107 protein-coding genes and 1 riboswitch (1 of these 108 cut by a window edge) are annotated in these 110,452 nt (G+C 72.1%); of the genes, 71 read left to right on the top strand and 36 right to left on the bottom strand.

Going from position 1 to position 110,452, the window contains the following annotated elements:
• The first annotated feature begins 66 nt into the window (after positions 1-66).
• Both ACKUB9_RS02215 and ACKUB9_RS02210 read left to right on the top strand, forming a co-directional pair.
• A complete protein-coding gene (locus tag ACKUB9_RS02215) occupies positions 67-756 on the top strand; it encodes a hypothetical protein (RefSeq protein WP_407519024.1) in 690 nt (229 codons plus the stop codon).
• A gap of 23 nt (positions 757-779) precedes the next feature.
• Complete coding sequence (locus ACKUB9_RS02210; protein ID WP_407519022.1) at positions 780-1,037, top strand: DUF6894 family protein; 258 nt, start codon at positions 780-782, stop codon at positions 1,035-1,037.
• 30 nt (positions 1,038-1,067) lie between these two features.
• Here ACKUB9_RS02210 and ACKUB9_RS02205 read toward each other — a convergent pair whose 3' ends face one another.
• Positions 1,068-2,768: a methyl-accepting chemotaxis protein gene (locus ACKUB9_RS02205; protein ID WP_407519020.1), complete on the bottom strand. Its 1,701-nt coding sequence runs from the start codon at positions 2,766-2,768 to the stop codon at positions 1,068-1,070.
• 841 nt (positions 2,769-3,609) lie between these two features.
• On the opposite strand from ACKUB9_RS02205, the gene ACKUB9_RS02200 reads away from it, so the two are divergent.
• Positions 3,610-4,998 (top strand): TadE/TadG family type IV pilus assembly protein, encoded by a 1,389-nt coding sequence (locus tag ACKUB9_RS02200; RefSeq protein WP_407519018.1) that lies wholly within the window; start codon positions 3,610-3,612, stop codon positions 4,996-4,998.
• Positions 4,999-5,119: 121 nt separating this feature from the next.
• Here ACKUB9_RS02200 and ACKUB9_RS02195 read toward each other — a convergent pair whose 3' ends face one another.
• Complete coding sequence (locus tag ACKUB9_RS02195) at positions 5,120-5,956, bottom strand: chorismate mutase (RefSeq protein WP_407519016.1); 837 nt, start codon at positions 5,954-5,956, stop codon at positions 5,120-5,122.
• A gap of 228 nt (positions 5,957-6,184) precedes the next feature.
• On the opposite strand from ACKUB9_RS02195, the gene metX reads away from it, so the two are divergent.
• From metX to ACKUB9_RS02165, 6 genes are all read left to right on the top strand, one after another.
• Positions 6,185-7,357: a homoserine O-acetyltransferase MetX gene (gene metX, locus ACKUB9_RS02190; protein WP_407519015.1), complete on the top strand. Its 1,173-nt coding sequence runs from the start codon at positions 6,185-6,187 to the stop codon at positions 7,355-7,357.
• Positions 7,354-8,025, top strand: coding sequence for a methionine biosynthesis protein MetW (gene metW / locus ACKUB9_RS02185; protein WP_407519014.1), 672 nt, complete (start codon positions 7,354-7,356; stop codon positions 8,023-8,025). Before metX ends, metW begins: the two co-directional genes overlap by 4 nt.
• 484 nt (positions 8,026-8,509) lie before the next feature.
• The gene (locus tag ACKUB9_RS02180) at positions 8,510-10,855 is read left to right on the top strand and encodes a beta strand repeat-containing protein (RefSeq protein WP_407519013.1); all 2,346 of its coding nucleotides are present in this window, start codon (positions 8,510-8,512) and stop codon (positions 10,853-10,855) included.
• 334 nt (positions 10,856-11,189) lie between these two features.
• The gene (locus tag ACKUB9_RS02175) at positions 11,190-13,541 is read left to right on the top strand and encodes a beta strand repeat-containing protein (RefSeq protein ID WP_407519011.1); all 2,352 of its coding nucleotides are present in this window, start codon (positions 11,190-11,192) and stop codon (positions 13,539-13,541) included.
• Between the two features lie 217 nt (positions 13,542-13,758).
• Positions 13,759-14,274, top strand: a complete 516-nt coding sequence (locus tag ACKUB9_RS02170; protein WP_407519009.1) for a toxin-activating lysine-acyltransferase — start codon at positions 13,759-13,761, stop codon at positions 14,272-14,274.
• A gap of 177 nt (positions 14,275-14,451) precedes the next feature.
• Positions 14,452-15,867, top strand: a complete 1,416-nt coding sequence (locus ACKUB9_RS02165) for a DHA2 family efflux MFS transporter permease subunit (RefSeq protein ID WP_407519008.1) — start codon at positions 14,452-14,454, stop codon at positions 15,865-15,867.
• A 10-nt stretch (positions 15,868-15,877) separates the two neighbouring features.
• Here ACKUB9_RS02165 and ACKUB9_RS02160 read toward each other — a convergent pair whose 3' ends face one another.
• From ACKUB9_RS02160 to ACKUB9_RS02140, 5 genes are all read right to left on the bottom strand, one after another.
• Positions 15,878-16,507: a DUF2272 domain-containing protein gene (locus ACKUB9_RS02160; RefSeq protein WP_407519007.1), complete on the bottom strand. Its 630-nt coding sequence runs from the start codon at positions 16,505-16,507 to the stop codon at positions 15,878-15,880.
• Positions 16,508-16,520: 13 nt separating this feature from the next.
• Positions 16,521-17,411 (bottom strand): hypothetical protein, encoded by an 891-nt coding sequence (locus ACKUB9_RS02155; protein WP_407519005.1) that lies wholly within the window; start codon positions 17,409-17,411, stop codon positions 16,521-16,523.
• A gap of 216 nt (positions 17,412-17,627) precedes the next feature.
• Complete coding sequence (gene gshB / locus ACKUB9_RS02150; protein WP_407519003.1) at positions 17,628-18,584, bottom strand: glutathione synthase; 957 nt, start codon at positions 18,582-18,584, stop codon at positions 17,628-17,630.
• Positions 18,585-18,764: 180 nt separating this feature from the next.
• The gene (locus ACKUB9_RS02145; RefSeq protein WP_407519001.1) at positions 18,765-19,268 is read right to left on the bottom strand and encodes a YciE/YciF ferroxidase family protein; all 504 of its coding nucleotides are present in this window, start codon (positions 19,266-19,268) and stop codon (positions 18,765-18,767) included.
• Between the two features lie 108 nt (positions 19,269-19,376).
• Positions 19,377-19,808 (bottom strand): YcgN family cysteine cluster protein, encoded by a 432-nt coding sequence (locus ACKUB9_RS02140; protein ID WP_407519106.1) that lies wholly within the window; start codon positions 19,806-19,808, stop codon positions 19,377-19,379.
• A 406-nt stretch (positions 19,809-20,214) separates the two neighbouring features.
• On the opposite strand from ACKUB9_RS02140, the gene ACKUB9_RS02135 reads away from it, so the two are divergent.
• On the top strand, positions 20,215-22,452 hold the full coding sequence (locus ACKUB9_RS02135; protein ID WP_407518999.1) for a transglycosylase domain-containing protein: 2,238 nt from the start codon (positions 20,215-20,217) through the stop codon (positions 22,450-22,452).
• Positions 22,453-22,514: 62 nt separating this feature from the next.
• Here ACKUB9_RS02135 and ruvA read toward each other — a convergent pair whose 3' ends face one another.
• Positions 22,515-23,132: a Holliday junction branch migration protein RuvA gene (gene ruvA, locus ACKUB9_RS02130; protein WP_407518998.1), complete on the bottom strand. Its 618-nt coding sequence runs from the start codon at positions 23,130-23,132 to the stop codon at positions 22,515-22,517.
• Positions 23,133-23,233: 101 nt separating this feature from the next.
• Between ruvA and ACKUB9_RS02125 the strand changes: the two genes are divergently transcribed.
• The gene (locus ACKUB9_RS02125) at positions 23,234-23,845 is read left to right on the top strand and encodes a YceI family protein (protein ID WP_407518996.1); all 612 of its coding nucleotides are present in this window, start codon (positions 23,234-23,236) and stop codon (positions 23,843-23,845) included.
• 77 nt (positions 23,846-23,922) lie between these two features.
• On the opposite strand, the gene rpmB is transcribed toward ACKUB9_RS02125, so the two are convergent.
• Complete coding sequence (gene rpmB / locus ACKUB9_RS02120; RefSeq protein WP_407518994.1) at positions 23,923-24,213, bottom strand: 50S ribosomal protein L28; 291 nt, start codon at positions 24,211-24,213, stop codon at positions 23,923-23,925.
• Positions 24,214-24,496: 283 nt separating this feature from the next.
• On the opposite strand from rpmB, the gene ACKUB9_RS02115 reads away from it, so the two are divergent.
• A complete protein-coding gene (locus tag ACKUB9_RS02115; RefSeq protein ID WP_407518992.1) occupies positions 24,497-25,360 on the top strand; it encodes a DUF3108 domain-containing protein in 864 nt (287 codons plus the stop codon).
• Positions 25,361-25,365: 5 nt separating this feature from the next.
• Here the strand turns inward: ACKUB9_RS02115 and panB are convergent, their stop codons facing one another.
• Together panB and ACKUB9_RS02105 are read right to left on the bottom strand one after the other, a co-directional pair.
• Positions 25,366-26,229: a 3-methyl-2-oxobutanoate hydroxymethyltransferase gene (gene panB / locus ACKUB9_RS02110; protein ID WP_407518990.1), complete on the bottom strand. Its 864-nt coding sequence runs from the start codon at positions 26,227-26,229 to the stop codon at positions 25,366-25,368.
• Complete coding sequence (locus ACKUB9_RS02105; RefSeq protein ID WP_407518988.1) at positions 26,226-26,873, bottom strand: TetR/AcrR family transcriptional regulator; 648 nt, start codon at positions 26,871-26,873, stop codon at positions 26,226-26,228. The genes panB and ACKUB9_RS02105 overlap by 4 nt, the downstream gene beginning before the upstream one ends.
• 102 nt (positions 26,874-26,975) lie before the next feature.
• Here ACKUB9_RS02105 and ACKUB9_RS02100 point away from each other — a divergent pair, with 102 nt between their 5' ends.
• The 5 genes from ACKUB9_RS02100 (at position 26,976) to ACKUB9_RS02080 (ending at position 35,028) form a co-directional block, all read left to right on the top strand.
• Positions 26,976-27,704, top strand: a complete 729-nt coding sequence (locus ACKUB9_RS02100) for a PspA/IM30 family protein (RefSeq protein WP_407518986.1) — start codon at positions 26,976-26,978, stop codon at positions 27,702-27,704.
• Between the two features lie 42 nt (positions 27,705-27,746).
• A complete protein-coding gene (locus ACKUB9_RS02095) occupies positions 27,747-28,022 on the top strand; it encodes a YiaA/YiaB family inner membrane protein (protein WP_407518985.1) in 276 nt (91 codons plus the stop codon).
• Positions 28,023-28,245: 223 nt separating this feature from the next.
• Entirely contained in the window at positions 28,246-31,668 is a 3,423-nt protein-coding gene (locus ACKUB9_RS02090; RefSeq protein ID WP_410825743.1) for an acyl-[ACP]--phospholipid O-acyltransferase, read from the top strand.
• A 397-nt stretch (positions 31,669-32,065) separates the two neighbouring features.
• Positions 32,066-34,444 carry a bifunctional diguanylate cyclase/phosphodiesterase gene (locus ACKUB9_RS02085; protein WP_407518982.1) on the top strand — a complete coding sequence of 793 codons (2,379 nt, stop codon included), beginning with the start codon at positions 32,066-32,068 and terminating at the stop codon, positions 34,442-34,444.
• A 113-nt stretch (positions 34,445-34,557) separates the two neighbouring features.
• A complete protein-coding gene (locus tag ACKUB9_RS02080) occupies positions 34,558-35,028 on the top strand; it encodes a BLUF domain-containing protein (protein ID WP_407518980.1) in 471 nt (156 codons plus the stop codon).
• A gap of 328 nt (positions 35,029-35,356) precedes the next feature.
• Here the strand turns inward: ACKUB9_RS02080 and ACKUB9_RS02075 are convergent, their stop codons facing one another.
• Positions 35,357-35,542 (bottom strand): YdcH family protein, encoded by a 186-nt coding sequence (locus ACKUB9_RS02075; RefSeq protein ID WP_407518979.1) that lies wholly within the window; start codon positions 35,540-35,542, stop codon positions 35,357-35,359.
• A 195-nt stretch (positions 35,543-35,737) separates the two neighbouring features.
• Here ACKUB9_RS02075 and ACKUB9_RS02070 point away from each other — a divergent pair, with 195 nt between their 5' ends.
• The 4 genes from ACKUB9_RS02070 to ACKUB9_RS02055 all read left to right on the top strand — a co-directional run bounded on the left by ACKUB9_RS02070 (position 35,738) and on the right by ACKUB9_RS02055 (position 38,790).
• Positions 35,738-35,956: a YdcH family protein gene (locus ACKUB9_RS02070; RefSeq protein ID WP_407519104.1), complete on the top strand. Its 219-nt coding sequence runs from the start codon at positions 35,738-35,740 to the stop codon at positions 35,954-35,956.
• A gap of 117 nt (positions 35,957-36,073) precedes the next feature.
• Complete coding sequence (gene purE / locus ACKUB9_RS02065) at positions 36,074-36,568, top strand: 5-(carboxyamino)imidazole ribonucleotide mutase (protein ID WP_407518978.1); 495 nt, start codon at positions 36,074-36,076, stop codon at positions 36,566-36,568.
• Complete coding sequence (locus tag ACKUB9_RS02060; RefSeq protein ID WP_407518977.1) at positions 36,568-37,671, top strand: 5-(carboxyamino)imidazole ribonucleotide synthase; 1,104 nt, start codon at positions 36,568-36,570, stop codon at positions 37,669-37,671. Before purE ends, ACKUB9_RS02060 begins: the two co-directional genes overlap by 1 nt.
• Before the next feature lie 237 nt (positions 37,672-37,908).
• Positions 37,909-38,790 (top strand): tetratricopeptide repeat protein, encoded by an 882-nt coding sequence (locus tag ACKUB9_RS02055; RefSeq protein ID WP_407518976.1) that lies wholly within the window; start codon positions 37,909-37,911, stop codon positions 38,788-38,790.
• Between the two features lie 75 nt (positions 38,791-38,865).
• Here ACKUB9_RS02055 and ACKUB9_RS02050 read toward each other — a convergent pair whose 3' ends face one another.
• Both ACKUB9_RS02050 and thiC read right to left on the bottom strand, forming a co-directional pair.
• Positions 38,866-39,243 carry a hypothetical protein gene (locus ACKUB9_RS02050; RefSeq protein ID WP_407518975.1) on the bottom strand — a complete coding sequence of 126 codons (378 nt, stop codon included), beginning with the start codon at positions 39,241-39,243 and terminating at the stop codon, positions 38,866-38,868.
• Positions 39,244-39,759: 516 nt separating this feature from the next.
• Positions 39,760-41,658, bottom strand: coding sequence for a phosphomethylpyrimidine synthase ThiC (gene thiC, locus ACKUB9_RS02045; protein WP_407518974.1), 1,899 nt, complete (start codon positions 41,656-41,658; stop codon positions 39,760-39,762).
• 56 nt (positions 41,659-41,714) lie between these two features.
• A riboswitch (TPP riboswitch) is annotated at positions 41,715-41,821 on the bottom strand.
• 88 nt (positions 41,822-41,909) lie between these two features.
• On the opposite strand from thiC, the gene ACKUB9_RS02040 reads away from it, so the two are divergent.
• Both ACKUB9_RS02040 and ACKUB9_RS02035 read left to right on the top strand, forming a co-directional pair.
• Positions 41,910-42,329, top strand: coding sequence for an HNH endonuclease family protein (locus ACKUB9_RS02040; protein WP_407518973.1), 420 nt, complete (start codon positions 41,910-41,912; stop codon positions 42,327-42,329).
• 104 nt (positions 42,330-42,433) lie between these two features.
• Positions 42,434-43,513, top strand: coding sequence for an acyltransferase family protein (locus ACKUB9_RS02035; protein WP_407518972.1), 1,080 nt, complete (start codon positions 42,434-42,436; stop codon positions 43,511-43,513).
• 4 nt (positions 43,514-43,517) lie between these two features.
• Here ACKUB9_RS02035 and ACKUB9_RS02030 read toward each other — a convergent pair whose 3' ends face one another.
• Positions 43,518-43,976 (bottom strand): GatB/YqeY domain-containing protein, encoded by a 459-nt coding sequence (locus ACKUB9_RS02030; RefSeq protein WP_407518971.1) that lies wholly within the window; start codon positions 43,974-43,976, stop codon positions 43,518-43,520.
• Positions 43,977-44,138: 162 nt separating this feature from the next.
• Between ACKUB9_RS02030 and carA the strand changes: the two genes are divergently transcribed.
• The 5 genes from carA (at position 44,139) to ACKUB9_RS02005 (ending at position 48,633) form a co-directional block, all read left to right on the top strand.
• Positions 44,139-45,356 carry a glutamine-hydrolyzing carbamoyl-phosphate synthase small subunit gene (gene carA / locus ACKUB9_RS02025; protein ID WP_407518970.1) on the top strand — a complete coding sequence of 406 codons (1,218 nt, stop codon included), beginning with the start codon at positions 44,139-44,141 and terminating at the stop codon, positions 45,354-45,356.
• Positions 45,357-45,772: 416 nt separating this feature from the next.
• Positions 45,773-46,150: a hypothetical protein gene (locus ACKUB9_RS02020; protein ID WP_407519103.1), complete on the top strand. Its 378-nt coding sequence runs from the start codon at positions 45,773-45,775 to the stop codon at positions 46,148-46,150.
• Between the two features lie 10 nt (positions 46,151-46,160).
• Positions 46,161-46,880 carry a class I SAM-dependent methyltransferase gene (locus ACKUB9_RS02015; RefSeq protein ID WP_407518969.1) on the top strand — a complete coding sequence of 240 codons (720 nt, stop codon included), beginning with the start codon at positions 46,161-46,163 and terminating at the stop codon, positions 46,878-46,880.
• A gap of 80 nt (positions 46,881-46,960) precedes the next feature.
• Positions 46,961-48,274 carry a flavin monoamine oxidase family protein gene (locus ACKUB9_RS02010; RefSeq protein ID WP_407518968.1) on the top strand — a complete coding sequence of 438 codons (1,314 nt, stop codon included), beginning with the start codon at positions 46,961-46,963 and terminating at the stop codon, positions 48,272-48,274.
• A gap of 134 nt (positions 48,275-48,408) precedes the next feature.
• Positions 48,409-48,633: a hypothetical protein gene (locus ACKUB9_RS02005; protein WP_407518967.1), complete on the top strand. Its 225-nt coding sequence runs from the start codon at positions 48,409-48,411 to the stop codon at positions 48,631-48,633.
• A gap of 109 nt (positions 48,634-48,742) precedes the next feature.
• Here ACKUB9_RS02005 and ACKUB9_RS02000 read toward each other — a convergent pair whose 3' ends face one another.
• From ACKUB9_RS02000 to ACKUB9_RS01985, 4 genes are all read right to left on the bottom strand, one after another.
• Entirely contained in the window at positions 48,743-49,093 is a 351-nt protein-coding gene (locus ACKUB9_RS02000) for a hypothetical protein (protein WP_407518965.1), read from the bottom strand.
• A gap of 91 nt (positions 49,094-49,184) precedes the next feature.
• Positions 49,185-49,442: a hypothetical protein gene (locus ACKUB9_RS01995; protein WP_407518963.1), complete on the bottom strand. Its 258-nt coding sequence runs from the start codon at positions 49,440-49,442 to the stop codon at positions 49,185-49,187.
• 63 nt (positions 49,443-49,505) lie between these two features.
• On the bottom strand, positions 49,506-50,630 hold the full coding sequence (locus ACKUB9_RS01990; protein ID WP_407518961.1) for a S1C family serine protease: 1,125 nt from the start codon (positions 50,628-50,630) through the stop codon (positions 49,506-49,508).
• A gap of 102 nt (positions 50,631-50,732) precedes the next feature.
• Complete coding sequence (locus tag ACKUB9_RS01985) at positions 50,733-51,866, bottom strand: acyltransferase family protein (RefSeq protein WP_407518959.1); 1,134 nt, start codon at positions 51,864-51,866, stop codon at positions 50,733-50,735.
• Positions 51,867-52,066: 200 nt separating this feature from the next.
• Here ACKUB9_RS01985 and scpA point away from each other — a divergent pair, with 200 nt between their 5' ends.
• The 13 genes from scpA (at position 52,067) to ACKUB9_RS01920 (ending at position 63,070) form a co-directional block, all read left to right on the top strand.
• Positions 52,067-54,256: a methylmalonyl-CoA mutase gene (gene scpA, locus ACKUB9_RS01980; protein WP_407518958.1), complete on the top strand. Its 2,190-nt coding sequence runs from the start codon at positions 52,067-52,069 to the stop codon at positions 54,254-54,256.
• A 181-nt stretch (positions 54,257-54,437) separates the two neighbouring features.
• Positions 54,438-54,677 carry a hypothetical protein gene (locus tag ACKUB9_RS01975; RefSeq protein WP_407518957.1) on the top strand — a complete coding sequence of 80 codons (240 nt, stop codon included), beginning with the start codon at positions 54,438-54,440 and terminating at the stop codon, positions 54,675-54,677.
• Positions 54,678-54,904: 227 nt separating this feature from the next.
• Entirely contained in the window at positions 54,905-55,372 is a 468-nt protein-coding gene (locus ACKUB9_RS01970; RefSeq protein ID WP_407518955.1) for a (2Fe-2S)-binding protein, read from the top strand.
• Positions 55,373-55,383: 11 nt separating this feature from the next.
• Positions 55,384-57,561: a xanthine dehydrogenase family protein molybdopterin-binding subunit gene (locus ACKUB9_RS01965; protein ID WP_407518954.1), complete on the top strand. Its 2,178-nt coding sequence runs from the start codon at positions 55,384-55,386 to the stop codon at positions 57,559-57,561.
• Entirely contained in the window at positions 57,558-57,848 is a 291-nt protein-coding gene (locus ACKUB9_RS01960; protein WP_407518953.1) for a c-type cytochrome, read from the top strand. Before ACKUB9_RS01965 ends, ACKUB9_RS01960 begins: the two co-directional genes overlap by 4 nt.
• The gene (locus ACKUB9_RS01955; protein WP_407518951.1) at positions 57,845-59,098 is read left to right on the top strand and encodes an FCSD flavin-binding domain-containing protein; all 1,254 of its coding nucleotides are present in this window, start codon (positions 57,845-57,847) and stop codon (positions 59,096-59,098) included. The genes ACKUB9_RS01960 and ACKUB9_RS01955 overlap by 4 nt, the downstream gene beginning before the upstream one ends.
• Before the next feature lie 293 nt (positions 59,099-59,391).
• Positions 59,392-59,847 (top strand): sulfur oxidation c-type cytochrome SoxX, encoded by a 456-nt coding sequence (gene soxX, locus ACKUB9_RS01950; RefSeq protein ID WP_407518949.1) that lies wholly within the window; start codon positions 59,392-59,394, stop codon positions 59,845-59,847.
• Positions 59,847-60,305 (top strand): SoxY-related AACIE arm protein, encoded by a 459-nt coding sequence (locus ACKUB9_RS01945; RefSeq protein WP_407519101.1) that lies wholly within the window; start codon positions 59,847-59,849, stop codon positions 60,303-60,305. The genes soxX and ACKUB9_RS01945 overlap by 1 nt, the downstream gene beginning before the upstream one ends.
• Positions 60,306-60,310: 5 nt before the next feature.
• Complete coding sequence (gene soxZ / locus ACKUB9_RS01940; protein WP_407518948.1) at positions 60,311-60,631, top strand: thiosulfate oxidation carrier complex protein SoxZ; 321 nt, start codon at positions 60,311-60,313, stop codon at positions 60,629-60,631.
• 4 nt (positions 60,632-60,635) lie between these two features.
• Complete coding sequence (gene soxA, locus ACKUB9_RS01935) at positions 60,636-61,397, top strand: sulfur oxidation c-type cytochrome SoxA (RefSeq protein WP_407518946.1); 762 nt, start codon at positions 60,636-60,638, stop codon at positions 61,395-61,397.
• Between the two features lie 52 nt (positions 61,398-61,449).
• Positions 61,450-62,094: a nitrile hydratase subunit alpha gene (gene nthA / locus ACKUB9_RS01930; protein WP_407518944.1), complete on the top strand. Its 645-nt coding sequence runs from the start codon at positions 61,450-61,452 to the stop codon at positions 62,092-62,094.
• Positions 62,091-62,765 (top strand): nitrile hydratase subunit beta, encoded by a 675-nt coding sequence (gene nthB / locus ACKUB9_RS01925; protein ID WP_407518942.1) that lies wholly within the window; start codon positions 62,091-62,093, stop codon positions 62,763-62,765. The genes nthA and nthB overlap by 4 nt, the downstream gene beginning before the upstream one ends.
• The gene (locus ACKUB9_RS01920; protein WP_407518941.1) at positions 62,762-63,070 is read left to right on the top strand and encodes a nitrile hydratase accessory protein; all 309 of its coding nucleotides are present in this window, start codon (positions 62,762-62,764) and stop codon (positions 63,068-63,070) included. The genes nthB and ACKUB9_RS01920 overlap by 4 nt, the downstream gene beginning before the upstream one ends.
• A gap of 368 nt (positions 63,071-63,438) precedes the next feature.
• On the opposite strand, the gene rpsT is transcribed toward ACKUB9_RS01920, so the two are convergent.
• A complete protein-coding gene (gene rpsT, locus ACKUB9_RS01915; protein WP_407518939.1) occupies positions 63,439-63,705 on the bottom strand; it encodes a 30S ribosomal protein S20 in 267 nt (88 codons plus the stop codon).
• Between the two features lie 242 nt (positions 63,706-63,947).
• Here rpsT and speB point away from each other — a divergent pair, with 242 nt between their 5' ends.
• The 4 genes from speB to recF all read left to right on the top strand — a co-directional run bounded on the left by speB (position 63,948) and on the right by recF (position 70,071).
• Positions 63,948-64,949, top strand: coding sequence for an agmatinase (gene speB, locus ACKUB9_RS01910; protein WP_407518937.1), 1,002 nt, complete (start codon positions 63,948-63,950; stop codon positions 64,947-64,949).
• A gap of 603 nt (positions 64,950-65,552) precedes the next feature.
• Positions 65,553-67,028 carry a chromosomal replication initiator protein DnaA gene (gene dnaA / locus ACKUB9_RS01905; RefSeq protein ID WP_407518936.1) on the top strand — a complete coding sequence of 492 codons (1,476 nt, stop codon included), beginning with the start codon at positions 65,553-65,555 and terminating at the stop codon, positions 67,026-67,028.
• A gap of 163 nt (positions 67,029-67,191) precedes the next feature.
• Complete coding sequence (dnaN, locus tag ACKUB9_RS01900; protein ID WP_407518934.1) at positions 67,192-68,313, top strand: DNA polymerase III subunit beta; 1,122 nt, start codon at positions 67,192-67,194, stop codon at positions 68,311-68,313.
• A gap of 606 nt (positions 68,314-68,919) precedes the next feature.
• A complete protein-coding gene (gene recF / locus ACKUB9_RS01895; RefSeq protein ID WP_407518932.1) occupies positions 68,920-70,071 on the top strand; it encodes a DNA replication/repair protein RecF in 1,152 nt (383 codons plus the stop codon).
• Positions 70,072-70,077: 6 nt separating this feature from the next.
• Here the strand turns inward: recF and ACKUB9_RS01890 are convergent, their stop codons facing one another.
• Positions 70,078-70,482 (bottom strand): type II toxin-antitoxin system VapC family toxin, encoded by a 405-nt coding sequence (locus ACKUB9_RS01890; protein ID WP_407518930.1) that lies wholly within the window; start codon positions 70,480-70,482, stop codon positions 70,078-70,080.
• The gene (locus ACKUB9_RS01885) at positions 70,482-70,724 is read right to left on the bottom strand and encodes a type II toxin-antitoxin system VapB family antitoxin (RefSeq protein WP_407518928.1); all 243 of its coding nucleotides are present in this window, start codon (positions 70,722-70,724) and stop codon (positions 70,482-70,484) included. Before ACKUB9_RS01885 ends, ACKUB9_RS01890 begins: the two co-directional genes overlap by 1 nt.
• Positions 70,725-70,826: 102 nt before the next feature.
• Here ACKUB9_RS01885 and recQ point away from each other — a divergent pair, with 102 nt between their 5' ends.
• Complete coding sequence (gene recQ / locus ACKUB9_RS01880) at positions 70,827-72,674, top strand: DNA helicase RecQ (protein WP_407518927.1); 1,848 nt, start codon at positions 70,827-70,829, stop codon at positions 72,672-72,674.
• A 21-nt stretch (positions 72,675-72,695) separates the two neighbouring features.
• Here the strand turns inward: recQ and ACKUB9_RS01875 are convergent, their stop codons facing one another.
• Together ACKUB9_RS01875 and ACKUB9_RS01870 are read right to left on the bottom strand one after the other, a co-directional pair.
• Positions 72,696-73,208 carry a GNAT family N-acetyltransferase gene (locus ACKUB9_RS01875; protein WP_407518926.1) on the bottom strand — a complete coding sequence of 171 codons (513 nt, stop codon included), beginning with the start codon at positions 73,206-73,208 and terminating at the stop codon, positions 72,696-72,698.
• Positions 73,205-73,561, bottom strand: coding sequence for a type II toxin-antitoxin system TacA family antitoxin (locus ACKUB9_RS01870; RefSeq protein ID WP_407518924.1), 357 nt, complete (start codon positions 73,559-73,561; stop codon positions 73,205-73,207). Before ACKUB9_RS01870 ends, ACKUB9_RS01875 begins: the two co-directional genes overlap by 4 nt.
• Positions 73,562-73,633: 72 nt before the next feature.
• Between ACKUB9_RS01870 and purL the strand changes: the two genes are divergently transcribed.
• The 14 genes from purL to ACKUB9_RS01800 all read left to right on the top strand — a co-directional run bounded on the left by purL (position 73,634) and on the right by ACKUB9_RS01800 (position 87,044).
• Positions 73,634-75,871, top strand: coding sequence for a phosphoribosylformylglycinamidine synthase subunit PurL (purL, locus tag ACKUB9_RS01865; protein WP_407518923.1), 2,238 nt, complete (start codon positions 73,634-73,636; stop codon positions 75,869-75,871).
• Between the two features lie 23 nt (positions 75,872-75,894).
• Positions 75,895-76,131, top strand: a complete 237-nt coding sequence (locus ACKUB9_RS01860; protein ID WP_238235516.1) for a BolA family protein — start codon at positions 75,895-75,897, stop codon at positions 76,129-76,131.
• A 16-nt stretch (positions 76,132-76,147) separates the two neighbouring features.
• Complete coding sequence (locus ACKUB9_RS01855; protein ID WP_407518921.1) at positions 76,148-76,654, top strand: DUF29 domain-containing protein; 507 nt, start codon at positions 76,148-76,150, stop codon at positions 76,652-76,654.
• Positions 76,655-76,768: 114 nt separating this feature from the next.
• A complete protein-coding gene (gene grxD / locus ACKUB9_RS01850) occupies positions 76,769-77,107 on the top strand; it encodes a Grx4 family monothiol glutaredoxin (protein ID WP_407518920.1) in 339 nt (112 codons plus the stop codon).
• A gap of 213 nt (positions 77,108-77,320) precedes the next feature.
• Positions 77,321-77,815: a DUF29 domain-containing protein gene (locus tag ACKUB9_RS01845; RefSeq protein ID WP_407518918.1), complete on the top strand. Its 495-nt coding sequence runs from the start codon at positions 77,321-77,323 to the stop codon at positions 77,813-77,815.
• A 114-nt stretch (positions 77,816-77,929) separates the two neighbouring features.
• Positions 77,930-78,121, top strand: a complete 192-nt coding sequence (locus tag ACKUB9_RS01840; RefSeq protein WP_407518917.1) for a hypothetical protein — start codon at positions 77,930-77,932, stop codon at positions 78,119-78,121.
• Positions 78,122-78,206: 85 nt separating this feature from the next.
• Entirely contained in the window at positions 78,207-78,818 is a 612-nt protein-coding gene (locus ACKUB9_RS01835) for a DUF1989 domain-containing protein (protein ID WP_407518916.1), read from the top strand.
• Between the two features lie 259 nt (positions 78,819-79,077).
• The gene (gntA, locus tag ACKUB9_RS01830; RefSeq protein ID WP_407518914.1) at positions 79,078-79,839 is read left to right on the top strand and encodes a guanitoxin biosynthesis heme-dependent pre-guanitoxin N-hydroxylase GntA; all 762 of its coding nucleotides are present in this window, start codon (positions 79,078-79,080) and stop codon (positions 79,837-79,839) included.
• The gene (locus ACKUB9_RS01825; protein ID WP_407518913.1) at positions 79,836-80,780 is read left to right on the top strand and encodes a methyltransferase; all 945 of its coding nucleotides are present in this window, start codon (positions 79,836-79,838) and stop codon (positions 80,778-80,780) included. The genes gntA and ACKUB9_RS01825 overlap by 4 nt, the downstream gene beginning before the upstream one ends.
• Positions 80,781-80,888: 108 nt before the next feature.
• Complete coding sequence (gene egtD, locus ACKUB9_RS01820) at positions 80,889-81,818, top strand: L-histidine N(alpha)-methyltransferase (protein ID WP_407518911.1); 930 nt, start codon at positions 80,889-80,891, stop codon at positions 81,816-81,818.
• Between the two features lie 190 nt (positions 81,819-82,008).
• Entirely contained in the window at positions 82,009-83,586 is a 1,578-nt protein-coding gene (locus ACKUB9_RS01815) for an ABC transporter substrate-binding protein (RefSeq protein ID WP_407518909.1), read from the top strand.
• Between the two features lie 10 nt (positions 83,587-83,596).
• Positions 83,597-84,538 carry an ABC transporter permease gene (locus ACKUB9_RS01810; protein ID WP_407518908.1) on the top strand — a complete coding sequence of 314 codons (942 nt, stop codon included), beginning with the start codon at positions 83,597-83,599 and terminating at the stop codon, positions 84,536-84,538.
• The gene (locus ACKUB9_RS01805) at positions 84,535-85,401 is read left to right on the top strand and encodes an ABC transporter permease (RefSeq protein ID WP_407518907.1); all 867 of its coding nucleotides are present in this window, start codon (positions 84,535-84,537) and stop codon (positions 85,399-85,401) included. Before ACKUB9_RS01810 ends, ACKUB9_RS01805 begins: the two co-directional genes overlap by 4 nt.
• Positions 85,398-87,044 (top strand): ABC transporter ATP-binding protein, encoded by a 1,647-nt coding sequence (locus ACKUB9_RS01800; protein WP_407518905.1) that lies wholly within the window; start codon positions 85,398-85,400, stop codon positions 87,042-87,044. The genes ACKUB9_RS01805 and ACKUB9_RS01800 overlap by 4 nt, the downstream gene beginning before the upstream one ends.
• Before the next feature lie 734 nt (positions 87,045-87,778).
• On the opposite strand, the gene ACKUB9_RS01795 is transcribed toward ACKUB9_RS01800, so the two are convergent.
• Positions 87,779-88,024, bottom strand: coding sequence for a hypothetical protein (locus ACKUB9_RS01795; protein ID WP_407518903.1), 246 nt, complete (start codon positions 88,022-88,024; stop codon positions 87,779-87,781).
• 186 nt (positions 88,025-88,210) lie between these two features.
• Between ACKUB9_RS01795 and ACKUB9_RS01790 the strand changes: the two genes are divergently transcribed.
• Positions 88,211-88,423 carry a hypothetical protein gene (locus ACKUB9_RS01790; RefSeq protein WP_407518902.1) on the top strand — a complete coding sequence of 71 codons (213 nt, stop codon included), beginning with the start codon at positions 88,211-88,213 and terminating at the stop codon, positions 88,421-88,423.
• A gap of 53 nt (positions 88,424-88,476) precedes the next feature.
• Here the strand turns inward: ACKUB9_RS01790 and ACKUB9_RS01785 are convergent, their stop codons facing one another.
• Both ACKUB9_RS01785 and ACKUB9_RS01780 read right to left on the bottom strand, forming a co-directional pair.
• On the bottom strand, positions 88,477-89,505 hold the full coding sequence (locus ACKUB9_RS01785) for a hypothetical protein (RefSeq protein ID WP_407518900.1): 1,029 nt from the start codon (positions 89,503-89,505) through the stop codon (positions 88,477-88,479).
• 32 nt (positions 89,506-89,537) lie between these two features.
• The gene (locus tag ACKUB9_RS01780) at positions 89,538-92,561 is read right to left on the bottom strand and encodes a penicillin-binding protein 1A (protein WP_407518898.1); all 3,024 of its coding nucleotides are present in this window, start codon (positions 92,559-92,561) and stop codon (positions 89,538-89,540) included.
• A gap of 198 nt (positions 92,562-92,759) precedes the next feature.
• Between ACKUB9_RS01780 and ACKUB9_RS01775 the strand changes: the two genes are divergently transcribed.
• From ACKUB9_RS01775 to ACKUB9_RS01765, 3 genes are all read left to right on the top strand, one after another.
• Positions 92,760-93,602: a protein-L-isoaspartate O-methyltransferase family protein gene (locus tag ACKUB9_RS01775; protein WP_407518897.1), complete on the top strand. Its 843-nt coding sequence runs from the start codon at positions 92,760-92,762 to the stop codon at positions 93,600-93,602.
• Between the two features lie 187 nt (positions 93,603-93,789).
• Entirely contained in the window at positions 93,790-94,044 is a 255-nt protein-coding gene (locus tag ACKUB9_RS01770) for a BrnT family toxin (RefSeq protein ID WP_407518895.1), read from the top strand.
• Positions 94,031-94,336: a BrnA antitoxin family protein gene (locus tag ACKUB9_RS01765; protein ID WP_407518893.1), complete on the top strand. Its 306-nt coding sequence runs from the start codon at positions 94,031-94,033 to the stop codon at positions 94,334-94,336. Before ACKUB9_RS01770 ends, ACKUB9_RS01765 begins: the two co-directional genes overlap by 14 nt.
• A gap of 95 nt (positions 94,337-94,431) precedes the next feature.
• Here the strand turns inward: ACKUB9_RS01765 and ACKUB9_RS01760 are convergent, their stop codons facing one another.
• Entirely contained in the window at positions 94,432-95,850 is a 1,419-nt protein-coding gene (locus ACKUB9_RS01760; protein ID WP_407518891.1) for an amidohydrolase, read from the bottom strand.
• A 143-nt stretch (positions 95,851-95,993) separates the two neighbouring features.
• Here ACKUB9_RS01760 and ACKUB9_RS01755 point away from each other — a divergent pair, with 143 nt between their 5' ends.
• Complete coding sequence (locus tag ACKUB9_RS01755) at positions 95,994-97,292, top strand: DUF3422 family protein (protein WP_407518889.1); 1,299 nt, start codon at positions 95,994-95,996, stop codon at positions 97,290-97,292.
• 21 nt (positions 97,293-97,313) lie between these two features.
• On the opposite strand, the gene ACKUB9_RS01750 is transcribed toward ACKUB9_RS01755, so the two are convergent.
• Together ACKUB9_RS01750 and aptA are read right to left on the bottom strand one after the other, a co-directional pair.
• Positions 97,314-98,990, bottom strand: coding sequence for a formate--tetrahydrofolate ligase (locus ACKUB9_RS01750; RefSeq protein ID WP_407518888.1), 1,677 nt, complete (start codon positions 98,988-98,990; stop codon positions 97,314-97,316).
• A 177-nt stretch (positions 98,991-99,167) separates the two neighbouring features.
• Positions 99,168-100,556, bottom strand: coding sequence for an omega-aminotransferase AptA (aptA, locus tag ACKUB9_RS01745; RefSeq protein WP_407518886.1), 1,389 nt, complete (start codon positions 100,554-100,556; stop codon positions 99,168-99,170).
• Between the two features lie 169 nt (positions 100,557-100,725).
• On the opposite strand from aptA, the gene ACKUB9_RS01740 reads away from it, so the two are divergent.
• The 3 genes from ACKUB9_RS01740 to ACKUB9_RS01730 all read left to right on the top strand — a co-directional run bounded on the left by ACKUB9_RS01740 (position 100,726) and on the right by ACKUB9_RS01730 (position 102,366).
• A complete protein-coding gene (locus tag ACKUB9_RS01740) occupies positions 100,726-101,037 on the top strand; it encodes a hypothetical protein (RefSeq protein WP_407518884.1) in 312 nt (103 codons plus the stop codon).
• 284 nt (positions 101,038-101,321) lie between these two features.
• Positions 101,322-101,552: a DUF6894 family protein gene (locus tag ACKUB9_RS01735; RefSeq protein ID WP_407518882.1), complete on the top strand. Its 231-nt coding sequence runs from the start codon at positions 101,322-101,324 to the stop codon at positions 101,550-101,552.
• A gap of 205 nt (positions 101,553-101,757) precedes the next feature.
• Entirely contained in the window at positions 101,758-102,366 is a 609-nt protein-coding gene (locus ACKUB9_RS01730; protein ID WP_407518881.1) for a hypothetical protein, read from the top strand.
• Positions 102,367-102,412: 46 nt separating this feature from the next.
• Here ACKUB9_RS01730 and ACKUB9_RS01725 read toward each other — a convergent pair whose 3' ends face one another.
• The 6 genes from ACKUB9_RS01725 to ACKUB9_RS01700 all read right to left on the bottom strand — a co-directional run bounded on the left by ACKUB9_RS01725 (position 102,413) and on the right by ACKUB9_RS01700 (position 105,616).
• Positions 102,413-102,697, bottom strand: a complete 285-nt coding sequence (locus tag ACKUB9_RS01725) for a hypothetical protein (RefSeq protein WP_407518879.1) — start codon at positions 102,695-102,697, stop codon at positions 102,413-102,415.
• A 10-nt stretch (positions 102,698-102,707) separates the two neighbouring features.
• The gene (locus ACKUB9_RS01720) at positions 102,708-103,025 is read right to left on the bottom strand and encodes an EthD family reductase (RefSeq protein ID WP_407518877.1); all 318 of its coding nucleotides are present in this window, start codon (positions 103,023-103,025) and stop codon (positions 102,708-102,710) included.
• A 98-nt stretch (positions 103,026-103,123) separates the two neighbouring features.
• Positions 103,124-104,437 carry an NAD(P)/FAD-dependent oxidoreductase gene (locus ACKUB9_RS01715; RefSeq protein WP_410822759.1) on the bottom strand — a complete coding sequence of 438 codons (1,314 nt, stop codon included), beginning with the start codon at positions 104,435-104,437 and terminating at the stop codon, positions 103,124-103,126.
• Positions 104,438-104,536: 99 nt separating this feature from the next.
• Positions 104,537-104,875, bottom strand: coding sequence for a cupin domain-containing protein (locus ACKUB9_RS01710; RefSeq protein ID WP_407518873.1), 339 nt, complete (start codon positions 104,873-104,875; stop codon positions 104,537-104,539).
• Between the two features lie 54 nt (positions 104,876-104,929).
• Positions 104,930-105,304: a PH domain-containing protein gene (locus ACKUB9_RS01705; protein WP_407519099.1), complete on the bottom strand. Its 375-nt coding sequence runs from the start codon at positions 105,302-105,304 to the stop codon at positions 104,930-104,932.
• Between the two features lie 96 nt (positions 105,305-105,400).
• Entirely contained in the window at positions 105,401-105,616 is a 216-nt protein-coding gene (locus tag ACKUB9_RS01700; protein WP_407519098.1) for a DUF1674 domain-containing protein, read from the bottom strand.
• A 114-nt stretch (positions 105,617-105,730) separates the two neighbouring features.
• On the opposite strand from ACKUB9_RS01700, the gene ACKUB9_RS01695 reads away from it, so the two are divergent.
• The 3 genes from ACKUB9_RS01695 to purH form a co-directional block, all read left to right on the top strand.
• Positions 105,731-107,098: an RsmB/NOP family class I SAM-dependent RNA methyltransferase gene (locus tag ACKUB9_RS01695; RefSeq protein ID WP_407518872.1), complete on the top strand. Its 1,368-nt coding sequence runs from the start codon at positions 105,731-105,733 to the stop codon at positions 107,096-107,098.
• 119 nt (positions 107,099-107,217) lie between these two features.
• Positions 107,218-108,963, top strand: a complete 1,746-nt coding sequence (locus ACKUB9_RS01690; RefSeq protein WP_407518870.1) for a heparinase II/III family protein — start codon at positions 107,218-107,220, stop codon at positions 108,961-108,963.
• A 124-nt stretch (positions 108,964-109,087) separates the two neighbouring features.
• Positions 109,088-110,452: the 5' portion of a bifunctional phosphoribosylaminoimidazolecarboxamide formyltransferase/IMP cyclohydrolase gene (purH, locus tag ACKUB9_RS01685; RefSeq protein ID WP_407518868.1), read on the top strand. Its footprint extends 237 nt past the window's final position; the window shows 1,365 of its 1,602 coding nt (coding positions 1-1,365); the start codon lies at positions 109,088-109,090; its stop codon lies off the right edge, out of view.

The raw sequence follows: 110,452 nt of genomic DNA, 5'->3' as shown, positions 1-110,452 counted from the left end.
CAGGCCGGATCGCGATCCGCCAGTGACATGTCGGCGACGAATCCGCCCCTGCGTCAGGAGACCCCCATGCCCCGCCTTGTTCTCGTCCCGGCCCTGCTCCTGGCGGCGCTGCCGGCCCGGGCGGAAGCCCCGTCCCGCTGGCCCGACAGCCAGCTCGGGCGCGTCGAGGCGATCGCCGTGCTCCAGACCCTGAACGCCCGGCTGCTCGCCGCGCGCAGCGCCACCGCGACCCTGGAGGCGTGGTGCGCGGGCCACCGCATGGCCGCCGCGCCGCGCCTCTCCGCCCGTCTCGTGCGCGGGGCCGAGGCGCCGGCGAGCCCGGAGACGCGCCGCCGCCTCCAGGTCGGGCCGGACGAGCCCGTGCGCTACCGGCGGGTGCGGCTCGCCTGCGGCGACCACGTGCTGTCGGAGGCCGACAATTGGTACGTGCCGGGGCGCCTCACCCCCGAGATGAACCGGCTGCTCGACGAGACCGACACGCCGTTCGGCCGCGCCGTCCAGTCCCTCGCGCCGACGCGCCAGACCGTGGAGGCCGAGACCCTGTGGCAGCCGCTGCCGGAGGGCTGGGATCAGGCGCCGCCCGTCCCGGCGGCCTGCGCGGATCTCGCGGTGCCGGAGGCGCTCCTGCGCCACCGCGCCGTGCTGTTCACGGCCGAGCGCCAGCCCTTCTCGGAGGTGGTCGAGACCTACACGCGGGCGGTGCTCGACTTTTCGCGGCCCGCGCAGGCCGAGGATCCGGCCTGCGCCAAGCGCTGACCCGCGCCCACCGGAGGACCGGCATGCCCCGCTACTTCTTCGCCACGCGCGTGGGGGAGGATCTCCTGCCCGATCCGGACGGGCGCGTCCTGCGCGACCCCGACGAGGCCTGGGAGGTCGCCCGCGCGACGATCCGGCAGCTGCTGCGCGAGAGCGCCGACACCTCGCGCCTGCTCGCCGCCACCCTGGAGGTGACGGACGAGGGCGGCGAGATCGTCTTCGAATTCCCCTTCGCGGAGGCGGTGGAGGCGCCCCCCGGCGGGGCCGGGACGCTCCACTGAACGGCATCCGCCGGCGGATGCAGCGGGCGGCTATGCCACCACGCGGCGCAGGAAGTGGTCGACCTCGGCTTCGAGGCGGGAGGCCACGCCGCTCACCGCGGTCACCGTCTCGGTGACGTCGGCGGCGGAGCGGGCGGTGCGGTCGGCCGCGTCGGTCACCGTCGAGAAGTCCAGCGCCAGGTCCCGGGTGCCGTCGGCGGCCTCGCTCACCGCGCGGGCGATCTCGCGGGTCGCCGCGCCCTGCTCCACCACCGCGGTGGCGATGCCCACCGTGGTCTCGGAGATCTGCCGCACGCGCTCGCGCATCGCGCCGATCGCTTCGACGGCGCCGCTCATGGAGGCCTGGACGGTGGCGATCTGGGCCGAGATCTCCTCGGTGGCGCGCCCGGTCTGGACCGCCAGCGCCTTGACCTCGGTGGCCACCACCGTGAAGCCCTTGCCGGCCGCCCCTGCGCGGGCCGCCTCGATGGTGGCGTTGAGCGCGAGCAGGTTCGTCTGGCCGGCGATGGAGTTGATCAGGTCGACGACGTGGCCGATGCGCTGGGTCGCCTCCACCAGGGTTCCCATCCGGCTGTCGGCGGTCTCGGCGTCCCGGAGCGCCACCTCGGCGGTCTCCTTGGCGCGGCCGAGCTGCTGGTCGATCTCGGCGACCGAGCCGCTGAGTTCGCGCGTGGCGTCCGCCACCGTGGCGACGTTGCTGGAGGTCGCCTGCGACCGGCCGGAGGCGGTGGCGATCACCTCGCGGGTGCCGGAGGAGATCTGCGCCATCTCGCCGGCGCGCTCGCGCAGGCCCGCGCTGCTGGCGGCGAGCGAGGCGAGGAGCGACGAGACCTGCTGCCGGAACGCGCCAATGGCCTCGTCCAGGGTGACGCGGCGGCGCCCGTCGGCCTCGGCGTCGACGCTGCGCTCCTCCTCCAGGGCCTTGGCGCGCCGGCTCACCCCGCGCAGATCTTCCAGCGCCTTCGCCACCGCGCCGATCTCGTCGCCGCGCCCGGTGTGCCGGATCGGGCTGTCGAGGTCGCCCGCCGCGAGGCCCGCGACGCGCGCCGAGATGTCGGCGAGCGGGCGGAACATCCGCATCGCCACGAGGCCGGCCGCCACGCAGACGAGGAGCGCGATCAGCCCCGCCGCGAGCGTGGTGGTGCGCATCGTGGCGGCGTAGGCGGCGTGGAGCGCCTCCACCGGCACCCCGACATACAGGATGCCGTTGACCTTGCCGGCGGCGTCGAAGGTGGGCTGATAGACGGTGTAGAAGGGCTTGCCGAACAGGACCACCGGCCCCTCGAAGGTCTCGCCCCGGCGCATGGCGGCCTGGGCCGGGCTGTCGGGCGCGAGCTGCGTGCCGACCGCCCGCTCGCCGTTCTCCTTGCGCACCGTCGTGACGCGGCGCACGAAGGCGTCCTTGGCCGGATCGAAGGTGAAGACCGTCGCGTTGCCGCCGACATAGGCCACCGCATCGTCCACCACCGAGACGTCGCCGAAGCTCGCCAGCGAGGGCGACTGGATCTTCCCGACGCGGCCGTTCTCCACGTTCACCGCCGCGCCGGTCACCCGCCCGCCGAACACGAGCGCGAGGGTGCGGATGTATTGCTGCGCCTTCTCCTGCTGCTGCGCTTCGAGGGCCGCCCAGGTCTGCCGCGACACCGCGAGCCACATGGCCCCGGCGGCGAGCACCACCGCGAGCGCCACCACTGCCACCGTCCTGGTGGCGAGACTCACCCTGCGCAACATCAATACCTCCTGCTGGTCTGCGAACCGTAACAGGCGAAAGATTGATGGAGCGTGTATGCTGCTTTGTTACAAGCAGGAGACAATCAACAGCCCCGGCTCGGTCTCCGAGAACTCAGCCGAATGATGACGCTGCGGAATTTCAATCGAGCTTCGACCACCGGGCGATGGCCGACGACTTGACCCTCGTCGGTCCGAGCACGGCCCAGAGGAGCGGACCACCTGAACCGGGTGAGTGGACGCGGGCGCGCCATCGAGATCGACCGCTCGCCGTGGCCCTGGTCAGACACTGGGCTGCTCGGCTGGGCGCTCGCCCCCACCACCCGTGGATACCCCCATTCGAATCCCAGGACGCAACCCGCATCGCGCAACCGCGAATTATTAACCCGTCCGTGTGTCACTAATTTCAAATAAGATCTAAATTGATCGATCGGATATGGTGCTAGAATGAAGATCAACGACGACGCAACATCGTGATGAGAATACCCCGTGTGAGTAGCAATTTAGCTGTTGTCGATTTGACATGACGCTCGGATTAAGGGATGAATACGCCGGATATTGACCCACTGCTTGCCGCAGAGTTTCACATACAGGCATTGCCGACGCGAACGCCGCGATGCAAGGCGAGAGATGCATGCTGGGCCCGGCCGTTCTGCGCAGCGCCGCGCGCGGCAGCCCCGCCCGGCATGGGCGCTTCGCGTGCCGGGATCGGCGGGACGAGCCGCCGGGGCGCCCCTTGCGGAGAGCACCGGACCGCTCCGGCCGTTGACGGCGGTCCTTCGCCCGCCAGGAGTTCGCGCCGGGCCGGCGCTGAGGCGCAACGGCCTGCCGCGCGGAGCCGCGGATGAGCCCGGCACGTCGTCCGCGGCGACTCGGGGCGGTGCTGTCCGCGCGGGGATCCGCCTTCCTCCGGGACCGGCGCGGCGCCGTGATGATCGTCTTCGTCATCGCCCTCCCGGTGCTGTTCGGGGTCGTCTCCGCGGCCGTCGAGTACGGCCGCCTGCTCCAGCGCCGCGCCCAGCTCCAGTCCGCCGCGGACGCGGCGGCCCTGGCGGGCGGCAGCATGCTCAAGCTCGTCAATGCCGATGACGACGCCGTGCGCAGCGCGGCGCTCCAGGTGTTCGCCGCCCAGGCGCGGACGCCGCCCGACCGCGTGTCCACGTCGAACGCCAGCGTGACGGACCGGCGCGGCGGCGTCGAGATCGCCGTGGAGGAGACGGTGCCGACCCTCATGGGCAAGCTCCTCAGCCTGCCCAGCATGACGGTGAGCGTGCAATCGAAGGCGCAGGTGGTGGGCCTGCTGCGGCTCTGCGCGCTCGCGCTCGACACCGCGGCGAAGGGCGCCCTCTCCCTGCAGAAGGCGGCGCAGGTCACCGCGCTCGACTGCTCGATCTACTCGAACTCGCGGCACGCGCAGGGCATCCTGGCCGGGGACAGCGCCGTGGCCAGGGCGCAGTCGTTCTGCTCGGCGGGCGGCTACCAGGGGGCGGGCGCGAACCTCGTGCCGGTCCCCATCACCCAGTGCGCGCCGATCCCCGACCCGCTCAAGGACCAGGTGCTGCCGGTGCCGGGCTCCTGCATCATGCTGCCCTCCTACATCAGCCCGAAATCCGCGACCGAGGGCAAGAACGAGATCAAGGACGTCACCGCGACCCTCTCTCCGGGCACCTACTGCAACGGCCTGAAGATCTCCGGCATGTCGCGGATCACGCTCAATCCCGGGGTCTACGTCATCAAGGACGGCCCGCTCGTGGTCGAGCAGAAGGCCAGCCTGTCGGGCACCGAGGTCGGGCTGTTCTTCACCGGCGACAAGGGCGGGCTGCGGTTCGACAAGGACACCACGGTCTCGCTCGCGGCACGCTCCGCCGCCCCGATGGCGGGCCTGCTCATCGCCGAGGAGCGCACGGTCGCCAGCCCGGTGGTGGCCCCGCTGGACGAGCCGGTCCCGCCCGCGCCGCCTCCGCCGAGCGGCACGAAGCCCCTGCGCGAGTACCGGATCGTCAGCGACAACACCCGGACGATGCTCGGCACCATCTACCTGCCGGCCGGGCGGCTGGTGATCGATGCCAAGAAGCCGGTGGCGGACCAGTCGGCCTATACGGTCATCGTGGCGCAGATGATCAACCTCTACGAGGGACCGAACCTCTTCCTGAACACCAACTACGGCGCGACCACCGTGCCGGTGCCGGACGGGGTCGGGCCGAAGGTCGGCGCCGTGTCGCTGGCGCGGTAGAGCACGGTCCGATCACGCGGCCATCGGATCTTGCTCTAGGCCTCTGATTTCGCCGCATTTTCTGCGACGAACCGGCATCCACTTCGCCGGAGAGTGCTCCAGCCCGCCGGGGCCGTCGCGGTCAGACCCGGAACCGCGCCGCGTGGCTGCCGACCTCCTCGAAGAGGGCCGGGGGCGCGCCCGCCGCGGCCAGCGCCTCCCGCAGGTCGCCCGGCCCGACGTCGCCCGGCAGCGCGAGGAGCTGGCTCAGGCCCAGGCGCTGGCCCGCGCTCGCCACGACCTCGGCGCCGCATTCCGCCAGCACCTCGTCCGCGCCCTCGCGCCAGCGCTCGAAGCGGGCGGCGTAGAGCACCCAGTCGCGCTGCGCGGCGCTCGGATCGTCGAGGGGCTTGGCGATGACGAAGACCGGGGTGCCGGCCGGATGGCCCGGCCGCTCGATGAAGGGCAGGCGGGCGATCACCTTGGGCCGCCCGGCCCCCGCGAGTTCTTCCCACCACACCCCCGCGGTGACGCCCTGGTCGAGCCGGAAGATGCCGAGGTCGCCGCGCGAATCCGCCACCGCGGCGATCACCGCCTTGGCGCTCGGATGCGGCCGGTAGGGCACCGTGAAGCCGAAGTGGAACCGCGCGGAATCGCGCATCGGCGCGTCGCCTCCCGAGACGTCCGCGTGCACGCCGAACGGGGCCTGCACGTACGTGAAGGTGGCGATGATGACCCGCCAGATGCCCTCCACCGTGTCGAGCGGGAGCAGGCCCGCGTGCCGCTCGGCGATCGCGCGCATCATCGAGGCCTCGCGCCCGGGCCGGAAGGCCGAGCCGGAGGCGGAGGTGCGCTTGACCGCGATCAGCCGGTCGATGATGCGCCCGCGCTCCATCAGGAGGTCGTGCATCGCCGCGTCGATGCGGTCGATCTCCGACCGGAGGGCGGCGAGGTCGGCAGGCGGGGACGGTGGGGTCATCGAATCGCGTGTCCGGGTTCAGCTCGCGCCGTCTTACGATCCGGCGCGGACGCGGGCCAGACGGCGCGCGCGTCCTCTCGATTGACGCCGGGGCGAGAAGGTCCTAACCCGGACCGTCCGGAGTAGCGGAATTTTCGACCGCTTTAACGAAATGCGCCGTCCGGACGATCCCGCCTCGCGGTCGGCCGCGCCGAGGAAGCCCCGAGTCCAGGAAGCCCCGAGCCCAGCATGGCCATCACCGTTCTCAAAGCCGGCCCGGAGAACGCCTCGCAGGCCGTGGAGCCGGCAAGTCCCGTCGCCCGCTTCGGTCCGGACGAGCCGCTGGCGATGGATGCCGGCGTGGCCCTGGCCCCCTGGCAGATCGCCTACCAGACCGAAGGGCGGCTCAACGCCGGGCGCACCAACGCGGTGCTGGTCTGCCACGCGCTCACGGGCGATCAGCACGTGACGCAGCGCCACCCGGTCACCGGCAAGCCGGGCTGGTGGGAGACCCTGGTCGGCCCCGGCAAGCCGGTGGACACGGACCGCTTCTTCGTGATCTGCGCCAACGTCGTCGGCTCCTGCATGGGCACGACCGGCCCGGCCTCGATCAACCCGGCGACCGGGCGCCCCTACGGGCTCGACTTCCCGCTCGTGACCATCCGCGACATGGTCCGGGGTCAGGCGATGCTGCTCGACCGGCTCGGCATCCCGGACCTCTTCCTGTGCATCGGCGGCTCGATGGGGGGCATGCAGGTGCTGCAATGGGCGGCGAGCTACCCCGAGCGGGTCTTCGCCGCGATGCCGATCGCCACGGGCGCGCGGCACTCGGCCCAGAATATCGCCTTCCACGAGGTGGGGCGTCAGGCGGTGATGGCCGATCCCGAGTGGCACGCCGGGCGCTACCTCGACGTGGGCTCGCGCCCCGCCAAGGGCCTCGCCGTCGCCCGCATGGGCGCGCACATCACCTACCTGTCGGAGCCCGCCCTCCACCGCAAGTTCGGCCGCCGCTTCCAGGACCGCGACGCGCCGACCTTCTCGTTCGACGCCGATTTCCAGATCGAGAGCTACCTGCGCCACCAGGGCATCAGCTTCGTGGAGCGCTTCGACGCCAACGCCTACCTCTACCTCACCCGGGCGATGGATTACTTCGACCTCGCGGCCGACCACGGCGGGGTGCTGGCGAACGCCTTCCGGGATACCCGCACCCGGTTCTGCGTCATGTCCTTCACCTCGGACTGGCTGTTTCCGACCTCGGATTCGCGGGCGATCGTGCACGCGCTCAACGCTGCGGCGGCCCCCGTGGCCTTCGTGGAGGTGGAGAGCGACAAGGGCCACGACGCCTTCCTGCTCGACGAGCCGGCGATGTTCGCGGCCGCCCGCGGCTTCATCCAGGCGGCGGCCCGGGAGCGCGGCCTGTGAGCGCGGGTCCCGAGATCCTGGCGCCCGCCCGCCTGCCCGACGCGGTGGGCCGGAGCGGCGCCCGCAAGGACCACCTCGTGGTGCTCGGCCTCGTGGAGGCCGGGGCCCGCGTGCTCGACATCGGCTGCGGCGACGGCTCGCTGCTCGCGCTGCTGCGGGACGAGCGCGGGGTCGACGGGCGCGGCATCGAACTGTCGCGCGAGGGCGTCAACGCCTGCCTCGCCCGCGGCCTGCCGGTGATTCAGGGCGACGCGGACACCGACCTCGCCAACTACCCGGACGACGCCTTCGACTACGTCATCCTGTCCCAGACCATCCAGGCGACGCGCAACCCGAAGGCGGTGCTGGAGCACCTGCTGCGGATCGGCCGGCACGCGATCGTGTCCTTCCCGAATTTCGGCCACTGGCGCATCCGGGCCGAACTCCTGCTGCTCGGCCGGATGCCGGTGACCGAGTACCTGCCCGACGCGTGGTACGAGACCCCCAACATCCACCACTGCACCATCCGCGACTTCGTCGGCCTGTGCCGGCTGGTGGGCGCGCGCATCGAGCGCGCCTCGGCCCTCGATGCCGGAGGCAACCCGATGCGTTTTTCCCTGCCCTGGTGGGTCTGGAACCTCGCCGGCGCGCAAGGGGTCTTTCTGCTGCGGCGCGGAACCGACCACTGAGCGGAGCTGCTTGAGGCGAATCCGGCTTCCGCCCTACGTAAACCCCCCTCTTTCCCGGACGACTGGAGCGTCAGCGGAAGGAGATCCGGGAACCAGGAGAGATGTGCCGCGCAGCGGCTCTGCATCGGCACCGTTGCAGACGAACAGGCGCTTCGCGACATCTTGCGCTGGTTCCCGGATCTCCTTCCACTTCGTTTCAGTCGTCCGGGAAATGGAAGGGGCGAGGGCCTGCTCAACTGATTTTATAGATTGCCCTCACCATTATCGCCCCCACATCGGCGCCTGAGGCTCCGGACCCTTCGTCATCCACCCGTGCGTCGGCGCACGCCGTTCCGTGGCCCCATCTGGGCCGGCCGGGCGGGGGTGTGCGCCCGCACCGCCGCATCCTCCCTCAACGTCAGATCAAGGAGCCGCACGCCGGCGGCCTCGCAGCCTCGGCCCGACCGCCAGCACCCCACGCTGGCACGGTTTTCAGGAGCGGATCATGGCCACGGGCATCTTCAAGACCGGCACCGACGCCGCCGAGACCCTCAGCGGCACCGCCAACGACGATGTCCTCAAGGGCGCGGGCGGCAACGACTTCCTCTTCGGCAACGCCGGCAACGACACGCTCAACGGCGGCACCGGTGACGACACACTGCAGGGCGGTGCCGGTGCCGACGCGCTGGAGGGCGGCGCGGGCATCGACACCGCGAGCTATTCCGGCGCGTTCAGCGGCGTCACCGTCAACCTCGAAACCGGCAAGGGCACCAACGGCGACGCCCAGGGCGACACGCTCTCCGGCATCGAGAACCTGCGGGGCAGCGGCTATTCCGACATCCTGACCGGGGATGCGGGCGCCAACCGGATCGAGGGCCTCACCGGCAACGACGTCCTGAAGGGCGGCGGCGGCGCCGATACCCTCGACGGCGGCTCCGGCACCGACACGGTGGGCTACAGCACCTCCGCCACGGGCGTCACGGTGAACCTCTACACCGGCCAGGGCTCGGGCGGCGATGCCCAGGGCGACCGCTACAGCAGCATCGAGAACGTGATCGGCAGCGAGCACGACGACGACATCGCCGGTGACGCCGGCGCCAACTCCCTGTCGGGCGGCGCGGGCAACGACACGCTGAAGGGCGGCGGCGGCGCCGACTCCTTGGCGGGCGGCGCGGGCAACGACACGGCGAGCTACCGCTTCTCCACGGCGGGCGTGAACGCCAACCTCGAAACCGGCCGGGGCACGGCCGCCGACGCCGAGGGCGACACCTATTCGGGGATCGAGAACCTCCGGGGCAGCGACTACGGCGACTGGCTGCAGGGCGACGCCCAGGGCAACAGGCTCGAAGGCTTCGGCGGCAACGACACGCTCAAGGGCGGCGGCGGCGCCGACACCCTCGACGGCGGCGCCGGCATCGACGTCGCGAGCTACCTCGGCTCGACCCAAGCCGTGAGCGTCGACCTCGGCACCGGCCGCGGCGCCGGCGGCGACGCCGAGGGCGACGTGCTGCTGGCCGTCGAGAACCTGACCGGCAGCCTCTACGGCGACCGGCTCACCGGCGACGCCGCCGCCAACGGCCTGTCGGGCCACGACGGCAGCGACACGCTCCAGGGCGGCGGCGGCGCCGACACCCTGGACGGCGGCGACGGCAGCGACACGGCGAGCTACGCGGCCTCCGCGACGGGCGTCAGCGCAAGCCTCCTGGGCGGGACCGGCTCCGGCGGCGACGCCGAGGGCGACGTGCTGCTGCGCATCGAGAACCTGACCGGCAGCGCCCACAACGACACGCTCCTCGGCAACGCCGGCGCCAACCTCCTGTCGGGCGGGGCCGGCAACGATACCCTGCGGGGCGGAGGCGGCGGCGACACCCTGGACGGCGGCGCGGGCAGCGACACGGTGAGCTACGCCGGGTCGTCCTACGCCACCGTCGACCTGATCAACGGCCGCGGCGGCGCCGGCGGCGGGAGCTGGGACACCCTGATCTCGATCGAGAACGTGATCGGCTCGGAGACCGGCGACCTCTTCATCGCCAACGCCGAGGCCAACCGCTTCGACGGCCGCGGCGGCAGCGACAGCGTCAGCTACGTCGGCTCCACCGCCGCCGTGCAGGTCGATCTCGGCATCGGCACCGGCGGCGGCGGGTTCGCGGCGGGCGACAGCTACAGCGCCATCGAGGCCGTGACCGGATCGAACTTCGCCGACACCCTGCGCGGGACCGGCGGCGACGACGATCTCGACGGCGGCGCCGGCACCGACCTGATGGAGGGCCGCGGCGGCAACGACACCTATCAGGTCGGTGAAGCCGGCGACCGCGTGATCGAGGCCAGTGGCGGCGGCGACGACACGGTGGTGGCCCGCGGCAGCTACACGCTGGAGGCCGGCCAGGAGATCGAGCACTTGGTGGCGTACTTCGATCGCCGCCGCCCGATCTCGTCCACGCTCACCGGCAACGAGTTCGCCAACGAGATCAGGGGCGCGGAAGGCTACGACCGGCTCAACGGGCGCGGCGGCGCCGACACGCTGACCGGTGGCCGCGGCGGCGACACCTTCGTGTTCGACTCGGCCCTCGTCAGCGGCCAGTTCGACCACGTCACCGACTTCACCCCGGGCGCCGACAAGATCGAGCTGTCGTCCGGCGTCTTCTCGGCCCTGCCCAAGGGCGCCCTCGACGCCGCCGCGTTCAAGGACCTCTCGGCCGGCCCGGTCGATGCCAGCGACCGCATCCTCTACGACCGCGCCAGCGGCGGCCTGTTCTACGACGCCGACGGCGCGGGCGCCGGCGACCGGGTGCAGTTCGCCACCCTCGACACCAAGCCCGTCCTCTCGGCCGGCGACTTCCTGGTCGCCTGAGGCGACGATTTGGTCGCCTGAGGCGACTAGCCGGTCGCCTGATCAATCAGCTTGGCGCGACACCCCGCGCCGCAGCATCCCGACCGTTCAGCACCGCCGCGGAACCCGATTCCGCGGCGGTGCTTCGTTGCGGCCACCGACCTTGCCCCCACGTCGGCGGCTGAGGCTCCGGGTCCGAAGTGGCCCGCCCGTGCGCCGGCGCACCCCGGTCCTGGGCCGCAGCTCGGCCGGCCGGATCCAGGTGCGCCCCCGCACCGCCGCGTCTTCCCCAACGTCAGATCAATGAGCCGCACGCCGGTGGCCTCAGCGCCGGCACGGATTTCAGGAGCGGATCATGGCCACGGGCATCGTCAAGACCGGCACCGACGCCGCCGAGACTCTCAACGGCACCGCCAACGACGACGTCCTCAAGGGCGGCGGCGGCAACGACACCCTCTACGGCGACGTGGGCAACGACACGCTCTACGGCGGCACGGGCAACGACACCCTCAAGGGCGGCGGCGGCGCCGACGCGCTGAACGGCGGCGAGGGCATCGACACCGCGAGCTACCTCGGCTCGTCGAGCGGCGTCACCGTCAGCCTCGAAACCGGCAAGGGCACCGGCGGCGACGCCCAGGGCGACACGCTCACCGGCATCGAGAACCTTCAGGGCAACGGCTACGGCGACTTCCTGATCGGGGATGCGGGCGCCAACAAGATCGAGGGCTTCGGCGGCAACGACTTGCTGAAGGGCGGCGGCGGGGCCGATACCCTCGACGGCGGCGTCGGCACGGACGCCGTGAGCTACGCCACCTCCGCGGCGGGCGTCTCGGTGAACCTCGGCACCGGGCAGGGCTCGGGCGGCGACGCCGAGGGCGACCGCTACATCGGCATCGAGAACGCCATGGGCAGCAACTACGACGACACGCTCGTCGGCGACAACAACGCCAACTCGCTGGCGGGCGGCACGGGCAACGACACGCTGAAGGGCGGCGGCGGCGCCGACAGCCTGGAGGGCGGCGCCGGCACCGACACCGCGAGCTACCGTCTCGCGACCGAGGCGGTGAGCGCGAACCTCGAGACCGGCAAGGGCGCGCGGGGCGAGGCCGAGGGCGACACCTATTCGGGCATCGAGAACCTGCAGGGCAGCGGCTACGGCGACTGGCTGCAGGGCGATGCCCAGGCCAACAAGCTCGAAGGCTTCAACGGCAACGACACGCTCAAGGGCGGCGGCGGGGCCGACACCCTCGACGGCGGCGCCGGCATCGACACCGCGAGCTATCTCGGCTCGACCAGCGGCGTGAGCGTCGACCTCGGCACCGGCCGCGGCTTCGGCGGCAACGCCGAGGGCGACGTGCTCCTGAACGTCGAAAACCTGCTCGGCGGCAACTACAACGACGCGCTCACCGGCAACGCGCTCGCCAACCTCCTGTCGGGCAACGACGGCAGCGACACGCTCCAGGGCGGCGGCGGCGCCGACACGCTGGAGGGCGGGGCCGGCCTCGACACCGCCACCTACGCGAATTCCGCGGCGGGCGTCCGCGTCAGCCTCCTGGCCGGCACCGGCAACGGCCAGGGCGGCGACGCCGAGGGCGACGTGCTCAAGGACATCGAGAACCTCACCGGCAGCGGCTTCGACGACGCGCTCACCGGCACCACCGCCGCCAACCGCCTGGCGGGCGGAGCCGGCAACGACACCCTCACGGGCTGGGGCGGCGGCGACAGCCTGGACGGGGGCGCGGGCAGCGACACGGTGAGCTATGCCGGCTGGAGCAACGCCACCGTCGACCTCGTGAACGGCCGCGGCAAAGCCGGCGGATGGGACTGGGATACCCTCACCTCGATCGAGAACGCGATCGGCACGGACACCTCCGACCGCTTCATCGCCAACGCCGAGACCAACAGCTTCAACGGCCTCGGCGGCAAGGACCACGTCAGCTACGAGGCCTCCACCGCCGCCGTGCAGGTCGATCTCGCCACCGGCATCGGCACCGGCGGGTTCGCGGCGGGCGACACCTACCTCAGCATCGAGTGGGTGAGCGGATCGAACTTCGCCGACACCCTGCTCGGGGGCGGGAGCTCCGACAGCCTTCAGGGCGGCGCGGGCGCCGACCTGATGGAGGGGCGCGGGGGCGACGACATCTATCAGGTCAGCGAGGCCGGCGACCGCGTGATCGAGCGGGCGGGCGGCGGCAACGACGTGGTGGTGGCCCTCGCCAGCTACACGCTGGAGGCCGGACAGGAGATCGAGCTGCTGGCCGGCTCCACCGGAAGCTTCGACGTGCGCGCCTTCACGCTCACCGGCAACGAGTTCGCCAACGAGATCAGGGGCGTGGGCGGCGACGACCGGCTCAACGGGCGCGGCGGCGCCGACACGCTCAAAGGTCAGGGCGGCAACGACACCTTCGTGTTCGACTCCGCCCTCGTCAGCGGTCAGTTCGACCACGTCGTCGACTTCACCCCGGGCGCCGACAAGATCGAGCTGTCGTCCGGCGTCTTCTCGGCCCTGCCCAAGGGCGCGCTCAATGCCGCCGCCTTCAAGGACCTCTCGGCCGGCCCGGTCGATGCCAGCGACCGCATCCTCTACGACCGCGCCAGCGGCGGCCTGTTCTACGACGCGGATGGCGCGGGCGCCGGCGACCGGGTGCAGTTCGCCACCCTCGACACCAAGCCCGTCCTCTCGGCCGGCGACTTCCTGGTCGCCTGAAGCGACGATCTGGTCGCCTGAGGCGACGATCCGGTCGCCTGAGGCGGCCGCCCGGTCGCCTGACAAGGCAGCTCGGCGCGGGACCCCGCGCCGCAGCTTCCCGATCCTCCGTGCCGCCGCGGGACCCGTTTCCGCGACGGCACTTCTCGGTCAAGATGCCGGAGCCGGTCGCCGTCGGACCCGGCGGATCCGGGACATCGCTTCGCAAGGGGGCCTCATGGCCGAGGATCCAGCACAGGCCGCCGCGGAGTCGCAGGCCGGGCCGCCGCCCTTCCGGCTGTGGCGGCCCGACCTGCCCGCGACCGCGCTCGGCCTCGCGGTGAGCCACCTGATGACCAAGCCGGTCTTCGCCAACCTGCGCTTCGGCGAGTGGTCGCGGGTGCTGGTGGGGCAGGTCAACCGCGGCCATTACTGCTTCGCGCTCGACCCCGCCGGCCAGGTCCAGGGCTTCGCCGGCTGGGCGCTGACCACCCCCGACAAGGCCGAGGGCTGGGTCACGGGCACCCGCCCCCTCGCCTACGACGAGTGCCTCCAGGGCGACTGCCTCGTGTTCAACGCCTGGTCGGCCAACTCGACCGCGGCCCACCGCTTCCTGGTCGGGCAGGCGCGGCTGTTCGGGCACCGGGCGCGGATGATGTACTTCCGCCGCTACTACCCGGACGGGCGCGTGCGCCCGGTCCGGCTCCCGGTCAACGACTTCGTGCCCGGCCACATCCGGCGCGGCGCGGGCTGACGGGCGGGCCGCCGCGGCACGAATCACGATCATGCCAGGGTTACGCGGCGGCGGCTGGCCGAGGCGGCGGCGAGACCGATATTCCTCGCCCATTCTCCCCTTGCCAGCCGCTCCCGGCCCGGACCCGCGCAGGGTCCTCCGCCGGGAGCGGCGTCCGGGTCCTTCGAGAAGCGCCGCATGCGTCCCGCCCGCATCGTTCCCCTGGTGGTCGCGACCGCCCTGTTCATGGAAAACACCGACTCGACCGTGATCGCGACCTCGCTGCCGGCGATCGCGGCCGATCTCGGTGAGGACCCGATCGCCCTCAAGCTCGCGCTCACCGCCTACCTCGTCAGCCTCGCGATCTTCATTCCGGTCTCGGGCTGGATGGCCGACCGCTTCGGCGCACGCACGGTCTTCCGCTGGGCGCTCGCGGTGTTCATGGCGGGCTCGCTCGCCTGCGCGGCCGCCGATTCCCTCGGCTGGTTCGTGGCCGCGCGCTTCCTGCAGGGCATGGGCGGGGCCATGATGGTGCCGGTGGGCCGCCTCGTGCTCCTGCGCAGCGTGCCCAAAGCCGACCTCGTCCAGGCGCTGGCCACGCTGACGATCCCGGCCCTCGTCGGCCCGGTGATCGGCCCGCCCCTCGGCGGCTTCATCACCACGGCGCTGCACTGGCGCTGGATCTTCTTCATCAACATCCCGATCGGCCTCGCCGGGATCGTGCTCGCCACGCGCTACTTCGGCGACATCCGGGAGGCCGAGCGCCCTCCCCTCGACCTCACGGGGTTCTGGCTCTCGGGCGCGGGCCTCGCCAGCCTGATGCTCGGCCTCGCCTCGGGCGGGCGCCACCTCCTGCCGCCGGCACTCTCCTGGGGCTGCACCGGCGCGGGGATCGTCCTCCTCGCCCTCTACTGGCGCCACGCGCGGCGCGCCGCCCATCCGCTGATCCGCCTCGACCTCCTGCGCGCGCCGACCTTCCGGGCGGCGATCACCGGGGGCAGCCTGTTTCGCATCGGCACGGGGGCGATCCCCTTCCTGCTGCCGCTGATGCTGCAGATCGGCTTCGGGCTCGATCCGTTGCATTCGGGCCTCATCACCTTTGCGTCGGCGGCGGGCGCCCTGTTCATGAAGACGATCGCGGCGCGCATCCTGCGCGCCTACGGCTTCCGGACGGTGCTCACGGTCAACGCGGTGGTGGCGGCCTTTCTGCTCGGGCTGATCGGCCTGTTCACCCCCGCGACGCCCCACGCGGTGATCCTGGGCGTGCTCCTCGTCGGCGGCTGCTTCCGCTCGCTGCAATTCACCGCCGTCAACGCCATCGCGTACGCGGACATCGACCCGCGTGACATGAGCGCGGCGACGAGCCTCGCCAGCGTCGCCCAGCAGCTCTCGCTCAGCATCGGGGTCGCCTTCGGCGCCGCCGCGCTGGAGAGCGCCGCCGCGTGGCACGGGCACGCGGCGATCGGGGCCGATGACTTCTGGCCGGCCTTCCTGGCGGTCGCGGTGGTCTCGGGTCTCTCGACCGTCGCGTTCCGCCGCCTCGCCCCGGGGGCGGGCGCCGAGGTCTCGGGCCATCGCCGCGTCGCGGCGCGGCCCACCGCCGACGCCGCCTGACGCGTTCCCACTACAGCGCAACTTTCACGAGGCCGACGAAGGTGCGCCGCCCGTCCCTGATCCGGCTTCGGGCATCGAGCTTGTAGGTCGTGCGCGTCACGGCCTGCTTGACGTTGCCGCCGATGACGTCGACCTCGCCGGTGCGGACCGCGACCACGATGTCCGAGTGACTGCAGAAGCTGGCGGCCGTGCCCTGCCGGATCTTGGACAGCTCGGTCCTGGCGGCCGCGAAGGTCGAGGGCGGTGTCCGGCACCCGTCGCCGGTCCGGCTGGCCCAGAGAAGGTCGCCGACGGCGACCGGAGCGGTGCCGGGATCGGCGAGCGACAGCCCCGGGAAGGTGCCCGCATCGATCTTAGAGACGTAGATCGAGTGGTTCTCGTGGTAGGGAAAGCCGGTACCGGCCCCGGCCTGGCTGAAGCAGTAGGAGATGAACGCGGCCGACCACGCCGGCGGGTCGCGGCCGTCGAGGTCGCTGCCGACCGCTTTCCAGTATTCGCCGACGAAGGTCCAGAACGGATGCTCCGCCTCCATGCGGGAATTGGTGAACCCGACCAGGGTGCCGTCGATCGCCTCCGCAGGCCCGCCCCAGCGGGTCCATTCGCGCCGCGCCACGGTGACCAGAGCATCGACGAAAGCCATCGCCCGTCTCCCGTCAGACAAAGTCGCCCGTCGAGCGGGACCATTTCTTCCGTCTCAGCGCCGCGCGGCGGGTCTGGAGCGCCTGCTTGAGGTTTCTGACGCGCTCCGGCTGCGACACCGCGCCGACGTCGAGCAGGGCCTCGAAGGGCCTTCTGGCGTTCAGCGCCTCCTGCAGGTCGGAGAACCCGGCGCGGCCCTGATGGCGCACGTCCATCACGACGCAGCAGAGGTCGGCTCCGAGCCCGTCGAGGCCGAGCCGCCGATCCGCCTCCTTCATCAGCCGGCGCGCCGTGTTCACCATGTGCTGGACCTGCAGCAGGCGCGCCTCGGGATAATTCACCGTCCAGTGGATCAGCTTCGCCGCGGCGACAACCTCGGCGTCCTCGACGTCGTCCAGGGTCGGATTGAGATAGAGCTGCAGCGGCTCCGTCGACTGCGCGGTTTCGAGCGGGACGACCTTGTTGTCCTCGACCTTGACGATGCGACCGCCGCGCACTTCGAGGTTCGGGAAGTAGTCAACGACCTCGGGCCGCTGCAGCATGTCGCGGAACCAGCGGATGAAATCGCCGTCGGGCACGTGGGCCGCGAACTGCCCGAACCCGAACGTGAAGCGCGCCCGATCGTAGGTGTTGAGGGAGATGAAGCTCTGCCCCTCGCAGATCGCTGTCGGTTCGATGAAGTCCGCCCAGAAGGGGTGGATCTCCGCATAATCCGCAGCGAGGTACTTCTGCCGCTTCGCCTCGTCCGAGCCGAAGAAGCTGCCGTCGTTGGATAATCCGAAGCGCTCGACTCCGGTCCTCCTGTTGCGGAACGTCACCTTCGCGGCGATCGGGAACGCCGTCCTGCCGTCAGGCCGCGCCGAGAAGCGCTTTCCGTCACGCACCACATCGAAATGAATGGCCACGGGCGGTCTCCCCGAAACGAGGGAAAGGCCTTCGGATAGCCGCCATGCTAGAGATTCATCTTGATCCGTGCAAGTACTGCCCGGCCTTGCCGGCGCAGATCTCGGACCTTGATCTGACCTCGTCTGCGGCCGGCCGGACGGCCCATGGTGTCCACGGCCGCCCGGGAGGCGGGCGGCATCGCCCGCAGCCGTGACCAGGGGCGGGCCGGCGACGCGTCAGGCCATCTGCGGCCGCGTCACCTTCGCCTCGATCGCGTCCCACACCGCCACCGCGAGGTCGGGACCGCCGAGGCGCTTGATCGCCCGGATGCCGGTGGGCGAGGTGACGTTGATCTCCGTGAGGTGGCCGTCGATGACGTCGATGCCCACCAGGATCAGCCCGCGGCGGCGCAGCTCCGGGCCGATCCGCTCGCAGATCTCGCGCTCGCGCGCGGTGAGCGCGGTCGCCCCGCCGGTGCCGCCCCGCACCATGTTGGAGCGGATGTCGTTGCGGGCCGGCACGCGGTTGACGGCCCCCAGCGCCTCGCCGTCGACCAGGATGATGCGCTTGTCGCCCTCGCTGATCTTCGGCAGGAAGCGCTGCACCACCCAGGGCTCCCGGAAGGTCTGGGCGAAGAGGTCGTAGATCGAGCCGAAATTCGGGTCGTCCGGCGTCACCCGCAGCACCGCGGCGCCGCCGTGCCCGTGCAGCGGCTTCATCACCACGCTGCCGTGCTCCTCGCGAAAATCCTCGATCTCGCGGCGGTCGCGGGTGATCAGGGTCGGGGGCATCAGGTCCGGAAAGGCCGTGACGAACAGTTTTTCCGGGGCGTTGCGCACCTCGAAGGGGTTGTTGACCACCAGCGTGGCCGGATGGATGCGCTCCAGGAGATGGGTCGCCGTGATGTAGGCGAGGTCGAAGGGCGGGTCCTGGCGCATCAGCACCACGTCCGCCCCCGCGAGGTCGATGCGCTCCGGCTCGCCCAAGGTGGCGTGCGCGCCCTCGACATCCTGCACCCGCAGGGCCTCGACCCGGGCGGTGACGCGCCCGTCGCGCATCGAGAGCCGGTCGGGCGTGTAGTGCAGCAGCCGGTGGCCGCGCGCCTGCGCTTCGAGGAGCAGCGCGAAGGTGGTGTCGCCCGCGATGCGGATGCTCTGGATCGGGTCCATCTGGACCGCGACGGTGAGGGACATGGGGAGGGTCCTCCGGTCGCGGGCCTTATCGGGCGGCCCGACCCTCCTGGCAACGGCCCGCCGCGCCGCTCCTCTCAAGAAAGGCCCCGCTCGCGGGGGGCGGGCGGGGCCTTGGTAAGGGCTGGACGCGGCGCGCTCAGGCGCCGCGCAAGATGCGGGCCGGTGGGACCGGCGCCGGGCTCACGCGGCCTTGCGGTTCACGCGGCTCTCGGCGAGCGCCGTCAGCTTCTTGTCGGCGGCTTTTTCCTCGTCGAGGGTCTGCTGCAGCGGCGCCACCACTTGGGTGTGGCCGAGCTGCCGGGCATGCGCGATCAGCGTGCCGTAGCGGGTGATCTCGTAATGCTCCACGGCCTGGGCGGCGGCCAGCATGGCGGCGTCGCGCACCTCGGCGTCGTCGGTGTCGCCGATGATCTCCTCGGCCTCCTCGATGATCCCGTCCATGGCGGCGCAGCGCACGCCCTTGGCCGGCTGGCCGAGGTCCTGGAAGACCCGTTCGAGCCGCTTGATCTGTCCTTCCGTCTCCCGGAGGTGCGTCTCGAAGCCCTGCTTGAGCTGAGGATCGCTCGCCTTGGCGATCATCTTCGGCAGCGCCTTGGTGATCTGCTGCTCGGCGTAATAGATGTCCTGCAGCGTGTGATGGAACAGGTCGTCCATCGTCTTGATCGGCTTGGAGAACAAGCCCATGACGTCTCTCCTCGTGATGCATCGCCCGGCCCGCTGAGCGGCCCGGACCCATCTGCCGGGGCAACGCCACCCCGCTCGCGCGGGTTCCTGAGAAACCCTCCCGGGGTATCAGCCCCGCTCCGGGCCGGCCGGGTCCTCGCCGGGCCAGTCGACGATGCGGTCGAGGAGTTCCTCGGTCTCGAATTCCTCCTCGGTGCCGCTCACGCGCCCGCGCACTGAGATGCCGGCCTCGTGCACGGTGCGGCGGCTGCCCGAGACCAGGGGATGCCACCAGGGCAGGTCGCGCCCCTCGGCCACGAGGCGGTAGGCGCAGGTGGGCGGCAGCCAGGGCAGCGTGCGCACCGCCTCCGGCGTCAGACGGACGCAGTCGGGCACGCGCGTCTGGCGCCGGGCGTAGTCGCGGCAGCGGCAGGAGGCGGCGTCGAACAGCGTGCAGGCGACGTCCGTGTGGTGGATCTCGCCGGTATCCTCGTCCTCGAGCTTCAAGAGGCAGCAGCGCCCGCAGCCGTCGCAGAGGCTCTCCCACTCCGCCGGGCTCATCGCGTCGAGCGTCTTCTCGCGCCAGAACGGCGGGCCGGCCGGCGCGAGCGCGGCCTTCGCGAGCGCGGCCTTGGGCTTGGCGGCCAAAGGGAAAGTCCTTAGGTGGCGGGATCGTCCCCTCCCTCTGCCGCAGGTACCGGTGCGGCACAAGCGCGGCAGGAGCGTGCAACCGGAGGATCTCCGGAGCGATCCCCTCGGGCCTCGGTACTCCTGCGACCTCGCGCCCCGGTGATCGGCGCGCCATATCGGGCGAGGGACGGGCGAACCGCCGCGGCCCCGCGCGCGTTTCCGGAACCGAAGCGCGGCCGTTCGCGGACCGCCCCGGTCTCGCGATCCGCCGCGAGACTTGGTAGGATCATCGCTCGTCGCTCGTCGTCCGGTCGCGGGCCGCCAAGGAATCTCCGCCGTGCCGCTGAACCGGCCTTCCTCGCTCTGGACACGCCTCGGCCGCGCCGCGCTCGGGTTCGACGCGTGGGTGAACGCGAGCCTCTACGGCGGCGGCCGCTCGTTCGGCGACGCCTACGAGCGTTTTTCGGAGGTGATGCGCCGCCGCTTCACCGTGCGGGGCGTCAAGCGCGGCGTGCTCGACCTCGCCAGCGAGGGCGTGACGCTCGGCTTCGCGGGCGGCCTCGTGGTGCTCACCCTCGCGCAATCGGCCTTCAACCAGACGAGCGAGAACTGGCTCAAGGCCCAGGACCTCGCCGTGACCTTCCTCGACCGCTACGGCGTCGAGGTCGGGCGGCGCGGCATCAAGCACGACGATTCGCTGCGCATCGACGAATTCCCCGACGTGCTGGTGAAGGCCCTGATCTCGACCGAGGACCGGCGCTTCTACGAGCATTGGGGCATCGACCCGATCGGCACCGCGCGCGCGCTCACCGTCAACGCCCGCGGCGGCGGGCACGTGCAGGGCGGCTCCTCGCTGACCCAGCAGCTCGCCAAGAACCTCTTCCTCACCAACGAGCGCTCGCTGGAGCGCAAGATCAACGAGGCGTTCCTTGCCCTCTGGCTGGAATTCCACCTCTCGAAGAACGAGATCCTGAAGCTCTACCTCGACCGCGCCTACATGGGCGGGGGCACCTTCGGGGCGGCGGCGGCGGCCGACTACTACTTCGGCAAGAACCTCAAGGACATCACGCTGGCGGAAGCCGCCATGCTGGCGGGCCTGTTCAAGGCGCCGACCAAGTACGCGCCGCACGTGAACCTGCCGGCCGCCCGCGCGCGGGCCGCGGACGTGCTGCACAACATGGTGGAGGCCGGTTTCCTCACCGAGGGCCAGATCCAGTCGGCCCTGCGCAACCCGGCGACCCCGGTCACGCGCTCGCGCGACGTCAGCGCCGATTACTACCTCGACTGGGCCTTCAACGAGGTGAAGCGGCTGGCCGACGACGGCAAGCTCAAGAAGGAGCGGGTGCTCGTCGTCAAGACGCCGCTCGACCTCTCGATCCAGCGGCGCGCCGACCAGACGGTCGAATCGGTCCTGCGCAAGTACGGCGACGCGTTCGAGGTCGAGCAGGGCGCCATGGTGGTGATGGACCCGGACGGGGCCGTGCGCGCGATGGTGGGCGGGGCCGATTACGGGCAGAGCCAGTTCAACCGCGCCACCGACGCGCTGCGCCAGCCCGGCTCCTCGTTCAAGCCCTTCGTGTACGCCGCCGCCCTCTCCACCGGGCAGTGGCGGCCCGACAGCAAGGTGGTGGATTCCCCCGTCTGCATCGGCAACTGGTGCCCGGCGAATTACGGCCGCTCCTTCGCGGGCTCGATGCCGCTCTGGATCGCGGTGGCGAAGTCGATCAACACCATCCCGGTCAAGTTCTCGATCCAGATGGGCAAGGCGCTGGGCGAGACGCACGACGCGCGCGCCGCCAAGCTCGGCCGGGCCAAGATCATCGACACCAGCCGCCGGATGGGCCTGACCACGACGCTGACCGACTCAGTCTCGCTGCCGATCGGCTCGGCCGAGGTGACGGTGATCGACCAGGCGGCCGGCTACGCGGTCTTCGCCAATGGCGGGCGGCGCGCCAAGCCCTACGCGGCGGTGGAGATCCGCACCTCCGCCGGCGAGGTCATCTACCGGCACGACACCAGCGAGCCGGCGCCCGAGCAGGTGCTCTCCACCCGCGTCGTCGCCGACATGAACTACATGCTCAACAAGGTGGTGGACGAGGGCACGGGCCGGAAGGCGGCGATCGAGGGGGCGCGCACGGCGGGCAAGACCGGCACCACGAACGCCTACAAGGACGCGTGGTTCGTCGGCTACACCGGCAACTACGTGGCGGCGGTCTGGTACGGCAACGACGACCATTCCTCGACCAAGAACATGACCGGCGGCTCGCTGCCGGCGCTGACCTTCCACGAGGTGCTCCAGCCCGCCCACCAGGGCATCGAGCTGAAGCCGCTGCCGGGCTTCGAGGGCGACAAGCCGGGAGCGCAGGCCGCCAGCAAGGCGCCGAGCGCCCCCTCCCCGACGCCCGCCGCCCCCCCCGGCACCCTGTCGCGGCGCTCCTTCGAGGTGTTGGGCGGCATCGGCACGCTCTTCCGCACCGTCGAACCGGCGCCGGGCCGCGCGGCGATGCGCGAGGTCGGCACGGCTGGTCCCTTCGCGGAGGGCACCGCCCCGGCCAAGCGGGTCGCGACGCCCTGAGACGCCGGCCTCGGCCGGGACAGGACGGCGACGTGGTCCTCGTGCCGAGCCCGGCCGGGCGATCAGCGCGCCAATTCCCGCAGGCCGAGCCGGATGAGGGTCTTGGCCTCGGCCCCCTCCCCCGCCCCCTGGAGCGCCGCCGCCACCGCCGCGGAGGCCTGGATCTGCGGGTAGCCGAGATTGACCAGCGCCGAGATCGCGTCGGCGACGGGCTGGGGGGCGGTGCGCTCCTCGATGGCTCCGGTGAGGCGGATCAGGGCGGGGTCCACGGGCGCGAAGGCCGGGGCCTTGTCCCGGAGTTCCGCGACGAGGCGGGCGGCGAGCCGGGGGCCGACCCCGGGCGCGCGGGCGACCGAGCCCTTGTCGCCGGTGGCGATGGCGGTGGCGAGGTCGGCGGGCTCCAGCACCGACAGCACGCCGAGCGCGACCCGCGTGCCCACCCCCTGCACGGTCTGGAGCAGGCGGAACCACTCGCGCTCCGCGTCCGAGCGGAAGCCGTAGAGCCGGATCATGTCCTCGCGGACGTGGGTCTCGATCGCGAGGTCCGTCGCCTCGCCGATCGGCGGCAGCCGCTGCAGCGTGCGCGCCGAGCAATGCACCACGTAGCCGACGCCGTTCACGTCGAGGATGACGAAGTCCTCGCCGTAGGAATCGACGACGCCCTTCAACTTGCCGATCATGTGAGGTCCGTGCCGGGCGCGCATCCTTGAGCGGCGCCGTGGTTCGTGGGATCTGATCGACGCCATATCGACGACCGCGATCCCAGCCACAAGGTGACCACATGAAGCGCGCGTGCCTGCTGGCGTGGCTCCTCCTCGCCGCCCTTCCGGCGGCGGCGCAGGAGCCCGTGCCGCCCACGACCGATCCTTCCCAGGTGCGGCCCGGCCGCTACGTGCTCGATCCCGCGCACGGCAAGATCACGTGGTCGGTGAGCCATCTCGGCTACTCGACCTATTACGGCCAGTTCACCGACGTGGCGGCGGACCTGACCCTCGAACCCAAGACCCCGGCCCAGAGCCGGCTGACGGCGCGGATCGGCACCGCGAGCATCGACGGGCTCAACGACACGTTCAACCGGCACGTGCGCGGCCCCGACTTCTTCGACGCCGCGCACTTCCCCACCGCCACCTTCGCCAGCACCGGCGTGGAGCCGACCGGCCCGACCACCGCGCGGGTCCTCGGCGACCTGACGCTGAAGGGCGTGACGAAGCCGGTGGTCCTCGACGTCACCTTCAACCAGGCCGGCACGAACCCGATCGACAAGGCCTACACGGTCGGCTTCGACGGGCGGGCGCTGATCCGGCGCTCGGAGTTCGGCGTCAGCGCCTTCCTGCCGGCGATCGGCGACGAGGTGACGCTGCGCCTCGAAGGGGAGTTCAAGGCGGCCCCCTGAGGCGGCGAGCCCTGAAACGCCAAGAAGCCGCCGCCCGGGCGGGCGACGGCTTCCGTTGCAACACCGAATGAGGAGACTCAGGCGGCCTCGGCGAGCTTCTTCTCGATCTCGCGCTTGAGCAGGCGCGCGTTCTGCGACAGGTCCGTCTCGCCGGACTTGACCAGGAACGCGTCGAGCCCGCCGCGGTGCTCCACCGTGCGCAGGGCGTTGGCCGAGATGCGCAGGCGGACCGAGCGGCCGAGCGTGTCCGACAGGAGCGTGACGTTGCACAGGTTCGGCAGGAACCGGCGCTTGGTCTTGCGGTTCGAGTGGCTCACCAAGTGGCCGGTGAGCACGGCCTTGCCGGTGAGTTCGCAGCGGCGCGACATGGTCTTCAACCCTTCAAATCTGATCGTCCACGGACCGGCCACGCTCACGCCGGGCGCTTGAGAAGCGACCGCGGCAGGGACCCGACCGCGCGAAAGCCTGGAAGGCCCACGCCTCTAGGCGAGTGACCTCGTTTCGTCAAGCCGAGGGCCGTGCGCCCCCGGAGCCACGGGGGCAGCGCCCGCGCCGTGAGACGAACCGTTAACCTTAAACTCGTCACGATGCCGCGCGATTCAAGCGGGCGGCGCTCCCGGGCGCCCTCACCCAGAACGGCTGTGCTCTCCCATGCGTGCGACGTCCCTCCTTCCGGCCTTCCTCGCCTCGGGCCTGCTGCTGGCGACGGGGCAGGCGGACCCGGCCGCGGCCGCGCGGGCGCGCGGCGGCGCCTCGGCCAACGTGACGGTCGATTACGGGATCATCCTGGCGGGCGTGCCGATCGGCACCGCCAAGGTGGTGGGGTCGCTCGACGGCCCGCGCTACCGGATGGACGTCAGCGCCCGGCTCACCGGGCTCGCCGGCGCGATCACCGGCGGCTACGGCTCGGGCCGGGCGAGCGGACAGGTGGCGCCGACGGGCCGGCCCCAGCCGGGCACCTTCGCGATCTCGTCCCACTCGTCGAGCGCCTCGATCACCGTGCGCATGGCGCTCACCCGCGGCAACGTCGTGGCCTCCGAGATCGCCCCGCCGCTGCTCGTCGATCCCGAGCGCGTCCCGGTGAACGAGACCAACAAGCGCGGCATCATCGATCCGGTGAGCGCGCTGCTGATGCCCGCGCAGGGCCGCGGCAGCCTCACCGACCCGGAGAACTGCAACCGCGTGATCCCGGTCTTCGACGGCGCGACCCGCTTCGACGTCGTGCTCAGCTACGGCGAGACCCGGCAGGTGGACAAACCGGGCTATGCCGGCCCGGTCCTCGTCTGCAACGCCCGCTACCGGCCGATCGCCGGCCACCGCCCCGACCGGCCGGGCGTGAAATTCATGGAGGACAACACCGACATGTCGGTGTGGCTCGCGCCCGTCGAGGGCGCGCGGGTGCTGCTGCCCCTGCGCATCGCGGTGCGCACCATGCTCGGCACCAACATCATCGAGGCGACCCGCTTCGACCGCGGCGGGCCTGCGGGCGACACCGCGCAGGCCGTCGCGCAGTAGGCCGCTCAGTCCAGCGCCGCCCGCACCGCCTCGGGCAGCGCGTAGGATTCCGCCGGCCCCGGGAAGCGGCCGGCGCGCACGTCCTCAGCATAGGCCGAGAGCCCGGCCTGCAGCAGCCCGTAGCCGTCCACGTAGGTGCGCACGAACTTCGCCTTGCGGCCCGGCAGCAGGCCCAGCAGGTCGTGCAGCACCAAGACCTGCCCGGAGCAGTCCGGCCCGGCCCCGATGCCGATGGTGGGGATGGCGAGCGACTCGGTGATGCGCTTGCCGAGTTCGGCCGGGATGCCCTCCAGCACCAGGGAGAAGCAGCCCGCATCCTCCATGCGCCTGGCGTCGTCGAGGAGGCGGCGGGCGGCCTCGACGGCCCGGCCCTGCACCTTGAACCCGCCCATCGCGTTCACGCTCTGCGGCGTGAGGCCGAGATGGCCCATCACCGGGATCTCGCACTCCACCAGCGCCCGCACGGTGGGCACCCGCGCGGCGCCGCCTTCGAGCTTCACCGCCGCCGCCCCGCGCTGCAGCAGGCCGCCCGCGTTGCGGATCGTGTCGGCGAGGTCGAGGTGGAAGCTCAGAAAGGGCATGTCGGCGACGAGGAGGGCCCGGGGGCGGCTGCGCGCCACCGCCTCCACGTGGTGGTTCATCATCGCCATGCTGACCGGCAGCGTGGTGTCGAAGCCCAGGCACACGTTGCCGACGCTGTCGCCCACCAGGATCACGTCCACCAGCGGGTCGACGAGCCGCGCCATCGCGGCGTCGTAGGCCGTCACCATGACGATGCGCCGGCCGTCCGCGCGCCAGGCCTGCAGCATCGGGATCGTGACGGGCGGCTCGGTCGCGGGGGCGGGCGGGCGCTCGGTGTGGTGGCTCATGGCGTTTCCTCGGAATGGGGCGCGGCGGTCCGTGCGGTCAGGCCGCGCCCGAGCGCCGTCACGGCGGTCTCGATCTGCCCCCGCAGCACCGGTTCGCTCAAGGTCATCAGTTTTTCGTCGAGCCCGAGGCTGACGATGCCGTGCGTCGCCGAGAAGAGGGTGCGGGCGAGCAGCGCCCGCTCGGCCCCGGCGAGGTCCGGCCGCAGGACCGCGAGCGGCGCCTCGATGTGCCGGAAGAGCCGCACCTGCTCGCGCATGTACCAGTCCGGCGGCATCGCGGCCATGCGGTGCTGGAAGAGCGCCCGCCAGCGGGTCGGGTGCTCCATGGCGAAGCACTGGTAGCTCACGGCCAGCCGCACGAGGTCGCCGATGGCCGCCTCGGGGTCGGGCGGTCCGCTCCCCTCGGCGGTCGCGGTCCGCACTGCCGTGATGGTGCTCTCGAACAGGTGCAGCGTGCGCAGGTTCACGCTCAGGATCAGGGCGTCGAGATCGGGGAAGACCGTGTAGATCGCACCGACCGCGCAGCCGGCCTCCCGGGCCAGGTCGCGCGCCTTGAGGGCACCGAGCCCCCCCTGGACGATCGCCGCCTCGGCGGCGTCGATCAGGGCGGCCCGCAACTGCTCGCGGCGCTCCTCCGTGCTCATCCGCGCTCCTTTCGTGAACGGCGTTCAAAAAAAGGCTTGAACGCCGTTCAAAGCTGTGGGAGGGTGCATCCGTGAACAACGTTCACGAAACCGGAGCCCCTCATGCTCAAGATCTTCGCCACTCTCGCCCGCGGTGCCGCCGCCCGCGCCTGCGAGGACCTCATCGACCAGAATGCCCTGCCGCTGCTCGACCAGCAGATCCGCGAGGCCGCCGCAGCCCTCGACGGGAGCCGCCGCGCGCTCGCCCACGCGGTGGCGCAGGAGGGCGCCGACGCCAAGCACGAGGCCGCGCTCGCGGCCCGGCTCGCCGACCTGGAGCAGCGCGCCGTCGCGGCGCTGGCGGGCGGGCGCGAGGACCTCGCCACGGAGGCCGCGGAGGCCATCGCCGGGCTGGAGGCCGAGATCGAGGGCCTGCGCGCGGCGCGCGCCGCCTTCTCGAGCGAGGTCGAGGCCCTGCGGCGCACGGTGCGGGAGGGCGGGCGCCAGCTCGCCGAGCTGGAGCGGGGCCGGCGCCTCGCGGAGGCCGCCGAGGCGGTGCGGCGCCTGCGGACGCGCCGGGGCGAGGGCGTGCCGGGCGCCGCCGCGGCGCTCGCGGACGCGCAGGCGACGCTGCGCCGCCTGCGCGAGCGGCAGGCGCGCGAGACCGCCGTGGCCGAGGCCCTCGCGGTCATCGACGCGGCCGAGCCCGCCGGCGTCGCCGAGCGGCTCGAAGCGGCCGGCTTCGGCCCGCGCACCAAGCCCAGCGCCGCGGGCGTGATGGAGCGCCTGCGCGCCAAGGCCGCCGGCACACCGACCGCCGGCACGCCGAATGCCGGCACACCGGCCGCCTGATCCCCGCCCGACCCGTCTCCCGCCAGCCAAAGGATTCATCCCATGAGCACGCAGACCGCCCAGACGCACACCTCGGCCTGGGTCGCCTTCACGTACGCCTCCTTCATCGGCTCCGCCACCATGGTGGCCGGCGGGATCCTGTTCCTGCCGCTCGACCTCTGGATCAAGGGCTACCTCGCCATGGGCGTGACCATGCTGGTCCAGTCCTGCGTCACCCTGGTCAAGACGGTGCGCGACGTCCACGAGGGCAAGCGCATGGTCAACCGGATCGAGGACGCCCGGGCCGAGCGCCTGCTGATGGAGATGAGCAAGGAGTGAGCCTCCCGGCAGGACGGCCCGAGGCCCCTGGTCAGGGTCTCGGTCCTGCGTCGTTCCTGTTACCGGTCCGGTGACCAATCCGGCGTTCGATGCGCTCCACCCTGCATCAATTTCGCCGCCAAACCGGTGCCCACTTCCACGAATGATGCTTAGAGTGCCGGCACATCGCTCCCGATGCCGGCCCTGCGCGGCGTCCCGCCACCGACGAGGGGTCAGACAGACCATGTCCGGATCGCTGATGGCCACCCGGCGCTTCGCGCCGCTGTTCTGGTGCCAGTTCTTCTCCGCCTTCAACGACAACTTCCTCAAGAACGCGCTGGTGTTCCTGATCCTGTTCGGGGTCGGGGGCGCGGGCGGCGCCGTGGACGGCGGGTCGGCGGCCCTGGTCACGCTCGCGGGCGCGGCCTTCATCGCGCCCTTCTTCTTCCTCTCCGGGCTCGGGGGCGAACTCGCCGACCGGCACGACAAGGCGTGGCTCACGCGCCGCCTCAAGGCGGCGGAGATCGGGGCCGCCTGCGTGGCGGTGCTGGGCTTCTGGCTCGCCTCCGTGCCGATCCTGTTCGTGGCGCTGGTGATGTTCGGGGCCATCGCGGCCCTGTTCGGGCCGATCAAGTACGGCATCCTGCCCGATCATCTGGTGCGGTCCGAGCTGCCCGCCGGCAACGCGCTCATCGAGGCGGCGACCTTCCTGGCGATCCTCGGGGGCACCATCGCCGGGGGCCTCGCGGCCACGCATGGCGGCGCCCCGCTCTTCGGCGCCCTGGTGGTCGGCTTCGCGGTGCTGTGCTGGGCGGCGAGCCTGCTCATCCCGCCCACCGGCGAGGCGGCGCCCGACCTCTACGTCGACCGCAACGTGCTGCGCTCGACGGTGGGCCTCGTGCGCGACCTCTACGCCGACACCCGCCTGTGGCGCACCGGCCTGATCACGAGCTGGTTCTGGCTCATCGGCGCGGTGGTGCTCGCGCTGCTGCCGGCCGTGGTGAAGGGCAGCTTCGGCGGCGACGAGAGCGTCGTGACCGCCATGCTCGCGCTGTTCTCGGTCGGCGTGGCGGTGGGGTCGGGCCTCGCCTCTTGGCTCTGCGCCGGGCGGATCGTGCTCCTGCCCACCCCGATCGCCGCGCTGGTCATGGGCTTCGTCTCCCTCGACCTCGCCTATTGCGCCGCCACGACGGTGCCGCCCGCCGCGCCGCTCTCGGCCGGCGCCTTCCTGGCGAGCCTGCACGGCCTGCGCATCGCCGTCGATTTCGCGCTGCTCGCCGCCGCCGCCGGCCTGTTCATCGTGCCCTCCTTCGCGGCGCTCCAGGCCTGGACGCCCAAGGAGCGCCGCGCGCGGGTGATCGCCGCCGCCAACGTGCTCTCGGCCGGCCTGATCGTGCTGGGGGCGGTGCTGATCGCCGGCCTGCAGCGGGCCGGGCTCTCGGGCGCCGGGCTGTTCGTCGTCGTGGCGCTCGCCAACTTGGCGGCCGGCGTCGCGATCCTCGCCGTGCTGCCGACGAGCGCCTTCCGGGACTTCCTGTCGATCCTGTTCCGCGCCTTCTACCGCATGGAGGTGCGGGGCCTGGAAAACCTCGACAAGGCCGGCCCCAACGCCATCATCGCGCTGAACCACGTGAGCTTCCTCGACGGCGGCCTCGCCCTCACGCTCACCGAGCGCGAGCCCACCTTCGCGATCGACCACGGCATCGCGCAGAGATGGTGGGTGAAGCCCTTCCTGTGGCTCACCCGGGCGCTGCCGCTCGATCCCACCAAGCCGATGGCGACGCGCCGGCTCATCAACGCGGTCAAGGGCGGCGACACCCTGATCATCTTCCCCGAGGGGCGCCTCACCGTGACCGGCAGCCTGATGAAGGTCTACGACGGGGCGGGCCTCATCGCCGACAAGTCGGGGGCGATGGTGGTGCCGGTGAAGATCGACGGGCCGGAGCGCACCCAGTTCTCGCGCCTCTCCCGGGCGCAGGTGCGCCGGCAATGGTGGCCGAAGATCACCGTGACGGTCCTCGAACCGGTGCGCCTCTCGGTCGATCCGGCGCTCAAGGGCAAGCAGCGCCGGCAGGCCGCGGGCGCGGCGCTCTACGGGATCATGTCGGACCTGATCTTCCGCACCGCGCCGACCGACCGCACGGTCTTCCGCGCCGTGGTCGAGGCGGCCGGGCGCGAGGGCGCGCGCCGCATCGCCGTCGAGGATCCGGTCACCGGCCGGCTCAGCTACCACCGGCTCCTCGTGGGCGCCCGGGTGCTGGGCGGCAAGCTGGCGCCGCTGGCGCCGGCCGGCCGCGCGGTCGGGGTGATGCTGCCCAACGCCAACGGCGCCGCCGTCGCGATCCTCGGCCTGATGTCGGCCGGGCGCGTGCCGGCGATGATCAACTTCACGGCGGGCGCGGCCAACATCCTGAGCGCCTGCCGCGCCGCGGAGGTCGAGGCCATCGTCACCTCGCGGGCCTTCGTGGAGAAGGGGCGGCTCGACGCGCTGGTGGCCGGCCTCTCGCAGAGCCTGCGCATCGTCTACCTGGAGGACGTGCGCGCGGGCGTGGGGCTCCTCGACAAGATCGACGGCTTCCTCAACTGGCGCCGGGCGCGCGCCCTGCGCCGCCCCGACGATCCGGCCGCGATCCTGTTCACCTCTGGCAGCGAGGGCCTGCCGAAGGGCGTGGTGCTCTCCCACCGCAACATGCTGGCGAACGCCGCGCAGGCCCAGGCCCGCATCGATTTCGGCCGCACCGACAAGGTCTTCAACGTGCTGCCGGTGTTCCACTCCTTCGGGCTCACCGTGGGGCTGGTGCTGCCGCTGGTCTCGGGCGTGCCGATCTACCTCTACCCGTCGCCGCTGCACTACCGGATCGTGCCCGAGCTGGTCTACGGCTCGAACGCCACCATCCTGTTCGGCACCGACACCTTCCTGACGGGCTACGCCCGCGCCGCGCACCCCTACGACTTCCGCTCCCTGCGCTACATCCTGGCGGGCGCCGAACCGGTGAAGGCCGCCACCCGCAAGACCTACGCGGAAAAATTCGGCCTGCGCATCCTCGAAGGCTACGGGGTCACCGAGACCGCGCCGGTGCTCGCCCTCAACACGCCGATGTTCAACCGCTTCGGCACGGTGGGGCGGATCATGCCCGGCATGGAGGCGCGGCTCGAACCCGTGCCCGGCGTGCCGGAGGGCGGGCGCCTGTACGTGCGCGGCCCCAACGTGATGCTGGGCTACCTGCGGGCCGAGAAGCCGGGCGTGCTGGAGCCGCCCGCGGAGGGCTGGCACGACACCGGCGACATCGTGACGATCGACCCGGAGGGCTTCATCACCATCCAGGGCCGCGCCAAGCGCTTCGCCAAGATCGGCGGCGAGATGATCTCGCTCGCCGCCGTGGAGGCCGCCGCCGCCGAGCTGTGGCCCGACGCGGCCTCCGCCGTGGCGGCGGTGCCCGACCCCCGCAAGGGCGAGCGGCTGGTCCGAGTGACCGAGCGACGCGACGCGGCCCGGGCCGCGTTCCAGGCCCATGCCCGCGGCCGGGGCATGAGCGAGCTGATGGTCCCGGCCGAGATCGTGGTCGTCGACAAATTGCCGCAGCTCGGCTCGGGCAAGACCGACTTCGCGGGCGTCACGCAGGTGGCGCGCGAGAGAGCCAGCCTGCCGGCGGCTGCGGCCGAGTAGCCCGGCCCGCCGATCTCCCGCCCCGGCGGATCGCCCCGGCCAGTCGCCGGGGCGAAGCTTCCGCAGGTGTGCCTGAAGTCCCGACGCCGCCGGACGAGTCCGGGTCCGCACACGGCAGAAATCGCACCGCCCAGCCCATGCAACGCGATCGGACGCACTTCCCGAGCCTGTCCGTCAGCTCGAATGAAGAATTTCCACTGAGGCCCGTATCGTTCCGATACGCAGCGAGACTACCCGGATACAGCAGTATACATCCAAGTTAATGTCATAGATTAGGAATCCGACGATAACGTCACGTTAAATCAGCGCGGATCATGGTGGGCAGGTCAGCTCCGTCGCGCCTTCGCACCCGCTCGTCCGGGCGTGCCGGCCGCGTCTTCCGCGCGAGATCCCGCCGATGACCGCCCTCATGACCTGCCTCACGCAGCAGCACGATCTGCGTCTGGTCGCGGTCGCCGCCCTGATCTGCGCACTCGGCTGCTACTCCACCTTCGCGCTCGGCCGGCAGGCCTTCCGGTGCGCGGACTGGCGGCAGCGCGCGGGCTGGGCCACCGCCGGGGTGCTGACGACGAGTTCGGCCATCTGGGCCACGCACTTCATCGCCATGCTGGCCTACGAGCCCGGGACCGCGTTCGGCTTCGACATCCTGACCACCGCCACGTCGTTCCTGATCGCGGTCGCGGTCGTGGGGGCGGGCTTCGCGGCGGCCCTCGTCGGCCGGAGCGTGCCATGGCGGATCCTCGGGGGGGCGCTCGTCGGCCTCGCGATCTCGGCGATGCACTACACCGGCATGAGCGGCTACCGCATTCAGGGCACGCTCGCCTGGGATTCCGGGGCGGTCGCCGTCTCGGTGGTGGTCGGGACGGCGCTCGCGGTGGTCTCGGCGCTGCTCGCGCTCTCGCCCCGGCCCCGGCTGCACAACCTCGCCCCGGTGGCGCTGCTGCTGGGGGTGTGCGTGACGCACTTCGTCGGCATGAGCGCGGTCACGCTGGTCTACGATCCGCGCATCGGCCTCCCGGGCCGCACGCTCGACGCGACGGTGCTGACCATCCTCACCGCCAACGTCGCCTTCGCGATCCTGGGCGCGGCGCTGATGGCGCTGCGGCTGCACGTCCTCGCCCGCCGCCGCCGCGCCGCCGAGAGCCAGCGCCTGCGCGACCTCGCCGATATCGCCGTGGAGGGCCTGCTGATCTGCGACGGCGACACCGTGACCGGGGTCAACCGCAGCCTGGAGCGGGTGCTGGGCCTGAGCCGCGACGCGGTGATCGGCCGCCCCCTCGCCGCGCTGCTCCCCGGCCTGTCGGCGGCCGAGATCCCGTTCACGCACGAGGCGGACGCGCTCCTGTCAGGAGCGGGAGCGAGCGAGGGCGCGGTTCCGGTCCGGGTGATCGCGCAGGCCATCGCCATCGAGGGCAAGCCGCACCGCGTCGTCGCCGTGCGTGACCAGCGCGAGCGCCTGCGCGCCGAGGCGGCGATGCACCGCCTCGCCCATCACGACACGCTCACCGGCCTCCCCAACCGGCTCCAGTTCAACACCGCGCTGGCCGAGCGGTACGCCTCGCGGCGGGCCGAGGATGCGGCCTTCGCGCTCCTCACCCTCGACCTCGACCGCTTCAAGATCGTCAACGACACGCTCGGCCACGGCATGGGCGACGAGCTGCTGCGCCGGGCGGCCCAGCGCCTGCAGCGGGTGGTGCGCGACGGAGACTTGGTGGCGCGGCTCGGCGGCGACGAGTTCGCCATCCTCAAGTCCGGCGCCACCGACCTCGGGGCGATCCAGCCGGTCGCCGAGCGGGTGATCGACATCCTCACCCGGCCCTTCCTGATCGACGGGCACATCCTCAACGTCGGCACCAGCATCGGGATCGCGCTCGCGCCCAACGACGGGGCCACGCCGGAGCAGCTCATGCGCAACGCCGACCTCGCCCTCTACGGGGCCAAGGAGGACGGCCGCGGCGGCTACCGGATGTTCGAGGACGGCATGAACGCCCGCATGCAGGCCCGCCGCACCCTCGAGCTCGACCTGCGCGGCGCCATCGCCCGGCAGGAATTCGAACTCCACTACCAGCCGCAGGTCGACGCGCAGAGCGGGCGCTACGACGGGGCCGAGGCCCTGATCCGCTGGCACCATCCCAAGCGCGGCCTCGTCTCGCCCGCGCAGTTCATCCCGCTCGCGGAAGAGACCGGGCTGATCAACGCGATCGGCGAATGGGTGCTGCGCACGGCCTGCGCCGAGGCGCGGACCTGGCCGGACAGCCTCACGGTGGCGGTCAACCTCTCGCCCGTGCAGGTGCGCGAGCCCCGGATCGTCGCGATGATCCGGGGCATCCTGGCCGAGACGGGCCTGCCGGGCTCGCGCCTGGAGATCGAGATCACCGAGGGCACCCTGATGCAGGACGAGGAGCGCGCCTTCGCGGTCCTGCGCGAGCTGCGGGCGGAGGGCATCCGCATCTCGATGGACGATTTCGGCACCGGCTATTCGAGCCTCAGCACCCTGCACCGGTTCCCGTTCGACAAGATCAAGATCGACCAGTCCTTCGTGCGCCGGGTCCCGGACGACCGCGACAGCGCCGCGATCGTCCGGGCCATCGCGACGCTCGGGTCGAGCCTCGGCATCAAGACGACGGCCGAGGGCGTCGAGACCGACCAGCAATCCCGCTTCATCGCGGACGAGGGCTGCGACCAGATCCAGGGCTACCTGATCAGCCGGCCGGTGCCGGCGGCCCGCATCGCCGCCCTGTTTCGCGACACCCATCCCCTCGCCGCCACGGCCTAGGACAGCCGCTCCGGCGCGAGCGGCCAGCCTCCCCCAGCCCTTCGATCCTGCCGCATGCTCCGCGACGGACCGGGCTCCTCCTCGTCGGACGATGCTCTGAGGAAACAGCCGGCATGACGCTTCACCGACTCCTCTACCGCAGCGACATCGCCATGGTCGGCAGCGAGGCGACGATCCGCCAGCATCTCGGCGAGATCGTCGCGACCTCGCAGCGGCGCAACGCCGCCGACGGGCTCACCGGATCCCTCCTGCAGGCGCACGGCGTCTTCCTGCAGGTGCTGGAGGGCTCGCTCCCGGCGATCGAGACCACCTTCGAGCGGATCTGCTGCGACCTGCGGCACCGCCGCGTCGAATTGATCGAACTCGTGCCGATCGAGCAGCGGCTGTTCGCCGAATGGGCGATGGCGCCGATCACCCTCGATCACGACCTCGAAGCCCTCCTGCCCTCGCGGGACGCGATGCGGGACTTCGCGACCGATGCCGCCTGCGCGCAGGCGACGGTGGACCTGATGCGCTCGCTGCTCGTGGCCGCGCGCGGCCGTGCGGCGTTCCGCGCGAGCGAGGCGGCCGCGATCGTCGCCTGACGAGCGGACGGGCGCGACCGACCTGCCCGGGCAAACCCGGGCAGGCCATCCGTCGTGGATCAAGGCGCAGGTCCGCCGCTGCGGCCCGCGTCCGTCACGGGCGTGACGAAGAGGAACAGCCAACGAATATATGATTCATGCGCCGCACAGCCGCCCGATGCAGGGCGGCGCGGCGCGATGACGTGTCAATACGCTGGAAACGAGTGGACCGGACCGTGATGCCGGGAGACGCCGCGTGCTGTCCGGACGATCCGGTGGACGGGCGTGGGGGGCGGCCGACCGCAGCGTCGCGCCGCTTCGGCGCGTCCCGCCACCCGGCAGGGCCTGCCTAATGCACGACTCTCGTGGAGCCGGTGCGGAGGCGGTTGATCTCGTCCTTGAGGTGAAGCTTGCGTCGCTTGAGTTCGACGATGCGCAGATCGTCGGTCGAGGGGTGGGAGATCGCGTCCTGGATTTCGCGCTCGAGCGCCTCGTGCTTGCGCTCGAGTTCGGACAGATGCGTTTGCAGCGACATCAGCCGAGTCCTCCTGTTTTGGTTGCGATTTACGTAGCCTGCCACAGACCGTGGCGCCTGTCGAAGGCAAATCGTTGCTGCGGTGCACGAACGCAGCGGTTCCGCGGGAGGGTGGCGGAGAGTCACCTCAAGCTTCACGCTTGCTGGAATCAGGCGGCTGGCGCATGCTCCCGGCACGCGTCGGGAAGGGCGATGATGGCGTTCGAGTTGAGTGCTGAATCGGCGGCCGAGTACGAGGCCGAGCTGGCGCGGCTGCGGGAGGAGCATCGCGACCTCGACGACGCGATCGAGGCGCTGACGCAGCTCACCGGCGGCGACCGGCTGCAGATCCAGCGCCTCAAGAAGCGCAAGCTCGTCCTGCGCGACCGCATCAGCTTCCTGGAAGATCAGCTCACGCCCGACATCATCGCCTGAGGGCGGCCATCGCCTGGGGGCGACCATCGGGCGGTTGCGGGCGCGGGGCCGCGCGGGTAGTGCGGGCGGGCGGGCCGGCGGTCCGCCGTGCAACCCCTCAACGCTGAAGGCTCGACCATGACGGCATCGCCCCCGGTCGCGGTCATCATGGGCAGCCAGTCGGACTGGGCCACGATGCGCCACGCGGCCGAGACCCTCGACGCGCTCGACATCCCGTACGACGCCCGCATCGTCTCGGCCCACCGCACGCCGGACCGGCTCGTCGCCTTCGCCAAGGGGGCGCGGGAGGCCGGGTTCCGGGTGGTGATCGCGGGGGCGGGCGGAGCCGCGCACCTGCCCGGGATGGTGGCCGCCCTGACGCCGCTCCCGGTCTTCGGCGTGCCGGTCGAGTCCAAGGCGCTCTCGGGGCAGGACAGCCTGCTGTCGATCGTGCAGATGCCGGCCGGCATCCCGGTCGGCACCCTGGCGATCGGCCGGGCCGGGGCCGTCAACGCCGCGCTGCTCGCCGCCGCCGTGCTGGCGCTGCACGATCCCGATCTCGCGGGCCGGCTCGACGCGTGGCGCGCCCGCCAGAGCGAGGCGGTCGCCGAACGGCCCGACCGGTCCGCGTGATGGCCCCCTCCCCTCTCAAGCCCGGCGCGACGGTCGGCATCCTCGGTGGCGGCCAGCTCGGCCGCATGATCGCCGTCGCGGCCGCGCAGTACGGTCTCAAGGTGCACGTCTACGCCCCGGACCCGGACAGCCCGGCCTTCGACGTCGCGGGCAGCACCACGGTGGCGGCCTACGACGACGAGGCGGCGCTCGCGGCCTTCGCGGCTCGCGTCGACGTGGTCACGTACGAGTTCGAGAACATCCCGCGCCGCACCGCCGAGGTCCTGGCCGGCATCCGCCCGCTCCACCCGAGCGCCGATGCGCTCGCCACCACGCAGGACCGGCTGACCGAAAAGAGCTTCGTGGCCGGCCTCGGCATTCCCACGGCGCCGTTCCGGGCCGTGGACGACGCGCAGGGCCTTTCCGCCGCCATGGCCGATCTCGGCCTGCCGGCGGTGCTCAAGACCCGGCGCTTCGGCTACGACGGCAAGGGCCAGCGCATGCTGCGGCCGGGCGAGCCCATCGACCCCGCCGCCGTGATGGCCTCGCTCGGCGGCCAGCCCTGCATCCTCGAAGGATTCGTGCCCTTCGAGAGCGAGGTCTCGGTCGTGGCCGCCCGCACGGCCTCGGGCGACGTCGCGGCCTTCGACCCCTGCGGGAACGAGCATCGCGACCACATCCTGGCCCGCACCCTGGTGCCGGCGCCCGGCATGGAGCCGGAGATTGCCGCGGAGGCGATGGCGGTGGCCCGCCGGATCGCCGAGGCGCTGGATTACGTCGGCGTGCTGGCGGTCGAGATGTTCCTGGTGCGCGGGCCGGACGGGCGGGCCGGCGTCGTCGTCAACGAGATCGCGCCGCGCGTCCACAATTCCGGGCACTGGACCATCGAGGGCGCGCTCACCTCGCAATTCGCCCAGCACGTGCGGGCGATCTGCGGCTGGCCGCTCGGCGCCACCGATCGGGTCGGGGGCGCGCGGATCGAGATGCTGAACCTCGTGGGCGAGGCCGCCCTGCGCTGGCCCGACTACCTCGCCGAGCCCGACAGCCACCTCCACCTGTACGGCAAGGGCAAGGCCCGGCCCGGCCGCAAGATGGGGCACGTCACCCGCCTGCTTCCCGGGTGAGAGCCGGCGGAGTGAGGCCCCGCCGCCACAGGGGGTGCGCCCGCGAGCCGGGCGGGCGCCATAGCCACACCTTCGCCACATCGCCGGGTGAACCGGAATCCACAGGCATCTTAAGCCGTCGTTCACCGCGATCCGGGACCGTGCTCCGCGAGCCGGGCGCCCGCGGGCGGTCCGGGTGCAACCCGTTGCAGGAATGACGGACGGACGTGCGGCGCTGCCGCCGTGGGGGAAGGGGCGATGAAGAGAGCGATCGTGCTGCGCCGGGGCAGGGGGACGGCCGTGATGGTCGGGGTGGCGGCGCTCGGCGCGCTGGCGCTCGCGGGCTGCGATACCGTCGGCCGCGCCACCGCGACGCGCCAGTTCGCCGTGCTCGACGCGGACAAAACCGGCGCCACCGACGTGAACATCGCCTCGCTCTCCGAGGTGGTCCAGCGCAACCCGAACGACGCCGCCGCCTACAACACCCGCGGGGCCGCCTACGCCCGGGCCGGGAATTACGGCGAGGCGATCACCGACTTCACCAAGGCGGTGCAGCTCGATCCGAACTCGGCCTCCGCCTACAGCAACCGGGCGCTCGCCCAGCGCCAGTCGGGCCGCAACGACGCGGCGCTGCAGGATTTCAGCCGCGCGATCAGCGCCGACCCGAACTACAGCGCCGCCTATATCGGGCGCGCGAACGTGCAGCGGGCGATGGGCAACTTCGAGGCCGCCTATTCGGACCTGAGCCAGGCGATCCGCCTGACGCCGGAATCGGCCGAGGCCTACCACGCCCGCGGGCTGGTGCGGCAGGCGCAGGGGCAGCACCGCGCGGCGATCGGCGACTTCGACGCCGCCATCGACCGCAACCCCTTCGTGGCCGCGCCCTACGCCGCCCGCGGCCAGAGCCTGATCGCCACGAACCAGTACGACAAGGCGATCGAGGACTACAACGCGGCGCTCAACGTCAACAACAAGGACGCGGATTCCTGGGCCTATCGCGGCCTCGCCTACGAGCGCTCGAACCGCCGCCAGGAGGCGACCGAGAGCTACCAGCGCGCCACCGCGATCGACCCCAACAACGCCGTCGCGCGCCAGGGCCTCGGGCGGTCGCAGGGCGGGATGGCCACCCTGTTCCGCTGATCCTCAGGCAGCGACGCGACGAGAGAAACCCCTCGCCCACCCGGGCGAGGGGTTTTTTCGTGCCCGCGTCCGGCCTCAGGCGGTGCGCGCCACCGTGGTGCCGATCGCGGTCGCCTGGGTGGTCTGCACGTCGCGCGCGTAGGTCTTGGCGCGAAGGGCCTGCTCGGTCGGCAACTGGTCGATGATCGAGCCCGAAGCCGGGTCGAGCACCTGAAAGACCATCAGGCGCGTGTCGGGATCGCGGCGGATGCGGACCTGCGACGGATCGGGCTCGGCCGGCGGGGTCCGGCCCTCGGCGATCGTGCGCTTCGCCTCCGGACTGAGGTCGAGGGTGACGGCGGTGTCGAGGGGCGCGGAATCGCGCTCGGGCCGGCTCCGCGCGGGCGAAGGCGGGGGCTCGGGCTCGATCGGCACCGGTCCGGGCGGCGCCGCGAGGGGGCGGATGTCGATCATCGGGAGTCCCCGTGGTGATCACGATGGACCCGATCAGTGCATCCGCGTCCCTACCGGAACCTTAATCCCGCCCGGCCGTCCGGCCGTTGTGTGAAAGAACCGTGAAGGGTTCGCGAAAAAATCGCGCTTTCTCCGGGCCGGGGCGATGGTGCAACAGGCGCATCTTGAACGGCCATGCCGTTGCGCGAACGGATGGATTTCCACCGGACGGGCCTTGCCCGCACCATCGCGTCATGCCGGATCCGCAGGTTATGCGCGCCCGGCTAACGGTCCGCCGGATCAACGGCAACGATCCGGCGACGCGTGTCCCGCCCCTATCGGCGCACGGCTGTCCGGGACAATCGATGGCGCGGGGATTTTCCCCGGACAGGCCTGCGCACGCGGGGAGAGGAGACCGTGCCAGACCCGAAGGGTGAATCCGCAAGCCCGTGCGGGAGAGGGGCAGGCGATCGAAGGTCGCGCGTGAGGGTCCCGGGAGGGCGCCGCAGGCAGACCCGCGGCGCCCGGCCTCGTCCGCTACTCGGCGGCGTCGACGTAGAGCTTGCCGCCCTCGGCCAGGAACTCCGCCGATTTCGCCGCCATGCCGGCCTCGCGGTCCGCCTCGCTCATCGCGGGCGCGGCGCCAACGACCGTGCCGGCCGCCTCCATCGCCAGCACGTCCGCCCGCAGGTCCTGCGTGATCTTCATCGAGCAGAATTTCGGCCCGCACATCGAGCAGAAGTGGGCGACCTTGTGGGCGTCCTTGGGCAGCGTCTCGTCGTGGTAGGCGCGCGCCGTGTCGGGGTCGAGCGAGAGGTTGAACTGGTCCTCCCAGCGGAAGTCGAAGCGGGCCCGCGAGAGGGCGTCGTCGCGGACCTGCGCGGCCGGGTGGCCCTTGGCGAGGTCGGCGGCGTGGGCGGCGATCTTGTAGGTGATCACGCCGGTCTTCACGTCGTCGCGGTTGGGCAGGCCCAGATGCTCCTTCGGCGTGACGTAGCAGAGCATCGCGGTGCCGAACCAGCCGATCATCGCCGCGCCGATGCCCGAGGTGATGTGGTCGTAGCCGGGCGCCACGTCGGTGGTCAGCGGGCCGAGCGTGTAGAAGGGCGCCTCGCCGCATTCGCGAAGCTGCTTCTCCATGTTCACCTTGATCTTGTGCATCGGCACGTGGCCGGGGCCCTCGATCATCACCTGGCAGCCCTTGTCCCAGGCCACCTTGGTGAGTTCGCCCAGCGTCTCCAGCTCGGCGAACTGCGCCGCGTCGTTGGCATCCGCGATCGAGCCGGGGCGCAGGCCGTCGCCGAGGGAGAACGAGACGTCGTAGGCCCGCATGATGTCGCAGATCTCGTCGAACCGCTCGTAGAGGAACGATTCCCGGTGCCCGGCGAGGCACCAGCGCGCCATGATCGAGCCCCCGCGCGAGACGATGCCGGTGACGCGGCGGGCGGTCAGCGGCACGTGCGCGAGCCGCACGCCCGCGTGGATGGTGAAGTAGTCGACGCCCTGCTCGGCCTGCTCGATCAGCGTATCCTTGAACACCTCCCAGTCGAGCTTGAGCGGATCGCCGCCGACCTTTTCCAGCGCCTGGTAGATCGGCACGGTCCCGATCGGCACGGGGGCGTTGCGCAGGATCCAGCCGCGGATGTTGTGGATGTTGCGGCCCGTCGAGAGATCCATGACGGTGTCGGCGCCCCAGCGGATCGCCCAGACCATCTTCTCGACCTCCTCGGCGGCCGAGGAGGTGACGGCCGAGTTGCCGATGTTGGCGTTGATCTTGACCAGGAAGTTGCGGCCGATCGCCATCGGCTCGAGTTCGGTGTGGTTGATGTTGGCCGGGATGATGGCCCGCCCGCGCGCCACCTCGTCGCGGACGAATTCGGGGGTGATGAAGGGTGGGAGCGCGGCGCCGAAGCTCTCGCCGTCGGCGATCTTCGCCTCCGCCTGCTCCAGCATCGCCTGCCGGCCCAGGTTCTCGCGGTGGGCGACGTAGATCATCTCCTCGGTGATGATCCCGGCCTTCGCGAACTCGTACTGGGTGGTCATCTGGCCGGGCGCGGCGCGCCGGATGGTGCGCTCGGCCGGGCAGGGCGCCACCAGCCGGTCCTCGGGCACGAAGCCGTTATCCTCCGGCTTCACCGCGCGCGGCGTCACGGTGGCGTAGCCGCGCGCCGCGACCCAGGGCGCGCGCAGCTGCGGCAGCCCGCCCGCGAGGTCGACGCGGGCCTCCGTCTCCGTGTAGGGGCCGGACGGGTCGTAGACCCGCACTGGCGCCTCGGCCGGGTCGCTGAGCGCGATCTCGCGGAACGGGACCCGGATGTCGGGGCGGTCTTTCGGGCTCGCATAGGCCTTCACGGAGCCGGCGATCGGGCCGGTCGTGACGCTCTGAGGCAGGCCCTTCGGGGGCAGGTCCTTCGGGGGAATGACGGGGGCGTTCATGGATCTCTCCCGGCTGGAGGAGATCCGGACATGGACCGCGGTGTTCGGGGGAATTGGCGCGTGGTGGTTCCCGTCCCTCCGCCGGTATGACCCGGATCAGGTTCAAGGGTCAGGGGGTTCGCCCCCACTCTCAGCCCCCTGTGGGGCCCCCCTCGGAACGCCCGGACTGTCTGCGGCCCGGCCCCCTTTGTCAATTGCCGGCGAACCGGCCAGTGCGCCCTCCCCTCGCCGCGGAGGGAGGCGCCTCCCACATGGCGGGGGCCGGGGCGTCCGGCTTGCATCCAGGGAGGCGGGGCGTGGGGCGGCGAGGCCGGCGCTGGCGCGATGACGATCCGACGACCCACGGCCCGGGCCATGCCGCACCGGTGATCTGCCCGCTCTGCGAGCGGCGGATTCCGGCGGGCGCGCGCCAGAGCCGCCATCACCTCACGCCGAAGCTCAAGGGCGGCACTCACGACGGGACGGTGCGGCTGCACCAGATCTGCCATTCGGCGATCCATGCCCGCTACAGCGAGGCGGAGATCGCCCGGCGCCTCGCCGACGTGGCGCGCCTGCGCGAGGATCCGGAGATCGCCCGCTTCCTCGCCTGGGTGCGCACCAAGCCCGACGACTTCCATGCCGCCACGCGCCTGACCCGCGACCGCCGGGAGGCGCGCCGGCAGGCACGGTGAACGCAAGGTTGCGCGAGCCTCGCGGATTCGAGCGCTCGCGCGGGACCGGGTCTTTACGAGTGGCGGGCTACACCGGAGGCGACTGCTTTCCGCGCGAGCCCGCCATGCCCCCCATCGCCCCGCCCGCCCCCGGCCGCCTCGCCTGGGTCGATGTCGCCAAAGGCCTCTGCATCGTCCTCGTGGTGATGATGCACTCGACTCTCGGGGTGGGCGAGGCGATGGGCGGCGAGGGCTTCCTGCACACGGTCGTGGCCTTCGCCAAGCCGTTTCGCATCCCGGACTTCTTCCTGCTCTCGGGCCTGTTCGTCGGGCGGGTGCTCGACCGGGACTGGCGCCTGTTCGGCGACCGGCGCGTGGTGCACTTCGCCTATTTCTACCTGCTCTGGACGCTGATCCAGTCGGCGGTGAAGTACGGGCCGATCACCGACGGGGCGGGTCCCGGCGCCTTCGCGGCCCACCTCGCGCACGCGCTGGTGGAGCCCTACTCGACGCTGTGGTTCATCTACCTGCTGGCGGTGTTCTCGGTGGTCACCAAGCTCCTGCGCCGGGTGCCCTGGTGGCTGCTGCTCGGTGCCGCCGCGCTGATCGAGATCCTGCCGGTCGAGACGGGCATCCTCCTCGTCGACGAGTTCTGCGCCCGCTACGTCTACTTCCTGGGCGGCGCCCTCTTCGCCGAGCGCATCTTCCGCGTGGCGGATGCGGCCCGCGCCCGGGTGGGCCTCGCGCTCGCCGGGCTCGCCGCCTGGGCGCTGCTCAACGGAATCCTGGCCTTCGCGCCCACCGGCCTTCCGGCGCACCCGACGCTGGCGAGCCTGCCGGTGGTGAGCCTCCTCATCGGCACGGCCGGCGCGCTCGCGATCGTGGCGAGCGCCGCCCTGCTCACCCGGGCCGGCGGCCCGGTGACGGCGGCGCTGCGGCACGTCGGCGAGCGCTCGATCGTGATCTACCTCGCGTTCTTCCTGCCGATGGCCGCGACCCGCATCGCGCTCGTCAAGACGGGCGTCATCGCCGATATCGGCCTCGCCTCGCTCGTCGTGACGGTGGCGGCGGTCCTCGTCCCGCTCGCCCTGGAGCGGCTGGTGCGCCGCACCCCAGCCCGGTTCCTGTTCGTGCGCCCGCGCGCCTTCCACATCGCGGACGCGCGGCCGGCGCGGGCCGAGATCGGAGCCCTGCGCAGCGCCTGAGGGGTCAGCCGCCCGCCAGCATCCCCTTCACGAGGCCGCTCGCCTTCGCGAAGTCCATCCGGCCGGCATACTGGCCCTTCAGGGCGCCGATGACCTTGCCCATGTCCTTGGGGCCGGCCGCGCCGGTCTCGGCGATGGCCGCCTGGATCGCCGCCCGCGTCTCGGCCTCGTCCATCTGCCGGGGCAGGAAGGTCTCGATGATCGCCACCTCGGCGCGCTCCGAGGCGGCGAGCTCCGGGCGCCCGCCCTGCTCGTAGACCGCGGCCGATTCGTTGCGCTGCTTGATCATCTTCTGAAGCAGCCCGAGGATGTCGTCCTCGGCCAGCGGCTCCTTGCCGAGACCGCGGGCCTCGATGTCCCGGTCCTTGAGCGCGGCCTGGATCAGCCGGACGGTGGCGAGCTTCGCCTTGTCGCCGGCCTTCATGGCCTCCTTCATCTCGGCCGTGAGGCGTTCCCGCAGCATGATGGTCGCAATCTCCGTTGAGCCCGAGGAACTTGGCAGGCGGGCGAGGCGCCCCCACATTGACCGGATCGCGCCGCGCCCCTTAAAGACGCCGTGCCGGACCCGCGCGGACCGCCCTCGGGCGTGTGTCTCGTCCGCCGCGACATAAGCGAGATCCTGATCATGCTGCAAGACGACGCCGCGGGCGCCCATGCGCCGCACGACGGCTGGGCCGAACCGGTCGCGACCGCCCTCCTGGTGCTCGCCGACGGCACCATCCTCGAAGGTTTCGGCATCGGCGCCACCGGCGAGGCCGCGGGCGAGGTCTGCTTCAACACCGCGATGACGGGCTACCAGGAGATCCTGACGGACCCCTCCTACGCCGGCCAGATCGTCACCTTCACGTTCCCGCACATCGGCAATGTTGGCACCAACGACGAGGATCTGGAAAGCCTCGCCCAGGCGCCGGCCTCGGGCGTGCGCGGGGCGGTGATCGCCGCGGCGGTGACCAACCCGTCGAACTGGCGCTCGTCGAGCCACCTCGACGCGTGGCTGAAGGCCCGCGGCATCATCGGCATCACCGGCGTCGACACCCGGGCGCTCACCGCGCTGATCCGCGACCGCGGCATGCCGAACGCGATGATCGCCCATTCCCCCGACGGCCGCTTCGACCGCGAGGCCCTGACGGCCAAGGCGCGCGACCTGCCCACCATGGAGGGGCTCGACCTCGTGCCGCCGGTGACCAGCCGCGAGACCACCGCCTGGGGCGAGACGGTCTGGCAGCTCGGCCAGGGCTACGGCGCGCGGGCGGCGGGCGAGGGCCTGCGGGTCGTCGCCATCGACTACGGCGTGAAGCGCAACATCCTGCGGCTCCTGACGCAGGCGGGCTGCGACGTCACGGTGGTGCCGGCCACCGCCACCGCCGAGGAGATCCTGGCGCTCAAGCCGGACGGCGTCTTCCTGTCGAACGGCCCGGGCGATCCGGCCGCGACCGGCGAGTACGCCGTGCCGGTGATCCGCAGCCTCCTGGAGCGCAAGGTGCCGACCTTCGGCATCTGCCTCGGGCACCAGCTCATGGGCCTCGCGCTCGGGGGCCGCACGGTCAAGATGGGCCAGGGCCACCACGGCGCGAACCACCCGGTGAAGGACAAGACCACCGGCAAGGTCGAGATCGTCTCGATGAACCACGGCTTCGCGGTCGACCCCGCCAGCCTGCCCGAGAGCGCGGTCGAGACCCACGTCTCGCTGTTCGACGGCTCGAATTGCGGGCTCTCCCTCACCGACCGGCCGGCTTTTTCGGTGCAGTACCACCCCGAGGCCTCGCCCGGCCCGCGCGACAGCCACTACCTGTTCGACCGCTTCGTCTCGCTGATCCGCGACGCGAAGGGCACGACCGCGTAGGGACGGGTAGCGCGGGATCCCCTCTCCCGAGCGGGAGAGGGGCAGGGGATCGAAGATCCCGCGTGAGGGTCCCGGGAGGGTGCAGCAAGCAGGCGGAACGCTGCCGCTACCAGCACTGAGGTGGGTGGCCGATCCTGACTCGCCCCGCTCCCCCCACCACCCTCAGCACTTCACTGCGGCACCCTCCCGGGACCCTCATCCCTGCCCTTCTCCCGCACGGGAGAAGGGTTCCCCGCGCCAAGTCCTGAGACGGCGTGGCTATTCCTCCCGTCACGCCATCGTGCGCAATCCCCCTCTTCCCTGCGCGGCTCGCCTCGCGTCATAAAAAACCCGAACTCCCGACCGAGAAGTCGGAATGGTTCCGCCCGCCAAGACGACGCCGATCGTCGCGGGCACGAGACGTTCGGGGCTTGCCAGTGATCATCCGCCAGACCATCGCCACAGACGCCTTCTCGCGCCTCCACCGCGCGTTCACCTTCCATCTCGGCGTCGCCGCGGTGCTGGCCTGGGGCACGGCGCTGGTCGCCGCCCATTACGCGCCCTGGGTGCGCAACATCCGCCCCCTCCTCGACCCCACCAGCGGCCGGGTCGAGAGCACGTGGTCGTTCCTGTTCGCGATGCCGCTCGTGCTGACGCTCGGCTGGGCGGCGACCTATTTCGGCCGCGAGGCCCTGCGCCGCACGCAGGTGCTGTCGAACGAGGCGGTGGAGTTCGCCCTCGCCGCGGCGGTCGCCTTCGCGGTGTTCTACATGGCGATCGACCGCGCGGTGACGGCTCTGCTCCTCGGCGCCTGACGGCGCGCGCATGACCGCGAGCTGGCGCGAGTTCTGGAACCGCGACAACCCGATCTACGCCAACGACAGGCACCGCACGCTGCACTATGCCGGCCTCGCCCGCGAGATCGCGGCGCTGGTGCCCCACCCGGACGCGCAGGTCCTCGATCACGGCTGCGGCGAGGCCCTCTCGGCCGACCGCGTCGCGCGGGCCTGCGGCCGGCTGATCCTGTGCGACGCGGCCCCGCGGGTGCGCGAGGCCCTGGCCCGCCGCTTCGCCGCCGAGCCGCGCATCGCCGTGATGGCGCCCGAGGAGCTGGAGCGCTTGGCCGACGCGAGCCTCGACCTCATCGTGGCGAATTCGGTGGCGCAGTACCTCACCCGCGCGGAGCTGGAATCGGCCCTGCGCCTGTGGCGCCGCACGCTCAAGCCGGGCGGCGCCCTCGTCCTCGCCGACGTGATCCCGCCCGATCTCGGGCCGGTCGCGGATGCCCGCGCGCTCCTGGCCTTCGCCGGGACCGGCGGCTTCCTCGGCGCGGCGCTCCTCGGCCTCGCCCGCACCGCCCTCTCCGATTACCGCGCGCTGCGCCAGCGCCTCGGGCTCAGCCAGTACGCGGAGGCCGACATGCTGGCGCTCCTGCGCGCGGCGGGCTTCGCGGCCGAGCGCCGGCCGCGCAACCTCGGCCACAACCAGGGCCGGCTGGCCTTCACGGCCCACGTGCAGGACCCTGAGGCAGCACGCCCCGCTTGAATCCCGGTCGCCTGCGCCGATCTGTCGTCGTTCACGGATCGCAGGCCCAGAAATTCAGGCCCAGCATGTCAGAACCCTGCATGCCTCTCACCCGCCGCTCCCTTCTGGCCGGCGCCGCGGCGCTGACCCTGGCGGGCCGCGCCCGCGCGGCCGCCGAGGTCGAGGTCGCGGTGGTGGGGGCGGGCGCGGCCGGACTGGCGGCGGCCGCGGCGATCCGCCGGACCGGGCACAGCGTCGTGGTGCTGGAGGCCCGCCCCCGCATCGGCGGCCGGGCCTTCACGGATGCGGCGCTCGGGCCGGAGGCGGCCTTCGACGCCGGCCCGCAATACATCCACTGGGCCGAGCGCAACCCCTGGAAGCCGATCGCGCTCGCGGACGGCGTGCGCCGCACCGACAACGAGACCGGCCCCTGGCCGCTGGTCTTCCTCGACGGGGCCCCCGCGAGCGATGCCGACCGCCTGCGCCGCCGCACCGGCTTCGCGCGCCTGAGCGCGGCCCTGGAGCACCCGGCCGCGGCGGACCGCTCGATCCGCGCCGCGGCGGGACTGGACGATCCGGCGGTGCTGGCCGCCGCGCAGGGGCTCGCCCGCCTCTCGCTCGGGGAGGAGCCGGAGCGGGTCTCGGCGGCCGATTACGACCAGCTCTGGTCGGGCGACGACATCTGGGTCGACGGCTACGGCGCCCTGGTGGCGCGCCACTATGCCGGCCTGCCGGTGCGCACCGGAATGCCGGTGAGCCGGATCGACTGGAGCGGGCCGGGCGTCGCCCTCGACACGCCGGGCGGCACCCTGCGCGCCACGCTCGCCATCGTGACCGTGCCGGTGGGCGTGCTCGCCGCCGAGGGCATCCGCTTCGCGCCCGCCCTCCCGGCCGAGACCGCGGCGGCGATCGAGGGCCTGGGCATGGGCGCCTACACCAAGGTGGCGCTCGCCCTCGATCCGGACCGCCTCGCGGACATCGACCTGCGCGACGCGATCATCGTGCGCTCCGGCCAGCCCGGCCTCACCGCCAACCTCGAAGTCCGGCCCTTCGGGCGCCCGGTCGCGGTGCTGCACGCGGGCGGCGACGGCGCCCGGGCCCTGTGCGAGGCGGGCGAGGCTGCGGCCGTGGCGGCGGCGGCCGACGAGGTGGCGGCGATCTTCGGCACGAAGGCCCGGGCCGCCCTGCGCGGCGGGCGTCTCGCCGCATGGTGGACCGACCCCTACGCCCGCGGCAGCTACTCGGTCGCCAAGCCCGGCCGGCTCCCGGCCCGCGAGGCCCTGCGCCGGCCCGTGGGCGGACGCCTCTTTCTCGCCGGCGAGGCGGCGGCCGGCGGCGGCGCCATGACGGTCGGCGGCGCGACCCTCGACGGCGAGCGCGCCGCCAGGGCCGCTTTGGCGGCGCTGGGGGCCTGAACCCGGGCGCTGCGCGCCCGACGCCCCCCCTCGCTCCTGGCCGCAGCGGCGCCGCGCCCTATATGGACTACGGCGGCGGCAGGACGGCGTGGTAGCGTGGACGTCCGGAGGAGCCGACCGCCGAAAGGCCGAGGATGACCGGAGTAGACAGCGCGGCCCGCGACCGGGCGGAAACCCGGGCGGCGCGTGCGCGAATGCAGGCTGCGGCCGCAGCCGATGCGTGGTCCGACCTGGACAAGGCCAACCGGCACCGGGACGAGAACATGGCCCGCCTGAAAGCCATGCGCCTGGTGAAGGAAGCCGCGGAGGCGGAAGCCGCCCGTGCTGCTCCGCCGCCCCGCAAGGCCCGCAAGAGATAAGCAGATTTCGCGGCAGTGGCTGCCGATCCGGCGCCGAGGCCCTGCGACAGTTCAAGAGGATGACGGAGAACCTCAGCGGCCTTGCGTCGGCGCGAGGCCGCTGAGACGTTCAATGCAGTGCGCGGCGCGGTTCTCCCGCGCGCTGGACCTCCCAGGCCTCGATCGTGCTGCCCATGGTGCCGCCATCGTGCAGGCGGCTGCTGAGGTCGATGAAGGCGCGCTCGCAATCTTCGAGATCGGCCGCTTCCTCCGCCTCGTCGTCCTCCTCGGCGCTCGCGAAACGGTCGAAGGCGGCCGACATCTGCGCGAAGGCCAGCGCCACCGGCATGGTGCGGAAGACCGTGACGAACTCCGCATCGACGTCCCCGGTCGCCAGATCACGCATCAGGACGACGTAGCCATCCGCGTGATCCGCGATCTCGTACTGCCATTGACGGCCTTCGCAGGCTGCAAGGATCATGGCGCTCTCCCGTCTCGCCTCCTGTCGAATGCAGGAGGCCCAGGGGAGGTTCCGGGACGCCGGCCGCGCGGTGCGGCAGCGCACGGGCCGCTCAGCGGGTGCCGGCCTCGAAGGCGGCCCGGCCGCCGATGCGCACCTGCGTGCCGCTGCCGAGATTGATGAAGCCGGGGGCCGGGCGCTCGGCCGCCCGCACCGCGCGGGCCTCGGCCGCGCGGCATTCGGGGCGGTCCGGCAGGCGCACGCCGGGCGGCGCGTCCTGCGGGCACAGGCGGGGGCGCGGCGCGCGCTCGCCGGCCGCGGCGGGGGCCGCGGCGACGAGCAGGGCCGCCAGCGGAAGCAGGCATTTCATGGCGGAAATCCTCCGGGCCGAGCATACGCCCGGGCGCCGCCCGGCGCCAAGCGGCGAAACCCGTCACTGCCGCTGCTGGCCCATATCCGCCGTCGTGACCTGGAGGGTGCGCATGCGCCCGTCGCGCAGGATGGTGAGTTCGACGGTCTGGCCGACGCCGGCCGCCTGGATCACCGCCGTGAGGTCGGCCAGCCGGTGCACCGGCCGGCCGTTCGCCCCGACGATGATGTCGCCGATGTCCCCGGTCGTCGGGTCGAGGCCGCGCAGGCCGGCGGCAGCCGCTGGCGAGCCCCGCACCACCCGCACCACCACGACGCCGTCGATGCCGAGTTGGGCGGCCGCCTCCTCCTGCGCCGCCACGATGCCGATGCCCGGCGTCGGCGTGCGGCCGGTGCGGATCAGGTCCGGCACCACCCGGTTCACCACGTCGATCGGCACCGCGAAGCCGATGCCCGCGCTGGCGCCCGAGGGCGAGAAGATCGCGGTGTTGACCCCGATCACCCGGCCGGCCGAGTCGAGCAGCGGCCCGCCCGAATTGCCCGGGTTGATCGCCGCGTCGGTCTGGATGACGCCCGAGAGCTCCCGCCCCTCGGCGGTGGGCAGCCGCCGCTGCAGGGCGCTGATGACGCCGGTGGTGAGCGTGTGGTCGAGGCCGAACGGGTTGCCGATGGCGTAGACGGATTGCCCGACCTTCAGGTCCGCCGAGGAGCCGATGGCGATCGGCGGCGGCATCTTGCTCACCCGCCCGAGCTTGAGCACCGCGAGGTCGTAGTTCGGCGCGGTCCCGACCACCGTCGCCGGCACGGTCTCGCCGGTCGAGAGCCGCACCGAGATCTCGCCGCCGCCCTGGATGACGTGGTTGTTCGTGACGATGTGGCCGGCCGCGTCCCAGACGAAGCCGGTGCCGGTCTGGTCGCCCCCGCCCTGCTCGCCCTGGCCGCTGTAGGGATCCCGCATCAGGTCCTGGGCGCGCGGCGCGCGGCGCGCGAAGACGTAGACCACCGAGGGCGCGGCGCGCTCGAACAGCGCCACGGTCGAGGATTCGGCCGGCGCGAGGTCGCCGCGCGGGGTGATGGCCCGCGGCTGTTCCACCGAGTAGAGGAGGCCGGTGACGTAGGGCTGGGCCACGAACAGGGCGAGCAGCACGAGGGCGGCGACGAGCGCCCCTCGCAGGAACCGATCCGGCACGACGCGAAACTCCGAAAGCATGGGCGTGAGGTGCATGCCTGAAACTGGGCAGCCGCCTCACGCCTTCAACGCCGGGCGCGCCGATCCGCTGCCGCCGAGGGGTCAGGACGGCTGGAGCGCCCGCCTGGGCTCCCGGCCGGGCACGCGCGGGAGGCGCCCGCCCCGGATCGCGTCCCTGGCGCGGCTGACCGCCGGCTCGATCAGGGCGTGAAGCCCGACCGCCACCGGCAGGCTCAGGGCGAGGCCGGTGAGGTAGCCCGTGAGCGTGAAGCCGCTCGTCGCCGAGAGCACCAGCACCATCACGGCGAGGTGCGACAGGTAGAGCGCGTAGGTCAGGTCACCGAGGGCGCGGTCGATCCGCCGCAAGGGGGCGAGCAAGCCGGCGAGGCGGCACCGCGCCAGGATCGCGATCGCGGCCAGCATCGCGAGCAGCATCCCGACCTGGATGCCGGCTGCCCGCTCGAAGCCGAGGCCGGGATGGTGCGGCGCGCGCGCCGTGAACTCCCACACGATCGCCGCGAGCGACAGGGCGACCGCGGCGCCCGCGACGCGGCTCCGGGTGCCGAGCGCGAAGTACAGGGCGCCCCCGAACCAGAAATAGGGGGCGAGGGTGAAGGTCTCGGGCGCCCGCCGCAGCATGGCGAGCCCGAACAGCGGCGCGGTGGCGAGCGCGACGGCCAGACTCGTGCGCGCCAGCGTCCAGCGCTCCCGGCCGAGGCGCATCCCCAGCCACGCGAGGGCCAGCGCCCCGGCCATTGCGGCGTAGAACAGCATCTCCAGCCGCACCGCCCAGGCGATCGAGACGAACTTGAAACTCATCGCGACGTTCGAGAACGGCACGAAGCCGAGCAGATTGACCGCGAGGTTGCGGGCCGCGAAGGCGTGCTCGGGCAGGCCCTCCCCGGCCCGGTCGAGGCGCAGCGTGCCCAGGACCGCGAAGAGCCAGCAGACCGCGATGGTCGCGAGGGTGGCGGCCACGAAGAGCGGCACGATCCGCAGCAGGCGGTTTGCCAGGAAGGCGCCCGGCCGTCCGGCATAGACCCGGTCCGCCGCCTCGCAGATCACGAAGCCCGACAGGGCGAAGAAGACCAGCACCGCGAGGCTGCCCACCTCGTAGGGCTGCGCCGCGGCGCTCAAGCCCTCCGGGGCGAGGTTGGCGAGGAAATGCTGCTGCACCACCAGGATCGCGAGCCCCAGGCGGAAGGCCCCGAACGGGCGGTAGACGAGGTCGGTCATCGCTGGGCTGGTCTCGGCGGTTGTCCCGCGAGGCTCCCACGCGCGCCTCCGGCGGACCATGCGTGGCGGCTGCGCAGGAACCCGCGGCGCCTTTCCCGGCGCGCCTCCCGTGCCACCTTATGGCCAGGACCCGCGCAATGGCGTCGGCGGGAGCCCGTGCCTATACTGAGGCCAACGACGCCAACGATGAGTCACAGGCCATGACCCGCGACACGGAGCCCCGTCGCACCGCCAGCCGGATTCCGGATTTCGCCGGCATCGCGTTCGCGCCGGTGCCCTCCGCTCCGGCGGCCGGCACGGCCGAGCCCTGGATGACGCCCGAGGGCATCCCGGTGAAGGGCACCTACGGCCCGGCCGACCGCGAGGGCCTCGACTTCCTCGACACCTATCCGGGCATCGCGCCCTTCCTGCGCGGCCCCTACCCGACCATGTACGTCACCCAGCCCTGGACCATCCGGCAATATGCCGGTTTCTCCACGGCCGAGGATTCCAACGCCTTCTACCGGCGCAACCTCGCGGCCGGCCAGAAGGGCCTCTCGGTGGCCTTCGACCTCGCCACCCATCGCGGCTACGATTCCGACCATCCCCGCGTGTCGGGCGATGTCGGCATGGCGGGCGTGGCGATCGACTCGATCTACGACATGCGCACGCTGTTCTCGGGGATCCCCCTCGACCAGATGACCGTGTCGATGACCATGAACGGCGCGGTGCTGCCGATCCTGGCCCTCTACATCGTGGCGGCCGAGGAGCAGGGCGTGCCGCCGGAAAAGCTCGCCGGCACGATCCAGAACGACATCCTGAAAGAATTCATGGTCCGCAACACCTACATCTACCCGCCGGCCGGGTCGATGCGGATCATCTCGGACATCTTCGGCTACACCTCGGCCCACATGCCGAAGTTCAACTCGATCTCCATCTCCGGCTACCACATGCAGGAGGCCGGGGCGACGCAGGACCTCGAACTCGCCTACACGCTCGCGGACGGCGTCGAGTACATCCGGGCCGGGCTCGCCGCCGGACTGACCATCGACAAGTTCGCCCCGCGCCTGTCGTTCTTCTGGGCGATCGGCATGAACTTCTTCATGGAGGTGGCGAAGATGCGGGCCGCGCGCCTGCTCTGGGCCAAGCTCGTGAAGGATTTCTCGCCGAAATCCGAGAAATCGCTGGCGCTGCGCACCCACTCGCAGACCAGCGGCTGGTCGCTCACCGCGCAGGACGTGTTCAACAACGTGACGCGCACCTGCGTCGAGGCGATGGCGGCGACGCAGGGCGGAACGCAGTCGCTCCACACCAACGCGCTCGACGAGGCGCTGGCGCTCCCCACCGATTTCTCGGCCCGCATCGCCCGCAACACCCAGCTCTTCCTGCAACAGGAGAGCGGCACCATGCGGATCATCGATCCCTGGGGCGGCTCCTACTACGTCGAGCGCCTGACCCGCGACCTGGCGGCCCGCGCCTGGGAGCACATCCGGGAGGTCGAGGCGCTCGGCGGCATGGCGAAGGCGATCGAGGCCGGCATCCCGAAGCTGCGCATCGAGGAGGCGGCGGCCCGCACCCAGGCGCGGATCGATTCCGGCCAGCAGACCATCGTGGGCGTCAACAAGTTCAAGCCGGACGGCGACCGGCCGATCGACCTCCTGCGCGTCGACAACGGCAACGTGCGTTCGCTGCAGATCGACAAGCTGAAGCGCCTGCGGGCCGAGCGGGACGAGGGCGCGGTCGCAGCCGCCCTCGACGCACTGACGCAGGCCGCGGGCGGGAGCGGCAACCTGCTGGCGCTCGCCGTCGAGGCGGCGCGGGCCAAGGCGACGGTGGGCGAGATCTCGGCGGCGCTGGAGCGCTCCTGGGGCCGGCACCAGGCCGAGATCCGCTCGATCTCGGGCGTCTACAAGCGGGAGATGGGCGGCATGTCGGGAGCGGTCGAGCGGGTGCGGGGCCTCGTCGAGGCGTTCGAGGAGGCCGATGGCCGACGGCCCCGCATCCTCGTCGCCAAGATGGGTCAGGACGGGCACGACCGCGGCCAGAAGGTGATCGCCTCGGCCTTCGCGGATCTCGGCTTCGACGTCGATATCGGGCCGCTCTTCGCCACGCCCGAGGAGGCGGCGCGGCAGGCGGTGGAGAACGACGTGCACATCGTCGGCGTCTCGTCGCTGGCGGCCGGCCACCTGACGCTGGTGCCGGAGCTGAAGCGGGCGCTGACCGAGGCCGGGCGGCCCGACGTGATGATCGTGGTGGGCGGGGTGATCCCGCCGGGCGACTTCGAGGCGCTGCGGCAGGCGGGCGCCTCGGCGATCTTCCCGCCCGGCACCGTCATCGCCGAGGCCGCCGTGACGCTGATCGCCGAACTCAACCAGCGCCTCGGCTACGCCGCCCGCGAAGCCGCCGAGTAGGCGGACGGCGCCGGATCGGGGCCCGAATCCGGGCCCCCGCCCGGCGTCGGGAGCGGATTCCGGAGCCCCGGGAAGGAACTTCCCCTTTCGCTTTTCGGGAGAGAAGGCGCTTCTCCATCCGGGCATAACTTCGAAAGACGCATCCATTGATCGCGGGGCGCCAGGACGCGACATTCCCCGCATGACCACGCCCTTCCCCTCGTCCCGGACGCCGGCCTTCGATCCCTTCGGCGAACCGTCCGTGACCGCGCCCTGCCCCGCGGCCGGGCCGGGGGACCGGCGTGCCCGCCGGATCGCCATCGCGGCGTTCTGGAGCCTCGCGCTGCTCATCACGGCGGGCCGCGCCTACTGGGGCATCCATCCGTCGCAGCAGCCGAGCCTGGACACGGCCTCGGTCGCCACCGTCACGACGATCCGCTGAGGCGGGCGCACGCCGGCGCCGATCGCCGGTGAAGGAGCCGTCTGCTCAACCTCCAACTGCACAAGCCGCTCGCGCATCCGTCAATTGACAGCGCTGCCGCTCGGCCTAGTTTTTCCGCTCGTATCCGAGCGGCCGAACCCCCGGCGGCCCTCCCGCCGGGTTTCCTCGTTTCGGCCGACCTGATCCCGGCGCGGGTTCCCCGCGCGTCCGAGCGGGGGCGATCCAGCATGATCAAGCTGACCATCAACGGGTCCGTGCGCGAGGTCGAGGCTGAGCCCGACACGCCGCTTCTCTGGGTCATCCGCGAGCAGGCCGGGCTGACCGGCACCAAGTACGGCTGCGGCATCGCGCAATGCGGCGCCTGCACGGTGCATATCGACGGGCAGGCCGTGCGCTCCTGCTCCATGCCGGTCTCCTCGGTGAGCGCCGAGCAGAAGATCGTGACGATCGAGGGCCTGAGCCCCGACCGCTCGCATCCGGTGCAGAAGGCCTGGGCGGCCCTCGACGTGCCGCAATGCGGCTTCTGCCAGTCGGGCATGATCATGGCCTCGGCGGCGCTCCTGGCCCAGAACCCGAAGCCGAGCGAGCAGGAGATCCGCCAGGAGATCACCAACATCTGCCGCTGCGGCACCTACAACCGGGTGCTCGCCGGCATCAAGCTCGCCGCCGAAGGCGGCGAGGTCGGCCGCGGCTAAGGAGGAGAGCCATGACGACGACCCGTCCCGCCCTCTCCCGCCGCGGCTTCCTGGCCGGCTCCGCCGTCGCCGCGGGCGCCTTCAGCCTCGGCTTCCACGTGCCCCTCGACGCCGAGGCCGCCCCCGGCACCCCCGAGGTCAACGCCTGGGTGGTGGTGCGCCCCGACGACACGGTGGTGATCCGCATCGCCCGCTCCGAGATGGGCCAGGGCACGCTCACGGGCCTCGCCCAACTCGTCGCCGAGGAACTCGCCTGCGACTGGTCGAAGGTGACGACCGAGTATCCGACGCCGGGCGAGAACCTCGCGCGCAACCGCGTCTGGGGCGATTTCTCCACCGGCGGCAGCCGCGGCATCCGCGAATCCTACGTCGCGGTGCGCAAGGGGGGTGCCGCCGCCCGCATGATGCTGGTCGCGGCGGCCGCCAGGGAGTGGGGCGTGGAGCCCTCCGCCTGCCGGGCCGAGAAAAGCGTCATCAGCCATCCGGCCTCCGGGCGCAGCACCACCTACGGCCAAATGGCGGCGCTCGCCGCCACGCTGGAGCCGCCGAAGGATCCGCCCCTGAAGGATCCGAAGGACTGGACGGTGGCGGGCCAGTCGGTGAAGCGCCTCGACACGCTGCCGAAGCTCGACGGCAGCCAGATCTACGGCATGGACCTGACGCTCGACGGCATGCTCAACGCCGCGATCCGCGACTGCCCGGTGACGGGCGGCAAGGTGAAGAGCTTCGACGCGGCGGCCGTCTCGGGCATGCCCGGCGTGAAGAAGGTGGTGCAGGTCGGCGAGACCGGCGTGGCGGTGGTCGCCGACACCTTCTGGCGCGCCAAGACCGCCCTCGACGCGCTGCCGGTCGTCTGGGACGAGGGCCCGAACGCGGCCGTGTCGAGCCAGACCATCGCGGCGATGCTCGCGGAGGGGCTCGACGCCCAGGAGGCCTTCGTCGGCAACAAGGCCGGCGACGTGCAGGCGGCCTTGCGGGACGCCGCCAAGGTGGTGGAGGCCACCTACGCCTACCCGTTCCAGAACCACGCCACCATGGAGCCGATGAACGCGACGGCGCGCTGGACGCCGGAGCGCTGCGAGGTCTGGACCCCGACCCAGAACGGCGAGGCGGCGCTCGCCGCCACCGCCGAGGCGGCCGGCCTCTCCCCGCGCCAGTGCGAGGTCTACAAGATCCATCTCGGCGGCGGCTTCGGGCGCCGCGGCGCCACCCACGACTGGGTGCGACAGGCCGTCCTGATCGCCCGCGAGATGCCCGGTACGCCGGTCAAGCTGATCTGGACCCGCGAGGAGGACATGACGCATGGCCGGTACCACCCGGTCACGCAGTGCCGCATGCGCGCCGCCCTCGACCGGGACGGCAACCTCACCGGCCTGCAGATGCGCATCTCCGGCCAGTCGATCCTGGCGACGATCCTGCCGGGCCGGCTCGGGCCGGACGGCAAGGACCCGGTGACCTTCCAGGGCCTCAACCCGAGCGGGGCGGAGGCGGCGATCGGCTACACGATCCCGAACCTCCTCATCGACCACGCCATGCGCAACCCGCCCATCATCCCGGGCTTCTGGCGGGGCGTGAACACCAACCCCAACGCCATCTACCTCGAATGCTTCCTCGACGAGGTGGCGCACGCGGCCGGCCAGGATCCCCTCGCCTTCCGGCGCAAGCTGATGGCCAACCACCCCAAGCACCTCGCGGTGCTGAACGCCGCGGCCGAGCGGATCGGCTGGGACCGCAAGCCGCCCGCGGGCATCCACCGCGGCCTCGCCCAGATCATGGGCTTCGGCAGCTACGTGGCGGGCGCCGCCGAGGTGTCGGTGGCACAGGACGGCAAGGTGAAGATCCACCGCATCGTCGCGGCCACCGACCCGGGCGTCGCCATCAACCCGCAGCAGATCGAGGCGCAGGTCGAGGGCTCGTTCGTGTACGGCCTCTCGGCCGCCCTCTACGGCGCCTGCACGGTCAAGGACGGGCGGATCGAGCAGGCGAACTTCGACACCTATCCGGTGATGCGCCTCGACGACATGCCGGCGGTCGAGACCGTGCTGGTGCCCTCCGGCGGCTTCATCGGCGGGGTGGGCGAGCCGACCATCGCGGTGGCGGCGCCCGCGGTGCTGAACGCGGTCTTCGCCGCCACCGGCAAGCGGGTGCGGCAGATGCCGCTCAGGAACGCGGACCTGCGCCGCGCGTGAGGAGCTTTCTCGTCCTCGCGCTCCTCGGGCTCGGCGCGGCGCCCGCCGCGGCCGAGACCGTCCGCGCGCCGCCGGGTGCCTCCTCCTGCACAGGCTGCCACGGGGCGCACGGCGAGGGTGCCTTCGCGCCGCTCACCGGCCGCCCGGCGGCGGACACCGCCGCCGCGCTCGCCGCCTACCGGTCGGGCGAGCGCCCGGCCACCGTGATGACCCGGATCGCCAGGGGCTTCACCGAGGCGGAGAGCCGGGCCATCGCGGCCTACCTCGAACAGCAGGCCGCCCCGTGAGCGGGCCGAGCCGCCGCGCGCTCCTCGGCGCCCTCGCGGGCCTCGCCGCCGCGCCGGCCTTGGGCCAGGGTGCGCGCGGGCGCGTCGTCGTGGTGGGCGGCGGCTTCGGCGGCGCCTCGGCGGCCCGTGCCCTGCACCGCGCGGGCCTCGCCGTGACGCTGGTGGAGGCCGAGACCACCTACACCGCCTGCCCGTTCAGCAACGAGGTGATCGCCGGCCTCCAGCCGCTGTCGGCGCAGCGCTTCGGCTACGAGGGCCTGCGCGCGAGCGGCGTCGCGGTGGTGCACGCGGTCGCGACCGGGATCGACGGCGGGGCGCGGACGGTGGCGCTCGCGGACGGCAGCCGGCTCCCCTACGACCGCCTGATCCTCTCCCCCGGCATCGCGCTGCGCTTCGACGCGATCCCCGGCTACGACGAGGCCGCGGCCGAGGTGATGCCGCATGCCTGGAAGGCCGGGGCGCAGACGGAACTGCTGGCGCGGCGCCTCGCGGACCTGCCGGACGGCGGCACGGTGGTGCTGTCGGTGCCGGCCAACCCCTATCGCTGCCCGCCCGGCCCCTACGAGCGGGCGAGCCTGATCGCGCACGTCCTCAAGACGCGAAAACCCCGTTCCAAGCTCATCGTGCTCGACGCCAAGGACACTTTTTCCAAGCAGAAGCTGTTCGAGGCGGCCTGGAAGGATCTTTATCCCGACCACCTCGAATACGTGCCGCTGGCGGCGGGCGGGCAGGTGACGGAGGTCGATCCGGCGACGATGACGGTCCGCACCGATTTCTCGGAGGTGAAGGCGGCGCTCGCCTGCATCATCCCGCCCCAGCGCGCCGCACCGATCGCGACGGCCGCCGGCGTGGCCGACCGCACCGGCTGGTGCCCGATCGATCCGGTGACGTTCGAGTCGCGGCTGGTGCCGGGCATCCACGTCATCGGCGATGCCTGCATCGGAGGCGCGATGCCGAAATCCGCCTTCTCGGCCAACGCCCAGGCGAAGGTCTGCGCAGAGGCGGTCGCCGACCTGCTCGCCGGCCGCGCGCCGGTGACGCCGAAGCTCATCAACACCTGCTACAGCCTCGTCGCGCCCGGCTACGGCATCTCGGTGGCGGGGGTCTACCGGCCGGCCAACGGCATGCTGGCCGACATCGAGGGCGCGGGCGGCACCAGCCCCCTCGACGCCCCGATGGAGACCCGCCGGGACGAGGCCGCCTACGCGGAGGCGTGGTACCGGACCATCACGGCGGACGTGTTCGGGTGACGGCCCAATTCTGCATTCGCAGCAACCGACTTGAGACCCCCGGGATCCCCTCTCCCGTGCGGGAGAGGGGTAGGGGTGAGGGTCCAGGTGGGGCCGCAGTGAAGCTGGGTCCGTCGTGCGGGGAGCGGAACGGTTCAGCTCCAAACACTGACCGTGGTGCTGGTAGCGGCAGCGACGCGTCTTCCTGCGGCACCCTCCCGGGACCCTCACGCGGGATCTTCGATCCCCTGCCCCTCTCCCGCACGGGAGAGGGGTTCCCCGCGCCGCCCACGACCACCGGCCCGGCGCGGACCGTGAGAAGGATCGCCCTCGCGGCCCCCCTCCTCATCCTGCTCCCCGCGCTCTCTCCCTACACGGTCGAGGGAGACGCCATTCCGGCTCCCCTCGCGGGGCAGGCCGGCGACCCCGCCCGCGGCCGGGCCATCGCCACCGATGCGCGCAAGGGCCTGTGCACCCTCTGCCACGCGGGCCTGGGCGCGCGGCCGGAGGGCGACATCGGGCCGAGCCTCGCGGGCGTGGGGGCGCGGCTCTCGCCGGGCCAGCTGCGGCTGCGGCTCGTGGACGGCCGCGCCTTGAATCCGGCGACCGTGATGCCCTCGTATTACCGCACGGACGGCCTGACCCGGGTCGGGCCGGCGTGGCGCGACCGGCCGATCCTGGAGGCCGGCGAGATCGAGGACGTCGTGGCGTATCTCGCGACGCTGCGGGGCGAAGAGGACCGACGGGAGGGCCGATGGGAGGGTCGATGATCTGGACACCCGACCGGCGCAGGCTGCTGGCCGGCGGCGCGGGGCTGATCGCCCTGGCGCCGCTGCGGGCCTTCGCCGTCGCGCGCCCGCCGCGCGAGCCCACCGCCGCGGCGATCCGGCGCTTCGCGGGCGAGGCCGAGATCCGGCCGGGCCGGGTCCATCTCGACCTGCCGCCGCTGGTCGAGAACGGCAACGCGGTGCCGCTCGCCGTGAGCGTGGACTCGCCGATGTCGGCCACCGACTTCGTGCGCCGCATCGCGGTGTTCAACGACAAGAACCCGCAGCCGAACGTGATCACGGTCCATCTCGGCCCCAAGGCCGGGCGCGCCGCGATCACCACCCGCATCCGTCTCGCCGACACCCAGACCGTGACGGCGATCGCCGAGATGAGCGACGGCAGCTACTGGTCCGCGACCGCCGACGCGATCGTGACGCTCGCCGCCTGCGTGGAGGGCTGAGGCGCATGGCCCGCACCCTGATCAACCTGCCCAAGACCGCCAAGGCCGGCGCGGTGATCGAGGTCAAGACGCTGATCTCGCACCCGATGGAGACGGGCTACCGCCCCGGCCCCGAGGGCCGGCTCGTTCCGCGCGACATCATCACGGAATTCGTCTGCCGCTTCGAGGGCGAGGAGGTGTTTCGGGCCGAGTTCTTCCCGGCCACCTCCGCCAATCCCTACCTGACCTTCACCACGGTGGCCGAGCGCAGCGGCACCTTCACCTTCACCTGGACCGGCGACAACGGATTCGCGCAGACGGAGAGCGCCGTCCTGACGGTGACCTGAGGCCGTGCGCCGCGCCGTTTTCGTCGCGCTGCTGCTGGCAGCGCCTGCGGCGGCCGAGATCGCGCCCGGCGAGCGGCGCTCCGGCTTCGACCAGATGACGCCGGAACTGCGCGCCATGCAGACGGACGAGGCCGCCAATCCAGGCCTGCTCTGGGTCGGCGACGGGGAGGAGGCCTGGGCGACGGCTCCGCTTACAGGCCGGCCCGCCTGCGCCGGCTGCCACGGTGGGATCACGGCGATGCGCGGGGTCGCGGCGCGCTATCCGGCCTGGGACGAGGCCACGGCTCGCCCGGTCGACCTCCAGGGCCGGATCAACCTGTGCCGCACGCGCCACCAGGGGGCCGATCCCTTCTCCGCCGAGAGCCGCCCGCTCCTCGCGCTGACGGCGGCTGTGGCGGCGCAGGCGCGCGGCCTGCCGGTGGCGCCGCCGGCCGATTCCCGGCTTGATCCGGCCCGGGCGGAGGGCGAGCGCCTGTTCACCCGGCGCACCGGCCAGCTCGACCTCTCCTGCGCGAATTGCCACGACGGGCTCTGGGGCCGGCGCCTCGGCGCGAGCACGATCCCGCAGGGCCACCCCAACGGCTACCCGCTCTACCGGCTCGAATGGCAGGATCTCGGCTCGCTCCAGCGCCGCCTGCGCAACTGCCTCACCGGGATGCGGGCCGAGCCCTACCCGTTCGGCGCGCCCGAATACGTCGCCCTCGAACTCCACCTGATGCGGCGCGCGGCGGGATTGCCGGTCGAGGCCCCGGCCGTGCGGCCGTGACGGGTGACGCCCCGCGCGCGGCGGTCTAATCCTTCACTTCGGGAGAGACGGCATGGCGCACGACCACCACCACGATCACGACCACGAGCACCACCACGGCAGCGAGCTCTCGCCGATGGACCTTCGGGTGCGGGCCCTCGAATCGATCCTCGTCGAGAAGGGCTACGTCGATCCGGCCGCCCTCGACGCGCTGATCGAGACCTACGAGTCGAAGATCGGCCCGCGCAACGGCGCGCAGGTCGTGGCCCGGGCCTGGGTCGATCCAGCCTACCGGGCGCGGCTCCTCGACGACGCGACGGCGGCGATCCGCGAGCTCGGCTTCGGCGGCCGGGGCGGCGAGCACATGGTGGTGGTGGCCAACAGCCCCGAGGAGCACAACCTCGTCGTCTGCACGCTCTGCTCCTGCTATCCCTGGCCGGTGCTCGGCCTGCCGCCGGTCTGGTACAAGTCGCCGCCCTATCGCTCCCGGGCGGTGATCGACCCGCGCGGCGTGCTGGCCGAGTTCGGCGTCACGCTGCCCGAGACGACGCGCCTGCGCGTCTGGGATTCGACCGCGGAACTCCGCTACATGGTCCTGCCGATGCGCCCGGCCGGCACGGACCACCTCGACGAGGCCGCACTCGCCGACCTCGTCACCCGCGACGCCATGATCGGCACCGGGCTTCCCCTCTCCCCCGACCAAGTGGTGCGCTCATGAACGGCGGGCAGGATCTCGGCGGCATGCAGGGCTTCGGGCCGGTCGGCTTCGAGGCGGACGAGCCCTGGTTCCACGCGCCCTGGGAGCGGCGCGTCTTCGCGATGGCGATGGCGATGGGGCTCACCGGCACGTGGAACCTCGACGCGAGCCGGGCCGCGCGCGAATCGCTGCCGCCCGGCGAGTACCTCACCTCCAGCTACTACCGGATCTGGTTCCGGGCACTGGAGAAGCAGGTGGTCCAGCACGGCCTCGTGACGGAGGGCGAACTGACGGCGGGCGCCGCGCTGACGCCGCCCGCTCCGGTCGCCCGCGTGCTCCAGGCCGAGGAGGTGGCGCCGCTCTTCGCCCGCGGCTTCCCGAGCGACCGCCCCGGCCCGGCCCAGGCCCGCTTCGCGGTGGGCGACGAGGTGACGGCCAAGACCATCAACCCGCCCGGCCACACCCGGCTGCCGCGCTACGTTCGCGGGCGCACCGGCGTGGTGGAGCGGGTGCACGGCACCTTCATCTTTCCGGATTCGAACGCGCATTTCGCCGGTGAGGCGCCGCAATGGCTCTACACGGTGCGCTTCGCGGGCGTGGAGCTGTGGGGCGAGGATGCCGAGCCGGGGCTCGCGGTCTCGGTCAACGCCTTCGAGAGCTACCTCGAACCCGCGCGCGGACGCGCCGCATGAGGCCGGAGGAGCCGCCGGCCTTCGCGGCACCCTGGGAGGCCCAGACCTTCGCGATGGTCGTGGCGCTGCACGATCGCGGCCTGTTCACGTGGAGCGAGTGGGCGCAGGCGCTCGGACAGGCCGGCCGCGAGGGCGACCGGCCGGCGGATTACGCCCTGTGGCTGGAGACGATTGAGCGGCTCGTGGCCGCGCGCGGCGTCACCACGGCCCATGCCCTGGTCGACCGGCAGGCCGCCTTCGCGCGCGCCGCGGCGGCGACGCCCCACGGCGAGCCGATCGCGCTGGCGAACGATCCGGGGCCGTGACACGGGGTCCAGTTCGTCTCTCATCAAGCGCGGGGAACCCTTCTCCCGTGCGGGAGAAGGGCATGGGGATCGAAGATCCCACATGAGGGTCCCGGGAGGGAGCCGCAGTGAAGCTGAGGGCATCGTGAGGGGAGCGGAACGGTTCAGCTTCGGAAATCAGCCTCAGTGCAGGTAGCGGCTACGTCCCGCCTTCTTGCGGCACCCTCCTGGGACCCTCACCCCTGCCCCTCTCCCGCACGGGAGAGGGGTTCCCCGAGCTCGATCGGCACCCGGTCGTGACGGATGAGGCCAACCCCAGACGGCCCGCGCGCACGAAAAAAGCCCGGCGCGAGGCCGGGCTCGATCCCGTCGCCGAAGCGAGGGTCGGCTTACGCCTGGAGGGCCTTCACCCGCGCGGCGAGGCGCGAGACCTTCCGGGAGGCCGTGTTCTTGTGCACGATGCCCTTCTGCGACGCGCGCATGATCTCCGGCTGCGCGGCGGACAGGGCCGCCTGGGCGCTGGCGGCGTCGCCGGAGGCGATCGCCTCCTCGACCTTGCGCATGAAGGTGCGCATGCGGCTGCGGCGCGAGCGGTTGATCGCCGTGCGCTTGGCGATCTTGCGGGTCATCTTCTTGGCCGACGTGGTGTTGGCCATCGGTCTTCCTCATTCTCGATTGCGCGATGACCCGATCGGACCGGGACGACGTCGCGTGGCATGATGCTGAAAGCACAGGAACCCCGCCGGGGCGAGCCGGCGGGTCCGCGAGGCGCCTGCTATAGCGGCGGCGCCGGGCAGCGTCAACGCGGCTCGTCGGGGCAATCGCCCGCACGACTCCTCATCGGTGCGCCGCACCGTTAGGACTGGCCGAGCAGCGGCACGCAGGAGAGAGGTCCGGCATGAGCGAGGATTCCACCCGTCAGGCGCGACTCGCGCGGTTCCAGCCGCTCTCCGGCATGGTGATGCCGCGCTTCGCCGGCCTCGCGAGCCTGATGCGCCTGCCCGTGCGGGAGCCCGCCGCGGCGGTCGGGGACGGCGTCGAGATCGGGCTGTTCGGCATCCCGCTCGACAGCGCCACCACCAACCGGCCGGGCGCCCGGCTCGGGCCGCGCGGCGTGCGCGAGCAATCGGCGCTGATGCGCCTCGTCAATCACGCCACCGGCATCTCGCCCTACGAGCTGTGCGCCTGCGCGGATCTCGGCGACGTGCCGGTCAATCCGGTGGACGTGGCCGACACGCTGGCCCGCATCGAGGCCTTCGCCGGCCCGCTCCACGCCGCCGGCATGACGATGCTCGCCATCGGCGGCGACCACCTCGTCACCTACCCGCTGCTGCGGGTGGTCGGGGCGCAGGCGCCGGTGGGCCTGATCCACGTCGATGCCCACAGCGACACGGCGGACAGCTATTTCGGCGGCGCCCGCCTCACCCACGGCACCCCCTTCCGCCGGGCGATCGAGGACGGGGTGCTCGACCCCAGGCGCACGGTGCAGATCGGCATCCGCGGCACGCTCTACGCCCGCGACGAGCGCCGCTGGGCGCTCGACCAGGGCATCCGGATCATCGAGATGGAGAACGTGATCGCCCAGGGACTGCCCGCCGTGATCACGGAGGCCCGCTCCATCGTCGGATCGGGGCCGACCTATCTCAGCTTCGACATCGATGCCCTCGATCCCGCCTTCGCGCCCGGCACCGGCACGCCGGAGATCGGCGGCTTCACCTCGCGCGAGGCGCTCTTCCTCGTGCGCGCCCTGCGCGGGCTCGACCTGATCGGGGCCGACGTCGTGGAGGTGGCCCCGCCCCTCGATCCCAGCGGCACCACCGCACTGGTCGGCGCGACGATCGCCTTCGAACTCCTCTGCCTGCTGGCGGAAGCCCGCGCCCGACGCGCCGGGCAGGGCTGAGGGGCGGCGCCCTTCCGGGAGTCAAGCCCCGCGGGGCTCCCCGGGCGCTGTCCACCGCCGTATCCCCGGCACGCTCCCCGTTCTCGACATCCGCCGGTCCCCCGGCGGCGGGACCGCGCCGGATTCCGCAGGCTCGGCGAAGATCGCGCGCCGCCAATGCCTTGGGCCGGGACAAGCTGTGCGCGGGCGGTGGGCCGCGCGAGGCCTCAACGCTTCCTTAACCATCCGGCCAAGCCTCGCTGTTGCGAAGCTTCACCAGGAAAGCGTAACGTTCCGGAGGTTCGCCGTCCGGCGGATCCTGCCTTCGACATTCGCAAGTCACGACCCGACTCGTCGGCCCGCGGGCCGCCGCAGGACGAGTCGTGCCCGAGCGAGCGGTCGCGCAAGCGATGATTCGTCGGGATGTCGGGGCGGAGCGGCCCTTAAGGGAAACGAGACTTCTTGTTGATAGACCCGTGGGGAAGCCGGGGATGGCGCCGGGGGTAGTTGACTCCGCGCCCTGAACCAGGACCGACATGGTTCGAAGTGGGACATGTCGGGAGTTGCGTATCGGCGTACGGGCCGCAGGCGGGCAGCCGCGGGCGGTCCGAGAGAGGACCCATCATGCGTGTGGACGGCAGCTTGGCAGAAGGGGTCGATCCGGGCAGGAGCGGCAGCGGCGGCGGCAGCGAGTATGCGGCGGCGTGGCAGCGGGTGAAGCGCCGCCTGCGGGCGGAACTCGGCGAGGACATTTTCGCGAGCTGGTTCGCCCGCCTCGAACTGCAGGACGTGACGGGCGACGTCGCGCGGCTGACGGTCCCGACCCGGTTTCTCAAGAGCTGGATCGAGTCCCATTACCTCGACCGGGTGCTGGCCAACTTCCGCAGCGAGGCGGAGGGCATCGAGAGCATCGAGGTCGGCGTGCGCGGGCCGATGGCACAGCCGCGGGCCCCGGTCGCCGTCGTCAAGCCGGCCGCGTCCCTGCGCCCGCCGGTGGCGTCTCCGCCCATGGAGGCGCACGAGCCCGAGCGCGCCGGACGCGCCGAGGGAGCCGCGGATCTCAGCGGCGCCCCCCTCGACCCGCGCCTGACCTTCGAGAGCTTCGTGGTCGGGCGCTCGAACGCGCTGGCGCACGCGGCGGCCGAGCGCGTGGCCGGGCACGAGGGCAGCACGCCCCTCTACAACCCGCTCTACTTCCACGCGGGCGTCGGCCTGGGCAAGACGCACCTGCTGCACGGGATCGGCCACGCCGCCAAGAGCCAGGGCCGGCGGGTGATCTACCTCACCGCCGACCGCTTCATGTACGGCTTCGTCAACGCCCTGAAGACCCAGAACGCGCTGGCCTTCAAGGAGCGCCTGCGCGCCATCGACGTCCTGATCCTCGACGACGTGCAGTTCATCCAGGGCCGCTCGATCCAGGCGGAGTTCGGCCACACGCTGAACGCGCTGATCGATGCCGGGCGCCAGGTGGTGGCCGCCGCCGACCGGCCGCCGACCGAGCTGGAGAGCCTGGACGAGCGCGTGCGCTCGCGCCTCGCGGGCGGTCTCGTGGTCGAGATCGGCACCCTCGACGAGGCTTTGCGCGCCACCATCCTGCAATCGCGCCTGGAGGCGGTGCGCGCCACGCACCCGGCCTTCGAGGTGAGCCCGGCGGTGGCCGAGTACGTCGCCAAGGCGATCACCGCGAACGGGCGCGATCTCGAAGGGGCGGTCAACCGGCTCCTCGCCCACGCGACGCTCACCGGTGCCCCGGTGACCCTGGAGACCGCCGAGACGGCGATCCGCGACCTCGTCAAGAACCGCGAGCCCAAGCGCGTCAAGATCGAGGACATCCAGAAGCTGGTGGCGAGCCGCTACAACGTCTCGCGCTCCGACATCCTCTCGGAGCGGCGCACCGCCGCCGTGGTCAAGCCGCGCCAGATCGCCATGTACCTCTCGAAGGTGCTCACGCTCCGCTCGCTGCCCGAGATCGGCCGCCGCTTCGGCGGGCGCGATCACACCACGGTACTGCACGCGGTGCGCAAGATCGAGAAGGCGATCGGCGAGGATGCGGCCCTGAGCGACGAGGTCGAACTCCTCAAGCGCATGCTGCAGGACTGATCCACCGTTGTCCCTGGGGTTCGGGCGGTTCTCCACGGGAGGCCGCCGGGGCCCCGGCTTGCCTTACGGGTGCGGCTTCGCCAATGTTCCGGTCCGTGCGGGGCACGGGAGAGATGCGGCGCCGGCCGGACGGCCGGACGGTTGAGGACGGCGGACCACCCCCATGAGAGTGACAGTCGAGCGCGCGGCCCTCCTTCGGTCGCTCGGCCACATGCACCGCGTCGTGGAACGGCGCAACACGATCCCGATCCTGTCGAACGTGCTGCTGCGGTCGAGCCCGGAGGGCCTGCAGCTCAAGGCCACCGACCTCGACATCGAAGTGACCGAGACGATCCCGGCCGACGTGGCCGACGGCGGCGCCACCACGGTGCCGGCCCACGTCATCTACGACATCGTGCGCAAGCTGCCGGACGGCGCCCAGGTCTCCCTGGAGACGAGCGGCGACACCAACCAGATGCAGATCCGCTCCGGCCGCTCGCGCTTCACCCTGGGCGCCCTGCCGGAGACGGACTTCCCCGACCTCGCGGCGGGCGAACTCCCGCACCGCTTCCAGCTCCAAGCCGCCGAGCTGAAGAAGCTGATCGACAAGACCCAGTTCGCGATCTCCACCGAGGAGACCCGCTACTACCTCAACGGCATCTTCTTCCACACCATCGAGGCCGAGGGCGGGCTGAAGCTGCGCGCGGTCGCCACCGACGGGCATCGCCTCGCGCGCGTCGAGATGCCGGCCCCCGAGGGCAGCGAGGGCCTGCCGGGCATCATCGTGCCGCGCAAGGCCGTGGCCGAGATCCAGAAGCTCGTGGAGGACGGCGGCGACAGCGTCGGGATCGAGATCTCGTCCGCCAAGGTGCGGTTCAGCTTCTCGACCGGCGTCACCCTGATCTCGAAGCTCATCGACGGCACCTTCCCGGACTACCAGCGCGTCATCCCGACCGGGAACGACAAGCGCCTGACGGTCGAGCGCGAGCAGTTCGCCAAGGCGGTCGACCGCGTCTCGACCATCTCCTCCGAGCGCGGCCGGGCCGTGAAGCTCGCGATGAACGGCGGACGGCTCTCCCTGTCGGTCAACAACCCGGATTCCGGCAGCGCCACCGAGGAGCTGGACGTCGACTACGAGGCGACGCCGCTCGATATCGGCTTCAACGCCCGCTACCTCCTCGACATCACGGCGCAGCTCGACGGCGACACCGCCCTCTTCCGCCTCGCCGACCCCGGCTCCCCGACGCTGATTCAGGACAAGGACGACGCGCCGGCCCTCTACGTGCTGATGCCGATGCGGGTGTGACCGCGGCCAGCGGCGTGAGGCATCTCAGGCGGACGAAGCAGGACGCAGGTCCGGGAGCGACGCCGGCAATCATCAGGCGCGGGGAACCCTTCTCCCGTGCGGGAGAAGGGCAGGGATGAGGGTCCGGGAAGGGAGCCGCAAGAAGGCGGAACGCTGCCGCGGCCAGCACGATGGGTCGTGGATCAGCCTGAATCCTTCCGCTCCCCTCACCACACTCAGAGTTTCACTGCGGCTCCACCTGGACCCTCACGCGGGATCTTCGATCCCCTGCCCCTCTCCCGCACGGGCAGGGCAATCGCATATGGAAATGGCGTTCTCTCGCTCCGCCATGCCAAGAGGAATTTCCACTCTTTTCAGCGGGGTGTTCCCTCGAAAAGTCTGCGACCAGCTCACGCCCGAGAGAACAAAATTCCCATATGCGATTGCCCTGCCCGCACGGGAGAGGGGTTCCCCGCGGTGCCCGCGACTGAATCCATGAGCGTGCTCGGCTCCTCCCCGATCCTCTACCGCGTCCTCGACGACGCCGTGGCGATCGATCGCGTGGTGCATGGCGCACGGGATCTTGCAACCATCCCGGATGACGAGTGATTGGGTGGCTCAACGCCCATGGCCGCCCTGGACCCCTTGCGCGTCACGCGCCTCATCGCCCGCGACTTCCGCAACCACGCCGCGCTCGACCTCGGCGTCGGGCGCCGGTTCGTGGCGCTCGCCGGGGAGAACGGGGCGGGCAAGACCAACATCCTCGAAGCGCTCTCGCTGTTCGCGCCGGGGCGCGGCCTGCGCCGGGCGGATTTCTCGACGATGGCCCGCGAGGGCGGCACGGGGGGCTTCGCGGTCTCGCTGACCCTGAGCGGACCGCACGGGGAGCACCGGGTCGGCACCGCCTGGGAGCCGCCGCAGAGCCGCGAGGAGGCGCGGGGCGGCCGCCTCTGCCGCATCGACGGGGCGAGCGCCCCCTCCCCGACCGCCTTCGCCGAACACCTGCGGGTGGTCTGGCTCACCCCCGACCTCGACGCGCTCTTTCGCGGCCCGGCCGGCGACCGGCGCCGCTTCCTCGACCGGCTGGTGCTGGCGGTCGATGCCGGCCACGGCGCCCGGGTGAGCGCGATGGAGCGGGCCCTGCGCTCGCGCAACCGGCTCCTGGAGGAGCGGCCGGACGACGGCCCCTGGCTCGACGCGGTGGAGCGCGAGGTGGCGGAACTCGCCATCGCGGTGGCGCTGGCGCGCCGCGAGACGGTGGAGCGCCTCGACCGGCTGATCCTCGACACCCGGGACGAGGCCTCGCCCTTCCCCTGGGCCGGCGTGCGGCTCGACGGCGACATTGACGACCTCGTGGCGGTCTGGCCCGCTGTCGATGCGGAGGACCGCTTCCGCCTGACCCTGCGCCAGAACCGTCTTCGCGATCGGGCCGCCGGCCGCACGCTCGCCGGTCCCCAGGCCTCGGACCTCCTCGTGCGCCACGGCCCCAAGGACGTGCCCGCCGGCACCGCCTCGACGGGCGAGCAGAAGGCGCTGCTGATCGGCCTCGTGCTGGCGCATGCCCGCTTGGTCGCGGGGATGAGCGGCCTGCCGCCCCTCGTCCTCCTCGACGAGGTCGCCGCCCACCTCGACCCGCGCCGCCGCGCCGGACTGTTCGACGCCCTGGAGGCCCTGCCGGGACAGGTCTGGATGACGGGCGCAGACCCGGCTCTGTTCGCGGAACTGGGCGGGCGCGGCGACGTGGTGGCGGTCGGCGACGGGTCGATCGGGCCGGCCTGAGGGGCCTCAGGCCAGACCCCGCGCGACGTCGGTGTGGACGAAGTCGTTGCCGACGAAGAGCAGGGGAACGCCGCGCGTCGTGGCGCAGGCGTAGGCGAAGCAATCCCCCAAGTTGAGCCGGGCGGGATGGCCGCGGCCCTTTCCGAAACGCTGGCAGGCATCCAGGGCCGATCGCGTCTCCTCGCCGGCGATCGGAACGACCTCGATTCCGGCCTCGCTCATGAAGGCATTTAGCAGGCGCTGGACGTCTTGAAGCGGCAGTCTCGTTTCCCGTGCGATCGCCTGGACCGCCTCGAAGATGGCGATCCCGCTCGTCAACCGGACGGACGCATCATGCAGACGTTGCTCGAGATCGGCGTGACCCGCCTCGCGCAGCAGGATGGCCACGAGCGCCGAGGCATCGATGAACATCAGGGCTCGCCGTTCAGCTCGTCGAAGAAGGCCTTGTCGGCCTTGAGGCCGGTCCTGGGTGCGGCCGCAAGGGCATCCTGCATCGGCTTGATCCGCGCGCGGAAGGCGGAGAGCGACTGTTCGCGGCGTTGAATTTCGTTCGCCAGCGCCATACGCACGGCTTCCGCCTTGCTCACGCCCGCGTCGGACGCCAGCGTCTCGGCGAGGCGATCAACCTCCTCGTCGCGGATCGTCAGGGGCATGGCGGATCGGTCCGTAGAGACGCACGATAGCTAACGTTCCCACGGGCCGGCCGCAAGACGATCGAAGCCTCCGCAACCATTCGCAGCACCCGCAGGGATCCGATGACCTCACGCCTCGACGAGGCCCGCGCCGCCCTCCGCACCACCTTCGGGTACGAGGATTTCCGCTCCGGCCAGGCCGAGGTGATCGGGGCCGTGCTCGACGGGCGCGACGTGCTGGCGGTGATGCCGACGGGGTCGGGCAAGTCGATGACCTACCAGCTGCCGGCCCTGGTCGAGGGCTCGCTCACCGTGGTGGTCTCGCCCCTGATCGCGCTGATGCACGACCAGGTACAGCAGATGCAGGGCTTCGGCGTCGCCGCCGCGACGCTCAACTCCACGGTGGACGAGGCGAAGGCCAAGGCGGCGTGGCGCCAGATCCGGGCCGGCGCCCTGCGGCTCCTGTTCGTCTCGCCCGAGCGGCTGCTGATGGAGGGGCTGATCGAGGCCCTGAAGAGCGCGGGCGTGCGCCGCCTCGCGGTGGACGAGGCGCATTGCGTCTCGCAATGGGGCCACGATTTCCGGCCCGAGTACCGCGATCTCGCCCGCGCCCGCGAGGCGCTGGGCGGCGTGCAGATGGTGGCGCTGACCGCCACCGCCGACACCGCGACCCGGGCCGACATCACCGAGCGGCTGTTTCCGGCCGGCCGCCAGCCCGAGATCTTCGTCCACTCCTTCGACCGGCCGAACATCCGCCTGACCTTCGCGCCCAAGGAGCACGCCACGCGCCAGATCAGCCGCTTCCTGCGCCCGCGCCGGGCCGAGAGCGGCATCGTCTACTGCTCCTCGCGCAAGCGCACCGAGCAGCTCGCCCAGGTGCTGCAGGAGGAGGGCGTCAACGCCCTGCCCTACCATGCCGGCCTCGACCAGGGCACGCGCATGCGCAACCAGGACGCCTTTCTGCAGGAGGACGGGATGGTCATGGTGGCGACCGTCGCCTTCGGCATGGGCATCAACAAGCCGGACGTGCGCTTCGTCTGCCACGCCGACATGCCCTCCAACGTCGAGGGTTATTACCAGGAGATCGGCCGCGCGGGCCGCGACGGGCTGCCGGCCGACACCCTCACCCTCTACGGCCTCGACGACATGGCGCTGCGCCGCCGCCAGATCGACGAGAAGGACATCCCGGACGAGCGCCGCCGGGTCGAGCGCCGCAAGCTCGAAGCGATGATCGCCCTGTGCGAGGGCGCCTCCTGCCGCCGCCAGTCGCTGCTGGCCTATTTCGGCGAGGCGAGCGGGCCGTGCGGGCGCTGCGACCTCTGCCGCGGCGGCGTCCCGCTGATCGACGGCACGGTGGCGGCCCAGAAGGTGCTCTCGGCCATCGTGCGCACCGGCCAGCGCTTCGGCGCGGCCTATGTCTGCGACCTCGTCCACGGCAAGGAGAGCGACCAGATCCGCCGCAACGGCCACGCCCGGCTCAAGACCTTCGGGGTCGGGGCCGACAAGCCGGTGACGGCGTGGCGCGCCATCCTGCGCCAACTCTTCGCGGCCGGTGCCGTGCAGGAGAACGCGGACGGCTACGGCGGCCTCGCCATGACCGAGAAGGGCGAGGCGATCCTCTTCGGCCGCGAGACCGTGCAGCTGCGCCCCGATCCCGAGCCGCGCCCGCCCAAGGAGCGGCGCGGCAAGGCGGCGGACCGCGACGACACGCTGGGCCTCTCCCCCGAGGACGAGGCGCTGTTCCAGCACCTGCGGGGCCTGCGCGCGCTGATCGCCCGCCAGGAGGGGGTGGCCGCCTACATGATCTTCCCCGACCGCACCCTGATCGAGATGGCGCGCGCCAAGCCGGTGGATCTCTGGGCGCTGCGCTCGGTGCACGGCGTCGGCGAGCGCAAGCGCGAGGCCTACGGCGAGGCCTTCACGCAGGCGATCGGGGAGTTCCTGGCGGATGCGGGCAAGCGGGCGGGGTGAGAGGCCCGCACCGCCACGGGTTCACCGTGCCGGTCCGAGGAGCGCCCTGAACGTGTCGATCGCGGCGATGAGGCGGCGCGGACGGGTCCCGAACGGCCGGAAGCCGAAGTGGCGGTAGAACGCTTCGGTCCGGTCATCCTTGGCATCGACGACGAGACCGAACACGGCGATGTCCGACCGTGCCGCGCGCGCAGCAGCGTTGACGAGCAGCGCCGCACCGAGCTTCCAGCCCCGGAAGGTCCGATCGATGGCGAGGCGACCGAGCAGGGCGACAGGGACGGCGGGGTAGCGCGGCAGCTTGCGCGCGAGATCGGCGGGAACTTCGGCGAGCACGACGTCGGATGCGGACAGGGTGTAGTAGCCTGCGATCACGCCCGTCCCACGGTCCAGGCCGACGAAGCACGCGGTCACGCGGCGCCGGACGTCCTGCGTGACCTGCGTATGAAAGTAGCGGTCGAGGGCGTCGACGCCTGAGCGAAAAGCCGATCGGTCCTGGGTCCCGAGCGCTTCCACGACGAAAGGCGCGTCGCTCACGCCGGCCCGATCAGCCGCTCGTGATGCGCGCGAGCGCGTTCCAGGGCCGCATTCGGCGAAGGCGGGTTGAGCAGGAGATCGACGAAGTCGCGCTGGCCTTCGGCCGAGAGCCGGATGACGCTCGTCTCCTCGATCGCGCGCCGGGCGGCCTGTTCGGCAGCCGCCACCACGAAATCGCTCAGCGACCGCCCTTGCAGCTCGGCGGCGCGCCGCACGACGGCGAGCGTATCGGGGTGGATCCGCGCCTCGATGCGCGCGGCACGGGGTGACGGCTTGGGCGTGGACCGGGCTCCTGGCTCGCGATTGTACGGCGGATTGCCGGATCTAGGAAAGGGCAGGCGTGCGAGCCGCACCGTCCCGTTGCCACCCTCCCCCCGCTGCCGTATGCGCAAGCCCGAGACTCCAGGCCGCCGCGGAAGGGTGCCATGATCCGCAACGACATCGCCATCACGCCCGATCTCGTGCGCCAGCACGGCCTCACCGAGGAGGAGTACGCGCGCTTCACGGGGCTGATCGGCCGCGAGCCGACGATCACCGAACTCGGCATCGTCTCGGCGATGTGGAACGAGCACTGCTCCTACAAGTCCTCGCGCATCCACCTGCGGACGCTGCCGACCTCGGCCCCCTGGGTGATCCAGGGACCGGGCGAGAACGCGGGCGTGATCGACATCGGCGACGGGCTCGCCTGCGTGTTCAAGATGGAGAGCCACAACCACCCGAGCTTCATCGAGCCCTACCAGGGCGCGGCGACCGGGGTCGGCGGCATCCTGCGCGACGTGTTCACGATGGGCGCGCGGCCGATCGCGGCGCTGAACGCGCTCCGCTTCGGCGCGCCCGATCATCCCCGCACCCGCCACCTCGTGGCGGGCGTGGTCGCGGGCATCGGCGGCTACGGCAATTCCTTCGGAGTGCCGACGGTGGGCGGCCAGGTCGGCTTCCACCGGCGCTACGACGGCAACATCCTGGTCAACGCCATGGCGGTGGGCCTTGCCCGCGCCGACGCGATTTTTTACGCGGCGGCGACCGGCGTCGGGAACCCGATCGTCTATCTGGGCTCCAAGACCGGGCGCGACGGCATCCACGGCGCCACCATGGCGTCCGCCGCCTTCGACGAATCCTCCGAGGAGAAGCGCCCCACCGTGCAGGTGGGCGACCCCTTCGCGGAAAAGCTGCTGCTCGAAGCCTGCCTGGAGCTGATGGCCTCGGGCGCCGTCATCGCCATCCAGGACATGGGAGCGGCCGGCCTCACCTGCTCGGCGGTCGAGATGGGCGCCAAGGGCAATCTCGGCGTGGAGCTGAACCTCGACGCGGTGCCGACCCGCGAGCCCGGCATGACCGCCTACGAGATGATGCTCTCCGAGAGCCAGGAGCGCATGCTCATGGTGCTCAAGCCCGGCATGGAGGACGAGGCGAAGGCGATCTTCGTGAAGTGGGGGCTCGACTTCGCGATCATCGGCCACACCACCGACACCCTGCGCTTCGTCATCAAGCACGGCGGCGAGACGGTGGCGGACCTGCCGATCAAGGAACTCGGCGACGAGGCCCCGGTCTACGACCGCCCGCACCGCGCCAACACGCATCATCCGGTCCTGAAGCCCCACGACGTGCCCGCCCCGCTCACCCACGGCGAGGCGCTGAAAAAGCTCGTGGCCGCGCCCGACCTCGCCTCGAAGCGCTGGGTCTGGGAGCAGTACGACCACTACATCCTCGGCAACACCGTGCAGAAGCCCGGCGGCGACGCCGCGGTGGTGCGGATCGAGGACGGCCCCAAGGGCCTCGCGCTGACCACCGACGTGACGCCGCGCTACTGCGAGGCCGACCCGGTCGAGGGCGGCCGGCAGGCCGTGGCCGAGGCGTGGCGCAACATCACGGCGGTGGGCGGGCGCCCGCTCGCCATCACCGACAACCTCAATTTCGGCAACCCCGAGCGGCCGGAGGTGATGGGGCAGTTCGTCGGCTGCATCCAGGGCATCGGCGAGGCCTGCCGGGCGCTCGACTTCCCGGTCGTGTCGGGGAACGTGTCGCTCTACAACGAGACCAACGGCGTCGGCATCCTGCCGACCCCGACGATCGGCGGCGTCGGCGTCGTGGACGACGTGCGCAGGATCGCGACGCTCGCGATCAAGCGCGAGGGCGACGCGCTGGTGCTGATCGGCCGCACCGAGGGCTGGCTCGGCCAGTCGCTCTACCTCGCCGAGGTATGCGGGCGCGAGGAGGGAGCGCCGCCGCCCGTCGACCTCGCCGCCGAGCGCCGCAACGGCGACTTCGTGCGCGGGCTGATCGCCTCGGGGCTGGTCGACACCGTGCACGATCTTTCGGATGGCGGCCTCGCGGTGGCGCTGGCCGAGATGGCGATGGCCGGCACCATCGGCGCGGTTTTGCCCGACTGCCCGCTCGCCATCCCGTGCCACGCCTACCTGTTCGGCGAGGACCAGGGCCGCTACCTGCTGGCGGTCGATCCCGAGACCGTGCCGGACCTCCTCTACAGCGCCGCCGCGCAGGGGATCGACGCGGCGGTGATCGGCGTCACCGGGGCCGATTCGTTGACCCTGCCGGGCGACGAGATCATATCGGTGGCGGATCTGCGCGCCCGCCACGAGGCGTGGCTGCCGAACTACATGGCCGGCCCCACCGCCGAGCCTGCCGCCGACCCGACCGCCTGACCGCACCCACGGAGTGCCGCACCATGCCGATGGACGCCCGCGACATCGAGGCGATGATCAAGGAGGCCCTGCCCGACGCCCGGGTCGAGATCCGCGACCTCGCCGGGGACGGCGACCATTACGCCGCCACGGTCGTGTCCTCGGCCTTCAAGGGCAAGTCGCGGGTGCAGCAGCACCAGATGGTCTACGGCGCATTGCAGGGCCGCATGGGCGGCGTGCTCCACGCCCTTGCGCTGACGACGGGCGTTCCCCAGGATTAGCGCGGCGGAGCGCGCGATGGACCAGCCCACCCTCTACGAGGACGACATCGTGACCTGGGCGGAGCAGCAGGCCTCGGCCCTGCGGGCGCTCGCGCTGCGTCCCGATTTGTCCAACGCGCTCGATTGGGAGGCGGTGGCCGAGGAGATCGAGAGCGTGGGGCTGTCGCATGTCACGGCCTTCGAGAGCAAGCTGCGCCTCGTCCTCGTCCATCTGCTGAAGTATCTCTCCGCGCCCGAGGCCCCGTCTGCGCATCATTGGCGCTCGGAGATCATTGCCTTTCAGATCGCCGCGCGGGCGGCCTTCGCCCGGTCCATGCGGCAGCGCTTGGATCTCGCGGGCACCTGGGAAGACGCGCAGCGTCAGGCGGAAGCGTCGCTGCTCACCTACGGCGACAGGCTGGTCGGCGGTCTTCCGCAGGAGATGCCCTTCAGCCTCGACGATCTGCTCCAGAAGAATTTCGATCCGGACGCCATGCTGGTCCGCCTTGCGGCCTCCCTGGCAAAGCCCTCGAAGGCCGACTAGGTTGCCGACCCAGGAGACCGCCTTCTGGAGCGGTGAGCACGTCATGGACGATGGGCCGTCCGGACACGCTGCCGCGAAGGCAAGACCTCATACCCCCATCAGCGAGGACCACCCATGACCGACGTCACCACCCGCATCGAGTCCGAGATCAAGTCGCAGGACGTGGTCGTGTTCATGAAGGGCACGCCGCAATTCCCGATGTGCGGCTTCTCGGGCCAGGTCGCCCAGATCCTCAACTACCTCGGCGTGCCCTACAAGGGCGTGAACGTGCTGGAGGACATGGAGATCCGCGAGGGCATCAAGGCCTTTTCCAACTGGCCGACCATCCCGCAGGTCTACGTGAAGGGCGAGTTCGTCGGCGGCTGCGACATCACCCGGGAGATGTTCCAGTCGGGCGAACTGCAGCAGATGCTCACCGAGAAGGGCATCAGCGTGAAGACCGCCGCGGCCTGAACCGCGACAGGAATCTCACGTCTCGCGACGGCCCGGCGCGAGCCGGAAAGGGCGCCTTACGCGCCCTTTTTCGTGGCCGGTCTGGCCGAAGCGCGCCGTGTCGTTGCCCCCAGCCGGCAACGCGCCGTCCCGGCGGCGCTCCGCGGGCGCGCCGCGCGCCTTGCGGCCGTGACGGGCCTCCCCCAGGATCGCAGGCCTTCACGGGGGCCATTCATGGATCAGCCGAGCCTCTACGACGACGACATCGTGACGTGGGCGGAGCAGCAGGCCGCGGCCGTCCGTGCCCTCGCGAAGCGGCCCGACCTCACGAACGCTCTCGACTGGGAGAACGTCGCCGAGGAGATCGAGAGCGTGGGCCGGGCGCATCTTCACGCGGTCGAGAGCCTCCTGGCGCAGACGCTCGCCCATCTCCTGAAGCGGATCTCCGCTCCCGCCGCACCGGCGAGCCTGCATTGGCGGCAGGAGATCGCGACCTTCCAGGCCGCCGCCTTGACCCGTTACGAGACGTCGATGCGGCAGCGCCTGCGTTGGGACAGGATCTGGAGGCTCGCGGTGACGATGGCCGAATCCGCGCTGATCGCCTACGGCGACCAGTTGCTGCCGAACCTGCCGACGGCGTGCCCCCTCTCCCCGGACGAGATGCTGGCCGATCCTTTCGATATCGACGCCGCCCTGTCGCGGATCGCAGAGGCGGGCTCGTCCGAGTAGCCGGCCCGCGTGCAGCGACGGTCGATCGACGGCAGCAGGCAGCCCGGGAACGCCCGGGCCTTCGCCCTGTTGATCTGTCGCGCATCATCGCGCTCCCCTTGCCAGGAGTGCACCATGTCGGCCCGAACCCCCGAGGAAGCCCGCGCCCAGATCGAGTTCGCGTTGCAAGCCAAGCGCGAATCCCTGCGCGTCGCGACGGACACGCTCGTCACCGACTCGGCGGACCCTGCCGCCCGCCGCCACGTCGACCGGCTGACGGAGGACATCGCGCGCCTGGAGATCCAGTTGCGCGGGGTCGCCGTGTGACGCCGCGGCGTGGCGTTCCGCCGCGCAGCTTGACCGTCCCGCCGCGCGTTGCCGCCCCGGTTCAGACGGCAGGCAGGAGGCGGGCATGGGACGGCACGGAGACACGGGATCGCCTGAGCGGCACGAGATTCCGCCGCGCTCCGGGGTGGCCTTCACCCTGGACCGTGGCCGGCGCCTCACGGTGATCGACCCGCAGGGTGAGCAGGTCGCCGACCTCGTGGCGTTCCGGCGCGACGACGTGGACGAGGTGATCTCCTCCGGGCGGACCCTCGACTATGCCGGGCGCATCTTCCTGACCGCCGGCGACCCGCTCTACTCCAACCGCAGCACGGTCCTGCTGCGCATCGTCGAGGACACGGTCGGGCGTCACGACTTCCTGCTGACGCCCTGCTCGGCCGACACCTTCCGCATCCTCTACGACGACCCGCACCCCCACCGGGGCTGCTTCGGCAACCTCGCGGCGGCGCTCGCGCCGTTCGGGATCGGCCCCGACCGCATTCCGGTGGCCTTCAACGTCTTCATGAACGTCGCGGTGGACGGCACCACCGGGATCCTGCGGGTCGACCCGCCGCTCAGCCGCGCCGGCGACCGCGTGACGTTCGAGGCCGAGACCGACCTCATCGTCGGGCTGACCGCCTGCTCGGCACCGCAATCGAACAATTTCGCCTTCAAGCCGATCCATTACGTCATCGATTGAGGACGGCGTCCATCGAAGGCACGGCCGCCACAGCACTATTCGCGGCCTCGTGCGGCGGGTCCGCAGGTCGATGCGGCGGGCCTCATCGTGTCACCATCGGTCGGGGTGAGGCATCGAGGCCGGAAAGCGGCCCGGAACAAGGCCTGTCATCTTGAGTTGGTCGCGTGCCGCTGCCGCAGCGGCCAAGTTGACCCTCCACCCATCGCCGGCACGGCCGCCCGCCGTGCCTCCCTTCGTCGCGTTGCGTACCTGCGTGCCCATGCCTCTGCCCTCGGACGATGCCGGCCACCCCCTGGCCGAGCGATTCAGGAACTTCATCCGGCAAAGCCCCTTCCCGTGCGTGGGGGCCAAGGCCGCACTCGGCCGGGGAGGGCTGCGCATCGTCGTCGCCCGCGACATCGCCTCGGACGGGGACGACGACCGGATCTATCCCGCCCTCCTCGCCTTCATCGCGCGCTACCGCGAGGCGCCCGCCCTCTTCCAGAGCTTCGCGGTGGTGTTCGAGGGGGAGGAGCCGCTGCCGGAGGAAGCGTTCGAGACGCATCTCTGGGCGCGCGTGCAGGCCCTGTCGGACCACGACAGCCGCATGGGCCTGCGCTACGACCCGCGCGTCCAGTCCGATCCCGGCAACCCGCACTTCTCCCTCAGCCTCGGCGGCGAGGGCTTCTTCGTCGTGGGTCTGCACCCGGGCGCGAGCCGGCCCGCCCGCCGCTTCGCGACGCCGGCCCTGGTGTTCAACCTGCACCAGCAGTTCGAGCAGCTGCGCGCCGAGGGCCGCTATGACACCCTGCGGCGCACCATCCTGGCGCGGGATCTCGCCTGGGCCGGGTCGCCGAACCCGATGCTCGCCTCGCACGGGCAGGTCTCGGCCGCGCGTCAGTACAGCGGCCGGGCCGTGGACGAGGGCTGGACCTGCCCGTTCCACCGCAAGGGCGCGACCGCTCCGGCCGACGACGACCTCGTGGCCCGGGTGCTGCGCACCGGCGCCTTCGTGGCGCCGGTGCGGGATTCCCGCCGATGATCCCGGACGATCCGACCACCGAGGAGGCCTTTCTCGCCTTCGCCTCGTCCGTCCGCGAGAGCGGCTACGCCTTCACCACGGTGACGCCCGCGACCCATGCGCGGGTGAACCGCCGGCCCGAGAAGGCCTGGGCGCGCTCGCTGCGCGACGTGCTCGGCTGGAGCCGGCCCTTCCGGGCCGACCTGCTGGCGCCCGCCCTCCTCGACCTGATGCGCCGCGCCGGGGCGGCCGTGCCGGACGGCGACGGCCTTCGGCCGACCATCCGCCTGTCGAGCCTCGACGGCGAAACATTCCTGCACTCGGCCTATCCGCCGCTCGCCGCCGACGCGGTGTTCTTCGGCCCGGACACGATGCGGTTCGTGCAGGCGGTGCTCGCCCATCTGGCGACCCGCGCCGGCCCGGTGAGCCGGGCGGTCGACATCGGCTGCGGCACGGGCGCGGCCGGGATCGCGATCGCCAAGCGCGTGCCCGAGGCGGAGGTCGTCCTCGTCGACATCAACGGCGCGGCCCTGCGCGCCGCCGCCCTCAACGCGCGCCTCGCGGGCGTGCGCGTCCAGCTCCGCCGCAGCGACCTGCTGGCGGAGGTGGAGGGGCGCTTCGACCTCATCGTCTCCAACCCGCCGTTCATGATGGACGCCGCGAAGCGCGCCTACCGGGATGGGGGCGGCCCGTACGGGGCGAGCCTGTCCCTGGCGGTGGTCGAGGCCGCGGCCGACCGGCTGGCGCCGGGCGGCACGCTGGTCCTGTTCACCGGGGCCGCGATCGTGGAGGGCGAGGACGTGTTTCGGCGGGAGGCGGCCGAGCGCTGCGGGCGGGCCGGGCTCGACTGGACCTACCGGGAGGTCGATCCCGACGCCTACGGCGAGGAGCTGGACGGGCCGGCCTACGCCGAGGTCGAGCGCATCGCCCTCGTGGTGCTCACCGCGACGCGCCCGGCTTGAGGCGGGCGGCACGGACGGGGCCGCCGCTCGGCGGCGATGAGGCAAGAGCGACAGCACGAAGCGACGCGGACGGGCCCCGGGCGGTTCCGCGCAACCGAGGAGCGGCCGATGATGGCGGACCATGCGGAGTTCCTGCGCGACGCGATCGCCGGCCTGTCGGGGCAGCCGCGCGCGCTGCCGGGCAAGTACCTCTGGGACGAGGCCGGCTCGACGCTGTTCGACCGGATCTGCTCCCATCCCGACTACTACCCGACCCATCGCGAGATGACGCTCCTGCCGGCCGTGGCCGCCGAGGTCGCGGCCCACGTCGGGCCGGGCATCACGGTCGTGGAGTACGGCAGCGGCGCGAGCCGCAAGATCCGCGCGCTCCTCGACGTGCTGGAGGCGCCCGCGCGCTACGTCGCCCTCGACATCTCCTGGGATTTCCTCGTCGCCGCCATCCGGCGCCTGGCCGCGGATTATCCCGCGGTCGCCATGCGCCCGATCCACGCCGATTACTCGGGGCCGATCCGGCTGCCGGTCGATCTCGCGCAGGGGCCGGTCCTCGGCTTCTTTCCCGGGACGAGCATCAGCAACTTCGCGCCCGATCAGGCGGTCGCCTTCATGGCGCGCGCGCGCGACACCCTGGGGCCGAGCTGGTTCCTGATCGGCGTCGATCCGACCCGCGATCCGGCGCGGCTCGGCCGAGCCTATGGCGGCTGCGACGGGCTGATGGCCGCGCTCCACCTCAACCTCCTGACGCGCGCCAACCGGGAACTCGGCGCCGGCTTCGAGCGCGACGCCTTCCGGCACGAGGTGCGGGTGCTGGAGGCGCCCTTCCGGGTCGAGGCGCATCTGGTCGCCACGCGCGAGACCGGCTGCCGGCTCGCGGATCAGGCCTTCGTCATCGCGGCGGGCGAGAGCCTCCACACCGACAACTCGTTCAAGTACGAGCCCGCCGCCTTCCAGGACATCGCCCGCCGCGCCGGCTGGACGCCGGAAGCCGTGTGGGTGGACGAAGTCGGCACCTTCAGCCTGCACCTGCTGCGCGGCGCGTGAGCACGTCCCGGCCCGCGCCGCGGCCCTGACCGCCGGGCCCGCGGGCGGCCGTCCGCGCGGCGGCCCGGCCGGACCCGGTGGGCCGCGCCGAAACACCGCTGGACTCGCGGAGCGCGATCCGGTCCCATGGGGGGCGGCCGTGGCCTGCGCCGTGCATGCTGCGCCCGGACGCCAACGGGGAACGACGGGAATGCGTGCTGGACTGACGAGGCGTGTGGCGGTCGCGCTCGGTGCGGCCCTGGTGCTCAGCGGCCCGGCCGCGGCGCAGGACAAGAAGGTGCTCAAGGCCGTGATGCATTCCGGCCTGCGCATCACCGACCCGATCATCACCACGGCCTACATCGCCCGCAACCACGGCTACATGATCTACGACACGCTGTTCGCCACGGACGAGCGGTTCGAGATCAAGCCGCAGATGGTGAAGGATTTTTCGGTCAGCGACGACAAGCTGACCTACACCTTCACGCTGCGCGACGGGCTGAAGTTCCATGACGGCGCCCCGGTCACGGCCGAGGATTGCGTCGCCTCGCTCCAGCGCTGGGGCAAGCGCGACGGCATGGGCCAGAAGCTCATGGAGTACACCGCGAGCCTGAAGGCCGCGGACGACAAGACCTTCACGCTCACCCTGAAGCAGCCCTACGGCCTCGTGCTCGCCTCGCTGGGCAAGCCGTCGTCGAACGTGCCCTTCATCATGCCCAAGCGCATCGCCGAGACGCCGGCCGACCGGAACGTGCCGGAGGAGATCGGCTCCGGCCCGTTCCGCTTCGTGAAGGGCGAGTTCCAGCCCGGCCTCAAGGTGGTCTACGAGAAGAACCCCGACTACGTGCCGCGCGCCGAGCCGCCGAGCTGGCTCGCGGGCGGCAAGATCGCCAAGCTCGACCGCGTCGAGTGGATCAACATCCCCGACTACCAGACCGCCGTGAACGCCCTCATCAACGGCGAGATCGACTACATCGAGCAGCCGCCGCACGACTTCCTCGACATCCTCAAGGGCGCCAAGGGCGTCGTCATCAACAACTACAACCCGCTCGGCTTCTCCGGCATGGTTCGGATGAACTGGCTCAACCCGCCCTTCGACAACCCGAAGATCCGGCAGGCGGTGCTCCACGCGGTCAACCAGCAGGACTACCTCGACGCGCAGATCGGCAATCCCGACTACATGCAGCCCTGCCTCGCCATGTTCGTCTGCGGCACGCCGAACGCCACGGATGCGGGCGCGCCGATGAAGCCCGATCTCGCGCGTGCCAAGCAGCTCCTCAAGGAGGGCGGCTACGACGGGCGGCCGGTCGTGATCATGCAGCCCACGGATCTGGCCATCGTGGCGCCGCTCGGCCCGGTCACCGCGCAGGCCCTGCGCGCCATCGGCATGAAGGTCGACCTGCAGTCGATGGACTGGCAGACGCTGGTCGGGCGCCGCGCCAAGCAGGATCCGGTGGACCAGGGCGGCTGGAACATCTTCCACACCACCTGGGTCAACGCCGACATGCTGAACCCGATCGCCAATGTCGGGGTGAACGCCAAGGGCAAGGTCGGCGGCTGGTTCGGCTGGGCCGAGGACGCCGAGATCGAGAAGCTGCGCGACGCCTACGCCCGCGAGACCGATCCGGCCAAGCAGAAGGCGATCGCCGCCGACGTGCAGAAGCGCGCCTACGACGTCGGCACCTACTTCCCCACGGGCCAGTACACCTCGCCGCTCGCGGTGCGCAGCACCCTGAAGGGCATCCTCCAGGGGCCGGCGCCGGTGTTCTGGAACATCGAGAAGCAGTGAGGCGTCGCTGATGCTCCGGTTCGTCGCAGGGCGGCTCGCCGCGACGCTGCCCGTCATGGGCGTGGTGGCGGTGGTGGTCTTCGCCCTGCTGCGCCTCGCTCCCGGGGACCCGGCGGCGATCCTGGCGGGGGACGCGGCGACGCCTGAGCAGATCGCCGCGATCCGCGCCCGGCTGGGCCTCGACGAGCCGATGCTGCAGCAATTCGGCTCGTGGATCTGGCGCCTGGTGCACGGGGACCTCGGCACCTCGATCCTGTCGAACCAGCCGGTGACGCGGCTGATCGGCGAGCGCATCGAGCCGACGCTCGCGCTCGCCACCACCACGATCCTGTTCGCGGTGCTGGTGGCGGTGCCGCTCGGGGTCGTGGCCGCGTGGCGCCACGGCACCTGGATCGACCGGGGCGTGATGGCCTTCTCGGTGCTCGGCTTCTCGGTGCCGGTCTTCGTGCTGGGCTACCTCTGGATCTTCGGGCTGGCCATGAACCTGCGGCTCCTGCCGGTGCAGGGCTACGTCAGCATCACGCAGGGATTCCTGCCGTTCATCGAGCGGCTGGTGCTGCCGACCCTGACCCTGTCGGCGATCTACATCGCCCTCATCGCCCGCACCACGCGGGCGAGCGTGCTCGACGTGCTGGGGGAGGACTACATCCGCACCGCCCGCGCCAAGGGCGTGCGCGAGAGCCGCGTGCTCTCCCGCCACGCCCTGCGCAACGCCGCCGTGCCGGTGATCTCGGTGATCGGCATCGGCATCGCGCTGCTGATCAGCGGGGTGGTCGTCACCGAGAGCGTGTTCAACCTGCCCGGCCTCGGGCGGCTCACCGTCGACGCGGTGCTCGCCCGCGACTACCCGGTCATCCAGGGCGTCATCCTGCTGTTCTCGGGGCTCTACGTGCTGATCAACCTCGCGATCGACCTCACCTACCTCTTCTTCGACCCGAGGATCCGCTATTGAGCGCGCCCGCCGCCGCGTCCGCCCGCGCCCTGCCGCCGCTCCTGCGCCACCCGGGCGTGCTGTTCGGCCTCGCGGTGCTGCTCGTGGTCCTGCTGGCGGCCCTCGCCGCCCCCTGGCTCGGCACCGTCGACCCGATCCAGCTGCGCCCGCGCCTGCGGCTGCGCCCGCCCTCGGCCGCCGCGTGGTTCGGCACCGATGCCTTCGGGCGCGACGTCTACAGCCGCGTCGTCTACGGCGCCCGGGTCTCGCTCGCCATCGGGGCCGCGGTGGCGCTCACCGCGGTGGTGGTCGGCCTCGCGATCGGCCTCGTCGCGGGCTACATCCGCTGGCTCGACACCGTGGTGATGCGGGTGATGGACGGGGTGATGGCGATCCCCTCGATCCTGCTCGCCATCGCGCTCGTCACCCTCTCGGGCGCGGGCGTGATGACGGTCATCGTGGCGATCACCATCCCGGAGATCCCCCGCGTGGCGCGCCTCGTGCGCGGCGTGGTGCTGAGCGTGCGCGAGGAGCCCTACGTCGAGGCGGCGATCGGGGCGGGCACGCCCCTGTTGCTGCTGCTGTGGCGCCACATCCTGCCCAACACCATCGCGCCGCTCATCGTGCAGGGCACCTACGTCTGCGCCTCGGCGATCCTCACCGAGGCGATCCTGAGCTTCCTCGGCGCCGGCATTCCGACCGAGGTGCCGAGCTGGGGCAACGTCATGGCGGAGGGGCGCCAAGCCTTCCAGCTCGCGCCCTGGGTGATCCTGTTTCCGGGCCTGTGCGTCGCCGCCACGGTGCTCGCCGTGAACATCCTGGGCGACGGGTTGCGCGACGCGCTCGATCCGCGCATCGCCCGGCGCGTGGGGGCGCTGCGATGAGCGCGCCGGTTCTCGCCATCCGGGATCTGACCATCCCGCTGCCGCGCCTCTCCGACCGCGCGCACGCGGTGGAGGGTGTTTCCCTCACGGTGGCGCCGGGCGAGATCCTGTGCGTCGTCGGGGAATCGGGCTCGGGCAAGTCGGTCACCGCCCACGCGGTGATGGGCCTGCTCCCCCCGGTGCTCCGTCCGTCGGACGGGGAGATCCTGCTCCAGGGCGAGGACGTGCTGAAGGCCACGCCCGGACGGCTGCGCGCCCTGCGCGGCGGCCGGATGGCGATGGTCTTCCAGGAGCCGATGACCGCGCTGAACCCGGTGCTGACGGTGGGCGCCCAGATCGACGAGATCCTGGAGGCCCATGCCGACCGGCTCTCGGGGGCGGAGCGCCGCGCCCGGGTGCTCGCGCTGATGCGCGACGTCCACCTGCCCGACCCGGAGCAGATGGCGGGCGCCTACCCGCACCAGCTCTCGGGGGGCCAGCGCCAGCGCGTGATGATCGCCATGGCGCTGGCCAACGACCCCGCGCTGATCATCGCGGACGAGCCGACGACCGCGCTCGACGTCACGACGCAGGCCCAGATCCTGCGGCTGATGCGCGAATTGCAGGCGCGGCGCGACGCCGGCATCCTGTTCATCACCCACGATTTCGGGGTGGTGGCGGAGATCGCCGACCGGGTCGCGGTGATGAAGGGCGGGCGCCTCGTGGAGGAAGGCACGGCCGCCGCCGTGCTGCGCTCGCCCCAGGATCCCTACACCCGCATGCTGATCGCCGCGGTGCCCTCCGCGGTGCCGCCCCCGCCCCGCAAGCGCCCGCCCGCAGCCGCCCCGGTGCTGACGACGCAGGCGCTGGAAAAGACCTATGGCGGCGGGCTCTTCTCGCGCGCGGGCCGCAGCGTGCGGGCGCTCGACGGGGTGACGCTGACGCTCCAGCCGGGCGAGACGCTCGGCATCGTCGGGGAATCGGGCTCGGGCAAGTCGACGCTCGCGCGCTGCGTCGCCCGCTTCGTCGATCCGACCGGGGGCGAGATCCGCCTCGACGGCACCGACATCGCCCCCCTCTCGGGCCGGGCGCTGCACCCCTACCGGCGGCGCGTGCAGGTGATCTTCCAAGACCCCTACCGCTCGCTCAACCCGCGCCGCACGGTCGGCCAGTCGATCACCGAGGGGCCGCGCAACTACGGTCTGGCCCGCGAAGACGCCTTCGCCCGGGCGCGCCGCCTCCTCGACCTCGTGGGGCTCGACGCCTCCGCGCTCGACCGTTTTCCGCACGAGTTCTCGGGCGGGCAGCGCCAGCGCATCGCCATCGCCCGGGCGCTCGCGATGGAGCCGGACCTGCTCATCGCCGACGAGGCGGTCTCGGCGCTCGACGTCTCGGTGCAGGCGCAGGTGCTCGACCTGTTCGAGAGCGTGCGCGAGCGGCTGAACCTCGCCATCCTGTTCATCACCCACGACCTGCGCGTGGCCGCCCGCCTGTGCGACCGGATGATCGTGATGCTGAACGGGCAGGTGGTGGAGGAGGGCGAGACGGCCGCGATCTTCGCCGCACCGCGCCACGCCTACACGCGCGCCCTCTTCGCCGCCGCGCCGAGCGCCCACCGGGCGGAGGCCGATCCGCCTGCGGCGAGCGGGACGGCCGGCTCCTGAGGCAACGCCAGGCTCGCACCCTGAATCAAGCGCGGGATCCCCTCTGCCGTGCGGGCTTGCGGATTCACACGTCGGGTCGTGCACGTTCTCCTCTCCCCGCGTGCGGGGAGAGGGCTAGGGGATCGAAGATCCCACGCGACCTTGCGGTCGTCGAAGCGAGGCGGCAGCCGAAGGTGAGAGGGCGGTGCCGAATGAGGCTCCCCAGGAAGCGCCCCCTCACCGTCGCGTTTGGCCCTATCGGGCCAACACGGGCTCGCTGCTTGCACGACAAGGTGCAAGCAGCCCTCTCCCCGCACGCGCAGGCCTGTCCGGGGGAACTTCCTCGACAAGGATGGCGCGGGGAACCCCTCTCCTGTGCGGGAGAGGGGCAGGGGTGAGGGTCCAGGTGGTGCCGCAGTGAGGCGGTAAACGTGGTGAGGGGAGCGGAACGGGCCGGGTTGATCCACCACCCGTCGTGCTGGTAGCGGCAGCGTTCCGGGTCCTTGCTGCACCCTCCCGGGACCCTCACCCCTACCCCTCTCCCGCACGGGAGAGGGGATCCCGCGCCTCATTCGGCGATGTGTGCATCTGCAAGCCCACTCGGGAGAGGGGCAGGGGGTCGAAGATCCCGCACGGGATCGGAGATCCCGCGTGAGGGTCCCGGGAGCCTGCCCTTTTCCCGCACGGGAGAAGGGTTCCCCGCGCCGGATGACGGAGACGGGGTGAATACTCGGTTCCCGGATGAAACCCGCGCTTCAGAACGGCGTGTAGTCGCCGCCGTCGGTGATCGCGTCGAGCGCCCGCTCCACGGCGGTCACGGCATCGAGCAGCATCTGCACCGAGCGTTCGGTCTCGACCTGAGGCCGGCCGAGGGCGGCCGTGCGGGCGCCGACGTCGTGCAGCTGCTCGGCGATGGCCACGAGGTCGGAGACGACCGCGGCAGCCTCGCGGGCGGTGGTCTCGGGCGCTCGGCGCGCGCGCAGGGGGACGACGTTGCTCATCGAGTCGCACTGTCGCGCAAACCGCCCAGCCGCACCAGCCGGGAGTCCGGGCTCTCCACCGGATTCCCGCCCGCGCGGCGCTGCGGGCACAGGCGCGCGCAATCGCATCCGGGTCCCGGGCCGCGCCTTGACCGCGCCCCGATCCGCCGCGAGGACCGTCGCATCCCGAGCATCAGGATCCGACCGATGAAGCTGTCTGCCCTCGCCGCCGCCGGCACGCTCGCCGCCCTCCTCTCCGCCTGCACCAGCATGGAGAGCGATCGCACGGCCTTCAGCGAGACCTTCAACACCCAGAACTACGTGCGCTCGACCGACACCAACGGCACCCAGCGCCGCCCGGACGTGAACCGCATGTTCACGCAGCCCTCCGTGCCGAGCATCGCCAACCGGGGCAACTGACGCCGGCTGTCCATCGATCCCGGGCCTGCCCGGGATCGGGAGCACCGCCTCGCCTACTGCTTGGCCAGGGCGTCCGCGAAGGCCGCGATGCGGTTGCGGGCGTAGGTCGGCAGGCCGGCGCTGATCGAGGTGCCGGTGTTGAACGAGGAATTGCCCATCAGCACCTGCGCGGGCAGCAGGTTGCGCAGTACCGGCACGCGCTCGTACTCCTTCTTGCGGTCGAGCACGTCCGCCTTGATGCCGAGCGCCATGTAGGCGGTCACCACCGTCTTGCCGGGATCATTCGCGGCCGGCTGCAGCACCGCCAGGAACTTGCCGAAGCGCAGGATCTGGTTGACCCAGAAGATGTTCTGTTCGAGCGCGCCCGCGACCGGCGCCTCGATCCGCGTCAGCGCCGCAAGCTTCGCGGCCTCCTCGGGGGGCAGCACCCGGAGTTCGCTCTGGAAGGAGACGAACTCGGCGATCTTCTTGCCACCCTCCTCCAGCTTGTTGGCGAGCTTCACGCCGAGCGGCAGCTTGCCTTCGAGGTCGTAGCGCGACTCGATGCAGAGCGTGTCGGAGGCCGCGCACCAGGGGCGGTCGGGCCGGCGCGCGAAGGCGGCGGCCGGGTCCTTGGTCGGCGTCGCGTCGGCGGGGCTCAGGGCCTTGTGCTTGATCGCCGGGTCCATGCGGCCGAGGAAGTCGAGCGAGGCGAAGCGCTTGAGGTCGATGCGCTCGGGCGCCCGCGGCACCACGAAGCGGGCCTCGGCCACGTAGACCTTGAGGGCCTCGTGCCGGGTCTTGGTCACGCCGTTGACCGTCACCGGGTAGTCGGGCTCGGCATAGGCCGGGTGCGGCGTCAGCGCGGCCTTCTCGGCCGCGCGCGTGCGGCTCCACTCCGTGAAGGGCACGAGGCCGCTCTCCGGGCTCGCCGGGTTGTCGCGGTGGTCCGTGAAGGCGATCGTCCCGGGCGCGATCGCCCCGGCATCGAGCGCCGTGACGTTCGAAACATCCTTGGTGCGGTACTGGGCGAGCGCCGGTCCCGCGAGGAGGCACAGCAGCGGCGCGAGAAGGCGGAGGGAGGCCGTCGGGAGGTGGGGCAAGGTCGAGGATCCGGCTGGTGCCCGGAAGGGCATCAATAGGTCGGATCCTCGCCGAAGAAGTAGTCGGGATCGCGGCGGCGGGGGCGGCGCACCACCTCCTCGTCGTCGCCGAAGGGCGAGCGGGTCGCGCCGCGGCCGGGCCAGAGCGGCTCGGGCGCCGGCACCGGCTGGGCGCGGCGCAAGGGGGGCTGGCCGTCCCCGAACAGCTGCCGGCCGAGATCGCCGAACGGGTCGTAGCGGTCGTCCTCCGGCCGGCCGCCGTCCACGACGGCATCGCCGTCCTGCTCCGCGTCGGGGCGCATGGCGTAGAGCGATTCCTGCGGCACGAGGCGGTACTGCGTGTCGGCGAGGCGCCCGTCCGGCTGGAGCCGGAAATGCTCCATGAACCCGCCGCCCGCCATGCGCTGGCCCGAGCGCAGGTCGATCGGCGCATCGGCGATGAGGCGCTTGGCCTCCGGGGTCGGCGGCGCCAGCGGGCTCTTGGGCACGCCGTTCGCCCAGGCGGCCTGGAGGATCTGCCCGTACAGCGGCACCGCGAGGTGCCCGCCGGTCTGGCCGCGCCCCAGCGTGCGCCGCCGCCCGTCCGCGTTGTCGTAGCCCATCCAGACCGCGATGGTGATCTCGTTGGTGAAGCCCACGAACCACGCGTCGTTCTCGTCCTCCGAGGTGCCGGTCTTGCCCGCCACGTAGGGGGAGAAGCGGGCGAGCGCCGCGGCGGTGCCGCGCTGGGTGACGCCTTGGAGCAGGCTCTTCAGCTGGTAGAAGCCGACGCGGTCGGCCGAGCCGATCCGCACGGGCCCGCGCCCGGCATGCTGGTAGAGGGTCCGCTCGCCCTGAGTCACCGATTCCAGCGCGTAGGGCGAGGGCCGCTCGCCCTCGTTGGCGATCGCCGCGTAGAAGGCCGCGAGGTCGAGCATCCGCACCGGCTGGGCGCCGAGCACGAAGGGGTAGTAGCGCTCGCACTCGGCGTAGAGCTGGGCTTCGAGGGCGAGGTCGCAGACCCGCTTGAGGCTCTGCTCGGGCCGCTCCGCGATGCCGCCGCGAAGGAGCTGCGCGGTGACGAGGTTCTTCGAGTGCTCCAGGCCCCGGCGCAGGGTGATCGCCCCCGAGCCGCCGCCGTCGTAGTTCTTGGGCGACCACGACTGGCCGACGCCGCCGATCGGCGGCAGGGTCACGGCCGCGTCCATCACCAGGGTGTTGGGCTGCAGCCCGCCCGAGAGGGCCGCCAGGTAGGTGAGCGGCTTCAGGGTCGAGCCCGGCTGGCGCACGCTCTGCGTCGTGCGGTTGAGCTGGCTCAGCGGGTAGGAAAACCCGCCCGCCATCGCCAGGATGCGGCCGGTGCGGTTCTCCAGCACCAGGGCGGCGCCCTGCACCTGGGGGCGCACGCGCAGGTCGGCCCGTGGCCCGCCCTTGCCCTCCCGCAGCGCCACCCGCACCACGTCGTAGGGCGCGAGCCGGCCGCGCGCCTGGGCCGCGTTCAGGCCCACGACCCGCCCGTCCGCGAGGCCGACGCGCGTGCCCTTCTGGCCGGTCTCCAGCACCACCGCGAGCGGCCAGTGCACGTCGTAGAGGGGCGCGCGGGCGGTCTCCAGCGCCCGCTGCCACGCCGGCTTGGGACCAGTCGGCTTGGGACCAGTCAGCTTGGGACCTGTGGGCTTGGGACCGGCAGGCCGCGCCGCCGCCTTCCCCTTCGGGGCGTCGGGCTTGGCGCCGGCCGGGGCCGGCTGGATCGGAGCCGGGGGCGGCTCGGGCGCCGCCGGGGCCGGGGCGGCGGCCTCGATCCGCTTCACCGCCTCGGCGAGGTTGAGTTCCGGTCCCTCGAAGCGGGCGCGGCCCGTCGCGGCCTCGTAGCGCGCGAGCCCGTCCTGCAGGATCGTCTCGGTGGCTTTCTGCAGGCCGGCGTTGAGCGTCGCGCGCACCGTGTAGGAGCCGGCCGTGAGCGAATCGAGCCCCGCCAGGGTGCGCGCCTCGCGCCCGAGATGGTCGACGAAGTGGAACCCCGCCTCCTGGCGCGTGCGCTCCAGGGGCACGAGGCCGAGGTCGCTCTGGAACGCCGCGTTCGTCTCGGCCTCCGTGATCACGCCCTCCTCCTTCATGCGGGAGAGGACGTAGGCCCGCCGCTCGCGGGCGCGCTCGGGGTATCGGTCGGGGCTGTAGTAGTTCGGTCCCTTGGGCATGCCGGCGAGCAGTGCCGCCTCCGGCACCGTCAGGTCGCCCACCGACTTCCCGAAATAGCTGCGCGCCGCCATCTCGATGCCGTAGGCGCCCCGGCCGAGATAGATGCCGTTGAGGTAGAGGCCGAGGATCTCGGGCTTCGTCATCACCTGCTCGGCGCGGGCGGCGACGATCATCTCGCGGATCTTGCGCTCGTAGGTGACGTCGTCGCCCACCGACAGGTTCTTGACCACCTGCTGGGTGATGGTGGAGCCGCCGGCCGGGCGGCCCGGCGAGGCGAGGTTGCCGATGAAGGCGCGGATGACCCCGCGCTCGTCGATGCCCTTGTGGCTCTCGAAGCGCTTGTCCTCGGCGGCGATGAAGGCCTTGCGGACCATCGCGGGCACCTGGGCGATCGGGACGGTGACGCGCCGCCCGTTCGGCTCCGAGGTCTCGGCGAAGCGGGCGCCGCGCCCGTCCAGGATCGTGCTCACGCCCGGCAGCGCCAGGGTCTTGAGCGCGCCCGCATCCGGCAGGTCCGCCGCGGCCTTGTTGTAGAACTCGATGACCGCCTTGGCCTCGAAGGGCGAGTTCGGCGGGTTCTCGCCCTTGCAGAACTGCTTGTAGCTCGTCACCAGCTCGCCGAAGTCGAGGCCCTGCAGGATCTTGGTGTCGCCCGCGACCGCCTTCGGATCCTCCATCGCGGTGCTGATCAGGTCGTCGAGGTTGATGTCCTCGATGTCGAAGGCCTTGCGCATGTGGGCGCAGCCGTCGCGCAGCAGGCGCACCACCTCCGGGCCGTCCCGGGCGGGGTCGAACTGGGTGCGGATCGCATCCGGCCGCGTCGTCGCCTGGCTCAGCGTCAGCGCCGTCGCGAAGAGCTTGATGAGGATCGGGTTCATGATGCCTTGAGCCCGGCCGCGGGCAGTGTCGCCAGGAAACGACCGGCGACCTGAAGGGGACGTGTACAACGCGGCTCTTTTAAGGTCAGGCCCGGCCGGGAACCGGCCCGGCCCCGGGGCCGTTCGCCGGACAGGGAGCGGCGCCCGCGCGGCGTCTGCGGGGACCCCCGCCGAGTGACCCCGCCGAGAGACCCTTCCATGGCCGACCTCGCCCGACAGCGCGCCGCCTACGCCGCGACGGTGGCCGCGCGCGCCGGTACGCGCGACGAAGCCCTGATCCGGGCCTTCGCGACCGTCCCGCGCGAGCGCTATTGCGGCCCCGGCCCCTGGCTCGTCATGGACGAGACCGGGTTCGACACCGTGCCGGCGGACGAGCCGGCCGGGCTCTGCCAGGACGTGCTGGTGGCCCTGCGGCCGGAGGCCGGGATCAACAACGGCGAGCCGAGCCTGCACGCGCTCTGCCTCGCGGCGGCCGCGCCCCGGCCCGGCGAGCGGGTGGTGCAGGTCGGGACCGGCGGCGGCTACTACACGGCGATCCTCGCCGAGCTCGTCGGGCCGGGCGGGCGGATCGACGCCTACGAGGTCGATCCGGACCTCGCCGCCGCGGCCGCGCGCGCGCTGGCGGAGCATCCGCAGGTGGCGGTCCATGCCCGCTCGGGGGCCGCCCCGCCGCTGCCGGAGGCCGACCTGATCTACGTCAGCGCGGGCGCCGCCGAGCCGCTGGCGGTCTGGCTCGACGCCCTCTCGGAGACCGGGCGCCTGATCCTGCCCCTCACGCCCGAGCGCGGCGGCGGGGGCATGCTGCTCGCCGGGCGCCGCGGGCCGGACGCGGCGGCCGACATCCTCGACGCCCGCTTCCTGTCGCGCGCCGCCTTCATCCCCTGCCTGGGCGCCCGCGACCCCGCCGCCGCCGCCCGCCTCGCCGCGGCCTTCGCGCGCGGCGGCATGGAGCGGGTGAGGAGCCTGCACCGCGGCACGGCTCCGGACGAGAGCGCCTGGGTGGCGGGAGAGGGGTGGTGGCTGTCGAGGCGGGCCGCCTGAGTTTCCTCGCGGCCGGCAGGAAGGGGTGAGACGTGAGGGAGGCTGCCTCACGATTTTCGCAGGCGACGCGATCGGCCTGCCCACCTCGATCTGCGTTGCCATCGCCGGAAGCCGGGATCCGGTGAACCTCAAACTCGTATATGCGAGTTTCTTGATGCCGGCGCCATGAACTCGTATCTACGAGTTCATGAAGATCGTGTGGGACGAGCCGAAGCGAGTGTCCAACCGCCGGACCCACGGACTGGACTTTGCCGACGCGGAGGCTGCCGATTGGGAAGAAGCGGTGGTCCGCCCAAGCTACGGCGGTCGCTATCTTGCGATTCTCCCGCTGGACGGACGCCTCATTGCCATCGCCTTCGCGCCGCTCGGCACCGAAGCTATCTCCCTCATCAGCATGCGGCCGGCGAGCCGGCGAGAAAGGACGATCTATGCCGAAGCATGACCCGACCGTGCTCTCCGACGAGGAGGAGGCCCGCATCCAGGCCGGGATCGCGCAGGATCCGGACAATCCCGAGTGGACCGAAGAGGATTTCAAGGCCGCCAAGCCGTTCGCCGATGTGTTTCCGGAGATGGCGACCGCTCTTCGCAAGCGGGGGCCGACAGGAACGAAGGAGCTGATTTCGATCCGCATTGATCGAGACGTCCTGCAGGCGTTCAAGGCCACCGGGCCGGGATGGCAGACCCGCATGAACGAGGCCCTGGCTGAAGCGGCCCGGAAGCTCCGGGCCGCGTGACCGCCTCATCGCCGACCGAGCCGCCGGGCACTTGATCCGCGCACGCGGCGTTGCGGCGCCAGCATCCGCCTCGGACCGCGCATGCCGGCATCCTCTCAGCCCAGCGACATCGTCAGCGGCGGCTCCACCTCGGGCGGCAGCGGGGAGAGGTAGCCCTCCGGGCCGGTGCGGGCGCGCAGGTCGGCCCGGGCAGCCTCGCGCAGGGACGGGTCGGCGATGAGCGCGGCGCCGAGCGCCGCCATCGCCTTGGCCACCTGCACCACCGCCTTGTGGGCCGCCGGCGCCTTGCCCTGCGCCACGATCTGCCAGGTGTGGAACGGCGTGCCGACCGCCACGGTCGGGGCGTGCGCCTGGACGGTGGGCACGACCCAGCTCACGTCCCCGACATCGGTCGAGCCGATCGCCGGGTTGCGGCGCGCGTCCCGCGGCACGAGGAAGTCGGCGAGCGGCGCCTCCGCGCGCGGCCGGCCGATGGTGCGCCAGACCGCCGCGATGTCGCCGGGGCTGAGCGTCGCCTGGATGGCGCGGGCGAAGCTGCGGTCCGCCTCGTCGAAGGGCGGCGGGCCGAGTTCCTCCATGATCCCGTGCAGCGCCTCCTCGAGGGGCGCGTTGCCGACGAGGTCCGAGACCGCGCTGACGATGCGCATCTCCATCGCGGTCTCGGTCATCAGCGCCGCCCCCTCGGCGATCCGGCGCACGCGCCCCACGAGCTCGCGCATGCCCGCGAGATCGCGGGCGCGGATGGAGTAGCGCACCCGGGCATGGGCCTGGACTACGTTCGGGGCGATGCCGCCCGCGTCGAGCAGCGCGTAATGCACCCGGGCGTCGTCCGGCATGTGCTCGCGCATGTAGTTGACGCCGACATTCATCAGCTCGACGGCGTCGAGCGCGCTGCGCCCGAGATGGGGGGCCGCCGCCGCATGGGCCGCCCGGCCCGTGAAGGAAAAATCGGCCCGGGTGTTGGCGAGCGCGAGCGCGGGCGCCACCTCCCAGAAACTCGACGGGTGCCAGGTGATCGCCGCCTCGGCCTCGGCGAAGGCGCCGGCCCGCACCATGAAGGCCTTGGCGGCCCCGCCCTCCTCGGCCGGGCAGCCGTAGTAGCGCACGCGGCCCGGCCGGCCGGTCTCGGCGAGCCAGTCCTTCACGGCGGTGGCGGCGAGCAGCGCCGCCGCGCCGAGCAGGTTGTGCCCGCAGCCATGCCCCGGCCCGCCGGCCTCCACCGGCCGGTGCTCGGCCACGCCCGCCTCCTGGCTGAGCGCCGGCAGCGCGTCGTACTCGCCCAGGAAGGCGATCACCGGCCCGCCCGCCCCGGCCTCGCCGACGAGCGCGGTGGGAATGCCGGCGACGCCCTCGGTGACGGAGAAACCCTGGTGGCGCAGTTCCTCCGCGTGGGCGGCGGCCGAGCGGGTCTCGGTGTAGCAGACCTCCGGCGTGGCCCAGACGCGGTCGGCGAGGGCGAGGAGTCGGTCCTTGCGGGCATCGACGTGGCGCCAGAGCGCGTTGCGGTTGTCCATCGGTTCCTCCGGGTGCCCGCTCGTCCGTGCAGGGATAGGGCCGCACGGCCCCGCCGCAAGGGCCGGCGCGCGACAAGCGCGTTGACGCGGGCCGATGCCTCGGCCAAGCCTCGGGCATCCGCCGCGGCGGGGCACGGGGGCGCATGCGGCTCAACGAACATCCCCTGCGGGCACGGGTGCTGGCGGAGGTCCATGCCCGCCCCTTCATGCCGGTCGCCACGCCCCGGCGCTTCCTGCACTATGCCTTCCTCACCGACGGCGAGGCGGCGAGCGCCGACCGGATTGCCCTCGACGCCTACTGCGCCTCGCTCGGCCTGCCCGGGCCGCCGCCGGGAGCCAAGCAGCACCGGGTCGTCTTCTCGGGCGCCATCCTGCGCTGGGAGAGCCACAGCGAGTTCACGACCTACACCTGGGAGTTCGCGGACGGGCAGGGTCTCGCCTTCCAGCCGCAGCCCGACGCGCTCGCGGGCGCCATGGAGGAACTGGCGCAGCCCGGCGACCTCCTCGTGGCGGTGGACCTGCACCTCCTCGTGGCGGGCCCCGGCGAGGTGCCGCCCGAGATCAGCGCCGCCTTCACGCCCGCCACTCTGGCGGTGGCGCAGGCCGAGGGCGGGGCGGCGGTCGTCGCCACCGACTTCCAGCCCGATCCCCACGGCTTCGTGCGCATCATGGTGGCCGACCGCGGCATGACCCGGGTGGCGGCCGGCGCCCTGGTGCAGCGGGTTCTGGAGATCGAGACCTACCGCACCCTCGCGCTCCTCGGCCTCCCCGAGGCGCAGGCCCTCGCCCCGTCGATCCGCCGCATCGAGACGGCGCTGCCGGAGCTGATGGAGGAGATGCGCGGCAGCGAGGGCTTCGCGGCCAACCACGCCCTGCTCGACCGGCTGATCGCCCTCTCGGCGGAGCTGGAGGCGGGCGCCGCCCGCTCGCTCTTCCGCTTCGGCGCCACCCGCGCCTACGACGAGCTGATCCGCCTGCGGCTCTCGGCGATCGGCGAGCAGGCGATCCCCGGCCGCACGAGCTGGTCGGTCTTCCTCGCCCGGCGCTTCAACCCGGCGATCCGCACCTGCATCGCCACGGGCGAGCGCCAGGACACGCTCTCGCGCAAGCTCTCGCGCACCGCGCAGATGCTGCGCACCCGGGTCGACGTCGATCTGGAGCGTCAGAACCACGCGCAGCTTCAGGCGATGAACGAGCGGGTGACGCTGCAATTGCGGCTGCAGCAGACCGTCGAGGGGCTGTCCGTCGCGGCGATCACCTACTACGTGGCGAGCCTCGTCCACCTGATGCTGGAAGGCGCGCACGCCGCGCACCTGCCGGTGGACGCGACGCTCGGCACCGCGCTCGCGGTGCCGCCGATCGCGCTCGCGGTCGCCTGGACCGTGCGGCGCATCCGCCGCCGGCACGGCCACCTCGACCGCGACGACCCGGGCCGGGGCTGACGGCGGCCTTCACCCGACGGGTCAGAACAGCCCCTCGATCTGCCCGTCGGCATCGAGGTAGATGCCCTCCGAGGCCGGCACCTTGGGCAGGCCCGGCATGGTCATGATCTCCCCGCAGATCACCACCACGAAGCCGGCCCCGGCCGAGAGGCGCACGTCGCGCACCGCCACCACGTGCCCGCTCGGTGCGCCGATCAGGCCCGGATCGGTGGAGAACGAGTACTGGGTCTTGGCCATGCAGACCGGAAGTTTCCCGTAGCCGTCCTTCTCGAACTGCGCGAGCTTGGTGGCGGCCTTCGACTCGATCTGGATGTCCGCCGCCCCGTAGAGGGTCTGGGCGATGGTGCGGATCTTGTCCGAGAGCTTCGCCTCCTCGGGATAGACGAAGTTCGGGGCCTTGGGCGCGCCGGACTCGGCCAGCGCCACCACCGCGCGGGCCAGCTCCTCGGCGCCCGCACCCCCCTCCGCCCAGTGGCGGCAGGTGATCGCCTCGACGTCGAGCTTGTCGCGGCAGAGCGCCTTCAGGGCGGCGTGCTCGGCCTCGGTGTCGGCGTGGAAGTGGTTGACCGCCACCACCACCGGCAGGCCGAAGCGGCGCACGTTCTCGACGTGGCGGGCGAGGTTGGCGAAGCCCTTCTCCAGGGCGGCGACGTTCTCCGAACCGAGCGCCTTCTTCTCGACGCCGCCGTGCATCTTGAGCGCGCGCACGGTCGCCACGATGACGACGGCGCTCGGCGACAGGCCGGTCTGGCGGCACTTGATGTCGATGAATTTTTCGGCCCCGAGATCGGCGCCGAAGCCGGCCTCCGTGACCGCGTACTCGCCGAGGCGCAGACCCGTGCGGGTGGCGATCACCGAGTTGCAGCCATGCGCGATGTTGGCGAAGGGGCCGCCGTGGATGAGGGCCGGGCTGCCCTCCAGCGTCTGGACGAGGTTGGGCTGCAGCGCGTCCTTGAGCAGCACCGTCATGGCGCCGGTGGCCTTGAGGTCCTTGAGCGTCACGGCCTTGCGGTCGCGGGTCTCGGCCACGACGATGCGGCCGAGGCGCGCCTCCAGGTCGGCGAGGTCGCGGGCGAGGCAGAAGACCGCCATCACCTCGGAGGCCACCGTGATGTCGAACCCGTCCTCGCGCGGGAAGCCGTTGGCGACGCCGCCGAGCGACTGGGTGATCGAGCGCAGCGCCCGGTCGTTCATGTCGACCACGCGCCGCCACGCGATGCGGCGCAGGTCGATGTCGAGCCCGTTGCCCCAGTAGACGTGGTTGTCGATCAGCGCGGCCGCGAGGCTGTGGGCCGACGTGATGGCGTGGAAGTCGCCCGTGAAGTGGAGGTTGATCGCCTCCATCGGCACCACCTGCGCCTTCCCGCCGCCGGCCGCCCCGCCCTTCATGCCGAAGCAGGGGCCGAGCGAGGGCTCGCGCAGGCAGATCACGGTCTTCTTGCCGATGCGGTTGAGCGCGTCGCCGAGGCCCACCGTCGTGGTGGTCTTGCCCTCGCCCGCGGGCGTCGGGCTGATCGCCGTGACGAGCACGAGCCTGCCCTCGGGCTTGGCCTCCAGCCCGGCGATGTGGGCGTGGTCGATCTTGGCGATGTGCCGGCCGTAGGGGTGCAGCGCCGCGTCGGGAATGCCGATCTTCTCGGCGATGGCGCTGATCGGCTGCAAGGTGGCCGCGCGGGCGATCTCGATGTCGGTCGGCATGGAACCCGTGCTTGTTGTTGTCGGGAAGGGACGTGGCGTACGTCGTCGAGCGGACCTTATGCCGGGCTCGCGGATTCAGGCTAGACTAAATCGCTTGAGCGTTTCGATCAGAAAAATCTAACGAACGGGAATGGAACGGGGCCGCGCCCCGTCCCTCTTCTGGTCGCCGGCCGCGCCTCACGCCACCGCGCGGATCACCCGGCCGAGCTTGTCCACGAGTTCGCCGATCTGGTCCTCGCTGATGATCAGCGGCGGCGTCACCGCGATGGTCTCGCCGGTGATGCGGATCATTAGGCCGAGGTCCTGGAAGGCGTGGTCCATCGCCTCGAAGGCGCGCGCGCCCGCCGCGTCCGGACGCGAGGCGAGGTCGATCGCGCCGACGAGGCCGAGCGTGCGGATGTCGAGGACGTTCGGCAGCCCGCGCAGGGACATCAGCGCCTCGGCGAAGACCGGTTCGAGGCGGCGGGCGCGCCCGAACAGGTCCTCGTCGCGGTAGACGTCGAGGGTCGCGAGCGCCGCCGCGCAGGCGAGCGGGTGCGCCGAGTAGGTGTAGCCGTGGAAGAGTTCGATCGTGCGCTCCGGCCCCTTCATGAAGGCGTCGTAGATGCCCTGGCGCACCAGCACGCCGCCCATCGGCACGGTGCCCGAATTCACCGCCTTGGCGAAGGTGATCATGTCCGGCACGACGCCGTAGCGCTCGGCCGCGAAGGCGTGGCCGAGGCGTCCGAAGCCGCAGATCACCTCGTCGAAGATGAGGAGGATGCCGTGCCGGTCGCAGATCTGGCGCAGGCGCTGCAGGTAGCCCTTGGGCGGCGGCAGCACGCCGGTGGAGCCCGCCATCGGCTCGACGATCACCGCCGCGATGGTGGAGGCGTCGTGGAGCGTCACGATGCGCTCCAGGTCGTCGGCGAGATGCGCGCCCCATTCGGGCTCGCCCACCGTGAAGGCTTGGTGCTCGCGCGAGTAGGTGTGCGGCAGGTGGTCGACGCCCGCCAGCAGGGTGCCGAAGAACTTGCGGTTGGTGACGATGCCGCCGACCGAGATGCCCCCGAAGCCGACGCCATGATAGCCGCGCTCGCGCCCGATGAGCCGGGTGCACCCGCCCTCGCCCCGTACGGTCCAGTAGGCCAGCGCGATCTTGAGGGCGGTGTCCACCGCCTCCGAGCCGGAATTGCAGAAGAAGGCGTGGTCGAGGTCGCCCGGCGCCATCGCGGCGAGCCGCGAGGCCAGCGTGAAGCCGCCCGCATGCCCGAACTGGAAGGCGGGCGAAAAATCGAGGTCGGCCGCCTGCGCCTGGATCGCCGCGACGATCGGGGCGCGGTTGTGGCCCGCATTGCAGCACCACAGGCCCGCCACGCCGTCGAGCACCGCACGCCCGTCCGGCGTGTAGTAGTGCATGTCCTTGGCGCGGGCGATCATGCGGGGCTTGCGCTTGAAGGCGCGGTTGGCCGTGAAGGGCAACCACCACGCTTCGAGGTCGTTCGGGGCCTGGTCGCCCTTCGGGACTTGGTCGCCCTGGGACCTGGCATCGTTGGCGGCCCGCAGGCCTGCCGCCGCGCTCGTCATCGCGTTCTCCCGCCAATCGTCTCGTCGCGCGACGCTATCAGGCGTCCCCGCACGACGCAAAACCGCCGACGTTAAGCATCGGGCGCGGTTTTCGCGAGCCCTGCGGGCCGCGGTGAGGATCGCTTCACCGGCGGCCGCGAGACTTCGGCGACCGACGAGCCGGGGATGGATGATGGGATTCTGGCTGCGCGCCGCGCTGGTGATCGGCGTCATCGCCGCCTTCGCGCCGAGAGACCCGGCGCCGCAGCAGCAGGATGCCCCGACGGCATCGGTCGCCATGGCGGCCGATGCGGCGACCAGGGCCGCCGCGAGCGCCGCGCAGGCCGCCCGCTCGCTCGCCGCTCTGCCGCCGGACCTGCGCGAGCGCGTTCTGCGCGAGGGGGCCGCCGAGGCCGGGCGCACCCTCGACACCGTCCTGCGCGGCAGCCTCGCCGGCGCGGGTGCGGCGCCCCCGCCCGCCGCGCGCCGGCCCGCCGAGTGAGTCCGGCGGCAGCCGCGACGGCGCCCGCCCGTCGCGGGCGCGCCGGCCGACGGCGAGGCGCAGCAGCCCCGTTTGCCAGATTATCCCGAGCATTGTCCGGCACAGAGCCCGCTCGACCGCAGCCTGCCACGACCCTGCGCGGCGGCGCCCGCCGCCTGACCTTTCGATCATCCGGGCAATCCTGGGAACTTCTTGGCCGCTGCTGCCGGCTGTGGCAGAGTGCGACGGCTCAGTGCGTCCGCGAACGATCCTTCGCCGGCGCGCTCACGTGCCGGAACGCCGCCGTGCCCCGCTTCTTCTTCGACGTTCTCGACGCGACGCGCAGCGTCCCCGACGAGGCGGGCCTCGATTGCCGGGATCTGGGCGAGGCTCATCACCAGGCCTGCGCGCTCATCGCGGAGGCCATGGAGGGCCCCGAGGCCGTTCGCGTGGACTGGCATCACTGGCGGGTCGAGGTGAGCGACGAGGCCCGGCGCCTGCTCTTCACGGTGCCGTTTCCCCAGCGCGTCGATTGAGGCCGCCGCCGCTCGCGACATTTGCGTCAGGCGCTGGTATATTGCATGCTCACAGCGCGACATCTCGGCGAGGCCAACGCCTGCCTTCCTGCGCCTGCCTTCCTGGGAGACGACCTCCGTGATACCCTGGGGGAGTTTGTGAGCGCCGTCGCACGGGCGGCGCCGGCAGCGGGTGGTCGGTGGGAGCCGGCGGGGGCGGACGATCATGGCTGAACACGGCGAGGTCGTTCCCGAGGCGGAGATCCGGGCCACGCTCGACACCCTGCTGAAGATGCCCCCCTTCGCGCGCTCGCCGAAGCTCGCGCGCTTCCTGCGCTTCGTGGTGGAGGAGGAGCTGGCCGGGCAGGGAGCGGCCCTGAAGGCCTACACCATCGCCACGCAGGCGCTCGGCCGCGGCGGCGAGTTCGATCCGACGCTCGACCCGAGCGTGCGGGTGGAGGCCGGGCGCCTGCGGCGGACCCTCGACGAGTGCTACGCCCGGGCGGGGGCGGATCTCGGCGTGCGCATCAGCGTCCCGGTCGGCGCCTACCGTCCGCAATTCGAGCGGCCCGCGCCGACGCTGGAACCACCCGTCCCGGCGGAGGAGCCGGCCGCACCGCGCGCCGCCGAATCCGAGCCGCAGCCCGTGTCCATGCCCCTGCCGCCGGCGCGCCTCGTCGTCGCCTTCAGCCCGCGCGGGCAGGCGGCGGTGATCGCGCTGCTCTCCGGGATCCTGATCATGCTGTGTATCGAGGTCGGGCTGCTGATCGGCGCCCGTCACGCAACGCGGACCGATCAGATTCAGCTGATGAACGCCGCCGCGCAGGCGAAGTGAGCCCTCCGCCGGCGCGACCGAGGCGTCCGGGGCGGACGCGAGCGCCTCAATGCGTCCAGCGCGTCGCGAACCGGGCGAGCTCCGCCGCCTCCGCGAAGGAGACCACCTCCAGAATGCGCGTCTCCTCCGGCCAGCCCGGAAACAGCGCGTAGGTCACGGGCCGCAGGCTCAGCACCGCGCTCGGCGCCTCCGTGAGCACCCAGTCGCGCACCTCCTCGGCGAGCGCGCCGGGATCGTCCGGCGCGATCAGGCCCGAGGCGGGCCGCAGGGCGATGACGTAGGGGCCGAGATCCGGGTGCTGCTCCCGAAGCACCTTGACGATGTCGATCATCCGCCCGCCGTCACCACGCCTGCGGCTCGTTGATCTGCACCACGGCCTGCGCCTTGGTGAAGTTCGGGATGTCGGCGAAGATCTCTTTGCCGTGCCGGGCCGCGGCCTGCTGGAAGTCCTCCAGCGACCGGAAGGTCAGGAGCGCCATGATCTGGAACGGCGGCGGACTGCCGTCCGGGGTGGCGGCGGCCTTCACCACCTCGGCCTTCTCCAGCCCCATCGCGGACCAGCGCTCGCGCACGAGCGGCATGTGGTGGCGCAGGTAGTAGTCGAGGTCGAAGGCGGGCGCGTCCGCCCCGCCCGGATACATCACGCTCACGAGGATCATGTGGTCTCGTCCTCCCGGGCATCACGGCCTGGACGGGTGTCGCGGTCCTGCCGGCCCGGCCGGCACAGGAGCACCGATCCCGGGCCGCCGCAACCGGTTCAATGCAGCTTCACCCGCGGCTCAGTGTGCCGCGTCAGCGCGCGGGCCGCCGTGTCGAGGGCGACCTTCCAGGTGCCGTGCAGGGCCTGCTGGTGCATCTTGTAGAGCGACTGGTACATCATCCGGGCGAAGAGGCCGGCGATGAAGACGTTCTTGCCGCGGATGAAGCCCATCAGGTTGCCGACCGTGGTGTACTCGCCGAGCGACACGAGCGAGCCGAAGTCGCGGTAGCGGAACGGGGCGAGCGGGCGGCCCGCGAGCCGGTTCGGCATCTGCCGCAGCAGGTGCGTCGCCTGCTGATGGGCGGCCTGGGCGCGCGGCGGGACCGGCGCGCCCGTGGCGGGATCGATCAGGTGGGCGCAGTCGCCGATGGCGAAGACGTCCGGATCGCGGGTGGTCTGCAGGGTCGGCAGGACGACGAGCTGGTTGTTGCGGGTGGTTTCCAGCCCGCCGATCTCGCGCAGCACGTCCGGGGCCCGCACGCCCGCGGCCCAGACCGTGAGTTCCGCCGGCACGAAGCCGCCATCCGCGAGCAGCACGCCGTCCGGGCGCACCTCGGTCACCCGCGCGTTCGTGCGCACCTCGACGCCGATCCCGGCGAGCAGCCCCATCACGTCCTGCGACAGCCGCTCGGGCACCGCCGGCAGGATGCGGTCGGCGGCCTCGATCAGGGTGAGCTTCAGGTCCTTGTCCGGGTCGATCCGGTCGAGACCGGTCGCCGCGACGTGGCGGGTGGTGCGGTGGAGTTCGGCCACGAGTTCGGTGCCGGTGGCGCCCGCCCCGATCACCGCCACGTGCAGCTGGCCCGGCCGCACCGGGTCGTCCTGCGCGTGGGCGCGGATCATCGCGTTGACGAGGCGGCGGTGGAAGCGCTCGGCCTGGTCCGGCGTGTCGAGGGCGATGGCGTGCTCCTTCACGCCCGGCGTGCCGAAATCGTTGCTGGCGCTGCCCACCGCGATCACCAGCGTGTCGTACGGCAGCGCGCGCGCGGGCGTGACCTCGCGCCCCTCCGCGTCGTAGCTCGCCGCGAGCAGGATTTCCCGGCGCTCCCGGTCGAGGCCGGTCATCTGGCCGATCCGGTAGCGGAAATGATGCGCGTGGGCGTGGTGCAGGTAATCCACCGCGTGGTGGCCCACATCCATGCTGCCCGCCGCCACCTCGTGCAGCAGCGGCTTCCAGATGTGGGTGCGCGAGCGGTCGACCAGCGTGACCTCGGCCTCCTTGCGGCGCCCGTAGCGGTCGCCGAGCTTGGTGGCGAGCTGCAGTCCCGCGGCACCGCCGCCCACCACCACGATCCTGTGCCGTCCCGTCACGTCCGCCTCCCGCCCTCAGGCCCGGCGAGTCTAGCCGAACGGCCGGGACCCTGGGCAGTCCCTGCCGCGGCGGAAGGCGTACGAATGTCCGAGGCCACCCTAGGCGTCGCGCCCGTGCACCTGGGCGGGCGGCGACGTCGCCTCCACCGCCGTGAAGGTCTCGAGGATGCGGTAGCTGTGCTCGGCCCCCGCCGGCACCAACCAGGAATCCCCGGGCTCCAGCCGCACGGTCTGGCCTTCGAGGACGAGTTCGGCCCGGCCCGCGACGACGTAGCCCACGGTCTCGTAGTCGCGGCGGGCGCTGCGCTTGTCGTCGGTCGGCGCCTCGTTCTCCCACAGGCGCATCGACACGTGCTTGCCCGAGGCGAGGTAGCGCTCGCCCTGCGGGCCGTGGGGCGAGGTCGCGCCCGACACCTTCTTGATCGTCGTCTCGGTCATCGGCTCCTCCGGGGGTTGCCGGGAGCCAACGGAGGGCGGGGCGCCGCGTTCCCGTCAGCGCAGCGAGCCGGCGATGGCCTGTTGGATGCCGCGGATGTCGGCGCCGCGCTTCAGCGTGCGGGAGATCGGCGCGGGCTGGCCCGAGACCCAGATCTTGAGCTCGGAATCGAAGTCGAAGCTGCCGGCATTCTCCACCGAGAACGACGTGATGGCGCGGTAGGGTACGGTCAGGTACTCCACCTTGCGCCCGGTGAGGCCCTGGCGGTCCACCAGGATCAGGCGCCGGTCGGTGAACACCATCAGGTCGCGCACCACCCGGAAGGCGACCTGCACGGCCTCGCCCGCCACCAGCATCCCGTCGAGTTCGCGGGCGACGTCGGCGGGGCTGACGTCGCTGCCGTGGCCGAGGAGGCCGTCGAGAAGTCCCATCACCACCCCCATTCCAGATGCCGGTTCGTCGCGGAAATTACGGTAAAATCAAAGGTCTAGAGCCAGATGCGATCGCAGCGCGATCGGATCCCACTCCTAAAAGTCCGTCGCCAGACCCTTCACTTCCCAATCCTCGTAGCGGACCGGCTCCAGGCCGCCGCGGCCGTTGATCTCGCGCTCGCGGCGGATCTCGGCCGCGCGGGCGTCGATGGCCTCGCGGCGCGCCTGCGCCTCGGCGAGCGCCCGCACGGCGGCCGGGCTCAGGGCCTTCTGCGCCGTGCCCGGCGGATTGCTCTCGTCCATCGTCCGCATCACTCCCGCTTGCATCCGGGTCGCCGCGGTGCCAACCCCGGCGCCTCGCGGACCGCTCCTCCCCGCAGGTGGAGGGCGGGCGACGCGGCGTCAAGGCGGGAGCGGCTTTCCGGAATGGACGATCAGCACGAGGATACGGCGGCCGGCCTGCCGGCGAGGCGGCTCGCCGCCGCGGGCGTGGCGGACCTCCTCGGGGGGCGCTCCGGCACCGCGCTCGACGACGTGCTCGATCCGGCCGCCGCGCGCGCCGCCCTCTCGGGCCAAGACCTCTCGGGCCAGGATCTGGGTCTCGCCCGCGCCATCGCGGCCACGACCTTCCGGCACCTCGGGGTGATCCGCCACGCCCTCCAGGCCCGCCTCGCGCAGGGCCTGCCGGAGGATCAGCCGAAGCTCCTCGCGGTGCTGGCCACCGGCGCGGCGCAGATCCTCTACCTCAACGTCCAGGACCACGCGGCGGTAGACCTCGCGGTGCGGCTCGCCAAGGGCGACGGCCGGATGCGCCACCTCGCCGGGCTGGTGAACGCGGTCCTGCGCCGGGTCTCCCGCGAAAAAGCCGCCATCCGGGCCGAGGGCGACGCCGATCCCCTCGGGCTCAACACGCCGGCCTGGCTCGCGGCGCGCTGGCGCGCCGCCTACGGCGATGAGGCGGCACGCGGGATCGCGCAGGCCCATGCCCGGGGCGCGCCGCTCGACCTCACGGTGCGCGCCGAGCCCGAGGCCTGGGCCGGCCGCCTCGGCGCCCGGGTGCTGACCACCGGCGGCAGCCTGCGCCTCGACGACGCCCGCACGCCGGTGCCGCAACTGCCGGGCTTCGCGGAGGGCGCGTGGTGGGTGCAGGACGCGGCCGCCGCGCTGCCCGCCCGCCTCCTCGGCGTCGGTCCCGGCGAGCGCGTGGCCGATCTCTGCGCGGCGCCGGGCGGCAAGACGGCGCAGCTCGCGGCGGCGGGCGCCCAGGTGCTCGCCGTCGACCGCTCGTCCGCGCGCCTGCGGCGCCTGGAGGAGAACCTCTCGCGGCTGTCGCTCGCCGCCGAGACGCTGGCGGCCGATGCCCTCGCCCTGCCGGACGAGCCGGCCTACGACGCCGTGCTGCTCGACGCCCCCTGCACCGCCACCGGCACGATCCGGCGCCATCCCGACGTGGCCTGGACGAAGCGCGAGGGGGATCTCGCGCGGCTCACCGCCCTCCAGACCCGCCTCCTCGACAAGGCGGCCGGCCTGCTGCGCCCCGGCGGGCGCCTCGTCTACTGCACCTGCTCGCTGGAGCCCGAGGAGGGCGAGGCGCAGGCCGAGGCCTTCCTGGCCCGCCATCCCGGCTTCAGCCGCGTGCCGGTCGCGCCCGGCGAGGTCGGCGGGGAGGCGGATTTCGTCACCGCCCGCGGCGAGCTGCGCACCCTGCCCTGCCACTGGCCGGCCGGCGAGGACCGCGGCGGGATCGACGGCTTCTTCGCGGTACGGTTGCGGCGCGACCCGGACTCGGTCTAGGCCGGCGAAGCTGTTCACAAGGACGGCGGCGCGGTTTGACGCCGCCATCATCCTTCACCATTGGTTGATCGTGAGCCCGGACCGGGCCGGTCGCCCCGAGGCGGCTCCAAGGAGGTTGCGTGCAGTGGGGGCCTGACCGCTGGCGGTTCTACCGGCTCGTCGGTCAGGAGGCCGGCCGCGCGCTGCGGCGCGGCGCGGCGCGGGTCCGCTCAGGCCCCTCGGCCCTCTCGCGCCTGAAGCCGACCCGCCTCGTCATCGTCCCGCATGACCTGCGCACCAGCGATCCGACCCTGGCGGCCGACATCTATGCCGGCCTGTTCGTGTTCGCCGGGCGGGCGCTGGCGACGGGAGGGCGCTCGCCCTTCGACTTCACGCCGCCCTCGCCCGAATGGGGCGAGGCGCTCTACGGCTTCGGCTGGCTGCGCCACCTGCGCGCCGCCGACAGCGCGCTCGCCCGCTCCAACGCCCGCGCCTTCGTGCAGGATTTCATGGCGGGCCGGGGCGACCGGGAGATCGCCGACCGCCCGCACGTGACGGCGCGGCGGCTGATCTCGCTGCTCGCCCAGTCGCCTCTCGTGCTGGAGGGCGCCGACCACGCCTTCTACCACGCCTTCCTGAAGGCCCTCGGGCGCTGCGTGCGCGATCTCGACCGGGCGCTCGGCCGCGGCATTCCCCCACGCGAGCGCCTGAGCGCGGCGGTGGCGCTCACCTATGCGGGCCTGTGCTGCGAGGGGCTGGAACCCGTGCTGCGCCGGGGCGTGCGGCTGCTCACCCGGGAGCTCACCCGCCAGATCCTGCCCGACGGCGGGCACCGCAGCCGCAACCCGGCGGTGGTCAAGGAACTGCTCCTCGACCTGCTGCCCCTGCGCCAGAGCTTCCTGTCCCGCGACATCGCCCCGCCGGAGGCGCTGCTCAACGCCATCGACCGGATGCTGCCGCTCCTGCGGCTGCTGCGCCACGCCGACGCCTCGCTCGGCCACCACAACGGCATGGGGGCGACGGAGGCCGACCAGCTCGCGACGCTGCTGATCTACGACGGCGTGCTCGCCCAGCCGCTGATGCACGCGCCGCACACGGGCTACGCGCGGCTCGAAGGCCGGACCACGCTCGTGGTCGCGGATGTCGGGCCGGCGCCGAGCCCGCCCTACTCGACCCTGGCGGGGGCGGGCTGCCTGTCGTTCGAATTGTCCAGCGGGCCCCAGCGCCTCGTGGTCAATTGCGGCATGCCGGCGAGCGGGGAGGAGATGCGGCAATTGTCCCGCACCAGCGCGGCCCATTCCACCGCCGTGCTCGCCGACGCCTCCTCCTGCCGCTTCCTCAACCCGACCGGACCCGGCATCGCCCACCCGATGGCGGCGTGGCTCAAGGGTCGGGTCGGCCCGGTCATCGTGCGCGGACCGACCGAGGTGCCGGTGGAGCGCGGGCAGGAGGGGGGCGCCAGCGTGCTCGCCGCCCGCCACGACGGCTACGGGCCGACCTTCGGCCTCGTCCACGAGCGCCGCTGGCGCCTCTCGGGGGACGGCGCGCTGCTGCAGGGCGACGACGCCTTCGTGCGCGCCCAAGGACAGGGGCAAGGACAGGGCAAGGGCCAGGGTCGCGCCGACAAGCGGGCGGAGCCGGAGCCGGTCGAGGCGGCGATCCGCTTCCACCTCCATCCCTCCCTGCGGGTCGGCCGGGAGGGCCGGGCGGTGCGCCTCGCAGCCCCCGGCGAGGCGTGGCTGTTCGAGGCGGACGGCATCGACCCGGTGATCGAGGAAAGCGTCTTTTTCGCCGCCTCCAACGGTGCGCGGCGCACCGAGCAGATCGTGCTGCACCTCACGGTCCAGGACGGCTCCCGCGTGGCGTGGCGCTTCCGGAAACTCTGAAGCCGCCTCGCAATTTTGCAGTGCAGCATCTGGCCTCGCCGGGTGGATTCTGCTACCGCGCGCCGCATCTCTTCCGGCAGGCCTCCGAGACGCCCGGGGCCGGCCCCGATGCCAGGATTCAGCCATGGCGAGCGACCACATCCCCGTCACCCGCGCGCTGCTCTCGGTCTCCGACAAGAGCGGTCTGATCGACTTCGCCCGGGCGCTGGCGGAGCGGGGCGTCGCCCTGGTCTCGACGGGGGGCACGCACCGGGCGCTCAGCGAGGCGGGGCTCGCCGTCACGGAGGTCTCCGACCTCACCGGCTACCCCGAGATGATGGACGGGCGGGTCAAGACCCTGCATCCGGGCGTGCACGGGGGCCTGCTCGCCGTGCGCGACAACCCCGAGCACCAAGCCGCGATGCTCGCCCACGGCATCCAGCCGATCGACCTCCTGGTGGTGAACCTCTACCCGTTCGAGGCGACGCTCGCGGCCGGGCGGCCGGCCGCGGAGTGCATCGAAAATATCGACATCGGCGGCCCCGCGATGATCCGGGCCGCCGCCAAGAACCACGAGGACGTGGCGGTGGTCGTCGACGTGGCGGATTACGCCACCGTGCTGGCCGACCTCGACGCCACGGGCGGCGCGGTCACCCGCGCGACCCGCCGCCGGCTGGCCCGCAAGGCCTTCGCGCGCACCGCCTCCTACGACGCGGCGATCGCCGCGTGGCTCGGCGAGACCGGTCCGCCCGAGGAGGCCGCGCCCGTATTCCAGGCGCTGGGCGGCACCCTCGGCCAGGGCTTACGCTACGGCGAGAACCCGCACCAGCAGGCCGCCTTCTACCGCAGCGCCGGTGCGGCTCGGCCGGGCGTCGCCACCGCCCGGCAGCTCCAGGGCAAGGAGCTCTCCTACAACAACCTCAACGACACGGACGCGGCCTTCGAGTGCGTGTCCGAGTTCGATCCCGGCCGCACCGCCGCGGTGGTCATCGTCAAGCACGCCAACCCGTGCGGCGTGGCCGAGGGCGCCTCGCTGCTCGCCGCCTACGAGCGGGCGCTGGCCTGCGATCCGGTCTCGGCCTTCGGCGGCATCGTGGCGCTCAACCGGCCCCTCGACGCACAGGCCGCGCGGCGCATCGTCGAGATCTTCACCGAGGTCATCATCGCGCCCGAGGCGAGCGAGGAGGCGGCCGCCATCGTGGCCGCCAAGAAGAACCTGCGCCTGCTCGTCACCGGCGGCCTCGCCGATCCGCGCCAGGCCGGCTCGCTCTGGCGGAGCGTGGCGGGGGGTTTTCTGGTGCAGAGCCGGGACGCGGCGGTGGTGGACGACATGCCCCTGCGGGTCGTGACCCGGCGCGCGCCGAGCGAGCGGGAGCTGACCGACCTGCGCTTCGCCTTCCGGGTCGCCAAGCACGTGAAGTCGAACGCCATCGTGTACGCGAAGGACGGCGCCACGGTCGGGATCGGGGCCGGACAGATGTCGCGGGTCGATTCCTCGCGCATCGCCGCC

Origin of the sequence: Methylobacterium oryzisoli (assembly GCF_046557895.1) — a bacterium.
Classification (GTDB): domain Bacteria; phylum Pseudomonadota; class Alphaproteobacteria; order Rhizobiales; family Beijerinckiaceae; genus Methylobacterium; species Methylobacterium oryzisoli.
The sequence above is the reverse complement of the archived record's forward strand: the minus strand, read 5'-3'. Positions and strand labels throughout refer to the sequence as shown.

Excerpts from the sequence above, each read along its gene's own strand:
- ACKUB9_RS02215 (WP_407519024.1), top strand. The coding sequence starts at position 67 with ATGCCCCGCCTTGTTCTCGTCCCGGCCCTGCTCCTGGCGGCGCTGCCG.
- ACKUB9_RS02210 (WP_407519022.1), top strand. The coding sequence starts at position 780 with ATGCCCCGCTACTTCTTCGCCACGCGCGTGGGGGAGGATCTCCTGCCC.
- ACKUB9_RS02205 (WP_407519020.1), bottom strand. The coding sequence starts at position 2,768 with ATGTTGCGCAGGGTGAGTCTCGCCACCAGGACGGTGGCAGTGGTGGCG.
- ACKUB9_RS02200 (WP_407519018.1), top strand. The coding sequence starts at position 3,610 with ATGAGCCCGGCACGTCGTCCGCGGCGACTCGGGGCGGTGCTGTCCGCG.
- ACKUB9_RS02195 (WP_407519016.1), bottom strand. The coding sequence starts at position 5,956 with ATGACCCCACCGTCCCCGCCTGCCGACCTCGCCGCCCTCCGGTCGGAG.
- metX (WP_407519015.1), top strand. The coding sequence starts at position 6,185 with ATGGCCATCACCGTTCTCAAAGCCGGCCCGGAGAACGCCTCGCAGGCC.
- ACKUB9_RS02180 (WP_407519013.1), top strand. The coding sequence starts at position 8,510 with ATGGCCACGGGCATCTTCAAGACCGGCACCGACGCCGCCGAGACCCTC.
- ACKUB9_RS02175 (WP_407519011.1), top strand. The coding sequence starts at position 11,190 with ATGGCCACGGGCATCGTCAAGACCGGCACCGACGCCGCCGAGACTCTC.
- ACKUB9_RS02170 (WP_407519009.1), top strand. The coding sequence starts at position 13,759 with ATGGCCGAGGATCCAGCACAGGCCGCCGCGGAGTCGCAGGCCGGGCCG.
- ACKUB9_RS02165 (WP_407519008.1), top strand. The coding sequence starts at position 14,452 with ATGCGTCCCGCCCGCATCGTTCCCCTGGTGGTCGCGACCGCCCTGTTC.
- ACKUB9_RS02160 (WP_407519007.1), bottom strand. The coding sequence starts at position 16,507 with ATGGCTTTCGTCGATGCTCTGGTCACCGTGGCGCGGCGCGAATGGACC.
- gshB (WP_407519003.1), bottom strand. The coding sequence starts at position 18,584 with ATGTCCCTCACCGTCGCGGTCCAGATGGACCCGATCCAGAGCATCCGC.
- ACKUB9_RS02145 (WP_407519001.1), bottom strand. The coding sequence starts at position 19,268 with ATGGGCTTGTTCTCCAAGCCGATCAAGACGATGGACGACCTGTTCCAT.
- ACKUB9_RS02140 (WP_407519106.1), bottom strand. The coding sequence starts at position 19,808 with ATGAGCCCGGCGGAGTGGGAGAGCCTCTGCGACGGCTGCGGGCGCTGC.
- ruvA (WP_407518998.1), bottom strand. The coding sequence starts at position 23,132 with ATGATCGGCAAGTTGAAGGGCGTCGTCGATTCCTACGGCGAGGACTTC.
- ACKUB9_RS02125 (WP_407518996.1), top strand. The coding sequence starts at position 23,234 with ATGAAGCGCGCGTGCCTGCTGGCGTGGCTCCTCCTCGCCGCCCTTCCG.
- rpmB (WP_407518994.1), bottom strand. The coding sequence starts at position 24,213 with ATGTCGCGCCGCTGCGAACTCACCGGCAAGGCCGTGCTCACCGGCCAC.
- ACKUB9_RS02115 (WP_407518992.1), top strand. The coding sequence starts at position 24,497 with ATGCGTGCGACGTCCCTCCTTCCGGCCTTCCTCGCCTCGGGCCTGCTG.
- panB (WP_407518990.1), bottom strand. The coding sequence starts at position 26,229 with ATGAGCCACCACACCGAGCGCCCGCCCGCCCCCGCGACCGAGCCGCCC.
- ACKUB9_RS02105 (WP_407518988.1), bottom strand. The coding sequence starts at position 26,873 with ATGAGCACGGAGGAGCGCCGCGAGCAGTTGCGGGCCGCCCTGATCGAC.
- ACKUB9_RS02100 (WP_407518986.1), top strand. The coding sequence starts at position 26,976 with ATGCTCAAGATCTTCGCCACTCTCGCCCGCGGTGCCGCCGCCCGCGCC.
- ACKUB9_RS02095 (WP_407518985.1), top strand. The coding sequence starts at position 27,747 with ATGAGCACGCAGACCGCCCAGACGCACACCTCGGCCTGGGTCGCCTTC.
- ACKUB9_RS02090 (WP_410825743.1), top strand. The coding sequence starts at position 28,246 with ATGTCCGGATCGCTGATGGCCACCCGGCGCTTCGCGCCGCTGTTCTGG.
- ACKUB9_RS02085 (WP_407518982.1), top strand. The coding sequence starts at position 32,066 with ATGACCGCCCTCATGACCTGCCTCACGCAGCAGCACGATCTGCGTCTG.
- ACKUB9_RS02080 (WP_407518980.1), top strand. The coding sequence starts at position 34,558 with ATGACGCTTCACCGACTCCTCTACCGCAGCGACATCGCCATGGTCGGC.
- ACKUB9_RS02075 (WP_407518979.1), bottom strand. The coding sequence starts at position 35,542 with ATGTCGCTGCAAACGCATCTGTCCGAACTCGAGCGCAAGCACGAGGCG.
- ACKUB9_RS02070 (WP_407519104.1), top strand. The coding sequence starts at position 35,738 with ATGGCGTTCGAGTTGAGTGCTGAATCGGCGGCCGAGTACGAGGCCGAG.
- purE (WP_407518978.1), top strand. The coding sequence starts at position 36,074 with ATGACGGCATCGCCCCCGGTCGCGGTCATCATGGGCAGCCAGTCGGAC.
- ACKUB9_RS02060 (WP_407518977.1), top strand. The coding sequence starts at position 36,568 with ATGGCCCCCTCCCCTCTCAAGCCCGGCGCGACGGTCGGCATCCTCGGT.
- ACKUB9_RS02055 (WP_407518976.1), top strand. The coding sequence starts at position 37,909 with ATGAAGAGAGCGATCGTGCTGCGCCGGGGCAGGGGGACGGCCGTGATG.
- ACKUB9_RS02050 (WP_407518975.1), bottom strand. The coding sequence starts at position 39,243 with ATGATCGACATCCGCCCCCTCGCGGCGCCGCCCGGACCGGTGCCGATC.
- thiC (WP_407518974.1), bottom strand. The coding sequence starts at position 41,658 with ATGAACGCCCCCGTCATTCCCCCGAAGGACCTGCCCCCGAAGGGCCTG.
- ACKUB9_RS02040 (WP_407518973.1), top strand. The coding sequence starts at position 41,910 with ATGGCGGGGGCCGGGGCGTCCGGCTTGCATCCAGGGAGGCGGGGCGTG.
- ACKUB9_RS02035 (WP_407518972.1), top strand. The coding sequence starts at position 42,434 with ATGCCCCCCATCGCCCCGCCCGCCCCCGGCCGCCTCGCCTGGGTCGAT.
- ACKUB9_RS02030 (WP_407518971.1), bottom strand. The coding sequence starts at position 43,976 with ATGCTGCGGGAACGCCTCACGGCCGAGATGAAGGAGGCCATGAAGGCC.
- carA (WP_407518970.1), top strand. The coding sequence starts at position 44,139 with ATGCTGCAAGACGACGCCGCGGGCGCCCATGCGCCGCACGACGGCTGG.
- ACKUB9_RS02015 (WP_407518969.1), top strand. The coding sequence starts at position 46,161 with ATGACCGCGAGCTGGCGCGAGTTCTGGAACCGCGACAACCCGATCTAC.
- ACKUB9_RS02010 (WP_407518968.1), top strand. The coding sequence starts at position 46,961 with ATGCCTCTCACCCGCCGCTCCCTTCTGGCCGGCGCCGCGGCGCTGACC.
- ACKUB9_RS02005 (WP_407518967.1), top strand. The coding sequence starts at position 48,409 with ATGACCGGAGTAGACAGCGCGGCCCGCGACCGGGCGGAAACCCGGGCG.
- ACKUB9_RS02000 (WP_407518965.1), bottom strand. The coding sequence starts at position 49,093 with ATGATCCTTGCAGCCTGCGAAGGCCGTCAATGGCAGTACGAGATCGCG.
- ACKUB9_RS01995 (WP_407518963.1), bottom strand. The coding sequence starts at position 49,442 with ATGAAATGCCTGCTTCCGCTGGCGGCCCTGCTCGTCGCCGCGGCCCCC.
- ACKUB9_RS01985 (WP_407518959.1), bottom strand. The coding sequence starts at position 51,866 with ATGACCGACCTCGTCTACCGCCCGTTCGGGGCCTTCCGCCTGGGGCTC.
- scpA (WP_407518958.1), top strand. The coding sequence starts at position 52,067 with ATGACCCGCGACACGGAGCCCCGTCGCACCGCCAGCCGGATTCCGGAT.
- ACKUB9_RS01975 (WP_407518957.1), top strand. The coding sequence starts at position 54,438 with ATGACCACGCCCTTCCCCTCGTCCCGGACGCCGGCCTTCGATCCCTTC.
- ACKUB9_RS01970 (WP_407518955.1), top strand. The coding sequence starts at position 54,905 with ATGATCAAGCTGACCATCAACGGGTCCGTGCGCGAGGTCGAGGCTGAG.
- ACKUB9_RS01965 (WP_407518954.1), top strand. The coding sequence starts at position 55,384 with ATGACGACGACCCGTCCCGCCCTCTCCCGCCGCGGCTTCCTGGCCGGC.
- soxZ (WP_407518948.1), top strand. The coding sequence starts at position 60,311 with ATGGCCCGCACCCTGATCAACCTGCCCAAGACCGCCAAGGCCGGCGCG.
- nthA (WP_407518944.1), top strand. The coding sequence starts at position 61,450 with ATGGCGCACGACCACCACCACGATCACGACCACGAGCACCACCACGGC.
- nthB (WP_407518942.1), top strand. The coding sequence starts at position 62,091 with ATGAACGGCGGGCAGGATCTCGGCGGCATGCAGGGCTTCGGGCCGGTC.
- ACKUB9_RS01920 (WP_407518941.1), top strand. The coding sequence starts at position 62,762 with ATGAGGCCGGAGGAGCCGCCGGCCTTCGCGGCACCCTGGGAGGCCCAG.
- rpsT (WP_407518939.1), bottom strand. The coding sequence starts at position 63,705 with ATGGCCAACACCACGTCGGCCAAGAAGATGACCCGCAAGATCGCCAAG.
- speB (WP_407518937.1), top strand. The coding sequence starts at position 63,948 with ATGAGCGAGGATTCCACCCGTCAGGCGCGACTCGCGCGGTTCCAGCCG.
- dnaA (WP_407518936.1), top strand. The coding sequence starts at position 65,553 with ATGCGTGTGGACGGCAGCTTGGCAGAAGGGGTCGATCCGGGCAGGAGC.
- dnaN (WP_407518934.1), top strand. The coding sequence starts at position 67,192 with ATGAGAGTGACAGTCGAGCGCGCGGCCCTCCTTCGGTCGCTCGGCCAC.
- recF (WP_407518932.1), top strand. The coding sequence starts at position 68,920 with ATGGCCGCCCTGGACCCCTTGCGCGTCACGCGCCTCATCGCCCGCGAC.
- ACKUB9_RS01890 (WP_407518930.1), bottom strand. The coding sequence starts at position 70,482 with ATGTTCATCGATGCCTCGGCGCTCGTGGCCATCCTGCTGCGCGAGGCG.
- ACKUB9_RS01885 (WP_407518928.1), bottom strand. The coding sequence starts at position 70,724 with ATGCCCCTGACGATCCGCGACGAGGAGGTTGATCGCCTCGCCGAGACG.
- recQ (WP_407518927.1), top strand. The coding sequence starts at position 70,827 with ATGACCTCACGCCTCGACGAGGCCCGCGCCGCCCTCCGCACCACCTTC.
- purL (WP_407518923.1), top strand. The coding sequence starts at position 73,634 with ATGATCCGCAACGACATCGCCATCACGCCCGATCTCGTGCGCCAGCAC.
- ACKUB9_RS01860 (WP_238235516.1), top strand. The coding sequence starts at position 75,895 with ATGCCGATGGACGCCCGCGACATCGAGGCGATGATCAAGGAGGCCCTG.
- ACKUB9_RS01855 (WP_407518921.1), top strand. The coding sequence starts at position 76,148 with ATGGACCAGCCCACCCTCTACGAGGACGACATCGTGACCTGGGCGGAG.
- grxD (WP_407518920.1), top strand. The coding sequence starts at position 76,769 with ATGACCGACGTCACCACCCGCATCGAGTCCGAGATCAAGTCGCAGGAC.
- ACKUB9_RS01845 (WP_407518918.1), top strand. The coding sequence starts at position 77,321 with ATGGATCAGCCGAGCCTCTACGACGACGACATCGTGACGTGGGCGGAG.
- ACKUB9_RS01840 (WP_407518917.1), top strand. The coding sequence starts at position 77,930 with ATGTCGGCCCGAACCCCCGAGGAAGCCCGCGCCCAGATCGAGTTCGCG.
- ACKUB9_RS01835 (WP_407518916.1), top strand. The coding sequence starts at position 78,207 with ATGGGACGGCACGGAGACACGGGATCGCCTGAGCGGCACGAGATTCCG.
- gntA (WP_407518914.1), top strand. The coding sequence starts at position 79,078 with ATGCCTCTGCCCTCGGACGATGCCGGCCACCCCCTGGCCGAGCGATTC.
- ACKUB9_RS01825 (WP_407518913.1), top strand. The coding sequence starts at position 79,836 with ATGATCCCGGACGATCCGACCACCGAGGAGGCCTTTCTCGCCTTCGCC.
- egtD (WP_407518911.1), top strand. The coding sequence starts at position 80,889 with ATGATGGCGGACCATGCGGAGTTCCTGCGCGACGCGATCGCCGGCCTG.
- ACKUB9_RS01815 (WP_407518909.1), top strand. The coding sequence starts at position 82,009 with ATGCGTGCTGGACTGACGAGGCGTGTGGCGGTCGCGCTCGGTGCGGCC.
- ACKUB9_RS01810 (WP_407518908.1), top strand. The coding sequence starts at position 83,597 with ATGCTCCGGTTCGTCGCAGGGCGGCTCGCCGCGACGCTGCCCGTCATG.
- ACKUB9_RS01800 (WP_407518905.1), top strand. The coding sequence starts at position 85,398 with ATGAGCGCGCCGGTTCTCGCCATCCGGGATCTGACCATCCCGCTGCCG.
- ACKUB9_RS01795 (WP_407518903.1), bottom strand. The coding sequence starts at position 88,024 with ATGAGCAACGTCGTCCCCCTGCGCGCGCGCCGAGCGCCCGAGACCACC.
- ACKUB9_RS01790 (WP_407518902.1), top strand. The coding sequence starts at position 88,211 with ATGAAGCTGTCTGCCCTCGCCGCCGCCGGCACGCTCGCCGCCCTCCTC.
- ACKUB9_RS01780 (WP_407518898.1), bottom strand. The coding sequence starts at position 92,561 with ATGAACCCGATCCTCATCAAGCTCTTCGCGACGGCGCTGACGCTGAGC.
- ACKUB9_RS01775 (WP_407518897.1), top strand. The coding sequence starts at position 92,760 with ATGGCCGACCTCGCCCGACAGCGCGCCGCCTACGCCGCGACGGTGGCC.
- ACKUB9_RS01770 (WP_407518895.1), top strand. The coding sequence starts at position 93,790 with ATGAAGATCGTGTGGGACGAGCCGAAGCGAGTGTCCAACCGCCGGACC.
- ACKUB9_RS01765 (WP_407518893.1), top strand. The coding sequence starts at position 94,031 with ATGCCGAAGCATGACCCGACCGTGCTCTCCGACGAGGAGGAGGCCCGC.
- ACKUB9_RS01760 (WP_407518891.1), bottom strand. The coding sequence starts at position 95,850 with ATGGACAACCGCAACGCGCTCTGGCGCCACGTCGATGCCCGCAAGGAC.
- ACKUB9_RS01755 (WP_407518889.1), top strand. The coding sequence starts at position 95,994 with ATGCGGCTCAACGAACATCCCCTGCGGGCACGGGTGCTGGCGGAGGTC.
- ACKUB9_RS01750 (WP_407518888.1), bottom strand. The coding sequence starts at position 98,990 with ATGCCGACCGACATCGAGATCGCCCGCGCGGCCACCTTGCAGCCGATC.
- aptA (WP_407518886.1), bottom strand. The coding sequence starts at position 100,556 with ATGACGAGCGCGGCGGCAGGCCTGCGGGCCGCCAACGATGCCAGGTCC.
- ACKUB9_RS01740 (WP_407518884.1), top strand. The coding sequence starts at position 100,726 with ATGATGGGATTCTGGCTGCGCGCCGCGCTGGTGATCGGCGTCATCGCC.
- ACKUB9_RS01730 (WP_407518881.1), top strand. The coding sequence starts at position 101,758 with ATGGCTGAACACGGCGAGGTCGTTCCCGAGGCGGAGATCCGGGCCACG.
- ACKUB9_RS01725 (WP_407518879.1), bottom strand. The coding sequence starts at position 102,697 with ATGATCGACATCGTCAAGGTGCTTCGGGAGCAGCACCCGGATCTCGGC.
- ACKUB9_RS01720 (WP_407518877.1), bottom strand. The coding sequence starts at position 103,025 with ATGATCCTCGTGAGCGTGATGTATCCGGGCGGGGCGGACGCGCCCGCC.
- ACKUB9_RS01710 (WP_407518873.1), bottom strand. The coding sequence starts at position 104,875 with ATGACCGAGACGACGATCAAGAAGGTGTCGGGCGCGACCTCGCCCCAC.
- ACKUB9_RS01705 (WP_407519099.1), bottom strand. The coding sequence starts at position 105,304 with ATGGGACTTCTCGACGGCCTCCTCGGCCACGGCAGCGACGTCAGCCCC.
- ACKUB9_RS01700 (WP_407519098.1), bottom strand. The coding sequence starts at position 105,616 with ATGCGGACGATGGACGAGAGCAATCCGCCGGGCACGGCGCAGAAGGCC.
- ACKUB9_RS01695 (WP_407518872.1), top strand. The coding sequence starts at position 105,731 with ATGGACGATCAGCACGAGGATACGGCGGCCGGCCTGCCGGCGAGGCGG.